Source organism: Gordonia sp. NPDC003950 (assembly GCF_053605205.1).
This window is the reverse complement of the sequence record NZ_JBSGIT010000002.1, coordinates 1-114,227: the sequence shown is the minus strand read 5'-3', so window position 1 is coordinate 114,227 and position 114,227 is coordinate 1. Positions and strand designations below refer to the sequence as shown.

Below are 114,227 nucleotides of genomic sequence, written 5' to 3'. Positions count from 1 at the left end.
GACCGATCACCTCGTCGACAACGACGAGCAGGCCCTGGCCAAGGTCCGGGAGATCGTCGCGACCCTCGGCCCGCGCGACCCGGCTCAGTGGGAACTGACCGCGGCGCAACCCGCCGCGCGGCCCCAGACCGACATCTACGACGTCGTCCCCACCGACCCGCGCATCCCCTACGACGTGCGCTCGGTCATCGAGATCCTCGTCGACGGTGGCGAGTACACCGAATTCAAGGCGAACTACGGCACCACCCTGGTCACCGTCTTCGCCCATCTGCATGGCCACCCGGTCGGCATCATCGCCAACAATGGGGTGCTGTTCAGCGAATCCGCGCTCAAGGGAGCGCATTTCATCGAACTGTGCGACCAACGCCGCATCCCGCTGATCTTCCTGCAGAACATCACCGGCTTCATGGTCGGACGGGCCTACGAAGAAGGCGGCATCGCCAAGAACGGCGCCAAGATGGTCAACGCCGTTGCCTGCGCACGCGTCCCCAAGCTGACCGTGATGATCGGCGGCTCCTTTGGAGCCGGCAACTATTCGATGTGCGGACGGGCATACTCGCCCCGCTTCCTGTGGAGCTGGCCCAACGCCCGGATCTCGGTGATGGGCGGACCGCAGGCCGCCGACACCCTGGCGACGGTGCGCCGCAACCAGATCGAACGCTCCGGTGGCGAGTGGTCCGCCGACGACGAGGACGCCTTCAAACAACCCATCCGCGAGCAGTTCGAACACCAATCCGACGCCTACTATTCGACGGCGCGACTCTGGGACGACGGCATCATCGATCCCGCCGACACCCGCACCATCCTCGGCCTGGCACTCGAGGCCTGCCGATACGCCCCGTTGACCGATCCGCGCTACGGCGTCTTCCGGATGTGAGGCAGGCAATGTCTGTGACTTCTGAAATTCGTTCGACAACAAGTGAACACACCGAAAACGGTCAACCGGTGATCGCGCGGCCGCGCGTGATCCGCACCGTCCTGGTGGCCAATCGCGGCGAGATCGCCTGCCGCGTCATCACCACCCTGCGTCGGCTCGGGCTGCGCAGCGTCGCCATCTACTCCGACCCGGACGCCCACGCCCGTCATGTGCGGGAGGCCGACACCGCCGTACGCATCGGACCGGCCGCGGCGACCGCCAGCTACCTCGACATCGATACGGTGGTGCGTGCCGCCCAGGCAACCGGAGCCGACGCCGTCCACGCGGGCTACGGATTCCTCTCGGAGAACCAGCAATTCGCGGCAGCGCTGGCCGCCGCCGGGATCACCTTCATCGGCCCGCCGGCATCGGCCATCGCCACGATGGGTGACAAGATCACCGCCCGCGCCGCCGTCACCGAACGTGGCGTGCCGGTGGTACCGGGTCTGTCTCGTCCCGGGCTCACCGACGCCGACCTCATCGCCGCCGCCCCCGAGATCGGCTTCCCGGTGCTCATCAAGCCGAGCGCCGGTGGTGGCGGAAAAGGCATGCACCGGGTGGAATCGGCTGCCGGACTGCCCGATGCGCTGACCCGCGCCCGACGCGAAGCGGCCGCCGCCTTCGGCGACGACGCCCTGTTCATCGAGCATTTCGTCGACACGCCCCGGCACATCGAGGTGCAGGTACTCGCCGACACCCACGGCAACGTCATTCATCTCGGTGAGCGGGAATGCTCGCTGCAACGGCGCCATCAGAAGGTCATCGAGGAGGCGCCGTCGGCGTTGCTCGACGCCGCCACCCGCGATCGCATCGGGCAGGCCGCCTGCGACGCCGCCCGCAGCGTCGGCTACACCGGCGCCGGCACCGTCGAGTTCATAGTGTCGGCGCACCGACCCGACGAGTTCTTCTTCATGGAGATGAACACCCGACTGCAGGTCGAACACCCCGTCACCGAGATGGTCACCGGAATCGACCTGGTGGAGCAGCAGATCCGGGTGGCGCGCGGTGAGACGCTGGCCATCGCGCAGAGCGACGTCACCCTCACCGGGCACGCCATCGAGGCGCGGGTGTACGCCGAGGACCCGGCCAACGGATTCCTGCCCACCGGCGGTGAGATCGTCGCACTCGCCGAACCCGATACGAGCGCGGGGCAAGGTGTGCGACTGGACTCGGCCATGCTGCCCGGACTGGTGGTCGGCAGCGACTACGACCCGATGCTGGCCAAGGTCATCGCCCACGGGGCCGATCGCGCCGAGGCCATCGAACGACTCGACCATGCGCTCAGCGACACCCGGGTCCTCGGAGTGGTCACCAACATCGACTTCTGTCGATATGTCCTGGCGCGCCCCGAGGTGCAAAACGCCCGCCTCGACACCGAGTTGCTGGACCGCCTCGCGGCCGATTACGTTGCCCCGGAGCCGGTTCCCGAAGCGCTCGCACTGGTCGGCCTGGCCCGTGTCGGGCAACGACGTACCGACGACGTGTGGGATGCGGCGGTGGGCTTCCGGATCGGCGACCACGCGCCGGTCATCAGCAGGCTGTCGGCGGGAACGCATTCGCGGACGGTGTCCGCCGCGGTGCACGGAGCCGACGATCGGTGGGTGACTGCGGATCTCACCATCGTCGATGCGGACGAGGAGAAGGCGGCGCCACCGTGGTCGGCGCATGTCGAATACCTTGCCGCGCATGCGACCACCTCCGGACGCACCGCGCGGCTGATCGTCGACGGCATCAGCCAGCAATGGTCGCTCGCCGAGATCGGCGACCAGTGGTGGACCGGCGGTCCGCAGGGAACGTGGATCGTCCAGCTGACGCGCACCACACTCGATGCAGATACGGGTGAGGCGGCCGGCGACATCGCCTCACCGATGCCGGGCACCGTCGTCGCCGTCGCGGCATCCGACGGCGAGGAGGTCACCGCCGGAACCGCGATCGTCGTCGTCGAGGCCATGAAGATGGAACACAGCCTCACCGCGCCCGTCGACGGGATCGTGACGGTCTCGGTCGCGGTGGGCGACAAGGTGTCCGCCGGCCAACTGCTCGCACATGTCGACGCCCATCACGACAGCGCCCATCACGACAGCGCCCATCACGACAGCGCCCATCACGACAGCGCCCATCACGACGACGCCCATCACGACCCCGCGGCGGATCGGTCATGACGATCGCGGCCGCTACTGCATGCTCGCCCGAGTTCATCACACGCACAAAGGAACCCCAGCCATGGAGTTGACCCAGGACTACCTCGACCTGATCCACACGGTGCGTGACTTCGCACAATCCGTGGTGGCACCGGTCGCGGCGAAACATGATGCCGAACACAGCTTCCCGTATGAGGTCGTCGCCCAGATGGGCGCGATGGGACTGTTCGGACTGCCCTTCCCCGAAGGGGAAGGCGGAATGGGCGGCGACTACTTCGCGCTGTCGCTGGCCCTCGAGGAGCTCGGCAAGGTCGATCAGTCGGTGGCCATCACCCTCGAGGCCGGAGTCAGCCTCGGCGCCATGCCGATCCACAAATTCGGCACCGACGAGCAGAAGCAGCGGTGGTTGCCGTCACTGACCGCCGGTGAGAATCTGGCCGGGTTCGGACTCACCGAACCGGGCGCCGGCTCCGATGCCGGTGCCACCGCTACCACCGCCAAGGACGACGGCGACTCCTGGATCATCAACGGCTCCAAGCAGTTCATCACCAACTCCGGCACTCTCATCACCTCGCTGGTCACCGTCACCGCGGTCACCGGGACGAAAGACGATGGACGAAAGGAGATCTCGACGATCATCGTCCCCACCGACACGCCGGGATTCGTCGCCGAACCCGCCTACAACAAGGTCGGCTGGAACGCCTCGGACACCCATCCGCTGACCTTCACCGACGTGCGAGTCCCCAAGGAGAACCTCCTCGGGGTGCGCGGACGCGGGTACGCGAACTTCCTGTCGATCCTGGACGAGGGCCGCATCGCGATCGCCGCGTTGGCCACCGGCGCCGCGCAGGGCTGCGTCGACGAGAGCGTCAAGTACGCCAAGGAACGTCAGTCCTTCGGCCGGCCGATCGGGGAGTACCAGTCGGTGTCGTTCGCCATCGCACGCATGGAGGCCCGCGCGCACGTCGCCCGCACCGCCTACTACGACGCCGCGGCAAAGATGCTGGCGGGCAAGCCCTTCAAGAAGGAGGCGTCGATCGCCAAGATGGTGGCCAGTGAGGCGGCGATGGACAATGCGCGGATGGCCACCCAGATCCACGGCGGCTACGGCTTCATGAACGAGTACCCGGTGGCGCGGCACTACCGTGACTCCAAGATCCTCGAGGTCGGCGAGGGCACCACCGAGGTGCAGCTCATGCTGATCGCCCGGGAACTGGGGTTCGCATGAGCGAGCAGCAGACACCCACCCGAATCGTGCAGCGCGGACTGTGGTTCGAGGAGTTCGAGGAGGGCACCATCTACGAGCACCGGCCCGGGCGGACCGTCACCGAGGCCGACAACGTCCTGTTCACGACGCTGACGATGAACACCCAGGCACTGCACCTCGACGCCGCGTGGTCGGCGCAACAACCGGGTTTCGGTGGACAGCGGCTCATCAACTCGATGTTCACGCTGTCGACCATCGTGGGATTGTCGGTGTCGCAGTTGACCCAGGGCACGTTGGTGGCCAACCTCGGGTTCTCCGAAGTGGCTTTTCCGGCACCGCTGTTCGCCGGTGACACGCTGTACGCGGAGACCGAATGCACGGGTATTCGCGAATCGCGGTCCCGCCCCGGTGAGGGCGTGGTGAACCTGCTGCATGTAGGGCGTAACCAGGACGGGGTGGTGGTGGCGCGGGCCGCTCGTGCGACGCTGGTTCGGCGGCGTCCCCTCCAGTGACGACGGGGCGTCGGAGAAAAGTGTCAACGATGACGACGACGGAGGAGCGCCCGATAACATGACCTCGCAACCGGTGGAAGCGTTCGGAAAGTCCTGGCTGCCAGGGGGACCGGCGATGTTGTTCTGTCCCGCCGACCGGCCCGAACGCTATCAGAAGGCCCTGGAACGGGCCGATGTGGTGATCCTCGATCTCGAGGACGCGGTGTCCCCGGAGAACCGGGTCACCGCCCGCGAGGCCCTGGTCGCCAATCCGCTCGACCCCGATCGGGTGGTGGTCCGCATCAATCCCGCCGGCACCGGCGACTACCGGCGTGACCTCGCGGCGCTCGGCGACACCAATTACCGGGTGGTGATGCAGGCGAAGTCGGAGACGGCCGAGTCGATCACCGAGACGGCATTACAGACGATCGCCCTGATCGAGACACCGGCCGGGGCGGTCCGCGCCCACGAGATCGCCGCCGCCGTCAACTGCATCGGATTGATGTGGGGCGCCGAGGATCTGGTCGCCGGGCTGGGCGGCAAGTCGAGCCGCTTCGGCCCGGAGGAACGCAACCCGGGAACCTACCGCGACGTGGCCCGCTACACCCGATCGGTGGTCCGCCTCGCCGCCGCGGCCGCCGGCAAGTTCGCCGTCGACGCGGTGCACCTCGATTTCCGCGACACCGAGGGCCTGGCCCGCGAGGTCACCGACGCGGTGGCACTCGGATATGTCGCCACCGCATGTATCCACCCGTCGCAGGTCGAGACGATCCGTGCCGGCTATATGCCGACCGACGACGAGGTCGCCTGGGCCCGGCGCGTCATCGACGGATCGGCCGACTTCGGGGGCGGTGTCTTCAGTATCGACGGGCAGATGATCGATGGTCCCGTATTTCGCCAGGCCGAGGCGGTTCTCTCGCGTGCGGCCACCACCACCGAGTCAACAAAGGAAGAGTGAACCGATGTCCGAACTGGCCTACGCCCATGGCGAATCCGAGCCCGCCCTGCTGACGGAGACGATCGGGCAGACCCTGGCGCGGATCACCGCCGACCACGGTGATCGCATCGCCCTCATCGATGCGCCCAGCGGTCGGCAGTGGACCTACGCGGAGTTCCGGAGGGATGTGCTCGCCCTCGCGGCCGGGCTGGTTCGGCTGGGTGTCCAGGTCGGTGACCGGGTCGGACTGTGGTCACCCAACCGCGCGGAATGGGTGTTCACCCAGTACGCGACCGCGGAGATCGGGGCGATCCTGGTCAATCTCAACCCTGCCTATCGGCAACACGAGATCGAGTACGCGCTGACCCAGTCAGGCGCGAGCGTCGTCGTCGCCGCGTCGAGATACAAGGACTCCGACTACGCCGGGATGCTCGCGGCCGCCCGGCCGAACGCACCCGATCTGCGAGAGGTGATCCTGTTCGACTCGCCGGAGTGGACGTCGGTGACGAGCGCTCCGACCGATGCGGAGCTCGACGCGGTGGCCGAGCGGGCCGCGTCGTTGCGTCCCGACGACGCCATCAACATCCAATACACCTCCGGCACAACAGGGTTCCCGAAGGGCGCCACCCTGTCGCATGCGAACATCGGCAACAACGGATACCTGGTGGGTGAACTGCTCAACTACACCGCCGATGACCGGATCTGTATCCCGGTGCCGTTCTATCACTGCTTCGGCATGGTGATGGGCAATCTCGCCGCCACCAGTCATGGTGCGGCCATGGTGATCCCGGCACCCACCTTCGATCCGGAGGCGTCGCTGCGGGCAGTCGCCGAATACGGCTGCACCAGCCTGTATGGCGTCCCCACCATGTTCATCGCCGAGCTGGCACTGCTGGATTCGGGCGCGGAGTTCGATCTGTCGACGTTGCGGACCGGCATCATGGCGGGCTCGCCCTGCCCGGAACACGTGATGCGCCAGGTCGTCGACCGCATGCACATGAGCGAGGTGTCCATCTGCTACGGCATGACCGAGACCTCGCCGGTGTCCACGCAAACCCGCGTCGACGACGAACTGTCGCTGCGGGTCGGCACCGTCGGGCGGGTGGGTCCGCACCTGTCGATCAAGGTGATCGACCCGGTGACCGGAGAGACCCTGCAGCGCGGTGAAACCGGCGAATTCTGCACGCGCGGTTACAGTGTCATGAAGGGATACTGGAATCAGCCGGACAAGTCGGCCGAGGTGCTGGTGCCCGACGCCGACGATCCCGACGGTGGTCCGTGGATGCGCACCGGCGACCTCGCGGTGATGGATCCGAACGGGTACGTGCGCATCACCGGCCGCATCAAGGACATGGTGATCCGCGGCGGCGAGAACATCTATCCGCGTGAGATCGAAGAGTTCCTCTACACCCATCCCGACATCCTCGACGCCCAGGTGATCGGCGTTCCCGACGCGAAGTACGGCGAGGAACTCATGGCGTGGATCCGTTTGCGGGAGGGCGCAACCGAACTCACCGTCGACGACGTCCGGGACTTCGCGACCGGACAGATCGCCCGGCACAAGATCCCGCGCTACGTCCACGTCGTCAAGGAGTTCCCGATGACGGTCACCGGTAAGGTCCGCAAGGTGCAGATGCGCGAAGAATCCGTCGAGATCCTGGGACTGCTGCGATGACCGGAAGCGTCCCGAACGTGGTCGAGGCGGGGGCGACCGCCCAACTCGATGCCTTCGCGGCGAACGTCGCCGACCGGTTCGGCGTCGACGTCGCCGACTACGCGTCGCTGTGGGAGTGGTCGACGACGAGGCCGGCCGAGTTCTGGCGGGCGGTGTGGGAGTTCTATGCATTGGCGGAGATCGGCGGAGCGCTCGACGACGGCGATGCCGCGGTTCTCGCGTCCACGAACATGCCGGGATCGCAATGGTTTCCGGGCATTCGTCTCAACTACGTCGATCAGGTGTTGCGTCATGCGGCGACCATCGGGTCGGCCGACAGCGCGCGCGCCGCGATCGTCGGACTCAACGAGAACGGCGTGCGGTCGGAGGTGACGTGGGCGGAGTTGCCGGATCTCGTCGGGAGGTTGGCCTCGTCGCTGCGCGGGTTGGGAGTCGGCGACGGTGACGTCGTCGCCGCCTACCTGCCCGACGTCCCCGAGGCGGTGGTGGCCTTCCTCGCGACCGCCTCTCTCGGTGCCATCTGGTCGGGCTGCGGACAGGACTACGCACCCGAGGGAGCCGCCGGCCGACTCGGCCAGCTCGAACCCAAGGTCCTGTTCACTGCCTCCGGGTACCGCTACAACGGCAAAGATGTCGACAAGGTCGCCGACAGCGCGGCGCTGGCGTCGTCGCTGCCCGGGCTGGTGGCCCACATCGTGGTGGGAGATGCCGCACGTCACCAGGACTCGGATGCTCGGGTGCTCTCCTACGCGGAGGCGGTCGCCGCCGGCGAGGTGGTGCGGCCGGAGCCGGTGCCCTTCGACCATCCGCTGTGGGTGCTGTTCAGTTCGGGTACCACCGGACGACCGAAGGGGATCGTGCACGGACACGGCGGCGTCGTCCTCGAGCACCTGAAGGCCGCCGGTCTGCATGCCGGGCTCGGCGAATCCGACGTGTTCTTCTGGCAGACCGCACTGAGCTGGATGATGTGGAACTTCCAAGTGGCCGGTCTGCTGTGCGGATCGACCATCGTGTGCCACAGCGGATCTCCGCTCCACCCGGACGCCGACCATCTGTGGCGTATCGTCGCCGACGAGAAGGTGACGTATTTCGGCACGAGCCCCGGACAGTTGCAGGCGTCGCGGAAGGCGGGACTCGTGCCCGGACGTGATCACGACCTGTCGGCGTTGCGTGCCCTGGGAAGTACCGGATCGTCGCTGGCCGGAGACCTGTTCGACTGGGTCGAAGAGAATGTGGCACACGGACTTCCCGTCTCGTCCATCAGTGGGGGCACCGACGTCGTCACCGCGTTCGCCGGCGGATCGGTCGGGGTGGCGGTGGTTCCCGGTGAACTCTCGGTGCGCTACCTCGGTGTGGCACTGGAGAGTTGGGCGCCGGATCGGACGCCGCTGATCGGTGAGGTCGGCGAGATGGTCATCACCGCACCGATGCCGTCGATGCCCGTCGGATTCTGGCGCGATGACGAAGGAAAGCGGTATCGCGCAGCGTATTTCGAGCACGAGTGGACCGACGGTGGGGCCGACTCGTCCCCGGTGTGGCGGCACGGCGACTGGGTGACCGTCACCGATCGCGGATCGCTGATCATCCACGGGCGCAGTGACGCGACGTTGAATCGTCACGGAATCCGGATGGGCTCGGCCGACATCTACGAGGTCATCGAGAGCATCGACGAGATCGCCGAGGCCTTCGTCCTGGGAGTGGACGGACCCGACGGCGCCTACTGGATGCCGCTGTTCGTCACCCTCGTCCCCGGAGCCGAACTCGACGACGACCTGCGCGCGCGCATCGCCGCCGACGTCCGGAGGCGGCTATCGCCGCGCCACGTCCCCGACGAGGTGATCCTGGCACCGGGCATTCCGCACACCCGGACCGGAAAGAAGCTCGAGGTGCCGGTGACCTCGGTGCTGGCCGGTCGTCCCGTCGACATCGATCCGCGGTCCGTCGACGATCATTCGCTGATCGATTGGTATGCACAGCAGGGCGCCGAGCACCGGTGGTGAGCCCGCGGCCGGCGGGCTTCCCTCTCTCCAACTGACAGCGCTCGCCACGACGTTGACAGCGCTCTGAATCTCGTTGACAGCGCTCTGAATCTCGTTGACAGCGCCCTGTACTCCGTTGGCAGCGCTTGCCGCGTTGACGTTCCGACGGTGACTGCTGCTCATTCGCCTGTGCGACAAGCACTGCCGACGTCCGGTGACGGCGAGGGAGCGCTGTCAACGCTGACGAGAGCGCTGTCAGTGAGGAGGGAGCGCTGTCAACGCTGACGAGAGCCCTGATCAGTGAGGAGGGGAGCGCTGTCAGTGGGGTCCAGAGCGCTGTCAGTGAGCAGAAGGGCGCTGTCAACGAGCATGGGGTCATTCACACGACCGAATGGGGGTCGGGATTGCCGGAATGATCCACAACGTCGACGTCGGCCCTGTGGCCCGTGCGCGAGATGTATTAGCGTGGTCAAAAGTGTGCCCCGGGGTGCGGTGAACGCATGGCGTTCGGGGGTGCAGCGAAACCAAGACGTCTTTGTGGCAGGAGAAGTAGATGACCTACCCATCCGGAGGTGCTGGTTACGGGCAACAACCCGAGCCGGGACAGTCCTATGGACAGCAAGGCGGGGGATACTCCCAGCCCGGTGACGCATCCGCGTCTCAGGGCTACGGGCAGTACGGCCAGGGCTACGGCGATCCGTCCACATACGGTCAGCAGAGCTATCCCCAGGGATACGGTCAGCAGGGCTACGGCGAGCAGTCGGGCTATGGCCAGCAAGGGTACGGCCAGCAGGGATATGGCCAGCAGGGATACGGCCAACAAGGGTATGGCCAGCAGGGCTACGGTCAGCCCGCCGCTCCCAAACAGCCCTTCGCCGGCCTGCCGCCGATCGTCGCCCCCGTGCTCGCCGCCACGATCGGCGTCCTCGGTGTCGTCGTGTTGTTCTGCGGTTTCGCCGCCGGGTTGACCGGAAGCGAGACGGATCCGTTCACCGGCCAGGAAGTCCAGGGGTCCATCGAACTGTTCGCGAGTTATCTGAACGCGGCCTATGTCCTCGTCGTCCTCACCGGATTTCTCGCCTTCACCGGGCTGCTCAAGTCCTACCGTGTTGCTCCGGCCGTCGCCGCGGCGTCGGTCGCTGGGGTGTTTATCACGATCCTCACCTACGTCGGCTCCGATCTGCAGGCGAACACGGAGCACGGCGCGGGCGCCATCATCCTGCTCGTGCTGTCGATCCTGATCTTCCTGCTGTCGATCTTCTGGCTGCTGCTCGACCTCAAGGTCATCAAGACCGCACCCGTGCCCGACGCGGCCGCCGCCGGAGCCACCCCAGGCACCGCCACCGACCAGGCGTCCACCGACCCGACCGCACCCGCCGCGTCGGCATACGGCCAGCCGGCCGGTTATGGAGCGGTGTCGCAGCCGCAGGCCACCAGCGTGATCCCGGCTGGTTCCGAGCAGGCGACGACGGTGTACCCGTCCGCAGCAGCGTCGGCTCCGGCCGCGTCGACCCCGGCAGCGGCCGCGCCGGCCACGGCCTCGCAACCGGGGACGGCCGCAACCCCCGCGCCGTCCGCCTACGACCCGTCGGCGTATGCCGGATACGGCCGCGGCCAGCACGCGGCCGCATCGCCATCGACGCCCGGAGCCCAGGTCCCCGGTGCCTCCGTTCCCGACGCCTCGATTCCCGGCGCGTCGTTCCCCGGAACCCCGGGAGCGTCGGCGAGTCCGCAGGCCGCCGGCGAGGCCCCGCCCGGTTCGGATAACGCGACCTCGATCTTCCAGAAGCCGGAGCCGCCGAAGGCCCCGTGAGCGACGCTCAACGCATCGACATCGGCCCCCTGATCCCGCTGGGATCGGGGGCCGACTCGTTTCTCCACGGGTGTCGTCGGTCGCTTTCTGCCGACGACGCGGCGCGTCTACGGGACCTCACTGGTCACACATGTCACTCTCGATTCGATGCCCACGCTCAAATCCGTCCCGGTTGCCGACAACCTCGCATCCCGTCTCCGTGATGTGCGGCGGGCCCGTCGCGCGCAGACGGAGGCGACCGAACACCGGCCACGCGAACTGGTTCTGATCGCCTTCGCCGTACCGGTGATCACCACCGTGGCATGCCTCGTCATCGTGTTGGCCGTGCTGCTGATGGCGGGAAGTGGACTGTCCGGCGTGGGTGCGGCAGTTGCCACCTGTTGGCTTGCGATCAACCAGACCCCGATCACCGTGAGCGGCGTGACCGTCGGGGTGCTCCCGCTCCTGCCCACCTTCCTCGTCGCTGGGGGCACCGTGAAGGTGGTGGCGTCCAGCGGTCGCAGTCGCCGTCGCCTGCCGGAGCTCGTTTCCGCGGGAGCAGCCGCGGTCGGCGGGTCACTGCTGGTCACGGCCATTGCGCTGGCCGTGGTGATGGACGGGTCGTCGTCGCTGCCGATCCAGAGTCCGAGCCCGCTCAAGGCATTCGCGCTGACCGTGCTGATCCAAGGGCTGGCCGCCGGACTCGGTGTGATCCTGGGACACCGCGATCTGCGCGACCGGGCGAGCGCCGCCGATCGGCGGGGAATCCGCTACGGCGTGGTCGCCGTACTCGCGCTCTTCGCGGCCGGTGGACTGTTCGTCGTCCTCCGCCTGGTGCTGCGATTCCGTGTTCTGTGCGACCTGATCGAGACCGGCGTCGACTTCGACGGCCATCTCGGTCTGACGATGCTGTCGATCCTGTACCTGCCCAACATCATGATCGGGGCCGCCGCGGTGCTGGTGGGCTCGCAGGTACACGTGGGCCCGGTGTCCGCGGACCTCTTCGCGGTACGGGGTGGTTCGGTACCCCCGCTTCCTGTCCTGGCCGTGCTCCCGACGGAATCGGTGTGGTGGGCCGCATTCGGGTTGGTCGTGCCGGCCGCCATCGCGATGTTCGTGGCGTGGAAATGCCGGTCGGCGGATCTGGCCGGGTATGCGCGGTCGGTAGGGATGGCCGCCGCCTTCGCCGCCACGGCAATGGTGTTCTTCGGGTGGCTGGCCGGCGGATCGCTCGGCGAGATCGGGACGACCGGGATCACGGTGGTCACCGCCGGCGTGTTCACCCTGGGATGGTTCGCCGCGGCGGGAGTCATCGTTGCGTTGATTCACAACATCGTGCCCATGCTGCGCCGTGGTTCCGTCCCTGTCGCCGACGACGATGACTGGCTCGACGAGATGGATTTCGACGACGACTACCTCGTCGAGGACTCCGACGAGGATTACCTGCCCGAGGACTACGACGAGGCGGCCGCGGACGACGAACTCCGGGACGACGAGGCCTGGGGCGATGAGGACTGGGACGACGAGGATCCGGACGATGAGGACCCGGACGACGAAGCCGTCCTGGATGCGGAATCGCTCGACGGTGATGACGAGCCAGATGATGTCGCCGCTGATCGGGTCCCGCGCGACACGGCCCCGAGGGCCGACGACCGCGTCGACGCCGCCCGGCACCGCGCGGGTCCGCGTTCCGATCCCGCCGACGAGTGGGATGAGGACGGCGATGGGGAGTGGGACGCCACCACACGTGATCTCGGCCGTTCCACCGGCGACCGGCAGGCCCCGACCCAATCTTGATCGAACGATCATCATGCCGCCCCGGCGCATCCGGGACCGCGCCCGCCCACTAGGCTTTGCGTCGTGACACCTGCTCCATCCGACGGCACCTTCGCCCCACGCGCGGCGATCGTCGTGATGGCTTCGGGAACCGGGTCGTTGCTGGAGGCGATCCTGGCGCGGGCCGCCGGTCCGGCGGCGCCGTTCACGGTGGCCGCGGTCGTCGTCGACCGCGATTGCCGCGCAGGCGACCTCGCCGCGCAGGCCGGCATCAACGTCCTCACCTGCAAGGTCGGTGACCACCCTGATCGCGCGGCGTGGGACGTCGCGTTGCGCGATGCGGTGGCCACGGTCGGACCCGACTGGGTTGTCACGGCAGGTTTCATGAAGATCCTCGGGCCGAGTTTTCTCGAACGGTTCGCCGGCCGGATCGTGAACTCGCATCCGGCATTGCTGCCCGCGTTTCCCGGGGCGCACGGTGTGGCCGACGCACTCGCCTACGGGGTCAAGGTCACCGGTACCACGGTGCACCTCGTCGACGCCGGCGTCGACACCGGCCCGATCCTGGCGCAGGTCGCGGTGACCGTCGACACCGGGGACACCGAAGAATCCCTGCACGAACGCATCAAATCGGTGGAGCGCGTGCTGCTCACCGACGTGGTGACAGAACTTGTCACCCGAGGAGTTGTCATCGACGGACGAAAGGCCCACATTCCGTGAACGCACCGAGCACCGACGCGACTCGTCGCCCCATCCGCCGCGCACTGGTCAGTGTCTACGACAAGAGCGGACTCGCCGACCTCGCGGCCGCGCTGAACGCTGCGGGCGTGGAGATCGTGTCGACCGGTTCGACCGCCAAGACGATCGCCGCCGAGGGCATTCCGGTGATCGAGGTCGCAGACGTCACCGGCTTCCCGGAATGCCTCGACGGTCGCGTGAAGACCCTGCACCCCAAGGTCCACGCCGGCATCCTGGCCGACAGTCGAAAGCCCTCGCACGTCGAGCAACTTGCCGAATTGGGGGTTGCCGCCTTCGATCTCGTCGTCGTGAACCTCTATCCGTTCACCGACACCGTCAATTCCGGTGCCACGCCGGACGAGTGCATCGAGCAGATCGACATCGGTGGGCCGTCGATGGTTCGTGGTGCGGCCAAGAACCATCCGAGCGTCGCGGTGATCGTCGACCCCAACGACTACGACGCGGTGGCCGCCGCTGCCGGGGCGGGCGGATTCACCCTCGCCGAGCGTCGGGGATTCGCCGCCAAGGCATTCCGGCACACCGCCGAGTACGACGTGGCGGTGGCGTCCTGGATGTCGGAGGTGGTCTCGCCCGCAGCGGACGGCTCGGAGTTCGGTGAGTGGGCCGGTGCGACCTACCGTCGTTCGGCGGTGCTCCGCTACGGCGAGAACCCGCATCAGGCCGCCGCGCTATATCTGTCGACCTCCGACTACGACGGTCTGGCGTCGGCAGAACAGTTGCACGGCAAGGAGATGAGCTACAACAACTACACCGACTCCGATGCGGCGTGGCGTAGTGCGCATGACTTCGATGTCCCGGCGGTCGCGATCATCAAGCACGCCAACCCCTGTGGCATCGCCGTCGGTGCCGACATCGGCGAGGCGCACCGCAAGGCGCACGCCTGCGACCCGGTCAGCGCCTACGGCGGTGTGATCGCGGCGAATCGTGAGATCACCGTGGAGATGGCCGAACAGGTCGCCGAGATCTTCACCGAGGTCATCATCGCCCCCGGTTTCGCAGACGGTGCACTCTCGGTTCTGCAGCGTAAGAAGAACATCCGCATCCTGCGTGCGGTTCCCCCGGTCCGCGGCGGTATCGAGACCCGTCCCATCACCGGCGGTCTGCTGATGCAGGACCGCGACATCCTCGACGCCGACGGTGACGATCCCGGCAACTGGACCCTCGCGGCCGGTGCCCCCGCCGACGACGACACCCTCGCCGATCTCGAATTCGCTTGGCGGGCATGCCGTTCGGTCAAGTCCAATGCGATTCTGCTGGCCAAGGATGGCGCGTCGGTCGGTGTCGGCATGGGTCAGGTCAACCGCGTCGACTCGGCACACCTCGCGGTCACTCGTGCGGGTGAGCGTTCGGTGGGCAGCGTCGGTGCGTCCGACGCGTTCTTCCCCTTCCCGGACGGCCTGCAGGTCCTCATCGCCGGAGGAGTGAGCGCCGTGGTCCAGCCGGGTGGGTCGATCCGCGACAACGAGGTGATCGAAGCGGCGAACGAGGCCGGGATCACGCTGTACCTCACGGGTGCACGACATTTCGCACACTGAGCGACTTGTGGCGCCCACTCGACGAGGGATAGCGCCCACTCGACGGGGGATAGCGCCCACTCGACGGGGGATAGCGCCCACTCGACGGGAAATGGCGCCCACTCGACGGGGCTGCGGGTGAGCGTTCTCGAATTCGGTCTGCTGATTCTGGCGGGCTTCGGGGCGGGTCTCATCGGGTATGTCACCGGCCTGGCGTCGGTGGTCAGCTATCCCGCGCTGCTGGCCGTCGGCCTGAGCCCGATCGCCGCGAATGTCACCAACACCGTGGCGTTGGTGACCGTCGGCGTCGGCAGTATGGGGCAGTCCGGTCGGATTCTGCTCGACGGTGACCGTCGGCGCCTGTACACCGGCGTGGTCGCGTCGTTGATCGGCGGAACCGTCGGTGCGCTCATCCTGCTGCTCGCCCCGGCCGACAGTTTCAAGATCATCGTTCCCTACCTGGTGGCGTTGGCCGCGGTGGCGTTGCTGATCCAGCCGCAACTGCGGCGCATCGCCGCCAAGCATGTCGACCGCCCGTGGATCTGGTTCCTCGGGCTCGGTCTGATCTCGGTGTACGGGGGCTATTTCGGTGCCGGCGCAGGGATTCTGCTGCTGGCCCTGGCGCTGGTGGTGACCAATGAACCGCTCTGGCGGGCGACGCTGCTGAAGTCACTGTTTCTCGGCGTTGCCAATCTCGTCGCCGCCATCGGGTTCGCGTTCTTCGGGCCGGTGCATTGGCTGGCGGCCTTCGCGATGGCCATCGGATGTCTGATCGGTGGGTGGTGTGGACCACCCGTCGTCAAACGCCTGCCCGCGGGGCCGTTGCGGATCGCGGTGGGGATCGGCGGACTCGGCCTGGCGGTGTGGCTCGCCGTCAATCCTTGACGGTTCGGTGTTCGAGTTTTTCCCACGCTGACGCCAACCCTTCGCCGATGCTTCGCCACCGGATAGACAGGTGGGGTGACCCGATCCAGCCGACCCGCCTCGACGTGCCGCCAGTCGTCATCCGTGCGACACTTCGCACTACCAGCGGTCGGTCGATGCGGATCTCGATACGCGTTTCGACGGCGGCAGGGAAGGTGCGCGATGACTCGGTACGACACCGGCCACCGCATGAACTGGTCGGACGGTTCCCATCACGGATCACCACCGCGGGCTCTCGGAATCCCCAAAATCACTCACCTGCATCCGAGAAGGAACCCGCATGACCATCTCCATACCCGGCAAGCCCACCACTGACCTCACCGGCACCGACCTCACCGGCACCGACCTCACCGGCTCTGACCTCACCGGTTCTGGGGCCACCGACGCCGTCACCGATCCCGTCGTCACCTCCGGTGTCGAACTCGACATCGACGAGTTCGGTCCCAGCTTCGGTGCCGAGATCCGCGGCACCAGCGTGGCGCTGGCCACCGACGACGAGGTCCGCGCCATCCGGGCGGCACTCATCGACTACAAGGTGATCGTGTTGCGCGATCAGCACCTCGACGACGCCCAGCACATCGAGTTCGGTCGCCGACTCGGCGATCTCACGATCGGACATCCGGTGTGGGACAGCGGGGATGTGCCCGACGAGGTGTACGCCCTCGACAGCGCCGACAACGGTTTCGCCGACGTCTGGCACACCGACGTCACGTTCATGCCGCGTCCGCCGATGGGATCGATCCTGCGCCCGGTGGTGTTGCCCCGCAACGGCGGTGATACCAACTGGGCCGATGCCGAACTCGCGTACCGGTCGTTGTCGGAGCCGGTCAGAGCGCTCGTCGAGCAGCTCCGGGCGGTACACGACGGTAGCCGCGAATTCGGATACTACCTCAAGCAACGGCGTAGCGGGCGTGGAAATGTGTGGGACGGAAAGGAAGTCACCGAGCTTCCGCCGGTGAGTCATCCGGTGGTGCGCGTGCACCCGGAGACCGGACGTAAGTCGCTGTTCGTCAACCCGGGCTTCACCTCCCACATCGAGGATGTGTCCGACGCCGAGAGCCGCGGCATCCTCGATCTGCTATATGCCCACCTCACCAAACCAGAACACATTGTGCGCCATCGCTGGCGTGCCGGTGACCTGGTGCTGTGGGACAACCGCAACACCCTGCACTACGCCAACCGCGATTACGGCGACAACCGCCGCGTCATGCATCGCATCACGTTGCGTGGCGATGAGCCGCGCGGGGTCGCACGCTGATCCGGTCCACCCGAGCGAGGCGCCAACTCGAGTGACTGAAAGCGTCCCCGTGGGACGGTCTCGCCGGATTATTGCGGTGAGACCGGCTCAGGGGGACGTTTTCGGTCGTGACAGACGGTGCTTCCCCGGCTTGGTGATGGCGAGGATGTCCTCGAGTGTCTCGTCCCAGCCGTATAGCACGTCGTCGTAGGTCAGGCGCATGCTGATGAGGTTCTGCGCGACCGATTTTCGATCACGTCGCCGGTCCTTTCGGTAGCTCTCGAGGCTGGTGTGGTGCAGTTTGCTGTCGCACTCGAGGAGTAAGCGTCCGAGCTTGAGGTCGACGTGGCCGACATCGTCGATCGCCGGCTGCACCTCCACATGAAAGCCTCTCAGATACAGGCGATCCCGAACGAGGCTCTCGGTGCCGGATTGGGAACGATGGTCGCACCGCAGCAGGAGTCGGTCGATATGGGCGCTGACATAGGGCAACTGGGAGCGTAACTCGGCGACCTTGATGCCCTGGGAGTTCATTACCGAGTCGGCGCAGGCGATCCAGTCCTCGTCCGTCATGCATCTCGCGGCGCAGGCCAGTGCGACCGGGACGGAGTCCAGAATCGTGTCGACTGGCAGCGGTCGTCCGGGCAGTACGCAGAAGTCACGGCGACGGCACTGAGCGTGTTTGGTGGCCCGAACGTGCAGGGAGTCATAGCCGGGCGGCACCCATACCCCGTGCTTCTTCAGCGCCGAGACGCAGCTCAGGCTTCCGCCGCGTCGGCATGCGGACAGTGCGGTGGTGTCGGCATCGGGCTTTGCGTACCAACCGCGCCGCACCTGTGTCAGTTCGCCTCTGCGCACCATCCGGCGCAGGTCGTTGTCGGTGAGGTCGGATGCGAGTAGTTCGGCGCGGGACAAGATTCCGAGGTTCATGCGGGATTGGACGCGCGGCGGGCCGCGACGGTTCCGTCGGAACCGTGGGAAAAGGTGGCGCAACGCGCAATGCCCACAAACGTCCCGGTGACGCGGTCTCGTCGCAATATTCCGGTGAGCCGGTGCCACGGGGACGTTTGTGGTCATCGGCGCCGATGCCCTTCGGTCTCGGGTGTCCGGCTCCGACCAGACTCGTCGAATTCAACCAAAAGGTTGACAAACAGGCCGTACCGGCGCAAAGTCGTATTCAACCAAACGGTTGAGGAGGACACGGTGGCCGACGACGAGCTCTCGAAAGTGTTCGCCGCACTGGCGGATCCGACGCGTCGCGACATGGTCGCGCGGCTGGCGGTCTCCGATGCGACGGTCAGCGAACTCGCCGAACCCTACGACGTCAGCATCCAGGCGGTCTCAAAACACCTCAAGGTGCTCGAGGACGCCGGGGTGGTCTCCCGAACCCGTGAGGCACAGAAACGTCCGGTCCACCTGGAGGCGCAGGTCTTCGATCTGATGGCCGCGTGGATCGACCGGTACCAGCATGCCGCCGAGGAGCGTTACCGCCGCCTCGACGCACTTCTGGACGACATGAACGACGACGCATCACCCCACCACCAGAAAGGCTGCGCATCATGAGCACGTCCACTCGCTACCCCGAAGCCGTCATCGAAGCCGACGCCGAGGTACCCATCATCCACATCACCCGCGATTTCCGCGGTACCCCAGCGCAATTGATGCGCGCCCACACCGATCCCGAACTGTTCGTGCGCTGGGTCGGGCCGTCGTCGATCTCCAGTCGCATCATCGACTGGGATGTCCGCGACGGCGGCAGCTGGCGTTACATTTCCGAACGCGACGGTGAGCAGTACGGCTTCCGTGGCTGCTTCCACACCGTCTCCGACGACACGATCGTTCAGACCTTCACCTTCGAGGGCATGCCCGATCAGGTTGCGCTGGAGACACTCTGGTTCGAAGACCTCGGCGACGGGATGACCCGCCTGCACGCCCAGTCGCTGTGCGACTCGTTCGCCGCCCGCGACGGCTGGCTGGCGTCGGGGATGGAGGTCGGGGTCAACGAGGGATACGCCGCCCTCCAGTCGCTGATCGAATCGGGACAGATGTGAACGCGCCACCGGCGGTGACCGATCTGCCTGCGGCGCAACGCCACCGGTTCATCGCCGACGGATTCACCAATGTGGTTGTCGCCGTTTTGGACTGGGATGCGCCGACGCCCGTGGCGGAATGGACCGCGCGCGATGTCGTCGCCCACCTCGTCGAATGGTTCCCCGGATTCCTTGCCGGCGGCGGTATCACGCTGCCGCCGACGCCGCACCCCGCCGACCGCCCGGTCGCCGCCTGGCGAGCGCACGCCGCCGCCGTGCAGGACCTGCTCGACGGGCCGTCGGCGCGCCAGACCTTCAGCCACCCGATGGTGGGGCGGTTCCCACTCGCCGATGCCATCGACACCTTCTACACCGCCGACGTCTTCATGCACACCTGGGACCTGGCCACAGCGGTCGGCATCACACCCGACCTGGACGCCCGCTTCGCCGAACACCTCCTCGACGGGATGGTCGGGATGGAGGACATCCTGCGATCATCCGGACAGTACGGACCGGCGGTGCCGGTGGACCCCGACGCCGACCCGGTCACCCGTCTCGTCGGGTTCATCGGCCGCGATCCGCAGTGGCGTCGGGGCACCTGACACGCTCAAATGTCGAGCGGCGCCTGAGTCCAACGATTGGTGAAACGCAGACCGCTGCGAATGAACAGCTGACTCACCGGGCACCGACGCTCCACCTCGGAGACGAAGCGGTCGAACTGTTCCGGAGACGCATCGGAGCTCACGGTCGCCTCGACGGTGACCGCCTCGAAGTTCGCGTTGCTGTCGGCGCCGGTGACCAGCACCGCGGTGTCCAGATCGCCCTGAATGCGAAAGTTGAATGAGCCCAGCCTGATTCCGAGGTCCTTGGCCACCAGCGCGGCGGTCACCTGATTACACGAGGTGAGGGCGCCGAGGGCGTAGAACAGCGGGCTCGGCGCCTCGTCGCGACCACCGAAGGCGGGGTAGGCGTCGGTGTCGAACTCGTGGCCGGCGTCGCCGTCGACGACGAGATGCTGGGCGACCCCGGTGCCCGTGGCAGTCACCACGAACGGGACGACGGACGTACGGATGGTTGATGTCATATGGGCTCCTCGGGGCCGATGGGGTAGCAACTGGGTGGCGGTTACGTCACGAGTTTCCCGGGGAGGCGGCTGCGCGCCCAGGGTTGTGCGCGTGCTGGGCGCAAGCCGTCCGGTCCGCCCGCGTCTCCGCGGCCCGCCGCACCCCGAGGGGAGGGCCGCTCGCGAACCGCCTGCCCGCCTCGGCAACGGGAGTACCGTGGAAAAGGTGCCAGAGGAGAACACCATCGCCACCACCTCTCAGAGAACCGAAACCCGCCACCCCTCGCCCCGGACGCTGGGCGAACTCCGCGCGAGCGGTCACATTCAGCGCAGCGTGCGCGACGAGATCCGCAACAACCTCCTGATCGCGCTGCGGGCGGGAAACGATCCGTGGCCGGGCATCGTCGGCTTCGAGGCCACCGTCGTGCCGCAGCTCGAACGTGCGTTGCTGGCCGGTCACGACGTGGTGATGCTCGGCGAACGCGGTCAGGGCAAGACGCGCCTGCTGCGCACGCTCGTCGGGTTGCTCGACGAGTGGACGCCGGTGATCGCCGGCTCCGAACTCGGTGAGCATCCGTACGAGCCGATCACCCCGGCGTCGATCCGCAAGGCCGCCAATCTGCTCGATGACCTGCCGATCGAATGGCGACACCGCAGCGAGCGCTACAGCGAGAAACTCGCCACCCCGGACACGTCGGTGGCCGACCTCGTCGGCGACATCGACCCGATGAAGGTGGCCGAGGGCCGCAGCCTCGGTGACCCGGAGACCATCCACTTCGGGCTGATCCCGCGCGCCCATCGCGGCATCGTCGCCATCAACGAACTGCCCGACCTCGCCGAACGTATCCAGGTCTCCATGCTCAACGTGATGGAGGAACGCGACATCCAGGTCCGCGGTTACACGCTGCGCCTGCCCCTCGACGTCCTGGTGATGGCGAGTGCGAACCCGGAGGACTACACCAACCGCGGGCGCATCATCACCCCGCTCAAGGACCGCTTCGGCGCGGAGATCCGCACGCACTATCCGCTTGAACTCGACGATGAGATCGCCGTCATCGAGCAGGAGGCCGACCTCACCGCGACGGTGCCGACCTTCCTGATCGAGATCCTGGCGCGGTTCACCCGCTACGCCCGCGATCATCCGTCGATCGACCAGCGATCCGGTGTGTCCGCGCGCTTCTCGATCGCGGCCGCCGAGACCGTCGCCGCCGCCGCGTTGCATCGCGCCGCGGTCGCCGGCGAAGAGACACCCGTTGCCCGCGTCGTTGACCTGGAGTCGGTGATCGAGGTACTGCGCGGCAAGATCGAATTCGAATCCGGTGAGGAAGGCCGCGAACTGGAGATCCTCGAACACCTGATGCGCAAGTCGGTCGCCGACACGGTGCGGGCGCACCTGGGCGGAATCGACATGGCGCCGTTGGTGTCCGCGCTGGAATCGGGTGACCTCGTCGTCACCGGCGACCGGATCACCGCCGCGGACTTCCTCGACTCATTGCCGTCGCCGGAGACCACCGGCAAGGTCATCGACGACATCGCCGAACGGCTTGAGGCGACCTCCGACGGTGAACGTGCCAGCGCCGTCGAACTCGCGTTGGAGGGCTTGTTCCTCGCCCGACGCATCGGCAAGGAAGCCGATGAGTCGGGGCAGACCATCTACGGCTGAGGGGAGAACCCCGTGGTGGGAAAGAACTTTCACCGGTCCCGCTATCAGCGTTACACCGGTGGGCCGGATCCGCTTGCGCCACCGGTGGATCTGCGGGAGGCGCTGAGCGAGATCGGCGACGACGTGATGAGCGGCGCGAGTCCGCAGCGGGCGCTGCGGGAATTCCTGCGCCGCGGGTCGCAGAACATGACCGGGCTGGACAAGCTGCGTGAGCAGGTCAATCGGCGACGCCAGGAACTGCTCAAGAAGCGCAACCTCGACGGGACGTTCACCGAGATCCGGGAACTGCTCGACCGTGCGGTACTCGAGGAGCGCAAACAACTCGCCCGCGACCTCGACGACGATGCGCGCTTCGCCGAGATGCAGATCGGGTCGTTGCCGCCGTCCACCGCGCAGGCCGTCGAGGAACTCGCCGACTATCGGTGGCGCAGCCCGCAGGCCCGCGAGGACTACGAGAAGATCAAGGATCTGCTCGGCCGGGAACTGCTCGACCAACGATTCGCCGGTATGAAGGAGGCGCTCGAAGGAGCGACCGAGCAGGACCGCCAGCAGATCTCGCAGATGCTGTCGGATCTCAACGCACTCCTCGACGCCCACAACCGTGGTGAGGACACCACCGAACAGTTCGCCGACTTCATGGACAAACACGGCGACCACTTTCCCGAAAACCCCGGCAACACCGAAGAACTCATCGATTCGCTGGCGCAGCGGGCCGCGGCGGCGCAGCAGTTCTACAACTCGCTGAGCCCTGAACAACGCGCCGAAATCGACCAGCTCGCCCAGCAGGCGTTCGGTTCACCGGAGCTGATGAGTCAACTCGCGCAGATGGATTCGGCGTTGCGGCAGGCGCGTCCCGGGCTGGATTGGGATGGCTCGCAAGAGTTCTCGGGGGATCAGCAGATGGGCCTCGGGCAGGGCGCCGCGGCCTTACGCGACATCTCCGAACTCGAGGCGCTGTCCGAACAACTCTCGCAGCAGTATGCCGGTGCGCAGATGGATGACATCGACATCGACGCCCTCGAACGTCAGCTCGGGGAGCAGGCCGGTGTCGACGCGCGCACGCTGCAAGAACTCGAGAAGGCGCTGCGCGAGGAGGGTTTCTTCGACCGCACCTCCGACGGCCAACTTCGCCTGAGCCCCAAGGCGATGCGTCAACTCGGACAGTCGATCTTCAAAGACATTGCCGATCAGATGCACAGCCGCGGCGACCGTCAGACCCGCAACAGTGGGCTGCTCGGTGAACCGACCGGAGCCACCCGCGAGTGGGCGTTCGGTGACACCGATCCGTGGGATGTGTCGCGGACGGTGTCCAACGCCGTGCTGCGGACGGCGGCCGAAGGTGCGCCGAGGGCCGCCGGGCAGCCGGCGGTGCGGATCGACGTCCGCGACGTGGAGGTCGCCGAGACCGAGGCGCGCACCCAGGCGGCGGTGGTGCTGCTGGTCGACACCTCGTTCTCGATGGAGATGGAGGGTCGCTGGACGCCGATGAAGCGCACGGCGATCGCATTGAATCACCTGATCTCCACCCGATTCCGCAGCGACGAGCTGCACCTCATCGCGTTCGGGCGGTATGCGCGGTCCATCGACATCGCCGAGCTGACCGGGCTGCAACCGCGTATGGAGCAGGGCACCAACCTGCATCACGCGCTGCTGCTCGCGCAGCGGCATCTGCGGCGATTCCCGAACGCCCAGCCGGTGGTGCTGGTGGTCACCGACGGCGAGCCGACCGCCCACCTCGATCCCAGCGGCGAACCGTTCTTCTTCTATCCGCCGCATCCGCAGACGATCGCGCTGACTGTCCGCGAACTCGACCACGTCGCCCGGTTCGGTGCGCAGGTCACCTTCTTCCGGTTGGGGGAGGATCCCGGTCTCGCGCATTTCATGGATCAGATCGCTCGGCGCATCGGTGGGCGAGTGGTGGCCCCGGATGTCGACGGACTCGGCGCGGCCGTCGTCGGCGATTACCTGAAATCACGGCGGGGTCGTCGACGCGGATAGGCGGGCAGCGCCGGGTCAGAGCGTGAAGCGGAGTCAGACCGTGAATCCCGGCCCGGCGGCGGGGCCTCCGGGCGGCCCGAAAGGTGGCGGAGTGCGCCGGTCGCGGCGACGGCCGACGACCCACAGGATGATCCCGACGACGATGATGAACAGTCCGAACAATCCGCCGAAGACGGCCAGCAGGATGCCGCCGACCCCGGAGAGCACGCCGCCCACGGCCAGGGGCGGTGCGCCGACGACGTAGCCGTCGCCGCAGTCGATGACGTAGTCGCCGGTCTCGGTGAAGGAGTACTGCGCGAAGGAACGCACCGTGGTGTGGTTGTAGGTGAACGACGACGTGACGTTCGAAGCCTGTCTCTGCACACCGGGTCCGGTGATGGTGCACTGCGGCAGTGCGTCCTCGAAGGCGTTCTGGGTGCCGGGGGCGTAGAGGGCGAGGCTCTCATCGGCCCAGAAATGTTTGGTGGTCGAGCCGTGGATCTCGAAGGCGCTGTTGGTCTGATCGGTGACCTTGGAGATGCCGGTGACCGCGAGGAGCACTCCGGCACCGACGCTGAGGGCCAGCGCCACGACGCCCAGAAAGGTGAGGACCTTGCCGACTCGTGTCATCAGGCGATCGTGCCAGAAAACCGGCCGACTCAGGGTGTATCTCAGGGTGATCACTCATGCGTTGCGGGGACCGACCCGCCTAACCTGGTGGACGTGACCACTTCTGACGATTCGACGGCATTCGGTGACGACCGCGCGGCCCGGATGCGTGCCGCCGACGCCGATCGGGAACTCGTGCACGAGATCCTGTCGGCGGCGATGGAACAGGGCAGTCTGTCTCCCGAGGAGTACTCCGACCGAGCGGGAAAAGCGTTGACGGCGAAAACGTTCGGTGACCTCGACGCGTTGACCGACGATCTGCCGGTCACCCAGCTCGGAGTGCGGCTGCCGGCCGCCGGGGCGCCCTATCCGTCGCGGGTCACTCCGCACAGTGGTCGTGAGCCGGTGCGGTCGCGGTTGGCGATCATGTCCGGCAGTGAACTCAAGGGGCAGGCGGCCGTCGCCGAGCATCTGTCGGCGACGGCCATCATGGGTGGCGTCGAGATCGACCTGCGTGAGGTCGAGTTCACCGAGCCCCACCTGACGATCCAGTGCGTGGCCATCATGGGTGGCGTCGACATCACCGTGCCGCCCGACGTCGCCGTCGAGATCGGCGGTGCGGCGGTGATGGGCGGCTTCGGTGGCAAGGCCGCAGGACCGGGAGTGCCCGGCGCCCCGACCGTGCACATCACCGGATTCGCCTTGATGGGCGGCGTCGAGGTGAAACGCAGGGAACGGGGCGAGGGGCCCAAGAAGTTCTGGGGTTGTGGCTGATCGGGTGAGTCAGTCGAGCATTCCGTAGATCATGCGGATGATGGCCTCCGCCAAAGCATTCCGGGTGGCGGTGTAGGACGTCTCCGGCGTCGTGGTGGTGGCCGTCAGATCGGCGAGACGTCCGTCACGCACGATGTAGACCAACGTGGCCAGTTCGGTCGCCGATGGGCCGTCCGGCGCCAGCCCGAGTGCCCGGTCGCGGTCGATCTTGGTGGCCAGTCGTTCGATGAACCGTTGCCGCGCACGATCGATGAAGTCCTCGAGTGGGGGATAGCCCGAACCCTGGGGGGACTGGCCGACGCATGCCAGGATCGGGCCATTGGCGCGCCAGATGTCGGCGACCGCGTCGAGTTGGGCGCGGAGCAGATCGGGGTGCGGGCCGTCGGAGTCGAACCACTCGTGGGTCGTGGAGAACTGATCCCAGGTCTGCTCCATCAGCGTCGCGAGCACGGCCTGCTTCGAGGGGAAGTAGAAGTAGAAGCTTGTTCGTGAAATACCTGCGGCCGAGGCGATCTCGTCGATCGTGACGTCGGCCATCGGACGGTGCGCCAGCAGTGACCGGGTGGCGGTGAGGATCTGCGCCTCGCGTTGGTCACCCTTGGAGGGGGTACCCCGGCGACGGGCGGAGGCGGTCCGCGCGGTGCTACTGGCCATGGAATCATCGTAGAACCCACCCAAAACAGACACGGTGTCGACTCGAATCGACACAGTGTCGACTTCCGCCTTATGGTGGTCGTCATGACCGCATCTCAGACCTCCACGAGGGCGTCGTCGCCGACGCTGATCCTCGTCGCCGCCGCGTCGTCGGTGCTGCTCCTCGCGATGATCCAGACCCTCGCGGTGCCGGTGCTCCCCCAGATCGGAGAGCAACTCGGCGTCTCGTTGACGACGGTCGGATGGGTGACGACCGCGACGATGCTCTCGGCGTCGGCGCTGACGCCGCTGCTCGGACGTCTCGGTGACGTCTACGGCCACAAGCGCATCATCCTGATCGCGCTGGTGATCACCTTGGTCGGCAGTCTGCTTGCGGCACTGACCCATTCGATCGGAGTACTGATCGTCGCGCGGGTGTTGCAGGGCGCGAGCTTCGGCCTGTTCCCGCTCGCGATCAGCGTGCTCCGGCACGAACTACCCCACCAACGCCTCACCGGTGCCATGGCGATCACCGCCTCGGCACTCGGGGTGGGCAGTGGTCTGGCGCTGGTCGCCACCGGACTGCTGACCCGCGACGACGCCGACTACCGGCGGATCTTCTGGCTGTGCGTCGCGATGACGGCGATCGTGCTGGTGATGATGGTGTTCGCGGTTCCGGATCGTCGAGGCGCCGGTGGCAGTGTCGACTACGTCGGTGCCCTGGTCCTGGCCGTCGGGCTGGTGTGTCTGCTGCTGCCGACGTCGCAGGGCCACGATTGGGGCTGGGGTTCGGCCCGCGTCATCGGCCTCTACCTCGCGGCCGTCGTCGTCCTGGTTGGCTTCTGGATTCTGCAGTCGCGCAAGCGTTCTCCGCTGGTGTCGGTGGACCTGCTGACCCGGCGCGCGGTGCTCGCCACCAACACCGCCTCGCTGTGCGTCGGATTCGCCATGTTCAGTGTGTTCCTCGGCGCCACCTACTTCGTGCAGACCCCCGACGCGATCGCCGGATACGGATTCGGTGCGTCGGTGCTGACGACCAGCGTGGTGTTCATGCTTCCCGGCGCGGTGGTCTCGATCCTGGTCGGACCCGTCGCCGGTGCGGCGGTGGCCCGGCGTGGTCCGCGCGTGGTGCTGCTGGTCGCCGCGGTCGTCGGCATCATCGGGATGCTGCTGCTGACCTTCCTGCACGCCAACACCGGCGAGATGATCGTCGGGCTGGTGATCGCCAACGTCGCGGTCGCGGCGGCGTATGCGGCGATGCCCGCGCTGCTGGTCGGCAACGTCGAACCACACGAAACCGGCATCGCCAACTCGATCAACTCGATCATGCGGACCGTCGGCGGGGCGGTCGGCAGTGCCGTCATCATCACGGTGCTGGCCGCCGAGGTCGCCGTCCACTCGATGGGGCCGGTGTCGGTATCACTGCCCACCGAGAACGCCTACCGGGTGGCGTTCCTGCTGGGGGCGGGCGCGTTCGCTCTCGCAGCGTTGCTGGCGGCGTTCGCCATCCCACGGCATGCGGCTCATCAACTGACGGCCCATCAGCGCGAGGAGGAGATCGCCCTCGGGGCGGCGGGCGAGTTCGCCACCGCCTCGGTCGACGTCGACTGACGCGACGGTCGGTCGGCGGCGGCTCAGGCCAACAGCCACGCGATGATCGCGATGGCCGGGATCGAGGCCAGGGTGGTGATCAGCGCGGTGTCGCGGGCCAGGATCTGGCCTCGTCGATAGCGGGTGGCGTACACCACGACGTTCTGTGCGGTCGGCAGGGCGGCGATGACGGTCTGGGCGAACAACTGGTGACCGGATTGATGGAAACCCCAGCGGGCGATCACATAGACCAGCAGGGGCATCGCCACCATCTTGAGGACCGTGGCCAGCACGATGTCGCGACGCGGACTCTCACCCTTCCTGAAGATCGCCGCGCCCGTCAACGACAGACCGAACGCCAGCAACGCACCCGGCACCGACATGTTGCCGAGCATCTTGAGCGGTTCCAGAACCGCCTGCGGCAGGTGCCATCCGAGTGCCGAGATGACGACGCCGGCGAGCCCACCGATGACGATCGGGTTGGTCAGCGGCAACACCACCGCGTCACGGAACGGGTGCCCGGTACCGCGTTCGAGGGCCGTCATGTCCAGTGCCGCGAGCGCGATCGGCGAGTAGATCAGGATCTGGAACAACAGCAGGGGCGCGATGAACGAGGCGTCGTCGAGCACGAAGATCGCGATCGGGACTCCGAGGTTCACGCTGTTGACATACGACGACGCGAGCGCGCCGATCACCAGTTCGGGGGTGTCGCGACGCAGGATCAGTTTGGCGACGACCGCGTAGAGTGCGCCCACTGCGAGCGCCGAGGCACCCGCGATGACCAGGGTTGCGGAGAAGATGGTCGACAGATCGGTGGTGACCAGCGAGTAGAACAGCAACGCAGGCGTCGACACGAAGAAGACCAGTCGGGAGAGCACCTCGTGGGCGTGCTCGCCCAGCGCGCCGGTGCGGCCGAGGAGGAAGCCGACGCCGACCATGATGAAGATGGCGGTGAAACCGGACACGACTCCTGACACTCGAGTGAGTCTATGACCGCCAGTCCGGGCCGGACGCAACGCGTGCGTTCGGATGAATCGGACCGTTCCGACGCTTGCGAGACGCCGGGTGCTGGTTACGCTGGGCGCGCACACACGACGTGTGACAGTGACGCAGGGAGGCCGTTCCATGCCCGAACCGACCGACAATCCCGTGCCGGGATCGGGTCCGTTCGACCCCGCCGAGAGCGAGAAGACGACCATCGCGCCGCGGCCGAGTATCGACTTCTCCAAGAAGTCGTCGCCGGGGTCGTCCTCGCACGGATCGTCAACGCCGCCGAGTGCTGACTCGTCGCAGTGGCAGCCGACCCGGCTCAATCCGGTGTCGGCGCCGACACCGTCGCTGCCGCCGCAGCCGCCCCGTCCACCTGCGCCACCGGCCCTCCCGCCGCTGCCACCGCCCGCCGCGGCCACGCCGCCACCGGTGTACGGCGCGCCGCAACCGCCGCTGCCCACCTACGGCACACCGTCGGCGCCGCCGCCGATCGGGGTTCCCGTGTACGGGCAGCCGGTCTATGTGACACCCCTGGTCGTCGGCGCGCCGGCACGCAGGACCAACGGCATGGCAACGGCCGCGCTGGTGGTGTCCATCATCGGAGCGTTCATGTGTCTGGGCTGGTTGGGCATCATCTTCGGGCTGATCGGCCGCAAACAGATCCGGGAGTCCCAGGGCGCCGAAGACGGTGACGGGATGGCGATCGCGGGCATCGTCATCGGTGCACTCAACCTGCTCGGGCTGGTCGTTACGGTGCTCTGGTACGTGTTCGCGATCCTGTTGGTCGCGTCCTCCGGTTACTGAGGTCCCGGCCGTTTTGGATCCCGACCCATCCGGCCTGTAGTCTGGTCGGGTTGCGTGTCGCGCCCCATGGCCGCCGACGCGCTGACCAAGAGCAACCATCCCCTTCGCGGAGCGGATGGTCGGCGAGACCACGTAGAGAAGGGCACGATCATGGCTGTACCGAAGCGCCGGATGTCGCGGGCGAACACCCGTACCCGTCGTTCGCAGTGGAAGGCGGAGAACCCCGCACTCCAAGAGGTGAAGGTCGCCGGCGTTGCGCAGCGCATCCCGCGCCGCTACGCCAAGGCCGCGCAGGCCGGGATCATCGATCTCGACCGCCGCTGAGTTGGGCCGACCGGTCACCGGTCACTGACACCACGACCGCTCCGGGAAACCGGGGCGGTCGTTTTGTTTGGTCGTAGGCTTCCCATGCTTCTCGAGATACTCAACATCGCCGGCATCGCGGTGTTCGCCGCGTCGGGCGCACTCCTCGGTGTCCGCAAGGATTTCGACCTCTGGGGCATCCTCACCGTCGGCGTGCTCACCGGCGTGGGTGGTGGCATCCTGCGCGACGTGCTGCTCGGCATCACCCCGCCGACGGCCGTGCAGAACTGGCCACCGATCCTCACCGCGGTCATCGCGAGTCTCGTCGTGTTCTTCTTTCACCCCGCCTTCGCCGAACTCCGACGCACGATCCTGGTGCTCGACGCCTTCGGTATGGGTCTGTTCGCGACGACGGGCGCCGGCATTGCACTCGACGTCGACGCCAGCGTATTCGCGGCGATCCTGGTCGGAATGCTGACCGCGATCGGCGGCGGAGTCCTGCGTGACGCTCTCGCCAACGAGATCCCGCTGCTGCTCCAGCCGGCCGACCTCTACGCGGTGCCCGCGCTGGTGGGCGCGTGCCTGTACGTGGCCGGCGAGACATGGCTGCCACAGTTTCACAACCTCGTCCTCATCGTTTCGGCGATCACCGCCACCGCCCTGCGTCTGGCCGGGCTGGCGTGGCGATGGCGACTGCCCACCGCCCCTAACATCGTCCGGTGGCCGAGGCGCCGCCGGCCCTGACGACCGCCCGCTCGCCGGCTCCCGCCGGCCGGCTCTGCCCACCAACCCGCAGGTCGAGGTGTGAGGAGCGCCGGCGACGAGCCTCAAGACCTCCTGTAAAGCTGCTGGTTCCGGCCCAACGGCGTCGTGTGGAGGGGTCTCGACTGTCTCGACCGGCGGAAGGGCGTCTCGACCGACGGAAGGCGAGTGCTGTGAACGTCGAGGTGAGCGCCGTCAACGTCGAGGAGAGCGCTGTCAGCCGGGGCCGGTTTCATTCTGCGCGAGTGAATCGGACGATCAACACGCTTCCCGGCCTTCCCTGTCGTTGCCATGCATGGCGAGCGAGATGGGTCGGGGCGTCGTGGGTCGGGTCATGTCGCCGTCGTCGTGTTGTAGCTGGGGATCGGGATCGCGGTCGTGTCGGTGACCCCGGCGCACGCCGCGCCGTCGGTGGGGACGGGCGCCGGGAGCGTCACGCAGGCGTGCGTTCAACGGCGGATCGGCGACGAGGGACGAGAACTACTGGGCCAGGAACTTGTTGACGGTCCGGTTGACGACGTTCGGGATGAACTTGGCGGCGTTGCCCAGCACCAGGGTCTGGGTGCCCACCGAGTAGCTGGTGCGATGCAGTAGCCGATCGACGCGGTTGGGATGCACCGATTCGAAGACCTTGTCGGCCACCTGTTCTGGGGTGATGTGCACGCCGAGGGTCTTGGTGGTCTTGGCGTCGTTGTCGGCGAGGGCGGTCTTGGCCCACAGCGGCCAGATACTGACGACGCGGATGTCGTCGGGCTCCCACTCCAGCTCGAGTGCCTCGGTCAGCCCGGCGACGTAGAACTTCGCGGCACTGTAGGTGGCGATGCCCGGCTGGCCGTAGATCGCCGACGCCGAGGCGATGTTCACCAGGTGGGCGCCCGGGGTGGCCTTGAGGTAGGGGTAGGCGGCCTGTGCACCGAGGGTCACGCCGAGGGCGTCGATGTCGATCTGCGCGCGGATCGCGGCGGGGGAGATCTCGTCGAGGCGACCGGCCACCAGCACGCCGGCGTTGTTGTCGAGCACGTCGAGGGTTCCGTCGGTGTGCGAGGTGAACTCGGCCAATGCCTGTTGCCACTGCTCGGGCTCGCGGACGTCGATCACCCCGGTGATGAAGTCGGGGTGATTGGCCTTGACCTTGTCGACGGCGTCCTGATTGACGTCGTAGATCCCGACGGTCCAGCCGGCCCGCTCAAATCGCTCGGCCGTGGCCAGCCCGATACCGGCCGCACCGCCGGTGATGAAGATCGATGACATGCGCTCTCCTAGCGTCTGAACTGCATAGATGCTTCGCTCCGCAGAACTTACTCACGAGTATATGTCCGTGTCTGTTTACTCCGTCACACAGCCCTGCTATCTTGACAACAAGCGTTGATAAGACAACGTCTGTTGTCATCAACTTAAATGATTCGGAGGCACGCGATATGACCGCCGCAATGGAACACGCCGCACATGATCACGACAACCGCGACCGCGACGAGCAGGATGCGGTCGTGGTGAGCATGCAGGATCAGGACACCGACGAGGTGTCGGCCCGGCTGCTGGCGTCGGCCGCCCGTCTTTCGCGCAACGCCATGACCGAGATCGACTGGGACCTCCCGATGGACCCCACCAAGTACGGGTGCAGCCCGGAATGGTCGTCGCTCTACGGCACCGCGTACTGGGACGAACTCACCGAGGAGCAGCGCATCTCGGTGACCCGCCACGAGTTCGCGTCGATCATGAACATCGGCATCTGGTTCGAGATGATCCTGCAGGAGATGGTCATCCGCGACCAGTACCTCGGCGAATACCACAGCCCCGAGTTCCAGTTCGCGCTCACCGAGATCGCCGACGAATGCCGCCACTCCATCATGTTCGCCAAGGCCAGCGAGAAGATGGTCGGCACCTCCTATCGTCCGTCGAAGTTTGTTGGCCGACTGGGCAAGCTCTTCAAGGCCACCGCCAAGAACGAGGTCGCCTACGCCGGCATACTCGTGGCCGAAGAGGTGCTCGACGTGTTCCAGCGCGGGTGCATGCGCGACGATCGGGTGCTCCCGTTCATCCGGACCGTCAACGAGATCCACGTCCTCGAAGAGTCCCGTCACATGAAGTTCGCGCGCCAGGAAGTCCGTGACGCCCTCGAGGGTGTCGGCCGCGCGCGACGCGCCTTCAGCGCCCTCTACATCTCTATCGGCGCCTACACCATCGTGTCGAATCTGGTTCAGCGCCAGGCGTTTGTCGATGCCGGCCTCGACGCCGACCGCGCCGTGGCCGAGAAGAACGCCAACTCGCACTTCCACTCGATGATCCGCAGCAGCTGTGCGCACCTGATGGAGTTCCTCGACGAGGTCGGCCTGCTGACCCGTCCGGCGATGTACTACTACCGGAAAGCCAACATGCTCTGATGTTTGTCATCACTCAATCCTGCTGCAGCGACGCGGCGTGCGTGTCGGTCTGCCCGGTCAACTGCATCCACCCGACCCCCGAAGAGCGCGGCTTCGGCAGCTCCGACATTCTGCACATCGACCCGGTGGCCTGCATCGACTGCGGTGCCTGCGCCGACGCCTGCCCCGTCGACGCGATCTTCCCGGCCGACAAGCTCGGCACCCGTGACAAGGTCTTCCTCGACATCAACGCCGACTACTACAAGAACAACCCGGACGTGACGTCGGGCTGGAGTGACGTCACCTACCCCGACATCCCGAAACTGCCTGCGGGACTGCGTGTTGCACTGGTCGGGACCGGGCCGTCGGGTGGCTACGCGTTGCGCACTCTGCTCGATCGCACCGAGGCCGACGTGACCGTCATCGACCGGCTGCCCACCCCCGGCGGACTGGTCCGCGCCGGCGTCGCCCCCGACCATCCCGGCACCAAGGGCGTGCTGCACGGCTTCGACCTGCTCTACCGCGATCCGCGGGTCACGATGGCCACCAATGTCTCTGTGGGACAGGGCCCGAACGACATCACGCCGGCCGAACTCGCCGAGCACTTCGACGCCGTCTTCTACGCGGTCGGCGCCAGTGAGTCACGGCGCCTGGGCATTCCGGGTGAAGACCTGCCCGGTTCGACGTCGGCCACCGAACTCGTCGCGTGGTACAACGCGGTGCCCGGTGCGGACGTCGCCCCGCCGATCCGCCACGACGACTCGGCATCGGGCCGCGCGGTGATCGTCGGCACCGGCAACGTGGCGCTCGACGTCGCCCGCATCCTGGTGTCGCCGCCGGAGTTGTTGGCCACCACCGACATCGCCGATCGCGCACTGCACATCCTGGAACAGCAGAACGTTCACGAGGTCGTCGTGCTGGGTCGTCGTGATCAGGCCCATGCCGCCTACACCTCGGCCGAATACCGTGCGCTGTCCACCATTCCGGGAGTGGAGGTGGTCGTCCACGACGACCCGGAGGCCCCGTTGCCGGATCTGTCGGGTCCGGCCGACCCGTCGACGCGACGCATCGTATTCCTGTTCCACAGCGCGCCCACCGCGATCCTCGGCGCCGCCGGTGTCGAGGGAGTGGACGTCACCACCGGTACACGTGACCACCGCATTGCCGCCGACCTCGCCGTGCGTTCCATCGGGTACCGCTCGGTGCCCATCGCCGGGTTGCCGTTCGACCAGACGCGGGGTGTCTTCCCGAACGACGAGGGCCGCATGCTCGACGAGCACGGTGCGGTGATGCCCGGCGCATACGTCGTCGGCTGGGCCAAGCGCGGCCCCAGCGGCGGCATCGGCGCGAACAAGTTGTGCGCGCAGAACACGGTGGAGGACTTCATCTCCGACGCGGCCAACGGTGTGCTGCCGCGCAGTGCCCGGGAACCCGGTGACTTCGGCAAGCTGCTGCGGGCCCGGACGCGTCACGTCATCGGGTACCGCGGCATGCGGGCCATCGACCGGATCGAGCGTCGCCGAGGACAAGAACAAGGCCGTCCACGCGTCAAGTTCACGCGCATCCCCGACATGGTCGGGGCGGCGGGGAGGCGTCGGGGATGACCGTATCGGGGAGTGCGGCAGGAGATACCACGCCGCGCGTCCACCCGGCGTGGTATCGACGTTCGTTGCTCGTGGTGTTCGTGGCCGCCTTCATCACTCAGAACGCCATCGCTGTGCCCTACGTCAGGAGGAACGGCCCGGGTTCGGTGAAGGACTTCTTCGTCGGCGACATCCTGCGGTCGACGCCCGGCCGGTTCGCCATGGTCGACCTGGCCTTCGTGGTGGTCGGTTTCCACCTCTGGGCCTTTGCCGAGGCACGCTCGTTGGGGATTCTGCGGTGGTGGCTGGCGTCGGTGGCACTGACCTTCGGTGTCGGGATCGCCACGGCCATCCCGTTCTTCCTGTTGGCGCGTGAACGGGCGCTGGCAGGTTGAGCACCTCGGGTGCCGGGCGCGGACGCCGTACCCGACACCCTGCACGGATGACATGGGGTGTTGCTCAGCCACATCTCAGACGTTGTGGATAAAACTAGACACATGCGCATACTCGTGGTCGACGACGATCGTGCTGTCCGAGAGTCGTTACGCCGATCGCTGACGTTCAACGGATACACCGTCGACACCGCGGGCGACGGCATCGAGGCGCTGGAGAAGATCGTCGCCGAACGCCCCGACGTCGCCATCCTCGATGTGATGATGCCGCGTCTGGACGGACTCGAGGTGTGCCGCCGACTCCGCTCCACCGGCGACGACCTGCCGATCCTGGTGCTGACGGCCCGCGATTCGGTGTCCGAGCGGGTCGCCGGGCTCGACGCCGGAGCCGATGACTACCTCCCCAAACCGTTCGCGATGGAAGAGCTCCTCGCCCGGCTGCGGGCGTTGCTGCGTCGCGCCGCCCCGGACGACGGCGCCGATTCGGAGACGTTGACCTTCGCCGATCTGTCCCTGGACCCGGTGACCCGTGACGTCTACCGCGCCGAACGGCAGATCAGCCTCACCCGCACCGAGTTCGCGTTGCTGGAAATGCTGATGGCCAACCCGCGTCGGGTGCTCTCCCGCAGCCGGATCCTCGAGGAGGTGTGGGGTTATGACTTCCCGACGTCGGGCAACGCCCTTGAGGTGTACGTCGGCTACCTGCGGCGCAAGACCGAGGCCGAGGGCGAGTCGCGGCTGATCCACACCGTGCGCGGGGTCGGATACGTTCTGCGAGAGACCCCGCCGTAGTGGGTGGCCCGGACGATCCCATGGTGAACACCGATCACGCGCCCAGCGTCACGCCGCGGCCCGTGTCCCCACCCGACGCCGCCGCGTCGGGGGAGATCACCGGCGCACATCGTGTGAGTGCCGCTGCTCCGCGTCGATTCCGGCCGGGAGGCAAGGGCAAGGACGACGCGGAGATGCGCGATCCGCTCACCCTCACCCGCACCGTGTCGCTGCGGGTCCGGGTGACGTTGCTGTCGGCGACGGTGGTGTTGCTCGCCGTCAGCCTGATGGCCGGCGCCGCCTACTTCGTCGTCTATCGGGCGATGTACAACGAGATCGACACCGGTCTGGAAAGCCGCGCCGACGGCATGACGTTGCTCGCCAAGCTCGGGACGCTCAATCAGCGCCCGACCGCGCTGATCACCGGAACGGTGTTCTCCACCAACATCTCGATTGCCCTGGTCCGGCCCGACGGCTCGGCGCTGCGGATCGGCATCGTCCCGTTCGGGGACACCGAACGGGCCATCGCGGAGTCGACCAACAGCCCGGGCACCAACAATCAGAGTCTGCGCACGGTGAACGGTCAGCGGGTGCTGGCCCGCAAACTCGACGACGGCAACACCCTGGTGCTGGCGCAGTCGTTGCTACACACCGACCGCATCCTCAAACGCCTGGCGTGGGTGATGCTCGTCGTCGGCTGCGGCGGCGTCGCGCTGGCCGCCCTGGCCGGGATGACGGTGGGACGCACCGGGCTGAGACCCGTGGCCCGATTGACCAGGGCCACCGAACGGGTGGCCCGCACCCAAGACCTCACGCCGATACCGGTCACCGGTAACGATGAATTGGCGCGCCTGACAGAGAGTTTCAACACCATGCTGCGGGCCCTGGCCGAATCACGGGTCCAGCAGGCGAGATTGGTGGCCGACGCCGGCCACGAACTGCGCACACCGCTGACCTCGTTGCGCACCAACCTCGAATTGCTGATCGCGGCAAGTGAACCCGGGGCACCGCCGGTGCCGGTGGCCGACATGGTGGAACTGCGGTCGGATGTGATGGCCCAGATCGAGGAACTGTCCACACTCGTCGGTGACCTCGTCGATCTGGCCCGCGAGGATGCGCCGGAAGTGGTGCTCGAAGAGATCGACCTCGCCGAGGTGATCGAGAATGCTCTCGAACGGGTCCGTCGTCGCCGCGCCGACGTCGAATTCACCACCGAGGTCAGCCACTGGTACGTCTTCGGCGAACCGCAGGGCCTGGCGCGCGCGGTGCTCAACGTGCTCGACAACGCCGCGAAATGGTCGCCCCGCGGACGCGCCGTGGTGGTCACCCTCACCCAGATCACGGTGACGACGGCCGAACTGACCGTCGCCGACGCCGGCCCGGGTATCCCCGAGGAGGACCGCGACCTCATCTTCGAGCGGTTTTATCGCTCCACTCAGTCGCGATCCATGCCGGGATCGGGTCTAGGGCTGGCGATCGTTCGTCAGGTGGTGACCCGGCTCGGCGGCACGGTGCGTGCCGAACAATCCGACCTCGGCGGTGCACTCATCCGAATGACCCTGCCCGGTCGTCCGGTGCCGGTGGAACCTTCCCCGCAGGTGGTTCGTCACTAGATCAGTGGACGCGAACCCCGTTCTACCGGCGGTTCGCGGTATCCATCACCTAGGGTTGTTTGCGCTGCCGAATCAGGCCGCGCGGCGCCCACGGTCCAGCCCGGGCCGTCGAGGCAGAAACGTAAGGAACAAGCAGATGTGGGGACGACGAGGATGACCGGTGGAGGTTCGAAGCGCGGACCCTTCGACGATGCGCAGAATCCGGGCGGACCCGGGTGGCCGACGTCGGGCCGACACGGCCAGGGCGCGGGCGGCGACGACGCGACGGACAGTGGGCAGTTCCCGGCCTACGGGGGAGCGCCGTGGGAACGCACGGCCGGTTTCGCGCCGTCGACGAGCCCGTACGGGGCGTCGGACCCATCCTCGGCCGCCGACCCCGGACAGAGTGCGTCGGCGCCCGGCTACGAACCGCCGACCCAGACCTACGGTGCACCGGGCTCCGGCTACGGGGGTCCCGGCTACGGATCGTCCTCGCCCTACGGCGCGCAGCCTCCCTCCGGTGGGGTGCCGCCGGAGTACGGCACGACCGGCTCGGGTCCGTCGACCCCACCCGGTCCGCCCACACCGCCGCCGCCGACGGGATTCGGCGATCCGGTGCCGGCCGGTGAGCCGTCCCAGCCGAAGAAGAAGGGGCGAGGTGGACTCGTCGCCGGGCTGATCGGCGGTGCCCTCGTCGTCGGGCTGGTGGCCGGTGGGATCGGCGGATACGTCGGTTCACGTGTCGGCGACGACTCGGCGAGCAACACCGCCAATTCGCAACCGCTCGGCGGCGATCCGGATGCGCAGGACACCGAACCCGCTCCGGCGCCGGCCGGGTCGGTGCAGGAGGTGGCGGCCAAGACGCTGCCGTCGGTGGTGTCCATCGATGTCACCGCCGGCAACGAGCAGGGTGAGGGGTCGGGTGTGGTGCTCGACGATGACGGCACCATCATGACCAACAATCACGTCGTCAGTGGCAGCGACGGCCGCCTCGCCAGCAACGTCGTGGTGAATTTCAACGACGGATCCCGGGCCACCGCAAAGGTTCTCGGCGCCGACTCCATTTCCGACATCGCGGTCATCAAGGTCGACAAGGACGGACTCACCCCGATCGACGTGGGTACCTCGAAGAACCTGGCCGTCGGTCAGGACGTGATCGCCATCGGCGCGCCACTTGGGTTGGAGGGCACGGTGACCACCGGCATCATCTCCGCCCTGAATCGCCCGGTGTCGACGTCGCGGGAAGGTGGGACCACCTCGGTGATCGACGCCATCCAGACCGACGCCGCGATCAACCCGGGTAACTCGGGTGGAGCCCTGGTCAATGCGAAGGGCACGCTGATCGGTATCAACACCGCGATCGCCACCCTCGGCGGCAGCCAGGAGCAACAGACCGGCAGCATCGGTCTGGGCTTCGCGATCCCGATCGATCAGGCGATCCGCGTCGCCAACGAACTCCGGGACACCGGGAAGGCCACTCATGCCGGGCTCGGCGTCACTGTCCGACCCAGTACCGACCCGGACATCCCCGGCGCGCTGATCGCCGAGGTGACCGCGAATGGCCCGGCCGACAAGGCGGGCATTCCCAAGGGTGCGATCGTCACCAAGATCGGCGACCGCAACATCACCTCCGGGGACGCCCTGGTGGCGGCGGTGCGCTCCTACAACCCCGGTGACACCGTGACCATCACCTATCAGGCGGGTGGCCAGTCGAAGACGGCACAGGTCACCCTGGCCACACTGCAATCCAACTGAGCACGCACAATCGAAGCAGCAGAGCACGAAGCACAGCAGAGCACAGCGCGCACGGGCGGTTATCGACCGCCGGAGAGGACGAGGGCAATGACGAGCAACTCCGGTTTTCAGGTGGTCGATCCCGCCGAGGACGGTGCTGATCTGGACGTTGATCTGGATCCCGCCGACGTGGTCGCGGCCGACGCTGCGGCGCGTGCGTCTGCTGCCCGCGAGGGGCGTGCCGAGCACGAACCGACCGGAGACGAGGTGGGGCGTGCTCTGGTGGTGGTCGTCGACGACCGCGCCACCCATGGTGAGGTCGACAGCCCGCTCGGCCCGCTGGTGGGCGAGTTGTTGGCGGAGGCCGGGTTTCATGTCGACGCGACGATCGTCGTCTCCGGTGACGAAGTGGAGATCCGCAACGCGCTGAACACCGCCGTGATCGGCGGCGTGGATCTGGTGGTGTCGGTGGGTGGCGTCGGCGTGGGAGCGCGCGACGTGGCCCCCGAAGCCACCGAACCACTCCTGGATCGTCGTCTGCGCGGCATCGAGGAGGCGGTCCGCAGTTCCGGGCTGGCGGCCGGCGCCACCGACGGTGGGCTCTCGCGCGGCCTGGCGGGAATCTCAGGGCAGACCCTGGTGGTCAACATCGCCGATTCGCGGGCCGCGGTGCGCGACGGTATGGCCACCGTCGCGCCGCTGGCAAAATATGTGATTTCTAATATCAGCGACTTCTGATCCGCTAGGGTCGGCAAACGGCGAAAGGATATAGGCGTGTCCGCATCTGACGGTCCGGAGCCGAATCCCGAGCCAACGACAGAGGAGCAGTCGGCGCTCCGGAATTCCGGGGGGTCGCGTCGATCCGCGCGCAGGCGTCGTGATCTGGACGCGATCTTCGGCGACGACCTGCCCACCGTTACCTCCGACGAACGTGATCTGAGTCACAGTGAATCCGATCGTTCGTCGTACGACAGGGACCGTCCGCCGCATTATCTGTAATTGTTCGGCCCCGTCTCGACGCCAGGTTCAGCCAGTTTTCCTTCCGTTAACATTTCCGGATTCCATCGTGGTCGACTTCCGGTTTGAGATCACCAATAACAATGCTGAGACACGGCTGATTCCAGCTGTTGCCCTCTTCGTGACCTCTCAGATAGCGTTCGCGTGGACGACACCGGTGCCCGACGTGGCGTGCCGGTTCAAGTCCTGCGGAACGCGCCTAATCGCGGCCCGCTGTGGTGGCACACATCGTCCACATGTAATGGCTCCTGGTGTTTCTGGGGGGAACGATTACGAGTGCGGCGGGTCAGTCACCAATGGTCAACCTGAGAATTGCGGGTGCAACTCTCAGATAACACCGAATCCTGTGAGAGGGAACGAATGAGCAAGTTCAGCAAGCTTGGGCTGCGCCGTGCTGCGGGGGCATGCGCCATCACCGCCGTGGCGGCGATCGGTCTGGCAAGCATGGGAACGGGGAACGCGGCAGCGGCTCCGCTCGCGAACGGATCCAAGTCCGTCACCGGTCTTGAGGGCGAGAAGATCACGACCACCAGCAAAGGCAACTCGCAGTTCTCGGTCGCCCGCGTCGCCGCCAACGGACTCGGCCGCACCGCCCTGCTGTCGGGAACCTTCTCTGCCGAGGGCAGTGAGGGTGTCAACGGCACCCTGACCATCTATGTTCTGGCTGGTTGCCAGATCGACGTGAGCGGGTTCTCCGGCACTACCGGTGGAACGCTGTCGATTCTTCCGTCGCCTTCGCTGACGGTTTCCGGCGGTATCAGCCTCCCCATCGCCCCGGGTGAGGCAACCGTGCAGGCTGTTTCCGTCAGCAAGGATTTCGAGTCCGGCAAGAAGGCCTACGTACAGCTCTCCGACTTCGAGATCGAGTTCCCCAACTGCGGTGGCTACGCCTCCGCTCGCACCATCGCGCAGGCCGTGGGTGGCAAGGGATATGACATCAGCGACGACGACGACACCGTCACCGGTGAGGGCACCTTCCTCAAGTCGTCCCTTTACGGCCAGCCCTTCTTCGTCAGCTGACCGAGCAGATAACACACTCTGAAGACTTATCTGCTCCGGGCAGATCTACTTTCCACGAAGGGGAATCATGAACAAGATCATCACACGTCGCGTAGCGGCGGGCGTCGGTGTCACCGGCGCCGCGTTGATGGCGATCACCGCGACCGGCACGGGTGACGCTGCCGCAGCTCCGGTGCCCAACACCACCCTGGTCAAGAATCTCGTCGACGGCACGCCCGTCAAGATCGAGCTGTTCGGTCAGAGCGCCAAGTACCAGAACTCGATCGTCGAGTCCTTCAACTTGGTCCGCGAGGTCTGGGTGTCGGGCAAGGTCCGCGTCACCGTCGGGGGCGAGGCCGCCGGCGGCACGATCGCAGCCGGTTACATCGTTGGTTGCCAGGTGAATATCGGCCTCGGTGCGGGGGCTGATGGTGGAGTCGAGGGCTCGGCTGCCCCGAGCACCAGTGGTGGACTCGACACGAGCGCGACACCGTCTGCCGGCGCATCCACCACGCTTTCACTCGGGCCCGGCCAAGCCGGTTACGTGCCGATCATCCAGACCACCGATAGCGATGATGACGGGGTGGCGGACTACACCTTCAGCGGCAACACCGGTGGTGTCGCCTATGGCGACGAGACCTTCAAGGTCAGCAACTGCGGTGGATTCGCAGAGGCCAAGGCGAAGGTCACTGTGACCGTCGACACCGACGCCGTCAAGGGCGTCGTGACCCTGTATGGAAAGCCGTTCAGCCTCGGCTGATAGCTGTCTGGGGATCACCGATCCCTCCACGCCACGAAGGGCGGGAACCTCGAAAGAGGTTCCCGCCCTTTGCTGTTGCCGACACCAGGGCGCAGGGGTGTCCTGTGGCGGCTCTCGTGGTCGACACGCGTTGAGGTGAGAGGGAAAGGGCACGTGTGTCGACGATGCGGTCGAGCGTCGTGACCGCGCCGACCAACAGGGAGTCGGTCGACACCAAAGACGCTACGAATCGCACCTTGCGGCAACGTCTCTACCTCCTGTGCGATTGCTGCCGGGGTGGGCATCCCCCGATTGGGGGAGTGTCGATTCCCCTGATGCATCCCCCGGCCGGTCGATGCCGAACCGATCCTTGCGCGACGAAACTCAATGGTGTTCAGAGAGATTCGGCCAGCAAGGAGCGACCACCATGATCACAACAACCAGCAATCAGAACCCGGGGCCCACCTCCGGCGAGACACCCACCACCGCTCCGGACTCCCGCCGCCGTCGCAACGCGATACTTGTCGGCATCGCTGGGGTGGCCGTTGCCGGCGCCGCGCTGTTCGGAGTTACGATGGTCGGACACGGCCACGCCGCCGCGACGCCCACGTCGTCGGTCACCGCGCCCGCGTCGACGAGCTCAGCGTCGACGAGCACAGTGTCGCCTGCGGTCCCCGTGACGCCATCGGGGACGGTAACTCCTGCGGTGCCGGTCAGACCGACGATCAACCCCGCAGTCCCGGTCACTCCCACGGTCACTCCAGCTGTGCCGGTTACTCCTACGATCACCCCGGCTGTGCCGGTCACTCCTACGTTCAACCCCGCCGTGCCAGTCACTCCGTCGGGTACGGTCACCCCGTCTGTCCCGGTGACGCCGTCGGGAACCGTCTCGCCGGCCACCCCATCGGTGCCATGAGGTCGGTGCCATGAGGTCGATGGCCATGACGGCCGGAGACAGCGACGCCCGGAGACAGCGACAGGCCCGCGTCACCAAGGTGACGCGGGCCTGTCGGGTGGCTGGTGTCAGCGGGAGTGTCGTCCGGGTGCATCTGGCGGATAGTCGCCGGGGAATTCCTCTCCGGGGTATCCCTGGCCGGGGGGATAGGTTCCCGGCGGGTAGCTTGCCGGCTGCCCGGTGGGCGGATAGTTTCCGGGCGGTGGGTAACTGCCTGGGGCCGGAGTCGGCGTGCCGGAGCCGCCGGGGTAGGACACACCCTGAGTCGATCCGGGCGGCGTCAACGGACCCGACGGAGAAGGATCGGAGTACGGTGCAGGCTCCGACGAGAACGAGGCCGGCGGCGGTGTAACCCGCTTGGTCTCGATCACCTGGGTCTTGTTCGGGTCGCCGACGCCCTCGGGGAGACCGCCGGTCGGCGGACCACCGGGATCGGAAAGGTGTGGCGGCAAGATCGCCTGGGCCTGCTCCTTGGCCGACGAGGTGTCCTCGGGAGCGAGGATGTCGCGGATCTCGGTGAGCAGCGCGATCTCGGTGACCTCGGCTTCGTCGGGCTTCTTGCCCAGCGACGCGAGCTTGTTGTACGGCACGATGATGATGAAGTAGATCACCGCGGCCACGATCAGGAAGTTGATGATCGCCGCGATCAGTGAGCCGAAGTCCACGAATGTGGCGTCGTTGTCGGTGATCTTGAATCCGAGTCCACATACCGACACCGGAGCAGCGACAGCATCCGGGTCGGTCGATGTCTGTCCGCAGGAATCCGATCCTGTTGGAATCGCGGCCAGCAGGGGATTGATGATTCCGCTGGTGAAGGCGGTGACGATCCCGGTGAAGGCAGCGCCGACGATGACCGCGGTGGCCAATTCGACGACGTTGCCCCGGAGTATGAAGTCCTTGAAACCCTTGAGCACTTCCGGTCCTTCCTGATTGATCACTGGTGCCGGGCATCCATGCCGGTAGTGCTCAACGAGGGCACGGACTTGAGAGAACTCTATCCAGGATCGTAAACGAGACGACGCATTCTGCCCGGCTGAATCGCGGGCGCGTTCGATTGACACCGGAGTTTCGCCGGGTTGATTCAGTGCAGCACCACCGCGAGCGGCACATCCAGACCCGCTCCGGCCACACGATGTGCGGCGGCGCGGCCCATGGCGAGCAGGATCGGGGGAGTGGCACTCGCACGCGCCGGTGACGCACCGGCGGTGTTCGGTACCACCGCCACGATCGCACCACCGGCCAGCACATCGGTGTCCGCGGCGAGCACGTCGACGACGTCGCCGGCCCGCACCAGCGACGCCACCGTGTCGTCGGCGAGCCGAACGGGTACCAGCCGCGCGTCGGCGTCACCGGTCAGCTGAACGGGCAACCGCGGCGACAACAACCTCGACCCGGTGACGATCTCACCGGAGCCGATGGGGCCGGTCACGGTGTGCCCCTCACCGTCGGCGGACAGCCGCAGCGCTCCCTTGGGGACGAGATCGACCGGCACCGACTGCTGGCGCAGATCGGCCGCGACGAGCGTGCGGCCGGGTGCCAGATCATGCGCGGCCACCAGCACCGACGTCTGGGTCTCGGTCCGCTGACCCTGTATCCCCACCGTGACAGCCGCAGCGACCAACACCAGGGACACCATTCGTCGGATCGCCACCGATCGCGCCCAGCCCGGACGCATCGCGTGGGCGGCCCGATCGCGTAGCCGAGGACCCATCGGGGTCCGGGTCAGAGGTAACCGCATGCGGGCACGGTAGGTCCGGCGTGGTGCCCACGGACCAGCGAGCGCGGAGGCCTGTGGACAGATGCCACCAAGCGGTGACATCTGCACAGGTCACCCGATCGAATGGACGAGGCATGCAGTGAACTGGGAGAATGGTGGCAGGTGTGCCGGGAAGTCTGGTCGGCTCCGCCCCACAACGCGGGGCGGGAATGCATTACTCGATGACCCCGATCGCAGCGTCACCCCGTGCGATCCCAGCTACCAGGAGCCGCCCGTGACAGGTCCCATGATCAATCCCCGGTCCGGACCGATCGACCTGCCCGATTCCGATTCGACAGATCCGTACTCTGCCGATTCCGGCGCCGACGCCACCGGTTCTGACACACCGAACACAGGTGAGGCACGGTGGCGCACGCTGAATCGACGAGAACGCTTCCGCCGAACACTCGCGCTGGATACGACGAGCGGCATCCTGCTGCTCGCCTTCGCCGCTGTCGCGGTGATCTGGGCCAACACCCCCTGGCGTGACACCTACCACGACCTGCTGGCCATTGAGGTCGGGCCCGGGGCGCTATATCTGCATCTGTCCCTGGCCCATTGGGCCGCCGACGGTTTGCTGGCGATCTTCTTCTTCGTCGTCGGCGTGGAACTCAAGCATGAGTTTGTCGCCGGAAGTTTGCGTGACATGCGCCTGGCCGGCGTGCCCATCGCTGCTGCCGTCGGCGGCATGATGACCCCCGCCGCGATCTACCTGCTGATCGTCGGACTGTCCGGGGATTCGTCGGCGCTGCACGGCTGGGCGATCCCCACGGCCACAGACATCGCCTTCGCGCTCGCGGTCCTCGCGATCTGCGGACGCGGTCTGCCGCTGGCGTTGCGCACCTTCCTGCTGACGCTCGCGGTGGTCGACGACCTGCTGGGCATCATCGTGATCGCCACCGTCTACACCGACACCATCGACCTGCTGATGCTCGGAGCCGCGATCATCGTGGTGGTCGTGTTCGCGATCGCGGTCCGTGCCCCTCACACCCACTGGTGGTTGCTGCTGCCGATCGCGTTGGTGGCCTGGGGATTCATGCACGCCTCCGGGGTGCACGCCACCGTCGCCGGTGTGCTGTTGGGCTTCGTGGTCCCCGCGAAACCTATTCGTGGTGAAAAGCTCAGTCGCACAGAATTGTTCGAGGAATCGATCCGGCCGTGGTCGTCGTCGGTGGCGTTGCCGGTGTTCGCCTTCGCCGCCGCCGGGGTCTCCGTCGTCGGCGGTGAGGGGAGTCTGATTCAGCCGGTCTCCATCGGCATCGTCGCCGGCCTGATGATCGGCAAGATCGTCGGCGTGCTGACCGCCACCGCGGTGATGACGCGGTTCACGCCGCTGCGACTACCCGAAGCGATCGGCCTGCGTGACCTGGTGCCGGTCGGCATGCTCACCGGTGTGGGCTTCACTGTCGCGCTCCTCATTGCGGAGCTGTCGTTCGAGGACGACGCCACCCACGCCGCACCCGCGAAGGCGGCGATTCTGATCGGGTCGGTCCTCGCCGCGGGCGTGGCGGCACTGCTGCTGCGCTGGGATGCGCGGCAGGCCCGTGGCCCGGACATGAACCGTGACGGCATCCCCGATCGCGACATCGAGGTCATCGGCGGCTGATCAGCCGCTGACCTGCACAGAACGCCGAAGTTGGCACTCGGAATGCTGGAGTGCCAACTTCGGTTAAACTATGCGACAGTCATAACGTTTCCCGGCGGAGGTTTGCGGTGCCTACTTACTCGTATGCGTGCACGGAGTGCGACAACAAGTTCGACATCGTTCAGTCGTTCTCCGAGGACTCCCTCACCGAGTGCCCGCAGTGCACCGGTCGCCTGCGCAAGCTGTTCAACTCCGTCGGCATCGTCTTCAAGGGCAGCGGCTTCTACCGCACCGACTCCCGCGGCGGGTCCAGCTCGTCGGAGAGCAGTTCGTCGAGCGACTCGGCCGGCAGCTCCAGTGCCTCGAATGAGTCGAGCAGCAGTTCGTCGAGCAGCGAATCGAAGTCGTCCTCGAGTGACAAGTCGTCCTCGGGTGACAAGAAGGCAGCCGCGCCGGCGTCTGCGTGAACATTCACGAAAATCCACGTGCAGTGTTGTGAATGTCGAGGTGAACCATGTCGTCTGGTCGATGGGTTAGTTCCTAAAGACTCTAACCTGGCTTGCGTCAGATTTGTGCTTTGCTAGGTTCCTACCGAGACCCCTTTCAGTCGGGGAAGGTAGTTCCGCAAAGGAGATTTTCAATGGGTAAGACACGTCGCAGCGTTCGCCTCGCAGGGGCGGCCGCAGCCATCGCCGGGGCCGGCGTTATGGCAATTTCTTTGGCCGCGCCGGCGTCGGCGGCTGTTTCGAAGGTCGAGGTCACCACTCCGTCGGGTTATGGCTCGACTGCAGGTGTCTACGGCCCCGGGTGCAGCTACACGGTCGAGGCAACGGTCGACAGTCAGGTTGAAACGGATAAGGTCGCATTCTCGGTCTCGAAGAACGGTGCGGCGGCCACGTCTCTTGGCGCCCCCGTGACCCCAACCGTTGGAAGTGCCACCGTCAGCACCACGTGGACGCCGACAAGCGCTGGTTCGTACAAGATCACTGCAAAGCAGGGAGCAGGCGAAGCCAGTACCGACGCGCTCACGGTCGGCACCTTCGCCATCTCCAACGAGAACCTGAGTGACGGCACCTGCATCGTCATCTCCTGACCGACCTCTGTCGAAATGCGCCCCCGGCTCTCGTCGGGGGCGCATTTCTGTTCATGGCGATTCGATTTCGACAAACCCACCCCCCGGCGTGAGCACCCACCTCATCAGGACGTCGTACGCATCGGCAGGTAATTCGTCGACGAATTCGTGGTCGTGGACAACGGCGACCAGTTCCGCCGTCGCTGCTCCGATGGAGCGGTCGTAATATCCGGCACCGCGGCCCAGCCGCACCCCCGACCTCGAGACGGCCAGCGCGGGCACGAAGATCGCCGATGCCGACCGGATCGCATCGGTACCCAGGTGCGGGCCGGTCGGTTCCAGCAGCCCCCACCGTCGACGCTCCAACGACGCGGGACCTGCGTACCGCACCCAGTCCAGCGGTTGCGGATCTCCCGGCGGCACGACCGGCAGCAACACGGTCGCGCCGGTGTGGACGAGTGCGTCGAGGTAGGCGAGCGACCCCGGTTCGGTCCCCACCGGCACGTACGCCGCGACGGTCGTCTGCTCATCCAGTCCAAACGGTGTGGCCGTCATGTGCGCAGCCAGCCGTGCCGCGGCTTCTTCCCGCTCGTCCGCCGACATCGCCGCCCGCTGCGCGGCGAACTTCTCCCGCAACTGCTTCTTGGTGGCGTCCACCTCACACCTTTCGCCCGGTGATCTCACACTGCTCCTGTGGCTGGTTGCCAGCATCCAACATTAGGGTGGGTTTCATGACGGCCAGCACGAAGTCTTCGACCACCGAGTTCCCCGAGTACAGCGACGTACCGGACACCCCGCCGATCCCGCGTACCGCGGTCGTCCCGGCGGCCGGTCTGGGTACCCGATTCCTGCCTGCGACGAAGACCGTGCCCAAGGAACTGCTGCCCGTCGTCGACACCCCGGGCATCGAACTCGTCGCCGAAGAAGCAAAGTCCGCCGGCGCCGAGCGCCTCTTGATCGTCACCTCCCCGGGTAAGGACGGCGTCGTCGCGCACTTCGTCGAAGACCTCGTCCTGGAGAACACCCTGGCCAAGCGGGGCAAGGCCGCGATGCTCGCCAAGGTGCGCAAGGCTCCGTCGCTGCTCGACGTCGCCTCGGTGGTCCAGGAAAAGCCACTGGGACTCGGCCATGCCGTGGGATGCGTGGAGAACTACCTCGACGACGACGAGGACGCCATTGCGGTGCTGCTGCCCGACGACCTGGTGCTGCCCGGCGGGGTCCTCGAGGTGATGGCCCGCACCCGGCAGCGTCGCGGCGGGTCGGTGCTGTGCGCCATCGAGGTGCCGCCGGACCGCATCAGCGCCTACGGCGTCTTCGACGTCGAGGAACTGCCCGACGCCAACAACCCGAACGTCAAACGCCTCAAGGGCATGGTCGAAAAGCCCGAACCGCAGGACGCGCCGTCCAATCTGGCCGCGGCCGGTCGCTACATCCTCGACCGCAAGATCTTCGACGCGTTGCGCCGCATCAAGCCCGGCGCCGGCGGCGAACTGCAGCTGACCGACGCGATCGCCCTGCTCATCGAGGAGGGCGAGCCCGTGCATGTGGTGGTTCATCACGGCACCCGTCATGACCTCGGCAACCCCGGCGGCTACCTCAAGGCCGCCGTCGACTTCGCCCTCGACCGCGACGACTACGGCCCCGACCTGCGTGAGTGGCTGACCCAGCGGCTCGCCGAGGACTGACAGTCGACCGCGACGCGCTCGCCGCATCGGGTCACCTCGGTCGGGTCCCCGCGCGCCTGACACATCGGGCATCGCGGGCCTACTAACCTCGATGCGATGGAGCCGGGCCCGGCGGTAGGTGAGGTGAGATGCGTTCGGTTGAAGATCATCTGACGTTGGTGACGGCCGCTGCGGTCGCACCCCGTCCGGTGCGGGTGGCGATCTCTGAGGCGCAGGGCCTGATGTGCGCCGAGGAAGTCCTCACTGAGGCGCCGATGCCCGGATTCGACCAGGCCGCCGTCGATGGGTACGCGGTGCGCGCGGTCGATGTCGTGTTGGCCGGCGAACCGGCACCGGAGGACCTCGAGGACTTCGACGCCGGTGGCGCCGACCTGATCGACCTCGAGGCCGGTGAACCGATGATCGTGTCGCTGCCGGTGGTCGGCGAGATCGCACCCGGAGCCCGCACCCCCACCCGACTGCAGCCACGGCAGGCCGTCCGCGTCGAAACCGGTGCGCCCATGCCCACTCTCGCCGACGCGGTGGTGCCGCTGCGCTGGACCGATGGCGGTGACTCCAAGGTCAAGGTCGGCCACGGCGTCGACAGCGGTGACTACGTCCGGCGGATCGGTGACGACGTCCAACCCGGCGACGTGGCGGTGCGCGCCGGTGCCATCATCGGCCCCGCCCAGGTGGGACTGCTTGCCGCCGTGGGACATTCACGTGTGCTGGTGCATCCGCGGCCGCGGTTGTCGGTGATCTCGATCGGCAGTGAACTCGTCGACATCGACCGCACCCCCGGGCCCGGACAGATCTTCGACGTCAACAGTTACGCGCTGGCCGCTGCGGCCCGTGATGCCGGTGCCGACGTCAACCGCGTCGGCATCGCCGAACGCGACAGTTCCCGCATGCGCGAAGTCGTTGAGGCGCAACTCATCCGATCCGAGATCGTGGTGATCTGCGGGGCGATCGGCGGTCAGGCCGGCCGCTCGGTGGTCGATGCGCTCTCGGACCTCGGTGACCTCGAGGTGGTGCGGGTGGCGATGCATCCGGGCTCGGTGCAGGGCTTCGGACGTCTCGGCCGCGACGAGGTGCCCACCTTCTTGCTGCCGTCCAACCCGGTCAGTGCCCTGGTGTCCTTCGAGGTGATGGTCCGGCCGCTGATCCGCATCGCGCTGGGCAAGCGACAACCGATGCGCCGGGTCATCACGGCCCGCACCATCGGTCCCATCGCATCGGTCAAGGGCCGCAAGGGATATCTGCGCGGTCAGTTGATGCGCGACGAACGGTCGGGGGAGTACCTGGTGCAGGTGCTCGGCGCCTCACCCACCGGATCGAGTCACCTGCTTGCCGAACTCGCCGAGGCCAACTGTCTGATCATCGTCGAATCCGACGTGGAGGAACTGGGCATCGGCGACGAGGTCGAGGTGGCGTTCCTGGCCCAGCGGGGCTGAGGCGATCGGCACGGCGGTTACCCGCCCGCTGTGTGATCGTCACCGCATAGACTCCCAGATGTGTTCAGGTGGTTGAGTGGTGATCCGGTCAGCCCGGGGTGGCCTGCGACGCTCGGTCCGCTCGGTACGCGGGCCGGCGCGGTCAGTCTGCGCCCGGTGAAACTGCGCGATGGCAAGGACTGGAGTGATCTGCGGATTCGGAACCAGAATTCGCTGCTGCCGTGGGAACCGTCCGGCACCGGGTCATGGGCGTCGCGACACCAGGTCAGTTCGTGGCCGCCGCTGTTCTCGGTTCTCAAATCCGAGGCGAAGCGGGGCACCCTGCTGCCGTTCGTCATCGAACTCGACGGTCGATACGTCGGCCAACTCACCGTAGGCAACATCCAGCGCGGCGCGGTGCGCACCGCGTGGATCGGCTACTGGATCGACGCCGCACATGCCGGGCAGGGGATCACCACCGCAGCCGTCGCCCTCGGCGTCGACCATTGCTTCGGTGCCGTCGGGCTGCATCGCCTCGAAGCCACCGTGCAGCCGGAGAACGCGGCCTCGCAGGCCGTGCTGATGAAAGTCGGGTTCCGGCGCGAGGGCCTGCTGGAACGCTACATGGATGTCAACAAGCGCTGGCGTGATCACTACCTGTTCGGGTTCACCGTCGAGGAGGTCGAGGGCAGCGTCGCCGAGGCCCTGGTGCGGTCCGGGCGGGCCAGTTTCCTCTGATCTGACGGTGTCGGCCTCATCTCCGTCGAGTGGGCGCCCTTTTCCGTCGAGTGGGCGCCGTTTTCCGTCGAGTGGGCGCCCTTTCGCGTCGAGTGGGCGCCGATTCTCGTCGAGTGGGCGCCATTTCTCGTCGAGTGGGTGTGCTTTTTCGTCGAGTGTGCGTCCGGGTTGCCTCTTTGGGCACGCCTGCCGATCTCACGGCCATGCGACTGCGCACACTCGACGCGAAGGGGCGCCCACTCGACGCTCGTCGGTCCGGCAGCGCTCATCCGCCGACGAAGAAACCCGTCAGCGCCGCGGCCGGGTGTAGTGCCGAACTCAGGTTCGCCGCGCTCAGCAGTCCCCATGCCGCTGCGCCGAGCAGGCAGGCGGTGACGGCGGCGGTGCGGCGCAGCCGCGATGACCGGGATGCCGTGCTCGACCGGCGAATGAGGTATGCCCCGACGGCCAGGAGCACGACGGTCAGCAGCGCGGCGGCGACCGCCACGACGACGTGATAGCGGGCGAAGTCGTCGACGAGGACGGTCAGGGCGGGATGCGCGTCACCGGAGGCCGGATACCCGCCGAGGGCGTCACCGACCGGCCGGGCCGCGCCATTGCCGCTGGGCAGGAAGGACAGCACCGATGACAGCGGGGCCAGCGTCCCCTGGATGTTGGCGACCAGCACCACCGTTGCCAGTGATGCGGTCAGCGCCGCCCCGCCGGCGCCGACGGCCGACCACCGGGATGGGCTGTGCGACCGCCACCGACGGTACAGACGAACCGACAGCATCAGCGACAGCGCGAGAAGTGCCACGGCGAGAACGGCTTTCGCCGCGTGGAAGTGCTGCCACTGGGCCACCAGGTGTGCCAGCTCCGGGGTCGGTGCCGACCGGCCGGACTGCCAGTACTCGGCGACCGCGGCGCTCGTCGACGCCGCCGCGCGGGCCGGCGCCAGGTCACCACCGGCCACCATCGCGGCGGGCACGGCGAATGCGCAGATTCCGACGATGGTTGTCGTCACGATGAGAGCCGTTGTGGGCAGCCGGTATTCACCGGCACGGTGGTGTGATGAGCGGTGTGTCATGGTGGGGGGACTCCTGTGTGTCGGGCCGCGACGTCGTCGCTCCATCGTGCCCGATCGGCGGCGGGGTGACGTAGCGTGTGGCCATGTCGACGTTGGAGATCGTGGTTCGGGGTAACGCGCGCGAGGTGTACGAGCCAGAGCTGGCGCGAGTGCGCCTGGTGGTGAATGTGTCCGGTGAGCAGCGCGATGCCGTGTATCGGCAAGCCGTCGAGGTGCACGCCCGGGTGACCGCCGCGGTGGCCCACCTCGCCGAGCAGTCGGCGGTGCGGGAGTGGACCTCCCAGAGTGTGTGGGTGAGTTCCCACCGCCCCTACGGCCGGGACGGCAAGCTCCAGGATCCCGTGTATTCGACCGACATCGGCATCGACGCGACCTTCGTCGACTTCGATGAACTGGGCCGTTTCGTGGATCGCTGGGCCACCGAGCCCGGTGTGGATGTCGGTGGCGTGCGATGGGCGCTCGGAGAGGACAGCCGGCGTGGTCATCAGGTCGAACTGCGGCGACTGGCCGTCGACGATGCGGTGGCCAAAGCTCAGGCCTACGCCGACGCGGTCGGTCGGGGACCGGTGGTGGCCACCCAACTTGCCGACCCCGACATGCTCTCCGGGCCGACGCCGACGGCCCGCGGGATGGTGCTGGCCGGCGCTCCGATGGACTCCGGTGCGGAACTGGATCTGAGGCCGGGCGACATCGAGATGACCGTGGCCGTGGATGCCCGGTTCGTGGCCGAATGATCTCCTCGCTCAGCGGACGCACCTGAGAATCTCCTCAATCTCGGTGCGCGTCGGCGCGTCTACGCAGCGTCGACGTCGGATCACCCTAGATTGTGGAGTGGCCTCGTGTAACCAGAGTGACAGAAAGGGAGAGCCATGCCCACCTCCGTCTTATGGGTCTGCCTCGTCGCAGTGTGGCTCTTCGTGCTGGTTCCGATGGTCATCAAGGGCCGCCCGCAGATGAAGAAGTCCACCGATGCGGCCAGGGCGACCCGCCTGCTGCACCGCGGCGGCACCCGCACTCGTACCGCCCGGCGTCGTGCATCGGGCGCACATCCGCATGACCCGTCGTGGAAGTCCGAGCGCGTGTCGAGTCGCCGCTCGGCCACCGCAGTACTGGACGCCGACGACGATTCCGACGAGGACGTCGACGATGAAACCGCCACCGACAGCGCGGTAGCCGCTGCCGACGCCACCGATGACGTGACCGCCGACGCCACCGACGCAGCCGCAGAACAGGATTCCGACACCGACGAGCAGGACGCCGAGGATGACGTGCTCACCGGCGAGGTCGAGACCGAAGTGGCGACGGCGGCCGACGCCGACGCACCTGCCGCGGTGACGGTGACGCGCGTCGAAATCGACGTCGTCGAGGTGGAGATCGAGGAGATCGATCTCGTTGAGGCCGCCGACGACGAGTATGACGCCGACGACGAGTACGACGCCGACGACGAGTACGACGCCGACGATGAGTACGACGACGAATACGAGGACGACGAGTACGAGGACGATCTCGACGACGAGTACGAGGACGACGACTACGAGGACGACGCCGAGTATGACGACGATCTCGAGGACGAGTACGCCGACGACGACGTCGACCTCGACGACCCGCACGACGACCTCGACGAGGTGGAGGTCCGGCCGGCCGCCAAGAAGGCCGACCGGGCAACCGAACCCGCCCCAGAGATCAAGCCGGACAGGAAGTCTCGTCGACGCGCCGCATACTCGATCGACACGCAGGGAGATGCCCTGCGGTACAAGGAACGACAGCGGGTCACCCTCACACTGATGGTGCTCGTCATCGCCGCCGTCGTGAGCGGTGTGGTGTTCGGCCTGTACGGCTGGGTCGCCACCGGCGTCACCGGTGTCGTGTTCCTGGCCTACATGTTCTATCTGCGTCGAACGGTGAAGGCGGAGCAGCAGATTCGGGCCCAGCGCATCGCCCGGGCCCGTCGCGCGGCCCGTGAGGACGATGAGCGTCGGCGTCGTGAGGAGCAGACACCGGAGTTCGCCGCGACCCCCGCCCCGGCTCGGCTACGACGTCCCGGCGGTGCGGTGGTCCTCGAGATCGACGACGAGGACCCGGTATTCGATCATCTGCCGCCGTTCCAGCGGCGTCGGGTCATGCGCGAAGACCCGGACTTCCGGCAGGCTGCGGCGGGCTGACGTCGACCGACTCCGGGTGCTCGGCAATCCACGTGCGCCCGGCCTTCACGGCGCGGCACAGGGCAAGGCGCTCACCGACATACAGTGACGGGGCGCCGATCAGCGGAATCCACGACAACGTCGAAAAGGGTCGACGCGGTTGCGGTCGGCGGCCCATCTCGTCGTCGACCTTCCGGAGGATCTGTCCGGTGTTCCAGAGCATCCGGATCGGTGAACGCCCCTGGCGGGGAGCCGAATCGGGTCCCACCGGTGAGACCGCCGACGGCAATGCCTCATCGGGAAGGTCGCGGCCGCACAGCACCGACGCGAGAAGCCGTGTCTGCCAGGCGCGGTCGGTGACCCCGTACTCCCGGGCGACGGCGACCAGGACGATCGCCTGATTGGCGAATCCGAGCGGGGTGGCGATGGGCAGGAACTTCACCCACGCACCAAGCACCCCGGGGTAGGCGAGCGCGATGGTGTTGATCGTGCCGATGCGGCTGATCCACCAGTCGGCACGTTCATTCATGGACAGTTGCGTCCAGCCCTGGGTGCCCGGCCAGTCGGCGACGTCGAGAGCGGTGGCCAGTGCGTGCTGCACCCTCGCGACCGGCCCATGGGGTTCGGGGTCGTGCGCGAAGGTGTGTTCCTTGAGGTGCAACGGGTCGCGCTCGGCGAGCAGATCCAGGAGCGGATCGATGACGCCGATCGCCTTGTCCAGTGCGGTCGCGAGTTGTTTGTCGGTCATGGAGGCCACGTCTGCGAGCGTAGCGAACGGGTCGGTGTCAGTACCGTGACCAGCTGTTTGTGAGGACTGTGCCGCGTGCTGCTAGAGTGTCTGAGGCTGGTCGCGAGACCGGCACGGGGCTATGGCGCAGTTGGTAGCGCGACTCGTTCGCATCGAGTAGGTCAGGGGTTCGATTCCCCTTAGCTCCACAGAACTCACCAGCTCAGACGGCCTCTCCCGGATTTCGGGAGGGGCCGTTTCTGCTCTCCGACGCCCTCCGGAGCATCGTCGCCGACCACGGTCGTGCTCATCCGCGGCTGTAGTTGCCGTGCCTGCGCTCTTCTTCGACCAGTTCCTTGGTCCGCAGGAGCCGCAGTGATGTCACGAGTACGACTCCGCCGACGATGTTGAACAGCACCGCGTACCAGAACCATCGGAGCCAATCGACGATGCTGACGTCGGCACCCGAGAAGATCCCGCCGAAGATCAACAGCGAGTCGAGAACAGAGTGGAACAGTTGGAGGCCGGCAAGGAGAAACGCCGCACCGACGCACGCCACTATCCGGGCGACGGGCGAATCGGTGCCCTGTTGCATCCGCGTCAGTAGGGTCATGGTGCTCCCGCCGAGCACCGCCAGGCAGATGGATTGCAGGTTGAGGGGCGCGTGGACGAAGTGTTCGGCCGACTCGGCCAGCGTCGCACTCCATTCGGGAAACGCGCGGGTCACGATCCACATCATGATCGCACCACCGACCAGATTGGCCGCCAGGGTGCCGATCCACAGCTTGCCGAGGTCACGCAGCCTGCCGTCGCGTGATACGACTGCTGCGATCGGCATCAAGAAGTCTTCGGTGAACAACTCGCTGTGTGCGAGGTAGATGGCGATGAGTCCGATGGCGAACGCCACGCCGGCGAGAAGGTGATTTCCGGTCTGGTGGAGCACGGCAAGCATCGCCATGATGCCGACCGACACCTCGATCCCGCCGAACAGGCCGGTGACAAGGACGGCGCGTCCGGTGCGGTGCAGGCGTTCGGCACCTTCGGTGACCACCGCTTCAAAGCTGCGTTCGAGTTCGTCTTCGACGGGTCCGTCGTTGGGGCCGATCCGTCGGCGCTTCGCATCGTCACTCATCGTTGCCTACGCGCCGACGACCGGAGTCCGCAGCGCCGTCGTCGACACCGGTTGTGCCATCGTCGGCAATTCCTCTCGGACGTCACAGGTCGATCGTAGAAGACACCGACGGCGAATCGCCGGAACAAATCCCAACACGCCGTGAAGGATTGGCTGGGTGCACACGGAGAGTACTTCCATCGTGAGGTCGTTCGGTCCAGAGTTCGTCGCAGCCTGAGTGAGCTTCCACCTCGAGAATCATCACATCGAAAATGGACAGTTCGGGTCGTGCCACGGTGTGAGCGGCCGGTCGGACAAGTGCCGCGTGCTCGGCCACGTCCCCACACTCACAGCCCGTCTGCGCCTGCCGATGCCCCCGGCGCCACCGGCTCCGCCAGATCCCGGCGTCGCGGTCCCGCCCGATGCGGAACCGCCGTTGCCGCCGTCACCGCTGAGCATCTCGCCGTCGATGGCGTCGCTTTCCCGGTGACTGTTGCTGTGCCGCTGGCATTTCCGCCATCTTCACGGTGATGGACATGGGTGCTGCGTTCATCGTGTGACGACTGTCAAGGATCGATATCGGCTGGGTCCCAGTGAACTCGGGCGCCTCAATGAAACTTGACCCTCAGTGAACTCGACCGCGAAGCGGATTGTGTCCGGTTGTGCAATCTCGGTGAGATGTGACCGGACAGGCGCTACCGAGGCCGGGCAGGGTTGCCCGGTCCGCAACCGGGTTGCATGATGGACGAAGGGGTTGGGATCGGCGTGCGCACCACGGCCAGGCCGAAGACTGTCAGGACCACGGGCGAGGATTGTTGTGCAGGGGACCGCTCGGAACGACGATGCACTCGTCGATGACCGGCTCGTCATCACGGTGCTGGTCGGTTGTCTGCTCTTTCTCGGCGTCGGGCTGAGTCGACTGTCGGTCGATCACACTCGCGGTGCGGTCCCCGCGTCGATATTTGCGCTGGCCACCGCCGGTGTCCTCGGCGTGGTGACGCTGGTGCTGTGGCGCCGGCCGGGCGTCATCACCCCGCGGAATGCGGTGTGGGCGGTGACATTTACCGCGATCGTGGTGGGTGCGAACCCGGTGGTGTACACGTTCTGCACCGGAATCGCCTATCCGTCGATCGGCACTCTTCTCTTGATCGTGGGTATCGGTGCCCTCGTGCCCTATCCACGCGTCGCCGCGGCGCTGATCCTCACCCTCAATGTGATCGCGGTGCTGTGCGCGATCCGCTACCCGCAGGCGGCGTCGGTCGGTCTGGTCGCCATGCAACTGCTCAAGGCCGACCTGCTCGCGGTGATCATCGCCGTCACGTGGCGACGCACCGAACGCCGGTTGCGTGACGCCAACGAGACGATCCGGCAGATGGCGGTGACCGACGACATGACCGATCTGCTCAACCGCCGCGGATTCATCGAACGTGGGGGCCGATATCTGAACGACGCCGAACACCGTGGCCGGCACCTGCTGCTCGCTTTCGTGGACATCGACGGACTGAAACAGATCAACGACTCGCAGGGGCATGCGGCCGGCGACGTGACCATCACTGCGGTCGGTGGATCGCTGCACTGGGTCCTCGACGACGGAGATGTGGCCGCACGCATCGGCGGCGACGAGTTCGCGGTGCTGATGGCCGCCGACGACGCCGACACCGTCCGCGCCCTGCAAACCCGTCTCGAGCAGGGGCTTCGGGAGAACGGTCACCCGGTGACGGTCGGCTGGGTGCACCACGAGCCGGGGTACTCCGGCACCCTGGAATCGCTCATCGCCGAGTCGGACCTGACGATGCTGTCCATGAAACGGTCGAATCCCGGGTTCTGATCGGCATCGTTGCGATCCGCACCGACGAGATCTGCCGGTCGGCTGGTTCGTCCACAACTGGACCAAGCACTTGTTAGGTTGGCGGTATGAGGTCGAGGGGTATCGTCGTCGCCGTTTCCGTCATCGTTGCCGCCGTGGTGTGTGCGCTCGGACCGGGTGGGGGTGTCGCGCGGGCGGCGCTTCCGGTGTCCTACAACTTTCTCGGCGGCATCCCGTCGGAGCTCGCCCACCCCGGTGGATCGCTGCCCGGGTCCAACGATTTCACCTGCACGCCGTCCGCGGCACATCCCAATCCCGTTGTGCTGGTGCATGGTACGGGTGGGGCGCAACAGACCAACTGGGGAACGTATGCGCCGCTGCTGAAGAACGAGGGCTACTGTGTCTTCGCGTTGACCTACGGCACCATCGACGGGCTGCCGTTCCCGTTCACCGCGATCGGCGGCATGGCGCCGATGCAGGACAGCGCCGCAGAGTTGGGGCGCTTCATCGCTCGGGTGCTGGACGCGACCGGGGCGCAGAAGGTGGACATCGTCGGCCACTCGCAGGGCACCGTGATCCCGGACTACTACGCGAAATACCTTGGTGGGCAGGGAAAAATCGACAAGTATGTCTCACTCGCGCCGCTGTGGAACGGGACCACGCTGGCCGGAACCGATCTGATCCTGCCGCTCGTCCGGCAACTGGGTGTGCCGGCCGACGGATTTCCGATCTGCAACGCCTGCGGTCAGTTCGACGCGGCGTCGCCGTTCATGACCAAGCTGCGCGACGGCGGGATCTACCTGCCGAACATCACCTACACCAACATCTCCACCCGCTACGACGAACTGGTGGTCCCCTACACCTCGGGACAGCAACCCGGTGGCGCCAACGTGCACAACATCGTCGTGCAGGACGGATGCCCGGTCGACTACACCGAGCATGCCGGTCTGGCCGGATCGCGGCGCGGTGCGTATTTCGTGCTCAACGCCCTGGATCCGGCGCATCCTCGTCAGGTTCCCTGCGACCGGGCCGCACCGATCACCGGAAGTACGTTCTGACGCAGTCGATCTGAGCTCACGCCACCCCGACCGCCCGTAATCCGGCGGCGGTGGCGGCGGCGAGTACGACGACCACGACGATCGGTGCCTTGCACAGTGCGGCAAGCACTCCCACGGCCACACCGGTCGGTCGGGCCCACCCGGCGACGTCGTGACCGCTGTAGATCGCCCCGGTGAGGGCGACGGCCACCAGCAGCACCACCGCCGCCCGATCCAGCAGTGCGGCCGCGGCTGCGGAGACCCGCACCCGACTCCGCAATGCGGGCCCGGCGATCCGCAGTAGGTAGGTGCCCACGGCGAGGACCGCCACGCCGACGGTCAGGGCCACCGAGTGGCTCATCGCGGCACCTCCATCGGGACTTCCTGGTCGAAATCATCTGCGGCCGCGAGGTTCTCCGGCTCGTTGTGAATCCGGTACCGCGCCGTGGCGGCGACGCCGACCAAGGCGATGAGGACGGGGACGCCGGCCGGCACGAACGGCGTGGCCGCGAGTGCGGCCGCACCGCCGATGGCGGCGGCGCCGACGACGGCGCGATCACGCAACGCGGGAATCGCCAACGCCGCCAACAACGCCGGGAACGCGGCGTCGAGTCCGAGGGATCCGGGTCGGGCGACCACGTCGCCGATCACCGACCCGAGTGCCGCCCCGGCCGGCCAGCACACCAAAATGCCTGTGCCGCAGAGGAAGAAGACGGCCCGCCCGCGTCGCCGATCGGATTCGGCGGTGGCCAGGGCGGCGGTCTCGTCGTTGATGAGATGCGCGCCGAGCAGCATCGGTACGCCCCGATCGAGGTGCCGACCCACCGCCAGGCCGTATCCGAGGTTGCGGGTGTTGACGAGCAACCCGGCGGCCGCGCCGAGCAGTGGTGCGCCGCCGGCGGCCAGGACCGCGACGAACACGAACTCCGACGATCCGGCGAGCACGACGGTCGCGATGATCGTCAACTGCCACCAGGTCAGGCCGGCGCCGTGGCCGGACACCCCGTAGGACATCCCGATCACCAACACCGACAGGCACATCACCGCGACGGCACGCACAGTGGGCGCGTCGAGTGTGCGCCACGGACGCCACCGGTCGGCATTCGTTCTGTCTGATGAACGCATGGCCGCTATGATGAACCTTATGGTCAATGTTCGTCAAGAAGGACGATCGTTCGATGAACCGGACCCCAAGAAACTCGTTGCCGCGGGTATCAAGCGCGAGCGGGCCCGCGCCGGGCTATCGCTGGGGGAGCTCGCGCGGCTGGCCGGGGTCGGCAAGTCGACGTTGTCGCAGCTCGAGTCGGGTGAGGGCAACCCCAGCGTGGAGACGATGTGGGCGCTGAGCACCGCACTGGGAATTCAATTCTCGACGCTGCTCGACGCGCCGGAACGTCGTGTCGAGGTGATCCGCGCGGGTCAGGGCTCGGTGATCGCCGCCGCCGACGCCGATTACCTCACCACCTTGCTGTCGGCGGCGCCACCCGGCGCGCGCCGCGACCTGTACCTGATCCGGGCCGAACCGGGTGCCCCGCGCCGATCCGAACCGCACGCACGAGGCGTCGTCGAACACGTGGTGCTCAGTGCGGGACGCGCGCTCGTCGGCCCGCAGGACGAGCCGGTCGAGATCGGTCCCGGCGACTACATCTGCTACCCCGGCGACGTCGCGCACATCTTCGACGCACGCGAACCGGGCACGGTCGCGGTGATGATCAGTGAGGCGATGTAGGACTGAGGCGATGTAGGACGGATGCGATGTAGGACTGAGGCGACGTAGCAACTGTCCGGCGCCGATACCGGGTGGTGTCAGCAGGTGTGGCAGCGTGCCGCGGCGAGTCTGCGGTTGAGGCCGAAGGCCAGCCACGGGCGCGAACCCCAGCAGACCGCGCGTCCACCCAGCACCGCCGGCATCGCCGAGAACCGGCCGTGGGCGGCCAGGACCACCGACACCGGATCGACGCTGATGATCACGTCGGGCCGACGCGGCTCGGCCGGATCGATGTCGAGGTAGCCGTCGGTGAATTCGTAGACGATCCGCTCGCGGGTGCCACGGATGCGGACCTGGTAGGTGGCCGTGTGGCCGCCGCACAGATGATCGTCGGCCCACGGGCGCAGCAGTTGATGACCGCCGCGGGTGACCAGGGGGGCGATTGACGGGTCGATGGTCCAGCGCGCCCCGAGGACTCGCGCGATGTCCCGGCCACGCACGGCGATCTCGCCGATCAGAATGCCGAGCGCGGTGTCGGAGCGGACGAGCCGGCGCCCATCCATCAGCATCATCGGTACCCGGGCGCCGAAGTGTCCGACGGTGTCGAGGAGTTCGTCGAGATCGGAGAGGAACTGCTCGGCGAGCGTCCCGGTGTCCCGGGTCGTCAGGTTCGCGATCTGTTTGGCGTAGATGTCGGCGAGTTCCCGCGGGTGGCGTGGCCATTCGTCGACGCCGTGGGCGAGATCGAGATACCTGCCCGGTTCACAAGCGATGTGTCCGACGCAGTCGGCCAACGACCAGTTGCGATGCGATTCCACACGCACATCCGGGGAATCGACGTCACGCACCATCTCGGCGAACTGGCTGCCGAGACCGCGTGCCGCATCGATGTAGTCGAAGCGAGAAATCGTCTCGCTCATCAGGCGCACCCCCTCATCGCGCCTGAACGTTACTCGTGCCCGGCCCAAATCGCACCGGTGGAAACCAGACCTGAGTCTGAATTGTGATCGGGGTGATGCCGGGGGCAGGGGAGGCGACCCGGCGGGCCGATCAGCGTCGTCCGACGCGCAGCAACGAGCGCCGCGAGGAGGCCCGGACCGGCAGACGACCGGATTCCAGATCGTCGACGAGGGAGGCCACCGTCTCACCGGAGTCGGTCTTGTTGGTGCCGATGAATCCGGACGGTCCGCGTTTGATCCAGCCGGTCACATACATCCCCGGAACCGGACCCGACTCGTCGCGAACCCGCCCGGCGTCGTGCGGGATGACGCCGCGATCGGCGTCGAACGGCAGGCCGGGGACCGGACGGCCGCGATAGCCGATCGAGGTGAGCACCAGACCCGCATCCAGGAGTTCCTGGAACCCGTCCGGCCGGTCGACGACGACCCCACGTGCCCGACCGTCGACGACCGTGATCTCACGCGGTGCACGGCCGAAGGCGAACCGGATGTGCGGCCCGGTCGGTACCGGCCGGGCCGCGATCTCGGCGAGCACCTCGAGCTTGGTCCGTGACGTCGGATCTGTCGTCGACCCCGGCGACGGCAGATCCTGCGCGTCGACGGTGACCGGGATGCCGCCGTCGACGAGGCCGACCAGCTCGGGCAACGTGAACGCCGCATGTTCGGCGCCGCGGCGGCCGAGGACGGTGACCCGTCGGACCCCGGACGTGCGCAGCGCGGAGAGTGCGGTGGCCGAGATCGAGGTGTCGGCCAGATCGTCGGGGTCACGCACCAGGATGCGGGCCACGTCGAGGGCGACGTTGCCGGTGCCGATCACCACGACCTCGCGACCCGACAGGTCGACGTCGAGATCGGCGAAATCCGGGTGATCGTTGTACCAGCCGACGAACGAGGTCGCACTGGTGACGCCGTCGGCATCCGCGCCGTCGATCGGCAGGGGTTTGTCGGTCGGCGCACCGCCGGCCCAGATCACCGCGGTGTGACGTCGGCGCAGCTCATCGAGGGTGACGTCGCGCCCCACCTCGGTGTTGAGCTGGATCTCCAGGCGCGGGTTGCGGGCGATGTCGTCGAACAGCCGCATCACCGAGCGGGTGGACTGATGGTCGGGGGCGACCCCGAACCGGGACAGGCCGAACGGGCGGTCGAGGCGTTCGTACATGGTGACGCTCACCTGCGGATAGCGCAGCAGATCGTCGGCGGCATACATCGCCGACGGCCCGGAGCCGACGATGCCGACCGACACCGCGCCGTCGACGTCGAGGGCGTCGGGATGCGCGATGGGGGCCAGCGGCAGCCGGCGGCCCGGATCGACCGGGAAGCGGGCCTCGGTGAGCCCGATGTCGGGTCCGGCGGCCCCCGACCGGGTCATGCCGTACATGCTCGCGTTGATGTCGATGAACCGTTCCTGCCCCTCGGTGAGGCGATGCCCGGCGCTGATCGCGCCGACCGGGCACGCGGTCACGCAGGCGCCGCAGTCGACGCAGGTGTTCGGATCGATGTAGAGCATCTCGGCGATGCCGAAGTCGGGCTCGTCCGGGGTGGGATGTATGCAGTTCACCGGGCAGGCGTAGACGCAGGACGCGTCCCCGCAGCAGGCCTGTGTGACGACATGAGGCATGAGGGAGGTGTGCTTCTTCTCAGTCGGTGGATCGTCGGCAGTGGGATCGTCGGCGGCTGCGGCTCAGGGAGCGGTGTAGATCGGCTCGCTGCGGAATCGCGACGACCGGCCGGAGATACCCAACGCACGCCACAACACCCGCGACACCGGATTCATCAGCCCGCACTGATCGCCGAGCATCCGGACGTCACCGAAGACATTGCGCCGCACTCGTTTGGATTCCTTTGAGCGCCAGAAGATGTCGCGCATCACCGAATCGGGGATGTCGAATTCGCGGCGGAAGGAACGCGGCGGCACCATGATCGCCCCGAGCAGGATGCGCATCGTCAGCGGCAGCATCAGCGACAGGATGAACCGCTGGACCGGACCCTTCTGCGGCACGGTCTCCCGCAGGTGATGGTGCGCGAAGGAGATGTGGCGGGCCTCCTCGGCGACGTGCAGCTGCATCACCGCGGCCATCGCCGGGTGTAGATCGTCAGTGGTGCGCAGGAAGTCCTTCTGCAGGTGATCGATCGGCTCCTCGCCACCGAGCACGCCGAAGAAGAAGACGGTCGGGAAGATCGTCGAGGCCAGCGGCACGAACATGGAGATGCGACGGTAGAACTTCTTCGCGCCGGGAACGTCCATCCCGATGCGGTTGACCAGCTCCTGGAACATCAGGGTGTGGTTGCACTCCTCTTTGGATTCGTGCGTGGTGTAGCGGAACTGCTTGTCGCCGTTGTCGAGCTTGAAGCTGTACTGCATGAGTCCGCGGATCAGGATTGACTCGAACTGCAGACCCACCTTGGCGACGTTGGCCTGACGCCACATGCCGATGGCGATCTGCGTGTCCTCCGGCTGCGCCTGATACCAGGCACTGCGCCCGATGGGGTCGACGTCATACGACAGAATCCAGCGGCGATCATGCGGGATGACCGCCATCTCGGGTGCGTCCCAGTCAATGTCGAGGTACGGATCGAAGTTGCGGTGCACCGATGCGGCCGACAGATCCTCGAGAACCTGCTGGTAGTCGCCGTCGGTGGTGGCCTTGTCGTGCTCGGGCACGTAGCGCAGTACGTCGGTCATGGCTGATGCTCCTGTTTTCGATGGCGGCGCAGGTGGGTGACGGCCGCAGCGATTCGACAACAAACGTTGTCACGACGGTAGGCGGAAGCCGTCCTGTGTGTCAACAGTCAATGGCACAGTCGCAGGTGTGGAAAGTGTCCTCATGTTCTCGGGTGCGGACGACACGGCACCAGGTGGCCGCGACGCGACCATCCGAGAGAACATGTGACCCATGGACAAGATCCTGATCGTCGTCGGCGCCATCCTGCTCATCGTCGCCGTCATCGAGATCAGCCCCCGGGTGCGGGTCCCGTCCGCGCTGGCGCTGGTGGTGATCGGCGCGGTCATCGGCATCCTCCCGATCGTTCCCGAGGTGCATCTGGACCCCGAATGGATTCTCGTGGGCGTGCTGCCACCGCTGCTGTACTCGGCGGCGGTACAGATGCCCGCGATGGAGTTCCGCCGTGACTTCGGCGCGATCAGTGCGTTGTCGGTGGTGCTGGTGCTGATCAGCTCGGTTCTGCTCGGCCTCTTCTTCTGGGCCGTGGTGCCCGAGATCGGCATCGCCACCGGCATCGCGCTGGGCGCCATCGTCAGCCCCACCGACGCGGTGGCCACCTCGATCGCCAAGAAACTCGGGGTGCCCTCGCGGGTCACCGCGGTCCTCGAGGGCGAGAGCATGCTCAACGACGCGACCGCCCTGGTGCTGCTGCGGGCGGCCGTCGCGGCGATCGCGACGACGATCTCCTTCGGCGGGGTCGTCGTCAACTTCGTCTGGGCGGTCGTCGTGGCGGTGACGATCGGTGCCCTCGTGGGGGCGCTCAACCTGCGCGTCCGGGCCCGGGTCAACGATCCCGCGGTCAACACGGCCATCTCGTTCACCGTGCCGTACCTGGCCTATCTACCCGCCGAGCAACTCGGTGCATCCGGGCTGGTCGCCGCCGTCACCGCGGGCCTGATCACCGGTGCCGGCGCGGCCCGATTCCTGACGCCGAGCCACCGCATCTCCGACACCCAGAACTGGCGGATGGTCGAGATGCTCGCCGAGGGCGGCGTGTTCTTCCTGATGGGGCTGGAACTGTTCGCGCTGATGCGCGATGTGCAGCAGGAGCGCACCGGTGTCACCCACGCGATCTGGCTCGGTCTGGCGGCTCTCGGTGTGGCGCTGGTGATCCGGGCGATCTATGTCGTGCCCACGGTGTGGTGGCTGGAACGACGACGCCGCCGCGGCGACCGAATCCGGCCGGTGCTGGAGGGTTTCACCGCGACACCGTCGCCGACCTCCCCACCGGACGGGGAGGGGGTGGTGAGCCGTCGGCTCTCGAGGTGGCGTTGGCGGGCCCGGTTCCGGCGCCACAAGAACCCCGACCTCGCCGACCTGTCCTACGTGTCCCCGGAGACCGCGGGGCGGATCAACGCCCGCGTCACCCGGGCGCTGGCCGACATCGACTACTACGACGACACCCCGGTCGGCCCCAAGGAGGGCGTCATCATGGTGTGGGCGGGCCTGCGTGGCGTCGTCACGGTGGCCGCCGCGCAAACCCTGCCCACCGACACCCCGGCCCGTTCGTTGCTGGTGCTGACGGCCTTCGTCGTCGCGGCGGCGTCGCTGTTGATCCAGGGCGGCACCCTCGGCTGGCTGATCCGCACGCTCCGCCTGCCCGACACCACTGCCGACGATCGGGCCGAGCGGGTCCGGCTCCGCCGCGAGATGGACGAGGCCATGCAGAAGGCGATGACCGAGTCGGAGAAGATCCGGGCGATCCCGTGGATGCGTGACCGCATAGAGCAGGCGACCCGGGAGGCCGAGAACTCCGCGGACGGACCCGGATCCGGCGTGACGAGCGGCCTCAGCCAATCCGAACGGGTACAGATGCGGGTGGTCCGCCGCGAGATCATCGCCGCCCAACGACGCCGCCTGCTGCGCCTGCGCAGCGAGGGCAGCTACTCGTCGGAGGCGTTGTCGCGCATGCTGAGTCAGCTCGACGCCGAGGAGATCAGCCTCGACATCCAGGCGGGCTGACGCCGTCTTTCGGTGAGGCGGTCCGTCAGTACGGCAGCAGCGCCATCTCGCGGGCGTTGCGGATGGCGGTGGCCACCTGCCGTTGCTGCTGTGGGGTCAGGCCGGTGACCCGTCGCGACCGGATGCGCCCACGATCGGAGATGAAGTGGCGCAGGGTCGCGACGTCCTTGTAGTCCACCGTGGCCGGGCCGCCGTCGGCGGCCTTGAGAGCGCGCAGCCGGTTACGTGGGCGGGCGGGTGTGGCGAGTTCGCGCGAACGACGTCGTGCTGGTTTGGGCATGATCTTCCTCGGGTGTCAGATGTGGGGATGGGGGTCCGGTGATGTCACCAGCTCGACTTGTGGATGCCGGGCAGTTCGCCGCGGTGGGCCCGCTCGCGGAATCGCACGCGCGAGAGGCCGGCCTTGCCGATGTAGCCGCGGGGCCGCCCATCGACGCTGTCGCGGTTGCGGATTCGGATGGGGCTCGCGTCCCGGGGCAGTGCCTGCAGCCGCCGCATCGCCTCGGCCCGCTCCTCCGGGCTCGCGGCCGCGTCGGCGATCGTCTGCTTGTATGCGGCACGCCGTTCGGCGTACTTCGCGACGGTGGCCTTGCGGCGCTCGTTGGCGATGATCTTCGATTTCTTGGCCATCAGCGGTCCTCCTTGAAGTCGACGTGGCGTCGGGCGATCGGGTCGTACTTGCGCAGCACCATCCGGTCGGGATCGTTGCGCCGGTTCTTGCGGGTGACGTAGGTGTAGCCGGTGCCGGCCGTCGACCTGAGTTTGATGATCGGCCGGATCTCGTTGCGCGCCATCAGATCTTCTCCCCACGCGCCCGGATCTCGGCGACCACGGCCTCGATGCCGCGGCGGTCGATGGTCTTGATGCCCTTCGCGCTCACCGTGAGGGTGATGTAGCGGTCCTCGGCGCGCAGGTAATAGCGCCGGCGCTGGATGTTGGGGTTGAACCGGCGCGAGGTGCGCCGGTGTGAGTGCGACACCCTCTTGCCGAATCCCGGCGTGCGTCCGGTCACCTGACAATGGGCAGACATGCCCACCTCCTTGCTGTTTGCGATCCATGCGAACCGTCTTATTGGTAACGATTGGCATTAACGTCGTCGAGCAGGCTACCGTGGGGCATCGTCAAATGGAAATTGTTATCAACAAGGAGTCATGGTGGAGTTCGAGTCGACGGCGACATCCGGTGATCTGATGCCGCCCCGCACACCGGTTGTCCTGGTGACGGGGCTGGATCCCGAGGCGGTCGCCCGGACCGCCGACGCGCTCGTGGTGGCCGGCACCACCCTCGTCCATCACGACCTCGACGCGGTCGGGTCGGGACGAGTGGTCCGCACCGTGCGAGCGGTCGACCTCGACGGCAGCGAGATCACCCAGGTCACCGAGGTCAACCTGGCGCACGGATGCGTCTCATGCACCCTGCGACTGGACCTGCTCCCGCTGTTACGCCGGCTGCATCGGCGAAGCTCGGTGGAAAACATTGTCATCCAATTGGATTCGGCACTCGAGCCGGAGGCCGTCGCGTGGGCGATCGACGAGGTCGTCGTCACCGACATGCCCGGATTCATCGACGCACCGGCCGGCGGCGACGTCGTGATCGACGCGACCATCGCCTGCGTCTCGGAGTCGGACTGGCTCGACGCCGCGACCGGGGACGAGACCCTCGGCGGCGACGGTGATGACGGCGGCAGCGGTGAGGACGACGACCGCACCCTCGCCCAGGTGGCCGTCGCCCAGGTCGGATTCGCCGATGCACTGGTGGTCGCCGCCGCCGACCCGGCGATGCGCGACCAGTGGACATCGGCCCGGACGATGGCGGTCCTGCGACGACTGGCGCCCCGGGCACCGATGGTGATGGAACTGCCGCAGCGCCCCATCCGCCCGCTCATCGCGGTGCAGTTGTTGCGGGCCATCCCCGAGGGCGCACGCCGCGGTCGCATCGACGGTCCACACGACCCGCTGCTTCGTGATCGGCCGCCACTGGAGGAGGAGTGCGGCGTGCGCGTCGTCGAATTCACCGCCGAACGGCCCTTCCATCCGCAGCGACTCCACGCCGCCCTCGACGTCCTGCTCGACGGTGTCGTCTGCACCCGGGGACGGATGTGGTTGGCCAACCGGCCCGACGACGCCTTCTGGGTCGAATCCGCCGGCGAAGGCCTGCGAGTGGCGATCGGCGGTCCGTGGCTGGCGGCGATGTCGGCGCAAGAGCGTGAGTTCGAGGACCCCGAACGCCGGGCGATGGCCGCCCTGCGATGGGACGCCGAACACGGGGATCGCCACAGCGCGCTGGTGATTCTCGCGCACCGCGCCGACCCCGACACCATCACCGGCACCCTGTCGGAGGCCGTGCTCACCGACGCCGAGATGGCCGACGGGCAGGCCCTGTGGATGGCCTACCCCGATCCCTTCGGCGTGGCCCACTCCGACCCGTGTGACGACCTCGAGCAAACCGATCGGCGAGCGCCCGCCGCCGACGGCACCACCGCTACCGATACCGACCGAAAGGGCCAGCAATGAAACCAGGCATCCACCCCGACTACCATCCCGTTGTGTTCCGGGACGCCTCGACCGGAAAGCAGTTCCTCACCCGCTCCACCATCGAATCGGACATCTCGGTCGAGTGGAGTGACGGCAACACCTACCCATTGGTCGTCGTCGACGTGACCAGCGATTCCCATCCGTTCTGGACCGGGGCCGCCCGTCTCGTCGACACCGCCGGACGTGTCGAACGGTTCCGGCGTCGGTACGCCGATATCCCCCGACACGCGCCTCGCGGTGGTTCCGCGACGCCCACGCAACGGCCCGAATAGGCCTTCACCAGCAAGGACTTGGTGTAGTACGTTCGGCTGGTTGGCGGTCGGTCGAGTGCGCGGACGGGTTAGAGTTACACCCGTCCCGCACTCGACCTCACTGGAGGGAACATGCGTCCGCGCGTCCCGAGCCACCGCCATCTGGTGCGACTCGCCGTACTGGTCGCGGTCATGGTCGGCGCCCTGCTCGCACTCGGCGGCCCGGCGCTCGCCGAGACGACGGCCCCACCGGCGCCGCCCGTCGTCGACACCGGTGAACCCGGCCAGGGGGACCCGGGTGGTAGCAGTGAGGTGACCACCCCGCCGGAGGGCACCACGCCGCCGGAGGTGACCACCACCGAGGAGCCGCCGCCGGTCACGACCACACCGCCGCCGGTGTCCACGACGACGGTGACCCCGCGGACCGTCCCGACCACGGTGGCGCCCACCTACACGCCGCCGATTCCTGAAGCCACCACCAGCACCACGCCGCGAACCTCCGCCCCGACCACGGCGACGCTGAGCAAGAACGTCGTGCCGGTGGCGCAATCGACGCCGACCTCGTCGAATATTGCCTACATCATCGTCGCAATCATCGGAATCGGCGGCGCCGCAGGCATTCTCGGCTATCTGCTGATCACCAAGATGCGGAGCCGGCGATGACCACCCGGGGCCCGGCACCCCAACCCGGTCAGCCCCAACCCCGTCAGCCCCAACCCCGTCAGCCCCGCCCCGGCCGTCCGGGGGCGCCGCAGTACCCACCGCCGCAACGTCCCGGGTACCCGGTTCCGCCCGGACCCGGACCCGGACCCCGACCGGGGCAGTATCCGCCCGGTCCGCGTCCCTCGTCGGTCCCGGCGCCCGAACCCGGCGACTTCGCGACCGCCCACATCGGACGCACCCGGGGGACCGGCGACCTCACCCCCGAGTTGGTCGACACCGACGTGTGGACCGATGCCATGGTCGAGCAGGCCGGAATCCCGGTCATCGATGTCCCCTTCGTGACCGTCGGATCGGGCATCGGCTCCTTTGTGACCGTCGATTACCTGCGCATCTGCGGCGTGCCGCTGGACCGTATCGCGGTGCTCGGCCCCCAGGATGTGCCGTGGCACTCCTACGAGTATCTGACCCGCGTCTCGCAGATCCCGCGTGGGGAACGGCTGCGCTCCGACTCGGCGTCGACACCCGACAACATCTGGGGTTTCCCGTCGTATGCCACCCGCGAGGCGTGGGCCACCAAATCGATCAAGCCGCTGTGGAACGTGGCGGTGGAACCGATCTTCGCGAACTACTACACGCCCAAGGCCGGGCACGCGTTCGAGTCGATGGAGAAGGAGTGCAACCGGATCGGCTACCTGCAATGCCTGCGGCAGGGGCAGGTCCGGATGATCCGACGCCGCGCCGGCGGCGGGTACTTCACGATCCTCACACCGCCGCAAGGCACTTCACCGACCAAGCGGGTCGCGTTCCGCAGTCAGTGGGTGCACGTGGCCATCGGCTACCCGGGCATCAAGCTGCTGCCGGATCTACAGGCCTTCCGCGAGACCTACCGGGACGCCAGCAAGGTGGTCAATGCCTATGAGCCACATGAGCACATCTATCAGGCACTGCGACGACGACCCGGCATTGTGATGATCCGCGGCGCGGGCATCGTCGCCTCCCGGGTGTTGCAGCGACTCGTCGACGACCGCGACGCCTACGGCCTGCAGACGCAGGTGGTGCATCTGTTCCGCACCTACGTCGACAAGGCGCACGGACCGCATATATTCATGCGCCGCAAGGGAAAAGACGGCTGGGCCTATCAGGGGTTCAACTACCCGAAGTCGGTGTGGGGTGGTCAGCTCAAGGCCCGGATGCGCAAACTCGAGGGCCACGACCGTGCCGAGGCCTACAAGCAGATGGGCGGCACCAATACCCCGGTCCGCAACGACTGGCAGGAACAACTCAAACGCGGCCGCAGGGAGGGCTGGTACCGGGTGGCGGTCGGCAAGGCACAATCCCTCGTCCCTGCGCACGGCGGCCAGGGCGTGGTGGCGACGGTGAAGGTCGACCCGCACGCATCGATCAAGCAGGAGGCCGGCCCGGACGGGACGTTCGAGCTCTACGCCGACTACGTCATCGACTGCACCGGGCTGGAAGCCGATGTGCGCGAACATCGTCTGCTCGCCGACCTGCTCGATCACACGGGTGCCGGCATCAACCCGGTGGGCCGGATGGACGTGGAACGCAACTTCGAGCTGATCGGCACCCGCAACGGCAACGGCAGGATCTACGCCTCGGGTTCGGCCACCCTCGGTGGCTATTTCCCCGGCGTCGACACCTTCCTCGGGTTGCAGATCGCGGCGCTGGAGATCGTCGACGACCTGGCCGAACAAGGGTTCTGCAAGAGACTCTCACCATGGCGGTCGACCCGACAATGGTGGCGATGGGCGCGTGGGAAGGGAGTCGACTGACATGCTGCCAACCCTGTGGGGCCGCATCCAGACGCGAATCCTGGTGCTGGGCATCGTGGGTGGGATCTGGACGCTCATCATCGGGCCGTTCCTGCCCGACGGTGCGCCCATCGGCAAGACCTACATCGGCGCGTACATCGTGCTCGCCACGGTCATCGTGCTCGGCGTCGCCTGGGAGTTCATCTACCACTTCCTGCAGCAGTTCCGATGGGAAAAGGACTGGCCCACCCTGTTCGGTCTGCTCACCGGTATCAACGAGGGCATCGCCACCTGGTTCGTGGTGAAGTATGCGCCGATCTTTCCCGAGGGCACCGGACCTCCTTCGCCCGGGGTGTTCGCGATCCAGTTCGGGACGACCTGGCTGGTCGTGTGGATCATCCTCAACGGCCCGCTGCGAGCGATCTTCCCGCACTGGAGATTCCAAGGAGGTCGGTTCTTTTGAGCGCACCCGCACCCAGTCCGAGTGTGACCCCGACGGTGACGTTGGTGCCCGGATCGGGCATCGTGATCCGCAAACCCGCATTCCTGTGCGTACTCGGGGAGTCCTCACGCGTCCTGCTCCCCGAGATCCTGGCCATCGAGACCTCCGTGGCCACCCCCGACCGGATGCCGCGCCGCGGCCGGCACGTCGTGCGCGCCCTCGCTCAACTGGTCGCGACCGCCGATCTTGATCACCCCGCCGACATCGGCTTCGCCGCCCCCGACAGCGTCGGGATCGCCATCTATCTCAGTGGATCGGTGTTCGGTGAGGCCGACGGGCGTCGACTGCGCGCGAGTGCGACCGGCGAACCGTTCGACCGGGCCATCCCGTGGCCGTACGAGGGACTCGGGCTCTACCTCGCCGGTGCGGTGCCCGCCGAGCCCGGCGAGGAGACCTACGACCTCGTCGAGGGCCACGTTCCCGCCGCCGGCGCCCTGCTGCACACCCCACTGGGGATGCGCGGCACCGAGGTCTACGACCTCAGCTCTCGTGCCGGGGCGGCCGAAGACCATGCCGATCACGATCACGGCGATCACGACGATGCCGACACCGCCGATCACATGCACGCCGATCAGATGCACGAGGTAGGCGATCGCGCCGACGACGCGATGCGGTCCGCGCCCCCGCGCCCTGCACCGCCGGCACCCGAACCCGAGCCGGCCCCGGAGTCCGAGCCGAGCCCGGAGCAAGAGCCGGCTCCCGAATTCCGTTCCACCCCACTGATGTCCAAGCCGCCGGCGCCCGAACCCCGTGCGCCCGAACCTCATGCGCCCGAGCCGTCCGCGCCCGAACCGACTGCACCCGAGCCGCGGGCGTTCCAGTCGACACCACTCGGTGTCGATCCGGAGCCCACCCACCCCGAACCGCCGCAACCGCCGGCGCCGCAAACCCCCCACCAGCCCTGGCCGGCGACGCCACCCCCGGCACCGACCCCACCCCCGCCGCCCGCCCCACCGGCGCCAGAGGAGCCGATCGACTTCAAGGTCGACTCCCTGCAGGACGTCCTGCCCGAACAGCGTGACCCGCTGCCGGTCCAGGCCAAGCAGAAGTCGGCCACCGAGGTCGTCAAACTGCCCGAATCGCGGGCGCACGTCCACGGAATCCGTTGTTCGCGAGGGCATCTCAACCATCCCCGCTCGTGGCTGTGTGGAGTGTGCGGCATCCGGATGGATCAGCTGACCGGCATCCTCGTCGAAGGCGAGCGGCCGCCGCTGGGCTGGCTGCTGCTCGACAACGGTTCCACCTACCTGCTCGACGAGGACCTGGTGATCGGCCGGGAACCCGGAACCAGTGGTGGCCGCGGCAGGTCCAACCCGAAACCCATTCGCGTGCAAGACGAGTCCGGGCAACTCTCCCGCCGGCACATCGAACTCCGGCTGGTCGAGTGGGACGTGCACCTGATCGACCTCGGCTCGGCCAACGGCACCTTCGTCAGCGACCCTGCTATGGGCAGCCGCGAGATCCGGTTGGCTCCGCGCCAGCCGCACATCCTTTCGCCCGGTTCGCATGTGCGAATCGGCGGCCGTCACTTCATCTTCGAATCCCCCCACGCCCGGACGTGACGGACGAGAACCCCATGGGCGTGTGATGATGGACAAACACCTGGTGGCCTTCCTGCTCCTCGACGTCGCGGTGATCATCGTGGCGGCGCGGATCGGTGGCCGCATTGCGGCTGCCTGCCGCCAGCCCGCGGTGGTCGGTGAGATCGCCGCCGGAATCGCCTTGGGCCCCAGCCTGCTCGGTCTGCTGCCCGGCGATCCGACCGAAGCGCTGTTTCCCAGCGACGTCCGGCCCCTGCTGGGTGCACTCGCCCAGATCGGGCTGGTGCTGTTCATGTTCATCGTCGGGCTCGAACTCGACATGCGACTGATCGCGGGCCGCGAACGGGCCGCCGCCACCATCTCCCTGTGTTCGATCGTGGTGCCCTTCGCCCTCGGAGTCGGACTCGCGGTGGTCCTCTACCCGACGCACGACGTCGTCGGCGGTCAACAGATCGGCCTGCTCGGGATGGCCCTGTTCCTCGGTATCGCGATGTCGATCACCGCGTTCCCGGTGCTCGCCCGCATCCTCACCGACCGCAACATGCAACGCACCCCACCGGGCGTGTTCAGCCTCGCCGCCGCCGCCGTCGACGACATCATCGCCTGGACCGCACTGGCTTTCGTCATCGCGATCATCTCTGGCGGCAGCATGTCCGAGGTGGCCAAGATCGTCGGCCTGACCGTGGTGTACGTGGCCGTGATGTTCGGGATCGTCCGGCCGCTGCTGCGGCGGCTGATCACCTGGCGCGACGCCGCCGGACGCATGACACCCGACATCCTCGCGGTGATCCTCGTCGGCCTGTTCCTGTCCGCGGCGGCCACCGACGTCATCGGCATCCACCAGATCTTCGGTGCGTTCGTCTTCGGAGCCATCATGCCCAAGGTGGGCGGTGAGGCGCTCACCCGCGAGATCCTGGAGCGACTCGAGCAGGTCAGCGTCCTGTTGCTGCTCCCGATGTTCTTCGTCGTCACCGGACTGAGCGTCAATCTCGCCGACATCGGCGCAGGGGGATGGTGGCAACTGCTGCTGGTCCTCGCGGTGGCCATCGTCGGGAAGTTCTCCGGCGCGTTCCTGGGTGCGCGGCTGTCGGCGATACCCAACCGTCAGGCGTCGGCGATCGCCGTGCTGATGAACACACGCGGTCTCACCGAGCTGGTGATCCTCACGGCCGGAAAGGAACTGGGCGTCCTCTCCGACGAACTGTTCGCGATGATGGTGGTGATGGCGCTGGTCACCACCGTGCTCACCGAACCGCTGCTGCGGGTGGTCTACCCGGATTCGGTGGTCGCCCGCGACATCGCGGCCGCCGAACGCCGGGCCCTGGCCACCGGCAGCGCCTCACGCACCATGATCGTGCTCACCGACCTCGACGCGGATGTCGACGACCTGCTCACCCGGCACCGGCGTGCCTTCGCCGCCGGTGCGGGTACCGACGTCGTGCTGGCCGGGGTACTGGCCACCCCCGGACGGGATCAACGCCTCGAACTCGGTGTGCCGCTGGTGCCCGACCTCTCGGCGATGGCCTCGGCGGTGGAGAAACTCACCGCTCTGGGGGCCCGCCTGGCCGGTGCCGGATCGGTGTCGGTGCTGTGCCGGTTCAGCGCCGATCCCGCCACGGATCTCGAGGAGATGGCCGCCAACAGCGGCGCCGACGTCGTCGTCGTCGACTCCGACGCGCTGCCGATGGTCGAATCGGTCACCAGCGCACCGATTCTCGTCATCGACGAGACACCGGCGGCCGGGCGTGGTCCGTCGTCGACCTCCGCACTGGTGTGCGCCGCCGCGGACAGTCGCGCCGGGCGCACCGCCGTCGTGGTGGCCGCGTCGCTGGCGTACGGCGGTGGTGCGGACCTCACTGTCGTCACCGCATCATCGCGTCGCCGCATGTCCGCGGATCTGTCCGGACTGTCCGTTCTCGGCGTGCGGGTGACGGTCACCGACCGCACCGATGCGCTGATCATGCCGGGCACCCTGGTGCTGGTTCCCGACGACGCCGAGATGGCCACGGTCCCTGCCGCATACACCGTCATCGACCGGACGGGAACCTCGGAACGATCATTGTCAGAACGCATCGAGGAACGCTTCGCCGGCCAACCACCGGTCACCGAAACCACCACCGTCGCATCACCCGAGAGGCACTGAGATGGCCACAGTCGATGTCCCGCAACAACTCGCGGACTTCACCGTCTTGAGCAAACTGGGCGAAGGCGGCAACGGCACCTTCTACGTCGCGGTGCCGCCCGCCCGCCTCGGCTTGTCGACGGATCGCGTGGTGCTCAAGGTGTTCAGCGGGGTCTGCAGCGACGACGCCTACCGCCGTGGGGTCCGCGAACTGCGGGCCTTCGCCGCGGTGCGCTCGCCCTATCTGGCGTCGCTTTACGACGCGGTGCTGCAGGGGCAGTTCATGTATGCGATGGAGTACTTTCCGCTCGGCTCGTTGCAGGCACCCACGAACCCACTGACCCGTGAGGTCGCGCTCGGTGCGCTCGCCGACGCCGCCCGCGGCGTCGACGCGCTGCACGAGGCCGGGATCGCGCACGCCAACATCACCCCGTCGAGCGTCATGATCACCGAAAGTGCCGACGGCACGCACCGTCCGGGCGGCAAGATCTCCGATCTCGGGCTGGCCCGGGTGCTGGCCGCCGACGAGCCGATCACCAGCTTCGCCCAACCCGGCGCGGTGCAGTACATGGACCCGGCCCTGCTGGCCGGCGACGTGCCATCGCGGGCCACCGACATCTGGTCGCTCGGTGCGGTGCTGCACCGGGCGCTCACCGGCAGCGGGGTCTACGGCGACGTGCCGGATGCGCAACCGCTTCTGGCGATCCGGGCGGCGCTGTCCACGCCGCCGGCACTGTCGGAGAACCTCAGTCGCGAGGAACGCACCCTGATCGCCAATTGCCTGGCCCTGTCCGGGGAACGACCCACCACCGCCGGTGAGGTGGCCGAACGGATCGGTCGGCTCGCCCGCTGACCGAGAACCCGGGCTGACCGGAACCCGGGCCGCCCGGACGTCAGAACGGCGCGTCGCGCCACCACTCGTCGAGGATCTGCTGGCCGGTGTGCCCGGTCCAGGTGGCAACGATGGTGTACGGGGCGCGCGCGGAGTCGGTGAAGTTGGTGATCACCCAGCCGTCGCGCACGGCGTCCGCCGACACCCGCACAGGCCCTTCGGTCCACCCTCGAGGTGTACCGGGCTGATTGCCCAGGGTGGCGTCGATCTGCTCGCGTTGCTGCGTCGTCGGGGTATGCCACACCGTGTAGCGGACACCGGAGTCGGCCCCGGAGTTGGTGACGCAGGTGATCCCGTCGATCCCGTTCGATGCCGCCGGTGCGCACTCGGCATCACCCCACCCGTCGGCGTTGGGACCCTCCGGGAGGAGCTGCGAGAACCGGGTGGCGATGGGTTGCTGTGCGGCCGACCAGGTTCCGGGGTCGTCGGGGCGGTTGAGGAACGCCAGCACGCCGGCGATGATGCCGATCAGCGCCAGCACCGTCGCCACCGAGATCAGGGTCGTGGTCCGGCGGCTCTGCGTCGCCGTGCCCGGCGTGGCGGGTGGGCGGTCGGACGTGGCGCGCCGCCCTGTGTTCACCAATTGTGTTGCCGTGTCCGGATTTCCGGTCGGGGAGAACACGCGTCCGGAGTTCGCTACGGTCTGCGGATTCGACACGCGCGGGTCAGACGCCACCGAGGTCGGCGTGCGGCGTGGCCCGATCAGGGAGGTGTTCTCGGTGCCGGTTGCCCATGGCCGGCCGGGCGGGAAGGTCTGGCCCTGACCGGGATAGGAGACATGGCCCGGACCGGTGGGGAACGGGGTGCGCATCCCGCCGGACAGTCCCGACGGGGGTGCCGGGGCGAGTCCGACGGCAATGGCTGCGGCGTAGGCGAATTCGGCACAGGAGGTGTAGCGCTGGGCGGGTTCCTTGGACAGCGCCCGGGCCACGACCGCGTCCACCTCGGCCGGTAGGCCCGGTACCCGTTCGCACACCGACGGCGGGACGTCGTGCAGGTGGGCACTCATCGCCGCCAGGCGATTGTCGCGGGGGAATGGTGGTGCGCCGGTGAGTAATTCGACGAAGGTGCACGCGAGTGCGTACTGGTCGGCACGCCCGTCGAGCTCGTGGCCGTGCAGTTGCTCGGGCGAGGCGTACGGTACCGATGCCACGGTCAGTCCGGTGTCGGTCAGGTGCATCGCGTCGTCGACGGCGCGGGCAATACCGAAGTCGGTCAGCATGATTGCGCCGGTGCCGCCGTCGTCGTCGGATTCGATCAGGATGTTGGCCGGTTTGACGTCACGGTGCACCATGCCGCGGCGGTGGGCGTGATCGAGTGCGGTGGCGATCTCGCCGATGATGTGGACGGCGAAAGCGGGATCGACCCCGGACGGGCAACTGCGGATGAGCGAGGACGCGTCGTAGCCGCGAACGTAGCGCATCGCGATCCACAACTGCCCGTTCTCGGCGCCGCGGTCATAGACCGACACGATGTTGCGATGATCGAGGCTGCCCGCCAGATCCGCCTCGCGCTCGAAGCGGGCGCGGAAATTCGGGTCGTCGGTGAACGACGCGTTGAGGAGTTTGAGGACGTCGAGACGGGGGAGGCGGGGGTGGGTCGCCACGTACACGGTACCCATGCCGCCGCGACCGAGAACCCGATCGATGCGATAGCCGGCGAACACGGTGCCCGGCGCCAGTTGTCCGGAGGCCGATGCCGGCCCCGTCGGGGTGCCAGTGTCCTCGCCCTGCGTCACGTTGTCACTCCCGGCCGATTCCCTGGCGTTGGTCCCTCCATCATTGCCGCCTCGAGTGTAGCCGGTGACCGGATGGCCCGGACGAGGCCATGTCCCACGTTCGGCGCACCGCCGGTGGGATACCGGGGTCATTCCAGCAGGTAGGGGGCGGTGGAGAAGAGGAACACCAGAAACAGTGCCAAGAGAAACCATGCGGCGCCCTGCCACACCTGCCACTGCCCGCCGGCCCGCCATTCGGTGTAGGCGCGCCACAGCGCTCCGATCGCGCCGCCGCCGACGATCACCGGGGCGGCGATCACCAGCACGGTGCGCAGGCCGTCGGCCGATGCCATCGCCACGACGAGGGTCGCGATGCCCAGTCCGATGATCACCGCGTCGTAGATGACCGCGCGTCGGAATGCGGAGGGGCCGCGTGGTGATGGGGAAGTGGTATCGGGGCTCATGACATGCGGGGGTGGGGTCGATTATGACGTTGACGATCACGGAATTGGGTTGGGCGCCAACGACTGTGGATTCCATGGTACACCGCGTCGCCGGACCGGTTGGCCGGGGACCTTTGACTCATTGCTGTTCGGCGGCGTCGAGGGCAGGATAGAGACGTCAGAGCTGTGTCATTGGGATTTCCACCGAGAGGGAGATGACGAACACATGAGCGCGATTCTCGTCGGCGTTGACGGATCGGAAGCATCGACGGCCGCGGTCGATTGGGCCGCGAAGACAGCTCAACTCGAAGGCGACGAACTCAAGCTGGTCGGTGTCTACGACGCCAGCACCAGTGATTACGCGCCGGGCCTCATCATTCCGCAGGACGTCATCGACGCCATCCGTCAGGACGCCACCGACGCCGTGCACGCCGCCGCCAAGGTCGCCGAAGAGGCGGCACCGGGGCTGACCGTGCACTGCTCGATCGTCGACGGTGACGCCAGCCGCGTGCTGCTCGAACTCGGCAAGGACGCCTCGGCGATCGTTCTCGGGACCCGTGGGCTCGGCGGTGTCAAGGGACTGTTCCTCGGATCGGTGTCCTCCACCGTCGCCGCACATTCGCACGGCCGCGTCGTGGTGGTCGCTGGTCCGTCCAAGGACGGGCCGGTCGTGGTCGGCGTCGACGACTCCAAGGTGAGCGACGGCGCGATCAAGGAGGCCTACGCCCAGGCATCCCTGCGCAACACCAAGCTCATCGCCGTGCACACCTGGACCCCTCTCGACGCCGACGCCCTGCACGGCTACGGCATCGACCCCGACGAGGTCGAACGGATGTCGGAGGATGCGGTCGCCGCCGTCGCCGAACGTCTCGCCGGCTACGGCGCGGACTACCCGGACGTCGAGGTGGTGCGCGAGGTGCTGCCGGAGGAGCCGGCCAAGGCCGTGCTCGAGGCCGCCGCGAAGTACGACGCCGGACTCGTCGTCGTCGGTAGCCGTGGACGTGGTGGCTTCAAGGGTCTGCTGCTGGGCTCGACCAGCCAGAAGATCCTGCATCACGCGACGCTGCCGGTGATGGTCGTCCGCAGCTGAGGCGCTGCGCGCTCGCATGGGCCTGCGAAAGCTCGAGTTGTCGGTTGGTGAGCTTGCCCAGCGAGCCGGGATCGCTCCCTCCGCCGTGCGGTACTACGAAGACCAGGGACTGATCTTCGCCCGCCGCACCGCGGGCAACCAACGTCGGTATCACCGCGCGATGCTGCGCCGGGTGGCATTCATCAAGGCCTCGCAGACCGCGGGGATTCCGCTCGCCGTCATCGCCGACGTCCTCGGTGAACTCGGTGACACCGAGTCGCCGTCGACCCAGATGTGGGAGGCGGCGTCGCAGCGGTGGATCGATGATCTCGATCAACGCATCGCGCTGCTGCAGAAGATGCGGGACATGATCGGTTCGTGCGTCGGCTGCGGGTGTCTGTCCCTGAACGCGTGTCACCTGCTCAATCCCGGCGACGAACTCCACCGGCAGGGCTCGGGGGCGCGTCGGCTGATGCCGGATTGAGCGGACCGGCGCCGGAACCGCTCGGTGCCGGTGGCGATAGGGTGTGATCCATGGCCGGTGGATCACGCGTCGCGCTCGCCCTCGGGAGCGGCGGAGCCCGCGGATACGCGCACATCGGGGTCATCGCCGAACTCGAGGCGCGGGGGTTTTCGCTGGTCAGCATCGCAGGCTCGTCGATTGGCGCGCTGGTGGGCGGGCTGTACTGCGGCGGCGGACTCGACGCGTACGAGGAGTGGATCACCGACCTCGGTCAACTCGACGTGATGCGACTGCTCGACGTCTCCCTGAGCAAGCCGGGCGGTGTGATCAAGGCCGAGCGCATCATCGCCCGCGTCGGGGACATTCTGGGCGACGCGGTGATCGAGGACCTGGCAATCCCGTTCACCGCGGTCGCCACCGACCTGATCTCCGGCCGCTCGGTCTGGTTTCAACGCGGCAAGCTTGTCGACGCCATCCGGGCATCGATAGCGATACCCGGGGTCATCACCCCGTATCAGCACGACGGTCACCTCTTCGCCGACGGCGGCATTCTCGATCCGCTGCCGGTGGCACCCACCGCCGCCGTCCTCAGTGACGTCACGATCGGTGTGGTTCTCGACGGTGACGGCCTGGCCGAAGGCGCGGCGCGGCAGCCGACCACCAAGGGGATCATCCGCCGCAACGTCGAACCGATCCTCTCCAGTGATTTCGTCCGGTCCATGCGTGATCGGCTGGGTCTGGATGCGTCGGGTGCACCCGATCCCGACGCCCTCGGCACAGAGGCGCTCGACCCGGACGTGTCCACGCCGGCCGACGACGTGGCCGATGACGTGGCGGACGCCGAACTGATGGCACCCACCCCGTCCATGGGGCGTATCGAGGTGCTGACCCGGTCGTTGGACATCATGTCGATCGCTCTGACCCGGCATCAGATTGCCGGCTACCCGCCGGACATCCTCATCCGGGTGCCGCGAAAAGCGGTGCGCACCCTCGACTTTCACAAGGCTTCGGAGATGATCGAACTCGGTCGGACGCTCACTGCCGAGGCGCTCGACCAGTTGCCCGAAACCTCGTGAGCGGGCCGCGAGGCGTGCGGGACGGCGAGACGGGCGACCGATCATGAGGCAGATCCCCCGCGGCATCTGGGTGCTGCTGAGCGCGAACGTGGTGATCGCACTCGGCTTCGGTCTGATCGCACCCGCGTTGCCGAGCTTCGCGCGCAGCTTCGACGTCGGCTACACCGCCACCTCGGCGGTGGTGTCGGCGTTCGCGGTGATGCGTCTCCTGTTCGCCCCCACCGCCGGGCGGCTGGTGACCAAGCTCGGCGAACGACGAATCTACCTGAGCGGCTTGCTGATCGTCGCCGCCAGCACATTCGCGTGCGCCTTCGCGCAGAACTACGTGCAGTTGCTGATCTTCCGCGGGCTCGGTGGCATCGGTTCGACGATGTTCACCATTTCGGCGATGGCGTTGCTGATCCGCATGTCGCCCAACGAGATCCGCGGTCGTATCGCGGGGTTCTTCTCGGCCGGATTCCTCATCGGCAACATCACCGGGCCGCTCGTCGGTGCGGCCCTGGTCGGTTTCGGTCTGCGTATGCCGTTCATCGTCTACGCGATCGCGCTGGTGATCGCGTCGGTCGTGGTGGCCACGCAACTCCGCGACGCCGGCGACGCCGATGCCGATACCGCCGGCGAGAAGCCCGGCGTGATGTCCTTACGGGCCGCATTGCGCGACAGTGCATATCGGGCGATCCTGGCGTCCAACTTCACCCAGGGCTGGGCGTCGATGGGTGTTCGGGTGGCGGTGGTTCCGCTGTTCATCACCGACGGACTCGGCGAGCAACCGGCGATGGCCGGTGTCGTGCTGGCGGTCTACGCCGTGGGCAATGTGGCGGCGATCGTGGCGGCGGGGCGATTCTCGGATCGGTATGGTCGCCGACGGGTGATGCTGCCCGGGTTGGCGATCATGGCGGTGTCCACGGCGCTGCTGGGGTTCTCGCCGAATCTGGTGATTGCGCTGGCACTGTCGATGTTCGCCGGAGTCGGTTCCGGACTGTTCGCGCCGACCCATCAGGCCGCCCTCGCCGATGTCCTGGGTGCACGACGGCAGGGCGGTTCGGCGTTGGCCGCCTACGGCATGTCCTCGGATCTCGGCGCCATCGGCGGTCCGCTGATCGTCGGATTCGTCGCCGACCGTTTAGGTTTCGGCCCGGCCTTCGTCCTCACCTCCGCGGTGGCCGCCGCCGCGTTCGTGATGTGGATCGCGGCGCGCGAAACCGCCCCCGAAGTGGTCGGCACTCCCGCCAAACTCTCCGATCCGGACGCCCGCTGACGGTTGGCGCCGACCGGAGACCCGACGCGGGGCCGCACGCTCCGCGACCATCCCGACCCCGCTGACAGCGCTCACCTCCCCGTTGACAGCGCTCACCTGAACGTTGACAGCGCTCACCTCCCCGTTGACAGCGCTCACCTGAACGTTGACAGCGCTCACCGGTCGTTCATCCCTCGCGGTGGAGGTGCGCGACATGGCCTACGGTTGACCCATGGTGACAGCGGCGGTCTCCTCCCATACGCAACCTGCCTCGTTCGGGGTCGACTCCGAGGTGGGTGTGCTGCGCGCGGTGATGGTCCATCGCCCCGGACCCGAACTCGATCGGCTCACCCCGGCCAACGCGGCGGGCTTCCTGTTCGCCGGTGTTCCCGACCCGGCCCGGGCCCGTGACGAACACGACGCGTTCACTGCCGCACTCCGTGACCGCGGAGTCGAGGTCTTGCTGCTTGGCGATCTGCTTGTCGAGGCGATTGCCCATAGCGGCGCGGCGCGGATACAGGGCATCGCCTCGGCGGTGCACGTGGGTCGTCTCGGTGCCCGGCTGGCCGAGGAGTTGAGCCGACACCTCCGTGGGTTGCCGGCGCCGGAGCTGGGCCGAATACTCACCGCCGGAATCACTTTCGACGAGCTGCCGGATATCGCGGTCTCCGCCGGCGGGTCGTTGGTCCGGCAGATGTACACCGGCGCGGAGTTCGCCATCGAACCACTGCCGAATCTGCTCTACAGCCGCGACAGCTCGTTCTGGGTCAGGGAACGATTCGCGATCTCGTCGCTGGCGCGGCGGGCGCGAGTGCGGGAGGCGTCGCTGGTCGACCTCATCTACGCCCATCACCCGCGATTCATGGGTGCCCGGCGCGCATACGAGTCACGGGTCGCCCCGGTCGAGGGAGGTGATGTGTTGTTGCTGGCGCCGGGCGTCGTCGCCGTCGGTGTGGGTGAACGTACCACTCCCGCAGGCGCCGAGGCACTCGCCGAGAGTTTGCTCACCGACGGGCTCGCGCACACCGTGTTGGCCATCCCGATCGAACGACCCGGTGCCTTCATGCACCTCGGCACGATGTGCACCATGGTCGACATCGATGCCATGGTCGTCCATCCCGCGATCCGGGATGGCATGTCCGCGTTCACCATTCGCTCCGATGACGACGGGGGTGTGGTGGCGTCGGGGGCGCGTGGGTTCGCCGACGCCGCGGCCGACGCGATGGGCATCGCCGGTCTACGTCTCATCGATCCGGAAATCGCCTCGGCGACACCATCTTCGGGAACCTGGGACGACAGTTCCAACACCCTGGCGATCGCACCCGGCGTGGTGGTGTCCTATCGGCACAACGCCGACACCAACCGGCGCCTCACCGATGCCGGCATCGAGATCATCGAGATCGACGGTGCGGCGCTCGATGTCGGACACGGTGGACCACGCTGCATGTCGTGTCCGCTCGCACGCGATCCGCTGTGAACCAGACGCACTGCGACGCGAGCCGAGAAGGAGACATGCGATGAGTGGACAGCCGGACACCCCGGTCGACCTCGCGTCCCTGCTGCACATCGACCCGACGGCCGACTCGCCGCCGTTCGAACAGGTGCGTCTCGGCGTGATCGGACTCGTCGACCACGGGACGCTGCTGGTGGGCTCCCGGATACCGACGGTGCGGGCCCTGGCCACCGACCTGCACCTGGCCGCCAACACCGTGGCCCGCAGCTACCGAGAACTCGAGGCGGCCGGGATCATCGAAACGCGGGGTCGGCACGGCTCTTTCATCAAGGCCGGACCCGATGCGCGGCTGTCGGCGGCCCAACGGGCCACCGTCGACCACGTGAAAGCGCTGCGTGAGCAGGGAATCGACGATGACGCGATGGTCACGTTGTTGTTGCGTGCACTCGGTAGGAGTTGAGAAAACACATCAAGGTTTGGTTGTGTGATCTGGTGTCCACTCACCTTCCTCCCCGCCGAACGCGAGTCACGCTGGATCCGACGGTCTTCGGCGTCACCGCTGTGCTCATCATCGCCTTCGTCATCTGGGGTCTGGCCGCGCCCGACAACCTGAACACGGTCACCGACAACGTGCTCGGCTGGATCACCGGAAATCTCGGCTGGCTGTTCGTGTTGTCCGCATCGGGTTTCGTGATCTTCGCGGTGTATCTGGCACTGTCGAAGTACGGTCGTATCCCGCTGGGTCGCGACGGCGAGGCGCCCGAGTACCGCACGATCAGCTGGATCGCCATGATGTTCAGCGCCGGAATGGGAATCGGCCTGATGTTCTTCGGTTCCTACGAGCCGTTGTTCCACTACGTGTCCGCACCCCCGGAGATGTCCGCGGAGGATGTGCGCACCGCGATGGCAACAACCATGTTCCACTGGGGTTTTCACCCGTGGGCGATGTATGCCGTTGTGGGCCTCGCGATTGCGTACGGCACCTACCGGTGCGGCCGCAATCAGCTGATCAGTTCGGTGTTCTCGCCGATCCTCGGGTCACGCGCCCACGGTCCGATCGGCAAGATCATCGACATCCTCGCGATCTTCGCGACATTGTTCGGGACCGTGGCCTCGCTGGGACTCGGTGCGCTGCAGATCGGATCGGGTATCAGCAAGGTCGGGTGGGTCGACAATCCGGGGGTGATGTTGCTCGTCGCCATCGTCGCGGTCCTCACCGCATGCTTCGTCCTGTCCGCGGTATCCGGGATCGCCAAGGGCATTCAGTGGTTGTCGAACATCAACATGGTGCTGGCGTTGATCCTCGCGGTGTTCGTCTTCGTCGTGGGCCCCACGGTGTTCATCCTGAATCTGATGCCCACCACGCTCGGTGCCTACCTCAATGACCTGCCGTTCTTCTCCGCCCGATCCGGTGCCACCGTCGACGCCGACGGTCAGGAGTGGCTCGCTGGGTGGACGATCTTCTACTGGGCGTGGTGGGTGTCGTGGACGCCGTTCGTCGGCATGTTCCTGGCGAAGATCTCGCGTGGACGCAGCATCCGCGAATTCGTCTTCGGCGTGATGGTGGTGCCGGTCGCGGTGTCGCTGGTCTGGTTCGCCATCTTCGGTGGGACCGCGATCCGGCAGAACATGGACGGGATCCTTCCGTTCGACCCCGCCACCGCCGCCAGCGAGGACACTCTGTTCGACGTCCTGGCCAACCTGCCGTGGACGGGAATCGCGTCGGCACTGGTGATGATCCTGGTCGCCATCTTCTTCGTCTCCGGTGCCGACTCGGCGTCACTGGTGATGGGAACGCTCAGCGAACGCGGTGCGGAGGAACCCCGTCGTCTCACCACCATCTTCTGGGGTGTGCTCACCGGCGGCGTGGCCGCACTGCTCCTCGCCATCGGCGGTGACGATCCCAACCACGAGGCGCTCAACGGCATCAAACAGATGGCGATCATCGCCGCCCTGCCGTTCGTCCTGGTGATGATCGGCATGTGCGTATCGCTGTTCATGGATCTGCGCCGCGACCCGTTGATCGTGTCGCGGCAGATCTTGGCGGGTCAGGTCGACGATCACATCCGCAAACAGGCCGAGGTGATCAGCACCGGCGAGATGCCGGCCGACGACGGCACCCCGGTCACCCCCATCGTCCAGTCCTCCGACTGACGTCGAGTGGGCGCCCATTCCCGTCGAGTGGGCGCCCGTTCCCGTCGAGTGGGTGCCGTTTCGCGTCGAGTGGGCGCCCGTTCCCGTCGAGTGGGCGCCGATTCGCGTCGAGTGGGCGCCCGTTCCCGTCGAGTGGGCGTCAGCCCCAACTCGGCAGCCAGATCTGCTGGCGCCACATGGTCGGTGAGATGGGGGATGCGGTCAGGATCGGCCACAGCCAGGCGAAGTTGGCCACCACCAGCCCGACGTAGATGGCGACGACGAGGACCGCGAGGGCCTGACGTTCGGGTCTGGTACCGGGTACCGCCCGTCTCGAGCCGCGCAGGATGTCGCCGCAGCACAACGCCAGCCCCATCACCAGGAACGGTGCCAGGACGGTCGCGTAGAAGAAGTACATCTGCCGATCGAGTTCGATGAACCAGGGCAGGAAGCCGGCGGCGTAAGCGGTGACGACGGCGGCGTAGCGCCAGTCGCGACGGACGAACCACGACCACAGGCCCCACAACAGCATCGGCAGGGCCAGCCACCACATCGCGGGAGAGCCGATCAGCATCTGCGCGCGGACGCATTCGCCGCCGCCGCAGCGATCGGGTCCGTTCTCCAGTGCGTAGAGCATTGGACGCAGGCTCATCGGCCACGTCCAGGGTTTGGATTCCCACGGGTGATGGTTGCCCGCGGAATTGGTCAGGCCTGCGTGGAATTTGAGAATTCCGGCCTCGTAATACCAGAGTGAGCGCCACGCGCCGGGCACCCATGACCAGGTGCCGCCGGTGCCGATCGTGTTGCCCACCTGATAGCGGTACACCGACGTCTCGCCGGAGAACCACGGGATGAACGTCGCCAGGTAGATCGCGACCGGCATCACCGCCATGCTCAGACCCGACGGCACCACGTCGCGCATGAGGGTGCCCACCCACGGACGCTTCACGTGATAGGCGCGTCGCGCGGCGACGTCGAATCCGAGGGAGAGCAGCAGGAAGAAGATGACGTAGTAGATGCCGGACCACTTGGTGCCACAGGTCAGGCCGAGCATCACCCCGGCCGTGAAGCGATACCAGCGGAAACCCATCCGCGGCCCGTATACCGAATCGCCGATGCGGCCCTCGAGGTAGACCTTGTGCATGCGTTCGCGCACCTGATCGCGGTCGGCGATGACCGCGGCGAACGTGGCGACGACGAACAAGGCCTGGAAGATGTCGAGCATGCCCAGCCGGGATTGGACGAACAGCACACCGTCGCAGATCGCGAAGATGCCGGCGATCGCGCCGATCAGCGTCGACCGCGTCATCCGGCGCACGGATGCGTAGATCATCACCACGATCGCGATGCCGGCGAGCGCGGACATGACGCGCCACCCCATCGGGGTGTACCCGAACATCGACTCGCCGATCGCCAGCAGCCACTTGCCGACCGGCGGATGCACCACCAGGCCGTAGGCCGGGTTGTCCTCGATCCAGTTGCCGCCGGTGAGCACCTGCCAGCCCTGCGGGACGTAATGCTTCTCGTCGAAGATCGGGGTGCCGTCGTCGGTCGGCGTCCACAGCAGCCAGAACCGGGTGATGGTGGCGATGGCGCCGATGATCAGGCCGACGATCAGCCCACGCCGCCGATCCGTCGCCCCGAACAGCGGGGTCGGGATCTCCGGGCCGGGGGTCGGCGAGGTCGCATGCGCCGACGACGTGATCTCGGCGCTGTGATGCGGCTCGCCCAATACGACGCCGCCGGCGGTCAGTGTCACTCGTCCGATCGTAATGGTCGGTTGGTGCCGGCTCACGCAGCCGTACGCTGTCGGCATGACTTTGCCGGATATGCCGTCACCGGACCGGCCGGGCGCGTTGGTCCTCGCTGCCACCCCGATGGGTCGCTACGACGACGCGTCGCCGCGGCTGGTGGCGGCACTGGAGTCGGCCGACATCGTGGCGGCCGAGGACACCCGTCGCGCCCGCGCGCTGGCCGCGGGATTGGGCGTGTCCATCGGCGGTGAGCTGATCAGCTACTACGACCAGGTGGAGGCCGCGCGCACGCCACGGCTGGTGGAGGCCATCGCCGGTGGGGCGACGGTGCTGCTGATCACCGACGCCGGGATGCCGTCGGTCAGCGACCCGGGATACCGCGTGGTGGTCGCGTGCGCGGAGGCCGGCCTGCGGGTGACCGCGCTGCCCGGGCCGTCGGCGGTGACCACCGCACTGGCGGTGTCGGCGATGCCGTCGGAGCGGTTCAGCTTCGAGGGTTTCGCACCCCGCAAACCGGGGGCACGACGGGACTGGCTGACGACGCTGCGCAACGAACCCCGTACCGCGGTGTTCTTCGAATCGCCCCACCGGCTGGCCGATCTGCTGGCGGTGGCCGCCGACGTGCTGGGGCCGGATCGTCGTGCGGCGGTCTGCCGGGAGCTGACGAAAACCTACGAGGAGGTGCGCCGCGGCACCCTGGCCGAACTCGCCGAATGGGCCGCGGCCGGGGTGAAGGGTGAGATCACCGTCGTTCTGAGCGGCGCCACGCCCGCCGAGGCCGACCTCGACGAACTCGCCGCCCGGGCGCAGGCCCTCGCCGACGGCGGCATGCGGCTCAAGGCCGCGTGCGAGGAGGTCACCCGGGGAAGCGGCGTCTCCCGACGTGAGGTGTACGAGGCGGTGCTGGCGGCGCGGTCGGAGTGAGGTCATGAACTACCGTCACGACTTCGACATCGCCTCAGAAGTGATCGAGTTCCGTCATCGTTGGGTCGCCACACCCGGATCCCTGCGCTGATTCCCCGCTGACGCTGTCCGCCCGCAACACCGCATCGATCTGCTCGGCGTAGATCGCGTGGAAGCTCTCCGACGGGTGGAATCCGTCGGCGGCGAAGAGGTCGGCCCCGCCGGGCGGCACGAACCGCGCGAAGCGGCCGATGCCGGGGAAACCGGCGGACACCTGCGACGCGATGTCATCGAAATGCGCTGCGCGCGCACCCAATACGGTCGCCAGCGTGCGCGGCAACGCCGGACACATCTGCAACATCGGGACCGGCAGCAACACGATCCGCGCGGATTGGGCGGCGCCGGAGGTGATCTCGGCCAGCAGTGCGGTGAGTTCGGTACGCCAGCGACGCGGGGTGTGCATGTTCTTCGTGTCGTTGGCGCCCACCGATACGATCACCACGTCAGCGTTCGCGAGCAGGTCCGGGTCGATGAGTGTGATCACTTCGCCTGCGGTGTAGCCGGTTCGGGCGCGGACGTGCCAGTGCACCTCACCGCCGAGTCGTTCAGCGAGTCGCCCGGCGACGCCACCGGCGAGGGTGTGGTGATGGTGCGCCACGCCGACCCCACCGGCGAGGCTGTCACCGATCACGAGGAGTCGTGTTGTCCCATCACCGGTGTCGCCGGTGATCACTCCGTCGTCGCCGTCGGCCTGGGGGAGACGCAGGACGATTCGCTGGGCGCGCAGACCCTGCCACAGCGCGGTCGGGGTACGCCATCTCGCTGCGGTCGCCAGCGTTACGATTCGCGGCACGACATCCCCACCTCGAGATCGACTGTGGCGGTGGCGGTCACGATGCTGGCGGCCTTGTCGAGACATTCCTGCCATTCGCGCGCCGGATCGGAGTCGATGGTGATGCCGCCGCCCACACCGAGGTATAGTCCACCGTCCGGAGCGACCTCGACGGTCCGGATGGCCACATTGAGGTCGAGCAGACCGTCCGGTCCGGCCAGGCCGACCGCGCCGCAGTACACACCGCGCGGGTGGGATTCCCAGTCCTCGAGGAGTTCTCGGGCCCGAATCTTGGGGGTCCCGGTCACCGACGCCGGCGGCCAGGTCGCCTCCAGTAGTCCGGAGTTGCCCACCTCGGGTGGCAGGATCGCCTGGACCCGGGACACCAGGTGCCACACGCCCGGCGCGGCCACCACTTCGAGGAGAGCGGTGACGTGCACCGAACCGGTGACCGCGACCCGGCTCAGATCGTTGCGGACCAGGTCGACGATCATCACATTCTCGGCGATGTCCTTGGTCGACGCGGCCAAGAGGTTCGGATCGGCATCGGCCGGCAGCGTGCCCTTGATGGGTGAGGACGTCACGATGTTTCCCGTGCGGCGCAGGAAGCTCTCCGGGGAGAAACTGGTCACCGCACCCCAATCACCCTGCAGAAAAGCGGATTTCGCGGGTCGGGTGGTGGCGGTCAGGTCGCAGTAGAAGTCGATGTGTGACCCGTCGAGGGCGCCGTCGAACCGGGTGCACACACACGCTTGGTAGATCTCGCCCGCTCGAATGGCCTCCAGGCATTCCTCGATGGCGGCGAGGTGGTGATCACGGTCGGGCGGCGTCCACGTCGCGGTCCAGCCGGCTCGGGACTGTGCCGTCGCCGACGACCGCTCCACCACGTCGTCCACCCACGCCGGGGGCGTGGAGTCGTCGGCGGACACCGTGTGCCATCGTCCCTCGCGGAGCACCAGCAGATGGGCCGTGACGCCGCCCGCACTCACCGGCAGCGCCGTCTCGTCCCGTCGTCGACCGTCGAACCCGCGGTAGCCCAACCAGAATCGGTCCGGCCGATCCTCCGGCAGGTGTCCGGCCCGGATGTCGATGGACGGTGCGATCACCGCGTCGGCATCCCACCAGTCGCCGATCAGTGCGGCCGGCGGGGGGAGGCCGCGTTCACGGGTGTGGGCATGCAGCGCCCGCAGGACGTCCGGTGCGGTGGCCGACATTGCCTCCGGTCATCCCTCGTAACGCGGGAAAACCGGTGTGGGCTTGGGTAACTGCGATCCCGGCGTGAGTTGGTGGGCCACGGCGGTGAAGTCGCGGTGCTCGCCGACCGTCAGCAGATCGAGGAGTTTCCCACAGGAGGAGGGCAGTACCGGCTGGGCCAGCAGTGCGACGACGCGGACCACTTCGGCGCAGACGTAGAGCACGGTGCCGGTGCGTTCCAGATCGGTCTTGGCCAGTTTCCAGGGTTCCTGGGCGGAGATGTAGCGGTTGGTGTCGGCCAGCACCGACCACAACGCCTCGAGGCCGAGGTGGATGGCCTGGTTGTCGAAGTGGGCACGCACCGTTGGCAGCAATTCGCCTGTGGCGGTGAGCAATGTCTGATCGGCGTCGGTGAGGTCGCCCGGGGTGGGCACCGCCGAGTCGAAGTACTTGCCGATCATCGACAGGGTGCGCTGGGCGAGGTTGCCGAATTCGTTGGCGAGGTCGGCGTTGATACGCGCCACGATCGCGTCGGTGGAATACGACCCGTCCTGACCGTAGGACACCTCACGCAGGAAGAAGTACCGCACCGGATCGAGGCCGAACTCGTCGATGAGGTTGTCGGGGTCGACGACGTTGCCGACGGACTTACTCATCTTCTCGCCCTTGTTGAACAGGAAGCCATGGGCGAACACGCGTTTCGGCAGCTCGATGCCGGCGCTCATCAGGAACGCCGGCCAGTACACGCAGTGGAAGCGGATGATGTCCTTGCCGATCACATGTAGATCCGCCGGCCAGTACTTCTCGAATGTTGTTGTGTCGTCCGGGAATCCGACGCCGGTCAGATAGTTGGTGAGGGCGTCCACCCAGACGTACATGACGTGATCGGGGTGCCCGGGCACCGGCACTCCCCAGTCGAAGGTGGTGCGCGACACCGACAGATCGGTCAACCCGCCCTTGACGAAGCTGATCACCTCGTTGCGGCGGACATCGGGCCCGATGAACTCCGGATGGCTCTCGTAGAGATCGAGGAGCTTGTCCTGGTAGGCCGACAAGCGGAAGAAGTAGGTCTGCTCCTCGGTCCAGGTGAGGACATGACCGTTGTCGGTGGCCACTCGCTCACCGGCCTCGTTGACCTCGGTGTCGGACTCGGCGTAGAACAGTTCGTCGCGGATGTCGTACCAGCCGGAGTAGGCATCGAGGTAGATGTCGCCGGCCTCGCTCATGCGCTGCCAGATGGCCTCCGACGCGCGCTTGTGATCGTCGTCGGAGGTGCGGATGAACCGGTCGTAACTGGACCCGAGCCGGTCCTGGAGTTCCTGGAACCTGTCGGAGTTGCGGCGTGCGAGTTCCGCGGTCGGGATGCCCTCCTTCTCCGCGGTCTGCTGCATCTTCTGACCGTGGACGTCGGTGCCGGTGAGGAACCGGACGTCGAAGCCGTCGAGTCGCTTGAACCGTGCGAGGGCGTCGGCCGAGATGTACTCGTAGGCGTGCCCGATGTGCGGGGCGCCGTTCGGGTAGGCGATCGCGGTGGTCAGGTAATACGGGCGGCCGGCGCCGTGCGAGGTCGGGCCGTCCGACGAGCCTGCGTCGGTGCTGGTCAGATCAGTGGGCATAGTGGTTGTCAGGATACTGGGTGGGCGCCGTCGGCCCGACCCGTGGCCCGGCCGCCGCCTCCTCCCGACGATGGTCATGGCACAGAACGCGTGGCGCAGGAGGTCATGGCACAGAATCGTCGACATTGTGCCCAGGTGAGCGCCGAATACACGCCTTAAGCTGGTACCCATGGTGATGGCAGACCGCCCCGAAGTGGCGACCGCATCGGCGCCGGTGACGGGATTGACCCTCGTCGGTCTTGCCGACAACATGCTCAATGGTCTGGCCCGCGTGCCGTTCCGGAGATTCTGGAACGGGCCGAGCGGGCTGCTCGACAATGTCGGGCAATCGGTCACCCGGCAGGCGGTGCGGTCGTTCATGGGCTACATCGTCGGCCTGCCGATCGAGGAGTTCCGGTCGATGGAGAAGGTTCTCGACGACCTGTGCCGTGTGGTCATCCCGCCGTTCATCCACCTCACCGATGACGTCGAGGTCACCGACGACGAGATCAACGGTGTGCCCGGTCTCTGGTTGCGCTCGCGCGCCAGTTCAGACGAGTTCGTCGACAGCGATCAACGCAAGACCGCGATCGACGGCACCATCCTCTACCTGCACGGCGGCGGCTACATCGGCACGACGCCGATGATGTACTCGGCCTTCGCCGCGTCGCTGGTCAGCGGTACCGGCTGTGAGGTCTTCATCGCCGACTACCGGATGGCACCGGAGTTCCCGTTCCCGGCCGGTGTGCATGACGCCGCCGACGTCTACCGGGGATTGCTGGAACGCGGCGTGGACGCCGATCACCTGGTGATCGCGGGTGACTCCGGCGGCGGTGGCCTGGCGACCTCGCTGGCCGGGTACCTCCGCGAGGTCGGGTTGCCCCGCCCGGCTGCGGTCGCCCTGTTCTCACCCGAGGTCGATCTCGACATGGACCATCCGTCGATCACCGAGAACGCGAGCACCGACATCCTGCCGTGGAACGTGCCGGTCACCCCGTACCTGCACGGCGTGCAGCCCGACGACATACGCGTGTCGATGGTCTACGCCGAGCCGGGCGACGAGTGGTTCCCACCCACCTTCGTGTGCTGGGGTGCCGACGAGATGTTCCGCGACCCGATCCGCGACTTCGTCACCTCGCTGGAGAAGGCGGGTATCGAGGTCACCGCGTTGGAGGAGCGGGGTATGTTCCATGTCTTCCCGATCCTGATGCCATGGGCGGAGAGTTCACACGAGGTGTACCGGCTGCTCAACGAGTTCGTCGACCGGCACGTGGCCCCGGACCCCGAGGCCACCCCGACACACTGAACCTCCGGGCGACCGCCCTCCCGCAGGGTCTCACCGGGTCGGCTGCCACCCGTTACGCTGGCGGCATGGTGATGGCTGATCGAGACGACGTTGACACGGCGTCGGCGCCGATTACGGCGCTGACCGTGGTGGGCCTGGCCGAGACGATGCTCAACGGTCTGGCGCGGGTACCGTTCACCAAGCCGTGGCGTGGGCCGGGTGGGCTTCTCGACAACGTCGGTCAGTCGGTGACGCGGCAAACGATCCGGGCGTTCATGGGGTATTCGATGGGGCTTCCCATCGAGGAGTTCCGCTCGATGGAGAAGATCCTCGACGACGTCTGTCAGGTGGTCCTGCCGCCGGTCATCGGCGTGGCCGGACGGGTGGAGATCGTCGAGGACGAGATCGGAGGGGTCTCCGGGATCTGGTGCCGGGCCAAGGACAGCTCGGATTCCTACGTCGACGACGCCGAAACCAAGAGTTCGATCAACGGCACGATCCTCTACCTGCACGGCGGTGGCTACATCGGCACGTCACCGATGATGTACTCGGCCTTCGCCGCCGCCCTGGTGCGGATCACCGGTTGTGAGATCTTCATCGCCGACTACCGGATGGCGCCCGAATTCCCTTTCCCGGCAGGGATGCACGACGCCGCCGATGTCTATCGGGGTCTGCTCGCCCGTGGTGTTGATTCCGGCCATCTGATCATCGCCGGCGATTCCGGTGGTGGCGGACTGGCCACCTCCCTGGTGTCCTACCTGCATGACCATCAGCTGCCGAAACCCGCTGCGCTGGCCCTGTTCTCGCCCGAGATCGATCTCGATCTCGATCACGATTCGGTGACCGAGAACGCCGCCCACGACATCCTGCCGTGGAGTATCCCGGTCGCCCCGTACCTGCGCGGGGTGCAGCCCAACGACGAACGTGTCTCGGCCGTCTACGGTCACCCGGACCCGGAGTGGTTCCCGCCCACCTTCGTCTGCTGGGGCGAGGTCGAGATGTTCCGGGACGGCATCCGCCAGTTCGTGGAGAATCTCCGGGCCGCCGACGTACCGCTGATGGCGATGGAGGAACGCGGGATGTTCCACGTCTTCCCGATCCTCATGCCGTGGGCTGAATCGAGCAAACGAGTGTTGCGTAAGCTCGGTGAGCTCGCGAACCGTCACGTCACCCCGGATCCGGGTGCGTCACCGACGCACTGACGGATCCGGGGGCGGCTCCGGATGGTGCGAGCACCCCTACGGCATGGTGCGAGCGCCCCTACAGCAGACGCTGATACGGCTCGCATCCCGGCGGTGCCTTGGGCGGGTCGCGTCGCTCGATCTCCGGGATCGGCATGCTCACCGGTGTGCCCTCGGTGAGGGTGAACTTCTCACCGTGGTGGGCCAGATCGATCGCCGGACCCGACAGCAACCGATAGGTCGCCGTCGCCTTGTCAATGGCCACAACGATCTTGGAGTCCCGGACGATCATGCGGAAGGACAGGTAGTCCAGCTTGCTGGGCAGTCGCGGGGCGAAGGTGATGTGTCCGCCGAAGTCGCGCATACCGCCGAAGCCGGCCACGCAGTCGGTCCACGCGCCGGCCAGGGCGGCGATGTGCAGACCACTGGCGACGTTGTCGTGCAGGTCATGAAGGTCGGTGAACACCGATTCGGCCATCAGATCATAGGCGAGATCGAGGTAGCCGACCTCGGCCGCGGTGACCGCCTCACAACACGCCGACAGTGACGAGTCGCGCACGGTCAACGGATAGTAGTAGTCGAAGTTGCGCAGTTTCTGTTCCGGTGTGAAGGCGTCGCCGAACATGTACATCGCAAACACCAGATCGGCCTGCTTGACCACCTGCTTGCGGTACAGGTCGAAGTACGGATAGTTCAGCAGCAGTGGGTATTTGCCCTTCGATTCCTCGAAATCCCAGGCACCGAGCAGGGTGAACGCCTCACACTGCTGATGCACCCCGAGCGCCTCGTCGTAGGGCAACGTCATGTCGTCGGCGCACGATTCCCAGTGCGCTGTCTCGGCATTGGTGACACCCAACTCCTGGGCGAGATCGGGCCGTCGATGCACCGCGTCGATCGCGTCGCGGAAGTTCTGTTGCGCAGCAAGATTCGTGAAGACGTTGTTGTTCACCACCGCGGTGTACTCGTCGGGTCCGGTGATGCCGTCGATGCGGAAATTGCCGTTGATGTCGTGGTGGCCCATACCGGCGAACAGGCGCGCGGTCTCCACCAACAGTTCGACGCCGCACTCGGTTTCGAACTGCTCGTCATGGGTGGCCCGCAGGTATCGGCCGGTCGCGTTGGCGATGTCGGCGCTGACGTGCACACCGGCGGTACCCGCAGGCCAGTATCCCGAGCACTCGTCACCGTTGATCGACCGCCACGGGAACATTGCGCCGCGCTGAGCCAACTCGGCCGCACGCGATTTCGCCTTGTCGATGGTGGCGTGGCGCCATCGCAATTCCTCACCGGCCGCGGCGGGAACGGTGTAGGTGAGCATCGGCAGAATGAAACTCTCGGTGTCCCAGAAGGTGTGGCCGTCGTAGCCGGGTCCGGTGAGACCCTTGGCCGGGATGGCACGCGACTGACCGCGCGCACCGGCCTGCAGGACATGGAACAACGCGAACCGGACCGCCTGTTGCAGTTCGGGATCGCCGTCGACCTCGACATCGGCGTCGCGCCAGAAATCGTCGAGGTATCGGCCCTGATCGGCCTTCAGCGATTCCCAACCGGTTTCCATCGCCATGGCCAGTGCGGCGTCGACCTGAGCACGCAGGGCCGGTACCGATCGGCGCGCCGACCAGCCGTAACCCATGTACTTCGTCAGGCTGAGCTTGGTGCCCTGCGGGACGTTGGCGGCCACGGTCAGTCGCGCGAGATCACCGTCGGCGCGAATGAAGGTGTCTGCGCGGTCCGGGAAGTCGATCTCATGATCCATGCCCGCGGCCATGTGCAGGCCGGACTTCTTGGTGTGGTGGACCAGGATTCCCCAGTAGTTACGGCAGGTCGCCAGGTCGGAGACCAACGGTGAATCCAGCGCGGCGGCCAGACGCGGATCGTTTCCGGGAAGCGGAACGGGCTCGTTGGCAAGCAGATCCGACTGTAGGACGAGTTTCATGTCCTCGCCGATCGGCTCCACCTCGTAGTGGATGGCGGCGATGGTGCGTTTGGTGAACGACACCAGGCGTTCGGACCGGATGCGCACGGTGCGCCCGGTCGGGGAGGTCCACAGCGTGTTGCGGCGCAGTGTTCCGGTGCGGAAGTCCAGGACGCGCTCATGTTCCTCGGTGCGCCCGTACCGCAGGTCCATGGGCTCGTCTTCGACGAGTAGCCGGATGATCTTGCCGTCGGTCACGTTGACCACCGTCTGGCCGGATTCCGGGTAGCCGTAACCACTTTCGGCGTACGGCAGACCACGCTGCTCGTAGTACCCGTTCAGGTAGGTGCCGGGGTGGTCGACGGGTTCGCCTTCTTCGAAGCTGCCGCGCAGGCCCAGGTGTCCGTTCGACAGGGCGAACAGTGTCTCGGTGCGACCGAGCATGTCGATGTCGAGCCCTCGCCAGCGCAGCTGCCAGGGGTGGACATCGAATCCGAATGCGTGATCACTGGTACTCATGCAGGCAGCAATTCCTCGAGATCGTTGACGACGATGGACGCTCCGGCAGCCGTCATCGACGCGGCCTGGGTGCCACCGACCCGGTCGATGCCGACGACATAGCCGAAGTTGCCGGCGGCGCCGGCCTGTATTCCGGAGATCGCATCCTCGAAGACGGCCGCGGCGGTCGGCTCCACACCCATGCGCTGCGCCCCGAGCAGATACGAATCCGGTGCCGGTTTACCCGGCAATCCTGCTGCGGCGGTTTCCAGTCCGTCGACGCGTACTTCGACGAACTTCGACAGATCGGCCGCATCGAGCACGGCCTTGCCGTTCTTCGACGAGGTCACCACCGCGATCCGCAGCCCGGCATCGCGTGCGGCCTCGAGATAGCGCACCGATCCGGGGTACGGGGTGACGCCGTCGCGTTCGAGGCTGGCCATGAACATCTCGTTCTTGCCACTGCCGATCGCGTCGGCATCGGCGGGTGACACGTCGTCGATGCCTCGAGAGGCGAGGAATGCGCGCACGCCGTCGTCGCGAGGTCGGCCGTCGACATAGTCGAGGTAGTCCTGCTCGGTGAACGGGGTGAATCCGTCGCCATCTCGCTTACGCAGGAAGGCGTCGAAGGCAGCCTTCCATGCCTTCTGATGGAGGACAGCGGTACTGGTGAGGACCCCGTCGAGATCGAACAGTGCGACGGTGACCGTATCTGGCAAACCCAACACGTTGGCAAACGCTACCTGTCTGCGGCGGATCGGGCTTGGTATGCGCTGATGTCGGCGCGAGCGTCGTCCGGGGAGGTGCGAAAACCGGTGGACGTGGCAGGCTCGAATGATCAACCATGGGGCCATGTCTCGTCGCTTCGCACAGGTCGATGTGTTCGCCGCCGCTCCGATCACCGGAAACCCGGTGGCAGTCGTCCTCGACGCCGAGGGCATCGACGACGAGCAGATGGCCGCCTTCGCGCGGTGGACGAACCTGTCGGAGACGACGTTCGTGCTGCCGCCCACCGACCCGGCCGCCGACTACCGGCTGCGAATATTCACGCCGGGCGGCGAACTGCCCTTTGCGGGGCACCCGACTCTCGGATCTGCATACGCATTCCTCGAGGCCGGAGCCGACATCACCGGCGAGTACCTCGTCCAGGAATGCGGTGTCGGACTGGTGCGTATCCGACGCGACGGGCAGCGTCTCGCGTTCGCCGCGCCGCCGCTGAGCAGGTCGGGTCCCGTCGACGCCGCCACCGTCGCCGCGGTGACCGCGGCGTTGGGTGTCGATCCCGCACATGTTCTCGCCGCCGAATGGGTGGTCAACGGACCGCAGTGGATGGTCCTGCAGCTGGACTCGGCGCGCCGCGTCCTCGACGTGCGTCCGGATTTCGCGGCGCTCGGTGACCACGAGGTCGGGATCGTCGGCGAGCATTCCGACGCCACCCGTCCTGAGGCGGGGGTCCTGTTCGAGGTGCGGGCCTTTGCTCCCGGCGAAGGGGTGCCCGAGGATCCGGTAACCGGCAGCCTCAACGCCGGCATCGCGACGTGGCTACGCCGCGACGGCCGCGCACCGCGGAGCTACGTCGCCGCCCAGGGCGCCGCCCTCGGGCGGACGGGTCGGGTGTTCGTCACCGACGACGGTGACAACATCTGGATCGGCGGGATGAGTACGACGGTGATCACCGGAACCGTCGAGCTCTGAGCGGAGCGGGGACATCCGCCTGGATCGTGCCCCCTTACAGTGGGGCCCATGTCCGCCGCCGACAGCCCGACCTCCGTTGACAGCGCTCACTCCTCCGTTGACAGCGCTCAGAATCCCGCCGACAGCGCTCCCGTCAAGGAGCTCAGCGCCAAGGAAGCCAAGAAGCGTCGCCGTCGTGAGCCGCCGCCGGATCCGGAGCCGTTGCCCGGCCTCGTCGACGCCCATACCCATCTCGCCGCCTGCGGTGGTCGTGACCCCGAGTCGGTGCGAGCGATCCTCGATCATGCCGATGCGGTCGGGGTCGGGCAGGTGATCACCGTCGCCGACGACATGGTCGACGCGCGATGGGCGGTCGATGCCGCCCGGTGGGATGAGCGGGCGTTCGCGGCGGTGGCGCTGCACCCGACGCATGCCGGTGACCTCGACGACGCCGCCCGCGCCGAACTCGAGCAGATGGCGGTCGACCCGCGGGTGGTGGCGATCGGGGAGACGGGGCTGGATTACTACTGGCCGGGCCGATCCGAGTCGGCGGCCGACCCCGCCATCCAGAAGGACGCCTTCGCCTGGCATATTGAACTCGCCAAGCGCGTCGGCAAGCCGTTGATGATCCACAACCGCGAGGCCGATCGCGATCTGCTCGACATTCTCGCGGCGGAAGGATCGCCCGACGTCGTGATCATGCATTGCTTCTCCGGTGACCGAAACGTTGCACGCGAATGCATAGAGCGTGGCTATCTGCTGAGTTTCGCCGGAACTGTGACATTCGCCAATGCCGCGGAGCTTCGTGAAGCGGCTCGCCTGGTGCCCGATGACCAGATCCTGGTGGAGACCGATGCGCCGTTCCTCACTGCTCATCCCTACCGTGGCCAGCCGAATCAGTCGTATTGCCTGCCATACACGGCGCGTGGGCTTGCCGACATCCGCCAAACGGATGACGTGACGATGGCTCGGCAGCTCGGCGTCAACGCGCGACGCGTCTACCGGCTACCTTTGCGCTAATCATCCTGTCTCGTTATCGTATTGTGATCCGTCAGCCTGTGGGGGTTCCAGACGGACGCCACGTTCCCGATCAGGATGCTTCACCTTGTCTGTTTTAGCGAAGATTCACACGTTGGACTCGATGCGTGCACGCGTCGCCATCGGAGCGGTGCTGTGCACCGTCGCCGCCGGTGGCGTGATGGGCGTGACGATGCACAAGAACGTCACCATCGACGTGGACGGCCAGAAGATCCAGGTCGCCACCATGTCCATGGACGTCGACTCACTGCTGAACTCGCAGGGCTACGACCCGGCCAACGGCGACGTCGTCGAGCCGGCACTGGACTCGTCGTTTTCTGACGGGCAGACCATTGTCTTCCACCGCAAGAAGCAGGTCGTCCTCGACGTCGAGGGACAGCGACGTGTCGTCGAGACCACCGCGGTCAACGTCAACGATCTCCTCGCGCAGCAGGGTCTGTCCCACGGTGACGACGCCACCAACTTCAACGCCGGTGGTCCGATCCCGGTCAACGGCGCCGTGGTCGACGTCACCCTGCCGAAGAAGCTCATCATCATCGACGGCGGCGTGCCGTCGATCAAGAGCGTGCCGGCCGAAACGGTGTCCGAGGCCCTTGCCGACATCGGCGCCCCGCTCGTCGACACCGACAAGGTCACCCCGGCCGCGACCGCCAAGGTCGCCGACGGCATGACCATCAATGTGACCCGCATCCGCACCACCGAGACGACGGTGCCCGAGAACATCACCGCACCCGACATCACCCAGGACGATCCGACCCTGATCAAGGATCGCCGCGTGGTGGTCAAGCCCGGTACCCCCGGCAAGGCCAACGTCCGCTACGAGGTGACCACCGTCAACGGCAAGGTCGTCAAGCGTGTCAAGGTCGGCCAGGAGGTCCTCACCCAGCCGGTCGCCGCGACCGTCCGGGTCGGCACCAAGCCGGGCGCCCCGTTTGTGCCCGTCGGGGTCTGGGATCAGCTCGCACAGTGTGAGGCCACCGGCAACTGGGCCATCAACTCCGGCAACGGCTTCTACGGCGGCGTCCAGTTCGACCAGAACACCTGGGAACGCTGGGGCGGACTCGAGTACGCACCGCGCGCCGACCTGGCCACCCGCGAGGAGCAGATCGCGATCGCGCAGAAGACCCAGGCCGCTCAGGGCTGGGGTGCGTGGCCGTCGTGCTCGGCCAAGCTGGGCCTACGCTGAGCATCGACGACGTACCGTCCGGGGACGATTCCGGCCGGCTCCTGGGACCCGCACAGATCCGTCGGCTCGCCGACGAACTGGGCGTCCGTCCCACCAAGACGCTCGGACAGAACTTCGTCCATGACGCCAACACGGTGCGACGCATCGTCGCCGCCTCCGGGGTCGGATCCGATGACGTCGTCCTCGAGGTCGGACCGGGTCTCGGATCGCTGACACTGGCGTTGCTCGGCACCGTCTCACGGGTGATCGCGGTCGAGATCGACCCGGTGCTCGCGGGTCGGTTGCCGCAGACCGCGGCGGACTACGCGCCACACGGATCGCTGGACGTCGTCACCGCCGACGCGATGACCGTGCGCGCCGACGACCTGCCGGCCGCGCCCACGGCGCTGGTCGCCAATCTGCCGTACAACGTCGCGGTCCCGGTGCTGCTGCACCTGATGAGTGAATGTCCCACCATCGCAACGGCTTTGGTGATGGTGCAGGCCGAGGTCGCCGACCGGCTGGCCGCGCCGCCGGGCAACAAGGTCTACGGCGTGCCCAGCGTGAAGGCCCGCTACTTCGGCGACGTCGCGCGCGCCGGTGCGGTGGGACGCAACGTGTTCTGGCCCGAACCCAAGGTGGAATCGGGTCTGGTCCGGATGGACCGTCGCGACACCTACTCCACCGATCCCGCCCGGCGCGCCGCGGTGTTCGCGGTCATCGACGCGGCCTTCGCGCAACGTCGCAAGACCATGCGCTCGGCCCTGGCGACGTGGGCCGGCTCACCTGCCGAGGCCGAACGACGCCTGCGCGCCGCCGGCATCGACCCGCAGATCCGCGGCGAGAAACTCGACGTCGCCGACTTCGTGCGGCTGGCGCAGGTGCCCGCCTCAACCGGAGGCTGAGCGGAGCTTGTCCAGCAGCGCCGGTGCCACCTCGTCGAGGAAACGCTCCTGGCTGCCGCCGCCGATCTGCACCAACGCGACGTCACTGAAGCCCGCCTCCCAGTAGGGGCGAATCCCGTCGACCAGCTCGTCGAGGTCGGGTCCGCACGGGATATTCGCGGCCACATCGTCTTTCGTGACGAACTGGGTGGCGGCCGCAAAGCCGGCAGTGGTCGGGAGGTTGGCGTTGACGTCCCAGCCGCCGGCGAACCAGCGGAACTGCTCATGGGCACGCGTCACGGCAACATCGCGATCGGGATCCCAGCAGATCGGGATCTGGCCGATGGCGCGGGCCGGGGCATGTGCGGGGCCCTGCCCGATGGAGGTGGTGTCCGGGTGGGCGTTCCACTGCTCGACGATGTCCGCGCTGGGTTCGACGGCGATGAGATGGTCTGCCGGCGGACCGAATTCGTCGATGCCACGGCTCCCCGACACCGCCACACCGATGGGGACCCCGGCGTCGGGGAGATCCCAAAGACGGGCCGAATCGACCTGGAAGAACTCCCCGCGATGGTCGACGACGCCGCCGTCGAGTAGTGCACGGATGATCTCGATGGCCTCCGACAGCATGGATTGTCGTTCGCCGAGGGCGGGCCATCCCGCGCCGACGACGTGCTCATTGAGGTTCTCGCCGCTACCGAGTCCGAGGATGAATCGGCCGTCGGCGAGCAACTGCATCGTGGCCGCCTTCTGGGCGATCACCGCCGGGTGATAGCGCATCGTCGGACAGGTCACGTAGGTCATCAATTCGACGTCGACGGTGGCGTGGGCGACCGCGCCGAGCACCGACCACGCGTACGGGGCGTGTCCCTGCGCCGACAGCCAGGGTGAGTAGTGGTCGCTGGAAACCTCGAAATCGAAGCCCGCCGATTCCGCCGCGATCGCATCGCGGACCAGCTGCCGGGGACCGGCCTGTTCGGTCATGAGGGTGTAGCCAAATCGTGTCGCCATGATCTCGCTCTCTGCCACCGGAGTACTCCGGTGGCAAGGTGGAGTGGGGAATGCGGGCACGTGGTCTGGACCCGGGAGGAGCATCTGTGGATTCATCAGGATCGACCGACGATCGCGGTGACACCGGGCCGGCAGATCGGGGCCGGGCGGGTGGCGGATCGGTCGACACCGTGCTCCTCGACGTCGACGGTACGCTCATCGACTCCGGCTACCTGCACGCTCTGGCATGGCAGCGGGCGTTCGCAGCTCACGGGCTCACCCCGCCGTGGTGGCGTGTGCACCGGACCATCGGCATGGGCGGTGATCTGCTGGTTCGGGAGGTCTGCGGGTCCGAGGTCGAGGATGCCCTCGGTGACCGGTTGCGCGATGAGTGGGCCGAACGTTACCGCGAGGTCCTGCCGGAGGTACGCGCCATCCCCGGCGCATCCGACCTCGTCCGTGCGTTGACCGGCTCCGGCTACCGGGTGGCCATCGCGTCGTCGGGAGCCCGGGAGTTCACCGACGCCGCACTCGAGCGTCTCGGACTCGCCTCGACCGACGTCGACGTCGTGACCAGTGCCGATGATGCCGACAACTCCAAGCCGGCCCCGGACCTGCTCACCGTGGCGCTGCGCCGGGCCGGTGGTAGCAGTGCGGTCCTGGTCGGTGACAGCGTGTGGGACGTCGCCGCGGCGACAGCGGCGGGCATGTCCTGTGTGGCCGTCCGCACCGGTGGCACCGCGGCCGCCGAACTACTCGACGCCGGCGCGGTTCGGGTCGTCGACGATGTCGCGGTGCTTCTGGACACGCGATGGCGGCCGTGACCGGGATGAACGCCTACTCTGGATCCCCGTGTCCCCAGCATCCCTGTCGGTGATCTCCGACGCCGTGACGGTGCGCGTGCCCGCCAAGGTCAACCTGCACCTCGGCGTCGGCCCGCTGCGCGATGACGGCTACCACGATCTGGTGACGGTCTATCAGGCACTATCGCTCTACGACGACGTCACGGTGGCGCGTGCCGCGGGTCTGTCGGTCGAGATGACCCGCGACAGTGGTCGCGGCGCCGACGTCGCGGAGGTGCCCCTCGACGACGACAACCTCGCGGTGCGCGCCGTGCGAGCACTCGGTGAGTACGCCGGTCGTGATCCCAAGGTGGCCATCGAAATCGTCAAACGGATTCCGGTGGCCGGGGGTATGGCCGGCGGCAGCGCCGACGCGGCGGGCGCGCTGGTCGCATTGGCGGCGTTGTGGAAACTCGACGTCCCGCGTGCCGATCTCCTGGACATCGCCGCCGGGCTCGGCAGCGACGTGCCGTTCTCGGTGCAGGGTGGTACCGCCCTGGGTACCGGCCGCGGCGAGCAACTCATGCCGGTGCTGGCGCGCGGCGAACTGCACTGGGTCCTGGCCTTCGCCCGCGACGGATTGTCCACGCCGTCGGTCTTTCGTGAACTCGACCGGCTACGCGCCGACCGTGACCTGACACCGGATCCCGATGAGCTCCGGCCGGATGCGCTGGTGCAGGCCCTGGCTGCTGGCGACCCACACGTCATCGCCCCCTTGCTGCACAACGATTTACAGCCGGCTGCGCTGAGCCTGCAGCCGGGTCTGCGTCGCACGTTGCGCGCCGGGATCGACGCCGGCGCCCTGGGCGGAATCGTCTCCGGGTCCGGCCCGACGTGTATGTTCCTGTGCGCCGACGCGGATGCGGCCGTCGCGGTGGCCGCCGAACTGTCCGGCGCCGGCGTGGCGCGTTCGGTGCGGACCGCATCGGGTCCGGTCAGTGGTGCGACGCGGCAGGTGCCGAGCGCGTGAGCAGGCGACGCATGTACTCGACGGTGAGGGCGGCGGGTGTTCTCGGGACGGCGCTGAGCGCGGCGGTGACCGTCGGTGTGATCACCGCCGCACCCACCATGGCGGCGCCGCTGGCCGGCCGGGTGCTCAGCACCGAATCGATTGCCGCCGAAGATCTTCCGCCCGGTGCCGCATCGGGCGAGCAGGTCACCTACGTGACGCGCGACCAGAACGATCGGATGGCCCTGTCCACCGGCGTCTTCTACCTGCCGAAGGGCACGGCACCGCGCGGCGGGTGGCGCATCTTCTCGTGGGCGCACGGCACCACCGGGATCGCCGATCAGTGCGCACCGAGCCGCACCCGCAAGGGCAGCGGCGTCGACCGGCCCGTCATCGACGCACTCGAGGCCGGCTATGCCGTCACCGCGACCGACTACGCCGGCCTCGGCGCCGCCGGCGAGACCGAATACCTCGGTGGACGGGCGGCCGCACACTCGGTGATCGACATGATCCGCGCCGCCCGCTCGACCGAGGCGAGCCTGGGCACCGAGTGGGTGTCGGTCGGGCACTCCCAGGGCGGGCACGCCGCCCTGTTCGCCGGCCACGAAGCGCCGTCGTACGCACCGGAACTCGACCTGCGGGAGATCGTCGCGATCGCACCGGCGTCGGGGATCGAGGGAGTCCTCACCAAGTCGTTCACCCCGAGCGTGCCGAGCCTGGGACGGGTCAACACCATCAGCGCGCTCTACCTCTACATCCTGGCCGGGCTCGATCATGCCCGGCCGGACCTGCACATCACCGACCGACTCTCCGACGACGGTAAGCGCTATCTCGACCTGGCCCGGTCACAGTGCAACGGCGAGGTGTCCGAGGTGCTGCGGTCGGTGGCGCCGGGATCGCTGCTGGACGAACCGCTGGGTGACGACGCCGTCACCGCCGCACTCGCCGACTACACCCGCGTCCCGACCGGCGGTTACACCGTGCCGATCCGCATCGACCACGGACTGCTCGACCCGATCGTTCCGTTCCCGCTCACAGCGACACTGGTCCGGTCGATGCAGGAGTCCGGTACCGACGTCGATCTGCACACCCACAGCCGCGACGACCACACCGAGGTCGTCGCCGGCGCGCTCGGCGAGGTGATGACGACGGTGTCCTCGGCATTCGGGCGGGACTGACGGTGATGTACCCGTGCGCCACGGTGGTTGATACCGTCTACCGGTGTCTCCTGCCCCCGCATCCGCGCTGATCAACGCCGATCGCATCAGTAAGAGCTACGGCATCCGCGCACTGCTCGACGAGGTGAGCCTCGGTGTGCACGAAGGTCAACGCATCGGCGTCGTCGGCCTCAACGGCGGCGGCAAGACGACGCTGCTGGAAATCCTCGGCGGTGTCACCGAACCCGATTCGGGCCGGGTGTCACGGGCTGGTGGTGCACGCATCGCCGTCGTCACCCAGCGTGGTGAACTGCCGGCCGGGAAAACGGTCGCGGAGGTCGTCGTCGGTGGTCCCGAGGTCGCCGCGCATGAGTGGGCCGGCGATGCGCGGGTCCGTTCGATCCTCGCCGGCATCGGCATCGACGAGTTGCTCGACACCCGCGTCGACGAACTGTCCGGTGGCCAGCGACGCCGCGTGGGTCTGGCCGCGGCGCTGGTCGCCGACGCAGACGTGCTCATCCTGGACGAACCGACCAACCACCTCGACGTCGAGGGCGTGGAGTGGCTCGCCGAGCACCTCATCACGCGACGCAGTGCGCTGGTGGTGGTGACCCACGATCGCTGGTTCCTCGACACTGTCGCCATGCGCACCTGGGAGGTGCACGACGGCAATGTCGACGAATACGAAGGCGGCTACAACGACTGGGTGTTCGCCCGCGCCGAGCGGGTCCGGTTGGCCGACGCCGCCGAGGAGCGTCGTCGCAACCTGGCACGCAAGGAACTGGCGTGGCTGCGGCGTGGTCCGCCGGCGCGAACATCTAAGCCGCGCTACCGGATCGAGGCCGCGGAGAAGCTCATCAGCGATGTGCCCGAACCACGCGATTCGGTCGCGCTGTCGGCGTTCGCGCGTCGGCGGCTGGGCCGGGTGGTCATCGAGCTCGAGGACGCGCACATCGAAACCCCCTCCGGGGAAACACTTCTCGACGATCTGACCTGGCGGCTGGCGCCGGGGGAGCGGATCGGTCTGGTGGGGGTGAACGGGTCCGGCAAGACGACGCTGCTGCGCGCGCTGGCCGGGGAGGTCGACGTCGCGCCCGGCCGTCGCGTCGAAGGTGTCACGGTGACCATCGGGTGGTTGCGTCAGGAACTCGACGATCTCGATCCCGACCAGCGTGTGCTCGACGCCGTGGAATCGGTGGCCGCGCGAATCATGCTGGGCGACAAGGAGATGTCGGCGAGTCAGCTCGCCGAGCGTCTCGGCTTCTCACCGGCACGCCAGCGCACCCCGGTCGGCGATCTGTCCGGCGGCGAACGACGCCGGCTGCAACTGACGCGGGTGTTGATGGCCGAGCCGAATGTGTTGCTGCTCGACGAGCCGACCAACGATCTCGACATTGACACGCTGCAGCAACTCGAGGATCTGCTCGACTCGTGGGCCGGCACACTGGTGGTGATCTCGCACGACCGTTATCTGATCGAGCGGATCTGCGATTCGACGTGGGCGCTGTTCGGCGACCGCACACTCACCAACCTACCCGGCGGCATCGCGCAATATCTCGTGCGCCGTCGGGAGATGCAGTGTGGCGCATCGGCATCCGGCTCGGCGGTGGGGTCGTCGCAGGCGGCATCGGGCGAGGCCACCGCGGCATCGTCACCGTCGGCGGACGGTGCCGCCGAGGCCGCGAGCGCCGCCGCTCCGGCCGTCAGCGCCGCCGAACACCGCGAGGCCCGGAAGGCGGCCAATCGCGCGGAGCGTCAACTCGAGCAGCTGTCCAAACGAGAGGAGCAACTGCATCTCGCGCTTGCCGAGGCCGCCACCGATCCGGACAGGCTGGTGTCGCTCGGCGCCGAGTTGCGTCAGGTCATCGAGGACAAGGACGCCGCCGAGGCCGCGTGGCTGGAGGCCGCGGAAAAGCTGGAGTGAGTGAGGCTCGAGGTGAGTCGCCGGGTGTGGCTCAGCTCGGTACGCTCGCATCGATCCGGGTCGCGAAATCGCCGATCATCGCCCCGGTCATCTCCGGCTGGATGAGCGGGTAGAGGTGCGACGCCCGGCCGATGATGCGCAGTTCGGCCTGCGTCGACAATGCGGCGAAAGTCTTTTCGTGGATGCGGAATTGGTCCCAGCCGCCGTTGGCGAAGAGCATCGGTCCCGGGTAGGCGGACAGCTCACCGAGCGCGTCGAAATCCGCGATCGCGTCGACGACGTCGGCGATGGAGTGCAGTGCGAGTCCACCGGCCTCCATGTCCTGCGCCACCTGCCGGCCCAACGCGACTCGCGTCAGGCCGCGGCTGATGGCCGCGGCCTGCGCGGGGAGCACACTGGTGGCCGCTCCGAACGCCCGAAACGGTGCTGCGAGAAGCGCACTCGGTTGCGCGGTCGATCCCATCGTCACCAGCCCGGCGACCGAGTCTGGGTGACGCCCCGCGGCGGCCATTGCGACGTAGCCGCCGAGGGAGATCCCGGCGACCACCGCGGGTTCCCCGACGGTTGTGATGGCGTCGAGGACGGCGTCGACGGCGTCGTCCATCCTGAACGTTTCGGCGCTGCGGTCGCCGTGGCCCGGCAGATCCGGGTGGATGACGGGCGTTCGGTGATCGCCGCGGCGATACGGTGCATCGACGCACCGCTGACGCGGAGACCGTGGACGAGGACGACGGGAGTGGCGTTGCTGCACATCGGGTGTCAGTATGCCGCCGCGAGGACCGCGCGTATAGTGACGCAGGCCACTGTTTGTGGACCTGTCGAGCAATCGAAAGGCACGCCACCGCCATGACGATGACCGAGACATCACCCATCACCGAACGTCGGGACGGCTACCCGGACGTCGAATTCGTAAAGAACGATCCGGATCTGCCACCGGTCGCGATTATCGACCGGACGCCGATGACGACGCCGAAGAAGATTCTCTTCGCGATCATCGGACTGCTGGGTGCGGTGGCGTGGGCTCTGATCGCCTTCATTCGTGGGGAGAACGTCAACGCGGTCTGGTTCGTTGTCGCGGCGGTCGCCACCTATGTGATCGCCTACCGCTTCTATGCGCGGATGATCGAGATGAAGGTGGTGCGTCCGCGTGATGATCACGCCACGCCCGCTGAGGAATTCGACAACGCGCAGGACTACATGCCGACCGACCGGCGGGTGCTGTTCGGTCATCACTTCGCCGCGATCGCCGGGGCCGGGCCGCTTGTCGGGCCGGTGCTCGCCGCGCAGATGGGTTACCTGCCCGGCACGATCTGGATCATCCTCGGTGCGGTGTTCGCCGGCTGCGTGCAGGACTACCTGGTGCTGTCGATCTCGACGCGGCGCCGCGGACGCAGCCTGGGACAGATGGCGCGCGACGAACTCGGGCCGGTCGGCGGTATCGCGGCGATCCTGGCCGTGTTCGTCATCATGATCATCCTGATCGCGGTGCTGGCGCTGGTGGTGGTCAACGCCCTGGCCGAAAGTCCGTGGGGTGTCTTCTCGATCGCGATGACCATCCCGATCGCGCTGTTCATGGGTGTCTATCTGCGGTACCTACGGCCCGGTCGGGTCAGCGAGGTCTCCATCATCGGGGTGGTGTTGTTGCTCGCGGCCATCGTGGCCGGCCGCTACGTCGGCGAATCATCCTGGGGCAGCGACTGGTTCAGTCTGTCGCCGGTGTTTCTGAGCTGGGCGATCATCATCTACGGCGTGGCTGCCGCGGTGTTGCCGGTGTGGTTGCTGCTCGCGCCACGTGACTACCTCTCGACCTTCATGAAGGTCGGCACCATCGCGCTGCTGGCGCTCGGCATCGTCATCGTGCAGCCGGTGATGCAGGCACCCGCGGTCAGCGAATTCGCCTGGAACGGCAAGGGTCCCGCGTTTGCCGGTGCGCTGTTCCCGTTCCTGTTCATCACGATCGCCTGTGGTGCGCTCTCCGGATTCCACGCCCTGATCGCCTCGGGGACCACCCCGAAACTCCTGGCCAAGGAGGGACAGGCGCGGATCATCGGCTACGGCGGCATGCTCACCGAGTCGTCGGTGGCGATCATGGCGCTGATCACCGCATGTATCCTCGATCAGCACATCTACTTCGGGATGAATGCCCCGAAGGCGCTCACCGACGGTACCGCTCAGGGCGCCGCCGACTACGTCAACGGTCTTGGGGTGCATGGTCAGTCGGTGACGGCCGAGGACTTCACGCAGGCCGCAGAGGCGGTCGGGGAGTCGTCGATTGTGTCGAAGACCGGTGGCGCACCGACGTTGGCGATGGGGATGGCCGACACCTTGCAGGATGCGATCGGTGGAGAGTCGTTGCGGCCCTTCTGGTATCACTTCGCGATCATGTTCGAGGCGTTGTTCATCCTGACCACGGTGGATGCGGGTACGCGGGTGGCGCGCTTCATGCTCTCCGACGGCATCGGCAACATCCCCGGCGCTCAGCGATTCAAGGACCCCTCGTGGCGGCCAGGCGCCTGGCTATGCACGGTGATCGTCTGCGCCGCATGGGGTTCGATCCTGCTGATGGGTGTCACCGACCCGCTCGGCGGCATCAACACCCTCTTCCCGCTGTTCGGCATCGCCAATCAGCTGCTCGCCGCCGTCGCGTTGACCGTCGTCACCGTCATCCTGTTCAAACGGGGACAGTCCAAGTGGGCGTGGGTGTCCGGTGTTCCGCTGGTATGGGATGTGATCGTCACGATGACGGCGTCCTGGCAGAAGATCTTCTCGTCGAATCCGTCGATCGGGTACTGGGCGCAGCACAGTGCCTTCGTAAACGCCAAGGATGCCGGGGAGACGAGTTTCAAGACCGCGAAGAACCTCGACGAGATGAATGCGGTCATCCGCAATACCTTCATCCAGGGGACGCTGTCGATCATCTTCGCCGTGCTGGTGCTGATCGTAGTGGTCGTCGGGGTGTACCTGATGGTGAAGGCGTGGCGGCGCGGTGGGTTGCCGACCACCGAGGAGAAACCGGTGCCGTCCCGGATCTTCGGTCCACGCGGCCTGATCACCACCGCGCCCGAACGCGAGGTGCAGCACGAGTGGGATGCCCTCCAGGCGCAGAAACACGGGCACCGGTCACCCGCGGAGGCGGCACCGTGACCGGCGCGCAGGTCATCGCGTCGCTGCGCCGCGCCGGTGGTCAGGTGGCGTGGTATGTGGGCAGCGTGATGGGCGACCGGGACTATCAGCGCTACCTCGACCATCACGCGGCGCATCGCGCCGACGGTGATGACCGTCCGCCGATGACCGAACGCGAATATTGGCGGGCGCGTTGGGATCACACCGAGAAGAACCCGCAGGGACGGTGCTGCTGAAACCGGTCACGCTGTCGGCACGGTGATCTCGCGGTCGATGCGGATCTGCCGCCGGAACTCGGTGTCGTGACTGACGATCAGCAGTGCTCCCGTCCACTGTCGTAGCGCGGACATCAGTTCCTCGGTGGTGTCGATGTCGAGGTTGTTCGTCGGTTCATCGAGGATCAGGAGCTTGGGCGTCGGATCGGTCAGCAGCGCCGAGGCCAGCGCCACGCGAAGACGTTCACCACCGGAAAGTTCGGCCAGCACCCGGTCACCCGCGGTGCCGCGGAACAGGAATCGGGCCAGGTGGGCTCTGACCTGCTGGGTGGTCGCCGCGGGGTGGGCGGCGGCGACATGCTCGGCGATACTCAAATGCGGGTGGGGGAAGGTGATGCGTTGCGGTACATACGCATAGGGCACGATGATGTGACCGCGCTCGATCAGATCGGTGATCAGCGTGGTCTTCCCCGATCCGTTGGCTCCGACGAGGGCCACCCGCTCCGGTCCGTCGATTCGCGTCCGGTCGTCGGCGACGATCTGGGCATGTGAGGCCAGGTCGACGGCGGGCATGGCGATCCGGGTGCTGCGGTCGTCGCGGACATCGGCGCGGGTCGACTCGAGGCGATCGGCCGCGGTCTTCACGTCGTCGCGGTGTTCGCCCCGGAACTTGCCCGCCGAGACCTGCGCGGCGTCGCGTCGTAGGTGCGCGACGATCTTCGGAACCCGTTTCTCACGTTCGGCTTTCGCGGCCGTGCGCGCCCGACGATCCAGGGCGACCTGGGCGTCGACCATCTCCCGTTTCTGCTTGCGCAGGTCGTTCTCGGCGTTGGCGACCGCTGCCGACGCCGCCTGCTGCTCGGCGTCGATGATCTCACGGTAGGCCGAGTATCCCCCGCCGAAGAGTCGCAGATCTCCGTGGTAGAGCTCGAGGGTGTGTTGGACGCGTTCGAGTAGTTCCAGGTCGTGACTGACCACCAGGACAGCCCCGGGGAATCGCTCGATCGACTCGAAAAGCCTTGTTCGGGAGTTCCTGTCGAGGTTGTTGGTGGGTTCGTCGAGAAGCAGGATCGACGGGCGGCGAAGGAGCGTCGAGGCGATGGCGAGCATGGTCGACTCTCCACCGGACAGGGTGCCGACGGTGCGGTCGAGATCGGCGACCAGTCCGAGCGAAGCGAGTTCCGCAGCGGCGCGTTCCTCGATATCCCAGTCGTCGCCGATGATCTCGAAGTCGAGCGGATCGCTCGATCCGTTCTCGATGCGCGACAGTGCCGAGCGCTTCGCGGTGATGCCCAGGACATCGGCGATCGTGGCGGCAGGGTCGGCGTCCGGATGCTGGGGGACCAGTCCGACGTCGCCGCGGACGCTGACACTGCCACGGGTGGGCTGGAGGGTGCCGGCGACAAGGTGCAGCAAGGTCGTCTTGCCCGCGCCGTTGGCGCCGACCAGCGACACCGAACCCGCCGGGATCGTGAGTGAGATGCCGTCAAAGACGACGGTGCCATCGGGCCAGGTGAACGTCAGGTCCGAGAGGGACAACGATGTGGGTGTGCCGGGCGTCGACGGGTGCGACGCAGGGGAGGAAGCCATGTGTACTCCTGAGGTGCGGGGGGATCGCGAGCATCGGTGACGTCGCGATGGATGACCGGCCTCAGTGGTTCATGGTGTGAGATCACTCCTCGGGTGGGCAATAAGAACACGACCATATCCCCTGACGGTGGGTCGGTGTCAATGGCTTTTGCGGGACCGGACGCGCTAGCGTTGAGATCATGTCGTTCATCCGTACGCACGTTGCCAACGGTGTCGGCGAGATCATTCTCGATCGACCCAAGGCGCTCAACGCACTCGACCAGTCGATGGTCGACGACATGGATCAGATCTTGCGCGAGTGGGCCGACGACGAGTTGATCGAGACGGTGCTGCTGACCTCGGCCAGTGAACGAGCGTTCTGTGCCGGCGGCGACATCCGCGCGATCCGGGATTTCGCGATCGACGGAGACCGTGAGGCGATCACCCGATACTTCGCGGGGGAGTACCGCCTGAATCAGCTGATCGCCGAGTACCCGAAGCCGCACATCGCATTGATCGACGGTCCGGCGATGGGTGGTGGCCTCGGTATCAGTGTGCACGGCGAGATCCGGGTGGTGACCGAGAAGGCGATGATCGCCACGCCGGAGACCGCTATCGGCTTCTTCCCCGACATCGGCTCCACCTACTTTCTCCCGCGACTTCCCAGCGGCGTCGGAATGTGGTTGGGACTGACGGGTTCTCGAGTACGCGGATCGCAAGCGCTGTCGGTCGGGCTGGCGACCCACTTCGTACCGTCGGCGGATCTGCCGTCCGTGGCAGACCGAATCCGTTCCGGCGCCCCGCTCGGCGACATCCTCGTGCCCGATCCGACCAAACACGAGGACCATCCACCACTGCCGGTCGAGGCGATCGGTGAGTACTTCTCCGATTCGAATGTCACCGCGATCGTCGGTGGCCTGCGCGGCACCGTCGGCGACGAGTGGGCCGCCGAGATGCTCGATCTGATCGGCAACGCATCCCCGACCAGCCTGTGGGTGACCGCGCGACTGCTCGAACTCGGCGCCGACTCGCTACTCGACGAATGCCTGGAACGAGAACTCCACGCGGCCGAGAACATCACCATGACAAACGATTTCCGGGAGGGAGTGCGAGCGGTACTCGTCGACAAAGACCGCTCCCCGAACTTCGACCCGGCCGAGATCGACGACGTGGACCCCGCCACGGTGGCAGCCATCATCGGAGCCTGACCTGGTCGCTCGGCCGTTCCCGCAGGTCCAGTGACGCAAACCCCCGCTGGCCGAGTGCGCCGCGCGATCCTGGCGACCTCGTCGCGTATCCGCCGTGCCGAGCTTGACGAGGTCACCTCCGCAACCCGACGACGAAATCGCGCCACCACCAACCGAACCCACGCGTGATACAGCCGACAGCGTTCATCCCCAACAGATTCCGCGCCGAAGAAACTTGTCGGTGGTCGTCGCTACACTTGAGTCAGTTCAGTTGGAGCGACCGAGCAGAGGGGGTGAACATCATGGCCGAC

General features: G+C 67.2%; 105 protein-coding genes, 1 tRNA gene and 1 pseudogene (1 of these 107 running past the window's edge). 74 read left to right on the top strand and 33 right to left on the bottom strand.

What is annotated here, in order from left to right; all coding sequences use genetic code 11:
• The 13 genes from ACWETB_RS02245 to ACWETB_RS02185 form a co-directional block, all read left to right on the top strand.
• Positions 1–877, top strand: partial view of a carboxyl transferase domain-containing protein gene (locus tag ACWETB_RS02245; RefSeq protein WP_449744241.1) — the 3' portion only. 719 nt of this gene lie to the left of the window's left edge; the window shows 877 of its 1,596 coding nt (coding positions 720–1,596); its start codon lies beyond the left edge, outside the window; its stop codon occupies positions 875–877.
• An 8-nt stretch (positions 878–885) separates the two neighbouring features.
• A complete protein-coding gene (locus ACWETB_RS02240; protein ID WP_452208973.1) occupies positions 886–3,078 on the top strand; it encodes an acetyl/propionyl/methylcrotonyl-CoA carboxylase subunit alpha in 2,193 nt (730 codons plus the stop codon).
• A gap of 61 nt (positions 3,079–3,139) precedes the next feature.
• Positions 3,140–4,285 (top strand): acyl-CoA dehydrogenase family protein, encoded by a 1,146-nt coding sequence (locus ACWETB_RS02235; protein ID WP_449744242.1) that lies wholly within the window; start codon positions 3,140–3,142, stop codon positions 4,283–4,285.
• Positions 4,282–4,776 (top strand): MaoC family dehydratase, encoded by a 495-nt coding sequence (locus tag ACWETB_RS02230; protein WP_348803036.1) that lies wholly within the window; start codon positions 4,282–4,284, stop codon positions 4,774–4,776. The genes ACWETB_RS02235 and ACWETB_RS02230 overlap by 4 nt, the downstream gene beginning before the upstream one ends.
• Positions 4,777–4,834: 58 nt before the next feature.
• Complete coding sequence (locus tag ACWETB_RS02225) at positions 4,835–5,713, top strand: HpcH/HpaI aldolase/citrate lyase family protein (protein WP_452208971.1); 879 nt, start codon at positions 4,835–4,837, stop codon at positions 5,711–5,713.
• A 4-nt stretch (positions 5,714–5,717) separates the two neighbouring features.
• Entirely contained in the window at positions 5,718–7,367 is a 1,650-nt protein-coding gene (locus ACWETB_RS02220) for an AMP-binding protein (protein ID WP_452208969.1), read from the top strand.
• The gene (locus tag ACWETB_RS02215) at positions 7,364–9,367 is read left to right on the top strand and encodes an acetoacetate--CoA ligase (RefSeq protein WP_452208967.1); all 2,004 of its coding nucleotides are present in this window, start codon (positions 7,364–7,366) and stop codon (positions 9,365–9,367) included. Before ACWETB_RS02220 ends, ACWETB_RS02215 begins: the two co-directional genes overlap by 4 nt.
• A gap of 532 nt (positions 9,368–9,899) precedes the next feature.
• Positions 9,900–11,159 (top strand): DUF5336 domain-containing protein, encoded by a 1,260-nt coding sequence (locus ACWETB_RS02210; RefSeq protein WP_452208965.1) that lies wholly within the window; start codon positions 9,900–9,902, stop codon positions 11,157–11,159.
• Between the two features lie 147 nt (positions 11,160–11,306).
• Entirely contained in the window at positions 11,307–12,935 is a 1,629-nt protein-coding gene (locus ACWETB_RS02205; protein ID WP_449744247.1) for a cell division protein PerM, read from the top strand.
• Positions 12,936–13,052: 117 nt separating this feature from the next.
• Positions 13,053–13,634, top strand: a complete 582-nt coding sequence (gene purN / locus ACWETB_RS02200; protein ID WP_348803213.1) for a phosphoribosylglycinamide formyltransferase — start codon at positions 13,053–13,055, stop codon at positions 13,632–13,634.
• Positions 13,631–15,208 (top strand): bifunctional phosphoribosylaminoimidazolecarboxamide formyltransferase/IMP cyclohydrolase, encoded by a 1,578-nt coding sequence (gene purH, locus ACWETB_RS02195; RefSeq protein ID WP_452208963.1) that lies wholly within the window; start codon positions 13,631–13,633, stop codon positions 15,206–15,208. The genes purN and purH overlap by 4 nt, the downstream gene beginning before the upstream one ends.
• Positions 15,209–15,325: 117 nt before the next feature.
• A complete protein-coding gene (locus ACWETB_RS02190; RefSeq protein ID WP_449744249.1) occupies positions 15,326–16,072 on the top strand; it encodes a sulfite exporter TauE/SafE family protein in 747 nt (248 codons plus the stop codon).
• 319 nt (positions 16,073–16,391) lie between these two features.
• The gene (locus ACWETB_RS02185) at positions 16,392–17,369 is read left to right on the top strand and encodes a TauD/TfdA dioxygenase family protein (protein WP_449744250.1); all 978 of its coding nucleotides are present in this window, start codon (positions 16,392–16,394) and stop codon (positions 17,367–17,369) included.
• A gap of 87 nt (positions 17,370–17,456) precedes the next feature.
• Here the strand turns inward: ACWETB_RS02185 and ACWETB_RS02180 are convergent, their stop codons facing one another.
• Positions 17,457–18,278 (bottom strand): type IV toxin-antitoxin system AbiEi family antitoxin domain-containing protein, encoded by an 822-nt coding sequence (locus ACWETB_RS02180; protein WP_452208960.1) that lies wholly within the window; start codon positions 18,276–18,278, stop codon positions 17,457–17,459.
• A 273-nt stretch (positions 18,279–18,551) separates the two neighbouring features.
• Between ACWETB_RS02180 and ACWETB_RS02175 the strand changes: the two genes are divergently transcribed.
• From ACWETB_RS02175 to ACWETB_RS02165, 3 genes are read left to right on the top strand one after another with little or no spacing between them, the layout of a single operon-like run.
• Positions 18,552–18,911, top strand: coding sequence for an ArsR/SmtB family transcription factor (locus ACWETB_RS02175; protein WP_452208958.1), 360 nt, complete (start codon positions 18,552–18,554; stop codon positions 18,909–18,911).
• Complete coding sequence (locus ACWETB_RS02170) at positions 18,905–19,399, top strand: SRPBCC domain-containing protein (RefSeq protein ID WP_348803212.1); 495 nt, start codon at positions 18,905–18,907, stop codon at positions 19,397–19,399. Before ACWETB_RS02175 ends, ACWETB_RS02170 begins: the two co-directional genes overlap by 7 nt.
• Entirely contained in the window at positions 19,396–19,980 is a 585-nt protein-coding gene (locus ACWETB_RS02165) for a maleylpyruvate isomerase family mycothiol-dependent enzyme (protein WP_452208956.1), read from the top strand. The genes ACWETB_RS02170 and ACWETB_RS02165 overlap by 4 nt, the downstream gene beginning before the upstream one ends.
• A 5-nt stretch (positions 19,981–19,985) precedes the next feature.
• Here the strand turns inward: ACWETB_RS02165 and ACWETB_RS02160 are convergent, their stop codons facing one another.
• A complete protein-coding gene (locus tag ACWETB_RS02160; RefSeq protein WP_452208954.1) occupies positions 19,986–20,462 on the bottom strand; it encodes an OsmC family protein in 477 nt (158 codons plus the stop codon).
• A gap of 196 nt (positions 20,463–20,658) precedes the next feature.
• Here ACWETB_RS02160 and ACWETB_RS02155 point away from each other — a divergent pair, with 196 nt between their 5' ends.
• The gene (locus ACWETB_RS02155) at positions 20,659–22,104 is read left to right on the top strand and encodes a sigma 54-interacting transcriptional regulator (RefSeq protein ID WP_449744253.1); all 1,446 of its coding nucleotides are present in this window, start codon (positions 20,659–20,661) and stop codon (positions 22,102–22,104) included.
• Between the two features lie 12 nt (positions 22,105–22,116).
• Positions 22,117–24,102, top strand: a complete 1,986-nt coding sequence (locus tag ACWETB_RS02150) for a vWA domain-containing protein (RefSeq protein ID WP_452208952.1) — start codon at positions 22,117–22,119, stop codon at positions 24,100–24,102.
• Between the two features lie 33 nt (positions 24,103–24,135).
• Here ACWETB_RS02150 and ACWETB_RS02145 read toward each other — a convergent pair whose 3' ends face one another.
• The gene (locus ACWETB_RS02145) at positions 24,136–24,711 is read right to left on the bottom strand and encodes a hypothetical protein (protein ID WP_452208950.1); all 576 of its coding nucleotides are present in this window, start codon (positions 24,709–24,711) and stop codon (positions 24,136–24,138) included.
• Positions 24,712–24,855: 144 nt separating this feature from the next.
• On the opposite strand from ACWETB_RS02145, the gene ACWETB_RS02140 reads away from it, so the two are divergent.
• Positions 24,856–25,464 carry a DUF1707 SHOCT-like domain-containing protein gene (locus tag ACWETB_RS02140; protein ID WP_449744329.1) on the top strand — a complete coding sequence of 203 codons (609 nt, stop codon included), beginning with the start codon at positions 24,856–24,858 and terminating at the stop codon, positions 25,462–25,464.
• A 9-nt stretch (positions 25,465–25,473) separates the two neighbouring features.
• On the opposite strand, the gene ACWETB_RS02135 is transcribed toward ACWETB_RS02140, so the two are convergent.
• Positions 25,474–26,118 (bottom strand): TetR/AcrR family transcriptional regulator, encoded by a 645-nt coding sequence (locus tag ACWETB_RS02135; protein ID WP_449744255.1) that lies wholly within the window; start codon positions 26,116–26,118, stop codon positions 25,474–25,476.
• An 84-nt stretch (positions 26,119–26,202) separates the two neighbouring features.
• Here ACWETB_RS02135 and ACWETB_RS02130 point away from each other — a divergent pair, with 84 nt between their 5' ends.
• Positions 26,203–27,708 carry an MFS transporter gene (locus ACWETB_RS02130; protein WP_449744256.1) on the top strand — a complete coding sequence of 502 codons (1,506 nt, stop codon included), beginning with the start codon at positions 26,203–26,205 and terminating at the stop codon, positions 27,706–27,708.
• 23 nt (positions 27,709–27,731) lie between these two features.
• Here the strand turns inward: ACWETB_RS02130 and ACWETB_RS02125 are convergent, their stop codons facing one another.
• Positions 27,732–28,664 (bottom strand): AEC family transporter, encoded by a 933-nt coding sequence (locus ACWETB_RS02125; protein WP_452208947.1) that lies wholly within the window; start codon positions 28,662–28,664, stop codon positions 27,732–27,734.
• Positions 28,665–28,812: 148 nt separating this feature from the next.
• On the opposite strand from ACWETB_RS02125, the gene ACWETB_RS02120 reads away from it, so the two are divergent.
• The 3 genes from ACWETB_RS02120 to ACWETB_RS02110 all read left to right on the top strand — a co-directional run bounded on the left by ACWETB_RS02120 (position 28,813) and on the right by ACWETB_RS02110 (position 30,528).
• Positions 28,813–29,481, top strand: a complete 669-nt coding sequence (locus tag ACWETB_RS02120; RefSeq protein ID WP_452208945.1) for a DUF4190 domain-containing protein — start codon at positions 28,813–28,815, stop codon at positions 29,479–29,481.
• 150 nt (positions 29,482–29,631) lie between these two features.
• Positions 29,632–29,805, top strand: a complete 174-nt coding sequence (gene rpmF / locus ACWETB_RS02115; protein ID WP_449744330.1) for a 50S ribosomal protein L32 — start codon at positions 29,632–29,634, stop codon at positions 29,803–29,805.
• A gap of 84 nt (positions 29,806–29,889) precedes the next feature.
• The gene (locus tag ACWETB_RS02110; RefSeq protein WP_348803011.1) at positions 29,890–30,528 is read left to right on the top strand and encodes a trimeric intracellular cation channel family protein; all 639 of its coding nucleotides are present in this window, start codon (positions 29,890–29,892) and stop codon (positions 30,526–30,528) included.
• A 498-nt stretch (positions 30,529–31,026) separates the two neighbouring features.
• On the opposite strand, the gene ACWETB_RS02105 is transcribed toward ACWETB_RS02110, so the two are convergent.
• Entirely contained in the window at positions 31,027–31,797 is a 771-nt protein-coding gene (locus tag ACWETB_RS02105; protein WP_449744259.1) for an SDR family oxidoreductase, read from the bottom strand.
• Between the two features lie 167 nt (positions 31,798–31,964).
• Here ACWETB_RS02105 and ACWETB_RS02100 point away from each other — a divergent pair, with 167 nt between their 5' ends.
• From ACWETB_RS02100 to ACWETB_RS02060, 9 genes are all read left to right on the top strand, one after another.
• A complete protein-coding gene (locus tag ACWETB_RS02100; RefSeq protein WP_452208942.1) occupies positions 31,965–32,927 on the top strand; it encodes an AurF N-oxygenase family protein in 963 nt (320 codons plus the stop codon).
• Complete coding sequence (locus ACWETB_RS02095; RefSeq protein WP_452208940.1) at positions 32,927–34,510, top strand: 4Fe-4S binding protein; 1,584 nt, start codon at positions 32,927–32,929, stop codon at positions 34,508–34,510. The genes ACWETB_RS02100 and ACWETB_RS02095 overlap by 1 nt, the downstream gene beginning before the upstream one ends.
• Positions 34,507–34,884: a DUF2834 domain-containing protein gene (locus tag ACWETB_RS02090; RefSeq protein ID WP_452208938.1), complete on the top strand. Its 378-nt coding sequence runs from the start codon at positions 34,507–34,509 to the stop codon at positions 34,882–34,884. The genes ACWETB_RS02095 and ACWETB_RS02090 overlap by 4 nt, the downstream gene beginning before the upstream one ends.
• 102 nt (positions 34,885–34,986) lie before the next feature.
• Positions 34,987–35,673 carry a response regulator transcription factor gene (locus tag ACWETB_RS02085; RefSeq protein ID WP_452208936.1) on the top strand — a complete coding sequence of 229 codons (687 nt, stop codon included), beginning with the start codon at positions 34,987–34,989 and terminating at the stop codon, positions 35,671–35,673.
• Between the two features lie 173 nt (positions 35,674–35,846).
• Positions 35,847–37,265 (top strand): HAMP domain-containing sensor histidine kinase, encoded by a 1,419-nt coding sequence (locus ACWETB_RS02080; RefSeq protein ID WP_452209208.1) that lies wholly within the window; start codon positions 35,847–35,849, stop codon positions 37,263–37,265.
• A gap of 153 nt (positions 37,266–37,418) precedes the next feature.
• A complete protein-coding gene (locus ACWETB_RS02075; RefSeq protein WP_452208934.1) occupies positions 37,419–38,999 on the top strand; it encodes a S1C family serine protease in 1,581 nt (526 codons plus the stop codon).
• Positions 39,000–39,086: 87 nt separating this feature from the next.
• A complete protein-coding gene (locus ACWETB_RS02070) occupies positions 39,087–39,716 on the top strand; it encodes a MogA/MoaB family molybdenum cofactor biosynthesis protein (protein WP_449744265.1) in 630 nt (209 codons plus the stop codon).
• 639 nt (positions 39,717–40,355) lie between these two features.
• A complete protein-coding gene (locus ACWETB_RS02065) occupies positions 40,356–41,015 on the top strand; it encodes an MspA family porin (RefSeq protein WP_449744266.1) in 660 nt (219 codons plus the stop codon).
• Between the two features lie 67 nt (positions 41,016–41,082).
• Positions 41,083–41,754: an MspA family porin gene (locus tag ACWETB_RS02060; protein WP_452208931.1), complete on the top strand. Its 672-nt coding sequence runs from the start codon at positions 41,083–41,085 to the stop codon at positions 41,752–41,754.
• Between the two features lie 426 nt (positions 41,755–42,180).
• Here the strand turns inward: ACWETB_RS02060 and ACWETB_RS02055 are convergent, their stop codons facing one another.
• The 3 genes from ACWETB_RS02055 to ACWETB_RS02045 all read right to left on the bottom strand — a co-directional run bounded on the left by ACWETB_RS02055 (position 42,181) and on the right by ACWETB_RS02045 (position 44,426).
• Positions 42,181–42,633, bottom strand: coding sequence for a hypothetical protein (locus ACWETB_RS02055; protein ID WP_449744268.1), 453 nt, complete (start codon positions 42,631–42,633; stop codon positions 42,181–42,183).
• A gap of 123 nt (positions 42,634–42,756) precedes the next feature.
• Positions 42,757–43,602, bottom strand: a complete 846-nt coding sequence (mscL, locus tag ACWETB_RS02050; protein WP_452209206.1) for a large conductance mechanosensitive channel protein MscL — start codon at positions 43,600–43,602, stop codon at positions 42,757–42,759.
• A 167-nt stretch (positions 43,603–43,769) separates the two neighbouring features.
• A complete protein-coding gene (locus ACWETB_RS02045) occupies positions 43,770–44,426 on the bottom strand; it encodes an SAF domain-containing protein (protein ID WP_452208929.1) in 657 nt (218 codons plus the stop codon).
• 265 nt (positions 44,427–44,691) lie between these two features.
• Here ACWETB_RS02045 and nhaA point away from each other — a divergent pair, with 265 nt between their 5' ends.
• From nhaA to ACWETB_RS02030, 3 genes are all read left to right on the top strand, one after another.
• On the top strand, positions 44,692–46,050 hold the full coding sequence (gene nhaA, locus ACWETB_RS02040) for a Na+/H+ antiporter NhaA (protein ID WP_452209204.1): 1,359 nt from the start codon (positions 44,692–44,694) through the stop codon (positions 46,048–46,050).
• A 107-nt stretch (positions 46,051–46,157) separates the two neighbouring features.
• Entirely contained in the window at positions 46,158–46,496 is a 339-nt protein-coding gene (locus ACWETB_RS02035) for an FmdB family zinc ribbon protein (RefSeq protein ID WP_449744270.1), read from the top strand.
• Positions 46,497–46,669: 173 nt separating this feature from the next.
• Positions 46,670–47,122, top strand: a complete 453-nt coding sequence (locus ACWETB_RS02030) for a hypothetical protein (protein WP_449744271.1) — start codon at positions 46,670–46,672, stop codon at positions 47,120–47,122.
• A gap of 51 nt (positions 47,123–47,173) precedes the next feature.
• Here ACWETB_RS02030 and ACWETB_RS02025 read toward each other — a convergent pair whose 3' ends face one another.
• Positions 47,174–47,758 carry a 5-formyltetrahydrofolate cyclo-ligase gene (locus ACWETB_RS02025; RefSeq protein WP_449744272.1) on the bottom strand — a complete coding sequence of 195 codons (585 nt, stop codon included), beginning with the start codon at positions 47,756–47,758 and terminating at the stop codon, positions 47,174–47,176.
• 74 nt (positions 47,759–47,832) lie between these two features.
• Here ACWETB_RS02025 and ACWETB_RS02020 point away from each other — a divergent pair, with 74 nt between their 5' ends.
• The 3 genes from ACWETB_RS02020 (at position 47,833) to ACWETB_RS02010 (ending at position 50,936) form a co-directional block, all read left to right on the top strand.
• Positions 47,833–48,786: a UTP--glucose-1-phosphate uridylyltransferase gene (locus ACWETB_RS02020; RefSeq protein WP_452208926.1), complete on the top strand. Its 954-nt coding sequence runs from the start codon at positions 47,833–47,835 to the stop codon at positions 48,784–48,786.
• Between the two features lie 128 nt (positions 48,787–48,914).
• Positions 48,915–50,219 carry a molybdotransferase-like divisome protein Glp gene (glp, locus tag ACWETB_RS02015; RefSeq protein ID WP_348802994.1) on the top strand — a complete coding sequence of 435 codons (1,305 nt, stop codon included), beginning with the start codon at positions 48,915–48,917 and terminating at the stop codon, positions 50,217–50,219.
• A gap of 60 nt (positions 50,220–50,279) precedes the next feature.
• Complete coding sequence (locus ACWETB_RS02010) at positions 50,280–50,936, top strand: GNAT family N-acetyltransferase (RefSeq protein WP_452208924.1); 657 nt, start codon at positions 50,280–50,282, stop codon at positions 50,934–50,936.
• A gap of 265 nt (positions 50,937–51,201) precedes the next feature.
• Here the strand turns inward: ACWETB_RS02010 and ACWETB_RS02005 are convergent, their stop codons facing one another.
• The gene (locus tag ACWETB_RS02005) at positions 51,202–51,939 is read right to left on the bottom strand and encodes a hypothetical protein (protein ID WP_452208922.1); all 738 of its coding nucleotides are present in this window, start codon (positions 51,937–51,939) and stop codon (positions 51,202–51,204) included.
• 146 nt (positions 51,940–52,085) lie between these two features.
• Between ACWETB_RS02005 and ACWETB_RS02000 the strand changes: the two genes are divergently transcribed.
• On the top strand, positions 52,086–52,736 hold the full coding sequence (locus ACWETB_RS02000; protein WP_452208920.1) for an SIMPL domain-containing protein: 651 nt from the start codon (positions 52,086–52,088) through the stop codon (positions 52,734–52,736).
• 135 nt (positions 52,737–52,871) lie between these two features.
• Positions 52,872–54,164, top strand: coding sequence for a divisome protein SepX/GlpR (gene sepX / locus ACWETB_RS01995; RefSeq protein WP_452208918.1), 1,293 nt, complete (start codon positions 52,872–52,874; stop codon positions 54,162–54,164).
• On the opposite strand, the gene ACWETB_RS01990 is transcribed toward sepX, so the two are convergent.
• Positions 54,121–54,900, bottom strand: coding sequence for a hypothetical protein (locus ACWETB_RS01990; RefSeq protein ID WP_452208916.1), 780 nt, complete (start codon positions 54,898–54,900; stop codon positions 54,121–54,123). The two genes, sepX and ACWETB_RS01990, sit on opposite strands and share 44 nt — an antisense overlap.
• A 106-nt stretch (positions 54,901–55,006) precedes the next feature.
• On the opposite strand from ACWETB_RS01990, the gene ACWETB_RS01985 reads away from it, so the two are divergent.
• Positions 55,007–55,079: transfer RNA gene (locus ACWETB_RS01985), tRNA-Ala, on the top strand.
• Positions 55,080–55,177: 98 nt separating this feature from the next.
• Here the strand turns inward: ACWETB_RS01985 and ACWETB_RS01980 are convergent.
• On the bottom strand, positions 55,178–56,002 hold the full coding sequence (locus ACWETB_RS01980) for a formate/nitrite transporter family protein (RefSeq protein ID WP_449744278.1): 825 nt from the start codon (positions 56,000–56,002) through the stop codon (positions 55,178–55,180).
• 796 nt (positions 56,003–56,798) lie between these two features.
• On the opposite strand from ACWETB_RS01980, the gene ACWETB_RS01975 reads away from it, so the two are divergent.
• A complete protein-coding gene (locus ACWETB_RS01975; protein ID WP_452208914.1) occupies positions 56,799–57,809 on the top strand; it encodes a GGDEF domain-containing protein in 1,011 nt (336 codons plus the stop codon).
• A gap of 86 nt (positions 57,810–57,895) precedes the next feature.
• Positions 57,896–58,846 (top strand): esterase/lipase family protein, encoded by a 951-nt coding sequence (locus ACWETB_RS01970; protein WP_452208912.1) that lies wholly within the window; start codon positions 57,896–57,898, stop codon positions 58,844–58,846.
• A 16-nt stretch (positions 58,847–58,862) separates the two neighbouring features.
• Here ACWETB_RS01970 and ACWETB_RS01965 read toward each other — a convergent pair whose 3' ends face one another.
• Positions 58,863–59,186 carry an AzlD domain-containing protein gene (locus tag ACWETB_RS01965; RefSeq protein WP_449744281.1) on the bottom strand — a complete coding sequence of 108 codons (324 nt, stop codon included), beginning with the start codon at positions 59,184–59,186 and terminating at the stop codon, positions 58,863–58,865.
• On the bottom strand, positions 59,183–59,950 hold the full coding sequence (locus ACWETB_RS01960) for an AzlC family ABC transporter permease (RefSeq protein WP_452208910.1): 768 nt from the start codon (positions 59,948–59,950) through the stop codon (positions 59,183–59,185). Before ACWETB_RS01960 ends, ACWETB_RS01965 begins: the two co-directional genes overlap by 4 nt.
• A 19-nt stretch (positions 59,951–59,969) precedes the next feature.
• Here ACWETB_RS01960 and ACWETB_RS01955 point away from each other — a divergent pair, with 19 nt between their 5' ends.
• Entirely contained in the window at positions 59,970–60,554 is a 585-nt protein-coding gene (locus ACWETB_RS01955) for a helix-turn-helix domain-containing protein (RefSeq protein WP_449744283.1), read from the top strand.
• 77 nt (positions 60,555–60,631) lie between these two features.
• Here ACWETB_RS01955 and ACWETB_RS01950 read toward each other — a convergent pair whose 3' ends face one another.
• From ACWETB_RS01950 to ACWETB_RS01940, 3 genes are all read right to left on the bottom strand, one after another.
• Positions 60,632–61,453, bottom strand: coding sequence for a hypothetical protein (locus ACWETB_RS01950; protein WP_452208907.1), 822 nt, complete (start codon positions 61,451–61,453; stop codon positions 60,632–60,634).
• 130 nt (positions 61,454–61,583) lie between these two features.
• Positions 61,584–63,110 (bottom strand): 4Fe-4S binding protein, encoded by a 1,527-nt coding sequence (locus tag ACWETB_RS01945; RefSeq protein WP_452208905.1) that lies wholly within the window; start codon positions 63,108–63,110, stop codon positions 61,584–61,586.
• 63 nt (positions 63,111–63,173) lie between these two features.
• Positions 63,174–64,175, bottom strand: coding sequence for an AurF N-oxygenase family protein (locus tag ACWETB_RS01940; protein WP_452208903.1), 1,002 nt, complete (start codon positions 64,173–64,175; stop codon positions 63,174–63,176).
• 211 nt (positions 64,176–64,386) lie between these two features.
• Between ACWETB_RS01940 and ACWETB_RS01935 the strand changes: the two genes are divergently transcribed.
• The gene (locus ACWETB_RS01935; RefSeq protein ID WP_348802977.1) at positions 64,387–66,177 is read left to right on the top strand and encodes a cation:proton antiporter; all 1,791 of its coding nucleotides are present in this window, start codon (positions 64,387–64,389) and stop codon (positions 66,175–66,177) included.
• 25 nt (positions 66,178–66,202) lie between these two features.
• Here ACWETB_RS01935 and rpsR read toward each other — a convergent pair whose 3' ends face one another.
• Genes rpsR through rpmB form a run of 4 tightly spaced genes read right to left on the bottom strand, consistent with a single transcriptional unit; the run spans position 66,203 to position 67,207 of the window.
• Positions 66,203–66,457: a 30S ribosomal protein S18 gene (gene rpsR, locus ACWETB_RS01930; protein ID WP_348802976.1), complete on the bottom strand. Its 255-nt coding sequence runs from the start codon at positions 66,455–66,457 to the stop codon at positions 66,203–66,205.
• A gap of 44 nt (positions 66,458–66,501) precedes the next feature.
• A complete protein-coding gene (rpsN, locus tag ACWETB_RS01925) occupies positions 66,502–66,807 on the bottom strand; it encodes a 30S ribosomal protein S14 (protein WP_452208900.1) in 306 nt (101 codons plus the stop codon).
• Positions 66,807–66,971, bottom strand: a complete 165-nt coding sequence (gene rpmG / locus ACWETB_RS01920; protein WP_348802973.1) for a 50S ribosomal protein L33 — start codon at positions 66,969–66,971, stop codon at positions 66,807–66,809. Before rpmG ends, rpsN begins: the two co-directional genes overlap by 1 nt.
• Positions 66,971–67,207 (bottom strand): 50S ribosomal protein L28, encoded by a 237-nt coding sequence (gene rpmB, locus ACWETB_RS01915; RefSeq protein WP_452208898.1) that lies wholly within the window; start codon positions 67,205–67,207, stop codon positions 66,971–66,973. The genes rpmG and rpmB overlap by 1 nt, the downstream gene beginning before the upstream one ends.
• Positions 67,208–67,328: 121 nt before the next feature.
• Here rpmB and mrf point away from each other — a divergent pair, with 121 nt between their 5' ends.
• The 8 genes from mrf (at position 67,329) to ACWETB_RS01875 (ending at position 76,412) form a co-directional block, all read left to right on the top strand.
• Positions 67,329–68,690, top strand: coding sequence for a ribosome hibernation factor-recruiting GTPase MRF (mrf, locus tag ACWETB_RS01910; protein ID WP_452208896.1), 1,362 nt, complete (start codon positions 67,329–67,331; stop codon positions 68,688–68,690).
• Positions 68,687–68,983, top strand: a complete 297-nt coding sequence (locus ACWETB_RS01905; protein ID WP_452208894.1) for a type B 50S ribosomal protein L31 — start codon at positions 68,687–68,689, stop codon at positions 68,981–68,983. Before mrf ends, ACWETB_RS01905 begins: the two co-directional genes overlap by 4 nt.
• A 111-nt stretch (positions 68,984–69,094) precedes the next feature.
• On the top strand, positions 69,095–69,625 hold the full coding sequence (locus ACWETB_RS01900; RefSeq protein WP_452208892.1) for a hypothetical protein: 531 nt from the start codon (positions 69,095–69,097) through the stop codon (positions 69,623–69,625).
• On the top strand, positions 69,622–71,415 hold the full coding sequence (locus tag ACWETB_RS01895) for a hypothetical protein (protein ID WP_452208890.1): 1,794 nt from the start codon (positions 69,622–69,624) through the stop codon (positions 71,413–71,415). The genes ACWETB_RS01900 and ACWETB_RS01895 overlap by 4 nt, the downstream gene beginning before the upstream one ends.
• Position 71,416: 1 nt before the next feature.
• The gene (locus ACWETB_RS01890; RefSeq protein WP_452208888.1) at positions 71,417–71,857 is read left to right on the top strand and encodes a hypothetical protein; all 441 of its coding nucleotides are present in this window, start codon (positions 71,417–71,419) and stop codon (positions 71,855–71,857) included.
• Positions 71,854–73,458: an FHA domain-containing protein gene (locus ACWETB_RS01885; RefSeq protein WP_452208886.1), complete on the top strand. Its 1,605-nt coding sequence runs from the start codon at positions 71,854–71,856 to the stop codon at positions 73,456–73,458. The genes ACWETB_RS01890 and ACWETB_RS01885 overlap by 4 nt, the downstream gene beginning before the upstream one ends.
• Positions 73,459–73,486: 28 nt before the next feature.
• Positions 73,487–75,580 (top strand): cation:proton antiporter, encoded by a 2,094-nt coding sequence (locus ACWETB_RS01880; protein WP_452209202.1) that lies wholly within the window; start codon positions 73,487–73,489, stop codon positions 75,578–75,580.
• 1 nt (position 75,581) lies between these two features.
• Complete coding sequence (locus tag ACWETB_RS01875; protein ID WP_452208884.1) at positions 75,582–76,412, top strand: protein kinase domain-containing protein; 831 nt, start codon at positions 75,582–75,584, stop codon at positions 76,410–76,412.
• A gap of 40 nt (positions 76,413–76,452) precedes the next feature.
• On the opposite strand, the gene ACWETB_RS01870 is transcribed toward ACWETB_RS01875, so the two are convergent.
• A complete protein-coding gene (locus ACWETB_RS01870) occupies positions 76,453–78,189 on the bottom strand; it encodes a protein kinase domain-containing protein (protein WP_452208882.1) in 1,737 nt (578 codons plus the stop codon).
• Between the two features lie 128 nt (positions 78,190–78,317).
• On the bottom strand, positions 78,318–78,632 hold the full coding sequence (locus ACWETB_RS01865) for a hypothetical protein (protein ID WP_449744289.1): 315 nt from the start codon (positions 78,630–78,632) through the stop codon (positions 78,318–78,320).
• A gap of 205 nt (positions 78,633–78,837) precedes the next feature.
• On the opposite strand from ACWETB_RS01865, the gene ACWETB_RS01860 reads away from it, so the two are divergent.
• From ACWETB_RS01860 to ACWETB_RS01830, 7 genes are all read left to right on the top strand, one after another.
• The gene (locus ACWETB_RS01860) at positions 78,838–79,701 is read left to right on the top strand and encodes a universal stress protein (RefSeq protein WP_452208880.1); all 864 of its coding nucleotides are present in this window, start codon (positions 78,838–78,840) and stop codon (positions 79,699–79,701) included.
• A 16-nt stretch (positions 79,702–79,717) separates the two neighbouring features.
• On the top strand, positions 79,718–80,164 hold the full coding sequence (soxR, locus tag ACWETB_RS01855) for a redox-sensitive transcriptional activator SoxR (RefSeq protein WP_348809512.1): 447 nt from the start codon (positions 79,718–79,720) through the stop codon (positions 80,162–80,164).
• A gap of 50 nt (positions 80,165–80,214) precedes the next feature.
• Positions 80,215–81,219, top strand: coding sequence for a patatin-like phospholipase family protein (locus tag ACWETB_RS01850; RefSeq protein ID WP_452208877.1), 1,005 nt, complete (start codon positions 80,215–80,217; stop codon positions 81,217–81,219).
• 43 nt (positions 81,220–81,262) lie between these two features.
• On the top strand, positions 81,263–82,477 hold the full coding sequence (locus ACWETB_RS01845) for an MFS transporter (RefSeq protein WP_452208875.1): 1,215 nt from the start codon (positions 81,263–81,265) through the stop codon (positions 82,475–82,477).
• 211 nt (positions 82,478–82,688) lie between these two features.
• A complete protein-coding gene (locus tag ACWETB_RS01840) occupies positions 82,689–83,933 on the top strand; it encodes an arginine deiminase (protein WP_449744292.1) in 1,245 nt (414 codons plus the stop codon).
• A gap of 40 nt (positions 83,934–83,973) precedes the next feature.
• A complete protein-coding gene (locus tag ACWETB_RS01835; protein WP_449744293.1) occupies positions 83,974–84,369 on the top strand; it encodes a GntR family transcriptional regulator in 396 nt (131 codons plus the stop codon).
• A gap of 32 nt (positions 84,370–84,401) precedes the next feature.
• Positions 84,402–86,063, top strand: a complete 1,662-nt coding sequence (locus tag ACWETB_RS01830) for a BCCT family transporter (RefSeq protein WP_449744294.1) — start codon at positions 84,402–84,404, stop codon at positions 86,061–86,063.
• A 139-nt stretch (positions 86,064–86,202) separates the two neighbouring features.
• Here the strand turns inward: ACWETB_RS01830 and ACWETB_RS01825 are convergent, their stop codons facing one another.
• Positions 86,203–87,801 carry a dolichyl-phosphate-mannose--protein mannosyltransferase gene (locus ACWETB_RS01825; protein WP_452208872.1) on the bottom strand — a complete coding sequence of 533 codons (1,599 nt, stop codon included), beginning with the start codon at positions 87,799–87,801 and terminating at the stop codon, positions 86,203–86,205.
• A 70-nt stretch (positions 87,802–87,871) separates the two neighbouring features.
• Between ACWETB_RS01825 and rsmI the strand changes: the two genes are divergently transcribed.
• Positions 87,872–88,720: a 16S rRNA (cytidine(1402)-2'-O)-methyltransferase gene (gene rsmI / locus ACWETB_RS01820; protein WP_452209200.1), complete on the top strand. Its 849-nt coding sequence runs from the start codon at positions 87,872–87,874 to the stop codon at positions 88,718–88,720.
• A 34-nt stretch (positions 88,721–88,754) separates the two neighbouring features.
• On the opposite strand, the gene ACWETB_RS01815 is transcribed toward rsmI, so the two are convergent.
• Genes ACWETB_RS01815 through metG form a run of 3 tightly spaced genes read right to left on the bottom strand, consistent with a single transcriptional unit; the run spans position 88,755 to position 92,341 of the window.
• Positions 88,755–89,552, bottom strand: coding sequence for an SGNH/GDSL hydrolase family protein (locus ACWETB_RS01815; protein WP_452208870.1), 798 nt, complete (start codon positions 89,550–89,552; stop codon positions 88,755–88,757).
• Positions 89,537–90,745 (bottom strand): aminodeoxychorismate synthase component I, encoded by a 1,209-nt coding sequence (locus ACWETB_RS01810; protein ID WP_452208868.1) that lies wholly within the window; start codon positions 90,743–90,745, stop codon positions 89,537–89,539. Before ACWETB_RS01810 ends, ACWETB_RS01815 begins: the two co-directional genes overlap by 16 nt.
• Before the next feature lie 9 nt (positions 90,746–90,754).
• Positions 90,755–92,341 carry a methionine--tRNA ligase gene (gene metG / locus ACWETB_RS01805; RefSeq protein WP_452208866.1) on the bottom strand — a complete coding sequence of 529 codons (1,587 nt, stop codon included), beginning with the start codon at positions 92,339–92,341 and terminating at the stop codon, positions 90,755–90,757.
• 169 nt (positions 92,342–92,510) lie between these two features.
• Here metG and ACWETB_RS01800 point away from each other — a divergent pair, with 169 nt between their 5' ends.
• Complete coding sequence (locus ACWETB_RS01800) at positions 92,511–93,626, top strand: alpha/beta hydrolase (RefSeq protein WP_452208864.1); 1,116 nt, start codon at positions 92,511–92,513, stop codon at positions 93,624–93,626.
• Positions 93,627–93,691: 65 nt separating this feature from the next.
• On the top strand, positions 93,692–94,807 hold the full coding sequence (locus tag ACWETB_RS01795; protein WP_452208862.1) for an alpha/beta hydrolase: 1,116 nt from the start codon (positions 93,692–93,694) through the stop codon (positions 94,805–94,807).
• A gap of 58 nt (positions 94,808–94,865) precedes the next feature.
• Here the strand turns inward: ACWETB_RS01795 and ACWETB_RS01790 are convergent, their stop codons facing one another.
• On the bottom strand, positions 94,866–97,220 hold the full coding sequence (locus ACWETB_RS01790; protein WP_449744301.1) for a glycoside hydrolase family 65 protein: 2,355 nt from the start codon (positions 97,218–97,220) through the stop codon (positions 94,866–94,868).
• On the bottom strand, positions 97,217–97,927 hold the full coding sequence (locus ACWETB_RS01785; protein ID WP_449744302.1) for an HAD family hydrolase: 711 nt from the start codon (positions 97,925–97,927) through the stop codon (positions 97,217–97,219). The genes ACWETB_RS01790 and ACWETB_RS01785 overlap by 4 nt, the downstream gene beginning before the upstream one ends.
• Before the next feature lie 124 nt (positions 97,928–98,051).
• On the opposite strand from ACWETB_RS01785, the gene ACWETB_RS01780 reads away from it, so the two are divergent.
• The 4 genes from ACWETB_RS01780 (at position 98,052) to rsmA (ending at position 101,981) form a co-directional block, all read left to right on the top strand.
• Complete coding sequence (locus ACWETB_RS01780) at positions 98,052–98,894, top strand: PhzF family phenazine biosynthesis protein (protein ID WP_452208859.1); 843 nt, start codon at positions 98,052–98,054, stop codon at positions 98,892–98,894.
• Between the two features lie 48 nt (positions 98,895–98,942).
• Positions 98,943–99,893, top strand: coding sequence for a TatD family hydrolase (locus tag ACWETB_RS01775; protein ID WP_452208857.1), 951 nt, complete (start codon positions 98,943–98,945; stop codon positions 99,891–99,893).
• A 121-nt stretch (positions 99,894–100,014) separates the two neighbouring features.
• Positions 100,015–101,097 (top strand): transglycosylase family protein, encoded by a 1,083-nt coding sequence (locus ACWETB_RS01770; RefSeq protein ID WP_449744305.1) that lies wholly within the window; start codon positions 100,015–100,017, stop codon positions 101,095–101,097.
• Entirely contained in the window at positions 101,061–101,981 is a 921-nt protein-coding gene (gene rsmA / locus ACWETB_RS01765; RefSeq protein WP_449744306.1) for a 16S rRNA (adenine(1518)-N(6)/adenine(1519)-N(6))-dimethyltransferase RsmA, read from the top strand. Before ACWETB_RS01770 ends, rsmA begins: the two co-directional genes overlap by 37 nt.
• Here the strand turns inward: rsmA and ACWETB_RS01760 are convergent.
• Positions 101,967–102,971 carry a TIGR03557 family F420-dependent LLM class oxidoreductase gene (locus ACWETB_RS01760; RefSeq protein ID WP_449744307.1) on the bottom strand — a complete coding sequence of 335 codons (1,005 nt, stop codon included), beginning with the start codon at positions 102,969–102,971 and terminating at the stop codon, positions 101,967–101,969. The two genes, rsmA and ACWETB_RS01760, sit on opposite strands and share 15 nt — an antisense overlap.
• Before the next feature lie 170 nt (positions 102,972–103,141).
• Between ACWETB_RS01760 and ACWETB_RS01755 the strand changes: the two genes are divergently transcribed.
• The 4 genes from ACWETB_RS01755 to ACWETB_RS01740 are packed head-to-tail and all read left to right on the top strand — an operon-like array spanning position 103,142 to position 107,822.
• Positions 103,142–103,774, top strand: a complete 633-nt coding sequence (locus tag ACWETB_RS01755; protein WP_449744335.1) for an HAD family hydrolase — start codon at positions 103,142–103,144, stop codon at positions 103,772–103,774.
• Positions 103,775–103,802: 28 nt separating this feature from the next.
• Positions 103,803–104,762, top strand: a complete 960-nt coding sequence (locus tag ACWETB_RS01750) for a 4-(cytidine 5'-diphospho)-2-C-methyl-D-erythritol kinase (RefSeq protein WP_449744308.1) — start codon at positions 103,803–103,805, stop codon at positions 104,760–104,762.
• Between the two features lie 11 nt (positions 104,763–104,773).
• Positions 104,774–105,919, top strand: coding sequence for a lipase family protein (locus ACWETB_RS01745; protein WP_452209198.1), 1,146 nt, complete (start codon positions 104,774–104,776; stop codon positions 105,917–105,919).
• Between the two features lie 43 nt (positions 105,920–105,962).
• Positions 105,963–107,822 (top strand): ABC-F family ATP-binding cassette domain-containing protein, encoded by a 1,860-nt coding sequence (locus ACWETB_RS01740; protein WP_452208854.1) that lies wholly within the window; start codon positions 105,963–105,965, stop codon positions 107,820–107,822.
• Between the two features lie 31 nt (positions 107,823–107,853).
• Here ACWETB_RS01740 and ACWETB_RS01735 read toward each other — a convergent pair.
• A pseudogene (locus tag ACWETB_RS01735) lies at positions 107,854–108,575 on the bottom strand (alpha/beta fold hydrolase).
• A gap of 99 nt (positions 108,576–108,674) precedes the next feature.
• Between ACWETB_RS01735 and ACWETB_RS01730 the strand changes: the two are divergent.
• Both ACWETB_RS01730 and ACWETB_RS01725 read left to right on the top strand, forming a co-directional pair.
• A complete protein-coding gene (locus ACWETB_RS01730; RefSeq protein ID WP_425476245.1) occupies positions 108,675–110,966 on the top strand; it encodes a carbon starvation CstA family protein in 2,292 nt (763 codons plus the stop codon).
• Positions 110,963–111,181 (top strand): YbdD/YjiX family protein, encoded by a 219-nt coding sequence (locus ACWETB_RS01725; RefSeq protein ID WP_348802927.1) that lies wholly within the window; start codon positions 110,963–110,965, stop codon positions 111,179–111,181. Before ACWETB_RS01730 ends, ACWETB_RS01725 begins: the two co-directional genes overlap by 4 nt.
• 6 nt (positions 111,182–111,187) lie before the next feature.
• Here the strand turns inward: ACWETB_RS01725 and ACWETB_RS01720 are convergent, their stop codons facing one another.
• On the bottom strand, positions 111,188–112,750 hold the full coding sequence (locus tag ACWETB_RS01720; protein ID WP_452208852.1) for an ABC-F family ATP-binding cassette domain-containing protein: 1,563 nt from the start codon (positions 112,748–112,750) through the stop codon (positions 111,188–111,190).
• Between the two features lie 179 nt (positions 112,751–112,929).
• Here ACWETB_RS01720 and ACWETB_RS01715 point away from each other — a divergent pair, with 179 nt between their 5' ends.
• Positions 112,930–113,937: an enoyl-CoA hydratase/isomerase family protein gene (locus tag ACWETB_RS01715; protein WP_452208850.1), complete on the top strand. Its 1,008-nt coding sequence runs from the start codon at positions 112,930–112,932 to the stop codon at positions 113,935–113,937.
• Positions 113,938–114,227: the final 290 nt, after the last annotated feature.

What these genes read in the sequence shown, in the direction of transcription:
- rsmI (WP_452209200.1), top strand. Translation starts at nt 87,872, where the DNA reads ATGCCGTCACCGGACCGGCCGGGCGCGTTGGTCCTCGCTGCCACCCCG.
- ACWETB_RS02070 (WP_449744265.1), top strand. Translation starts at nt 39,087, where the DNA reads ATGACGAGCAACTCCGGTTTTCAGGTGGTCGATCCCGCCGAGGACGGT.
- ACWETB_RS01795 (WP_452208862.1), top strand. Translation starts at nt 93,692, where the DNA reads ATGGTGATGGCTGATCGAGACGACGTTGACACGGCGTCGGCGCCGATT.
- ACWETB_RS02080 (WP_452209208.1), top strand. Translation starts at nt 35,847, where the DNA reads ATGCGCGATCCGCTCACCCTCACCCGCACCGTGTCGCTGCGGGTCCGG.
- ACWETB_RS02230 (WP_348803036.1), top strand. Translation starts at nt 4,282, where the DNA reads ATGAGCGAGCAGCAGACACCCACCCGAATCGTGCAGCGCGGACTGTGG.
- ACWETB_RS01970 (WP_452208912.1), top strand. Translation starts at nt 57,896, where the DNA reads ATGAGGTCGAGGGGTATCGTCGTCGCCGTTTCCGTCATCGTTGCCGCC.
- ACWETB_RS01875 (WP_452208884.1), top strand. Translation starts at nt 75,582, where the DNA reads ATGGCCACAGTCGATGTCCCGCAACAACTCGCGGACTTCACCGTCTTG.
- ACWETB_RS01780 (WP_452208859.1), top strand. Translation starts at nt 98,052, where the DNA reads ATGTCTCGTCGCTTCGCACAGGTCGATGTGTTCGCCGCCGCTCCGATC.
- ACWETB_RS01890 (WP_452208888.1), top strand. Translation starts at nt 71,417, where the DNA reads ATGCTGCCAACCCTGTGGGGCCGCATCCAGACGCGAATCCTGGTGCTG.
- rpmF (WP_449744330.1), top strand. Translation starts at nt 29,632, where the DNA reads ATGGCTGTACCGAAGCGCCGGATGTCGCGGGCGAACACCCGTACCCGT.
- ACWETB_RS02180 (WP_452208960.1), bottom strand. Translation starts at nt 18,278, where the DNA reads ATGAACCTCGGAATCTTGTCCCGCGCCGAACTACTCGCATCCGACCTC.
- metG (WP_452208866.1), bottom strand. Translation starts at nt 92,341, where the DNA reads ATGCCCACTGATCTGACCAGCACCGACGCAGGCTCGTCGGACGGCCCG.
- ACWETB_RS01880 (WP_452209202.1), top strand. Translation starts at nt 73,487, where the DNA reads ATGGACAAACACCTGGTGGCCTTCCTGCTCCTCGACGTCGCGGTGATC.
- ACWETB_RS02210 (WP_452208965.1), top strand. Translation starts at nt 9,900, where the DNA reads ATGACCTACCCATCCGGAGGTGCTGGTTACGGGCAACAACCCGAGCCG.
- rpsR (WP_348802976.1), bottom strand. Translation starts at nt 66,457, where the DNA reads ATGCCCAAACCAGCACGACGTCGTTCGCGCGAACTCGCCACACCCGCC.
- soxR (WP_348809512.1), top strand. Translation starts at nt 79,718, where the DNA reads ATGGGCCTGCGAAAGCTCGAGTTGTCGGTTGGTGAGCTTGCCCAGCGA.
- ACWETB_RS01730 (WP_425476245.1), top strand. Translation starts at nt 108,675, where the DNA reads ATGACCGAGACATCACCCATCACCGAACGTCGGGACGGCTACCCGGAC.
- ACWETB_RS01770 (WP_449744305.1), top strand. Translation starts at nt 100,015, where the DNA reads ATGCGTGCACGCGTCGCCATCGGAGCGGTGCTGTGCACCGTCGCCGCC.
- ACWETB_RS01840 (WP_449744292.1), top strand. Translation starts at nt 82,689, where the DNA reads ATGGTGACAGCGGCGGTCTCCTCCCATACGCAACCTGCCTCGTTCGGG.
- ACWETB_RS02205 (WP_449744247.1), top strand. Translation starts at nt 11,307, where the DNA reads ATGCCCACGCTCAAATCCGTCCCGGTTGCCGACAACCTCGCATCCCGT.
- rpmG (WP_348802973.1), bottom strand. Translation starts at nt 66,971, where the DNA reads ATGGCGCGCAACGAGATCCGGCCGATCATCAAACTCAGGTCGACGGCC.
- ACWETB_RS01865 (WP_449744289.1), bottom strand. Translation starts at nt 78,632, where the DNA reads ATGAGCCCCGATACCACTTCCCCATCACCACGCGGCCCCTCCGCATTC.
- ACWETB_RS01950 (WP_452208907.1), bottom strand. Translation starts at nt 61,453, where the DNA reads ATGAGCGAGACGATTTCTCGCTTCGACTACATCGATGCGGCACGCGGT.
- ACWETB_RS02110 (WP_348803011.1), top strand. Translation starts at nt 29,890, where the DNA reads ATGCTTCTCGAGATACTCAACATCGCCGGCATCGCGGTGTTCGCCGCG.
- ACWETB_RS01905 (WP_452208894.1), top strand. Translation starts at nt 68,687, where the DNA reads ATGAAACCAGGCATCCACCCCGACTACCATCCCGTTGTGTTCCGGGAC.
- glp (WP_348802994.1), top strand. Translation starts at nt 48,915, where the DNA reads ATGCGTTCGGTTGAAGATCATCTGACGTTGGTGACGGCCGCTGCGGTC.
- ACWETB_RS01960 (WP_452208910.1), bottom strand. Translation starts at nt 59,950, where the DNA reads ATGCGTTCATCAGACAGAACGAATGCCGACCGGTGGCGTCCGTGGCGC.
- ACWETB_RS02095 (WP_452208940.1), top strand. Translation starts at nt 32,927, where the DNA reads ATGTTTGTCATCACTCAATCCTGCTGCAGCGACGCGGCGTGCGTGTCG.
- ACWETB_RS01940 (WP_452208903.1), bottom strand. Translation starts at nt 64,175, where the DNA reads ATGACCGACGTACTGCGCTACGTGCCCGAGCACGACAAGGCCACCACC.
- rpsN (WP_452208900.1), bottom strand. Translation starts at nt 66,807, where the DNA reads ATGGCCAAGAAATCGAAGATCATCGCCAACGAGCGCCGCAAGGCCACC.
- ACWETB_RS01800 (WP_452208864.1), top strand. Translation starts at nt 92,511, where the DNA reads ATGGTGATGGCAGACCGCCCCGAAGTGGCGACCGCATCGGCGCCGGTG.
- mrf (WP_452208896.1), top strand. Translation starts at nt 67,329, where the DNA reads ATGGTGGAGTTCGAGTCGACGGCGACATCCGGTGATCTGATGCCGCCC.
- nhaA (WP_452209204.1), top strand. Translation starts at nt 44,692, where the DNA reads ATGATCAATCCCCGGTCCGGACCGATCGACCTGCCCGATTCCGATTCG.
- ACWETB_RS01835 (WP_449744293.1), top strand. Translation starts at nt 83,974, where the DNA reads ATGAGTGGACAGCCGGACACCCCGGTCGACCTCGCGTCCCTGCTGCAC.
- ACWETB_RS02075 (WP_452208934.1), top strand. Translation starts at nt 37,419, where the DNA reads ATGACCGGTGGAGGTTCGAAGCGCGGACCCTTCGACGATGCGCAGAAT.
- ACWETB_RS01720 (WP_452208852.1), bottom strand. Translation starts at nt 112,750, where the DNA reads ATGGCTTCCTCCCCTGCGTCGCACCCGTCGACGCCCGGCACACCCACA.
- ACWETB_RS02135 (WP_449744255.1), bottom strand. Translation starts at nt 26,118, where the DNA reads ATGGCCAGTAGCACCGCGCGGACCGCCTCCGCCCGTCGCCGGGGTACC.
- ACWETB_RS02220 (WP_452208969.1), top strand. Translation starts at nt 5,718, where the DNA reads ATGTCCGAACTGGCCTACGCCCATGGCGAATCCGAGCCCGCCCTGCTG.
- ACWETB_RS01775 (WP_452208857.1), top strand. Translation starts at nt 98,943, where the DNA reads ATGTCCGCCGCCGACAGCCCGACCTCCGTTGACAGCGCTCACTCCTCC.
- ACWETB_RS02235 (WP_449744242.1), top strand. Translation starts at nt 3,140, where the DNA reads ATGGAGTTGACCCAGGACTACCTCGACCTGATCCACACGGTGCGTGAC.
- ACWETB_RS01945 (WP_452208905.1), bottom strand. Translation starts at nt 63,110, where the DNA reads ATGCCTCATGTCGTCACACAGGCCTGCTGCGGGGACGCGTCCTGCGTC.
- ACWETB_RS02215 (WP_452208967.1), top strand. Translation starts at nt 7,364, where the DNA reads ATGACCGGAAGCGTCCCGAACGTGGTCGAGGCGGGGGCGACCGCCCAA.
- ACWETB_RS01860 (WP_452208880.1), top strand. Translation starts at nt 78,838, where the DNA reads ATGAGCGCGATTCTCGTCGGCGTTGACGGATCGGAAGCATCGACGGCC.
- ACWETB_RS02240 (WP_452208973.1), top strand. Translation starts at nt 886, where the DNA reads ATGTCTGTGACTTCTGAAATTCGTTCGACAACAAGTGAACACACCGAA.
- ACWETB_RS01955 (WP_449744283.1), top strand. Translation starts at nt 59,970, where the DNA reads ATGGTCAATGTTCGTCAAGAAGGACGATCGTTCGATGAACCGGACCCC.
- ACWETB_RS02065 (WP_449744266.1), top strand. Translation starts at nt 40,356, where the DNA reads ATGAGCAAGTTCAGCAAGCTTGGGCTGCGCCGTGCTGCGGGGGCATGC.
- ACWETB_RS02085 (WP_452208936.1), top strand. Translation starts at nt 34,987, where the DNA reads ATGCGCATACTCGTGGTCGACGACGATCGTGCTGTCCGAGAGTCGTTA.
- rpmB (WP_452208898.1), bottom strand. Translation starts at nt 67,207, where the DNA reads ATGTCTGCCCATTGTCAGGTGACCGGACGCACGCCGGGATTCGGCAAG.
- ACWETB_RS01935 (WP_348802977.1), top strand. Translation starts at nt 64,387, where the DNA reads ATGGACAAGATCCTGATCGTCGTCGGCGCCATCCTGCTCATCGTCGCC.
- ACWETB_RS01715 (WP_452208850.1), top strand. Translation starts at nt 112,930, where the DNA reads ATGTCGTTCATCCGTACGCACGTTGCCAACGGTGTCGGCGAGATCATT.
- ACWETB_RS01810 (WP_452208868.1), bottom strand. Translation starts at nt 90,745, where the DNA reads ATGTCGGCCACCGCACCGGACGTCCTGCGGGCGCTGCATGCCCACACC.
- ACWETB_RS02090 (WP_452208938.1), top strand. Translation starts at nt 34,507, where the DNA reads ATGACCGTATCGGGGAGTGCGGCAGGAGATACCACGCCGCGCGTCCAC.
- ACWETB_RS01895 (WP_452208890.1), top strand. Translation starts at nt 69,622, where the DNA reads ATGACCACCCGGGGCCCGGCACCCCAACCCGGTCAGCCCCAACCCCGT.
- ACWETB_RS02185 (WP_449744250.1), top strand. Translation starts at nt 16,392, where the DNA reads ATGACCATCTCCATACCCGGCAAGCCCACCACTGACCTCACCGGCACC.
- ACWETB_RS01790 (WP_449744301.1), bottom strand. Translation starts at nt 97,220, where the DNA reads ATGAGTACCAGTGATCACGCATTCGGATTCGATGTCCACCCCTGGCAG.
- ACWETB_RS01760 (WP_449744307.1), bottom strand. Translation starts at nt 102,971, where the DNA reads ATGGCGACACGATTTGGCTACACCCTCATGACCGAACAGGCCGGTCCC.
- ACWETB_RS01980 (WP_449744278.1), bottom strand. Translation starts at nt 56,002, where the DNA reads ATGAGTGACGATGCGAAGCGCCGACGGATCGGCCCCAACGACGGACCC.
- ACWETB_RS02030 (WP_449744271.1), top strand. Translation starts at nt 46,670, where the DNA reads ATGGGTAAGACACGTCGCAGCGTTCGCCTCGCAGGGGCGGCCGCAGCC.
- ACWETB_RS02140 (WP_449744329.1), top strand. Translation starts at nt 24,856, where the DNA reads ATGCGTGCCGCCGACGCCGATCGGGAACTCGTGCACGAGATCCTGTCG.
- purN (WP_348803213.1), top strand. Translation starts at nt 13,053, where the DNA reads ATGGCTTCGGGAACCGGGTCGTTGCTGGAGGCGATCCTGGCGCGGGCC.
- ACWETB_RS01745 (WP_452209198.1), top strand. Translation starts at nt 104,774, where the DNA reads ATGTACTCGACGGTGAGGGCGGCGGGTGTTCTCGGGACGGCGCTGAGC.
- ACWETB_RS01850 (WP_452208877.1), top strand. Translation starts at nt 80,215, where the DNA reads ATGGCCGGTGGATCACGCGTCGCGCTCGCCCTCGGGAGCGGCGGAGCC.
- ACWETB_RS02145 (WP_452208950.1), bottom strand. Translation starts at nt 24,711, where the DNA reads ATGACACGAGTCGGCAAGGTCCTCACCTTTCTGGGCGTCGTGGCGCTG.
- ACWETB_RS01900 (WP_452208892.1), top strand. Translation starts at nt 69,095, where the DNA reads ATGCGTCCGCGCGTCCCGAGCCACCGCCATCTGGTGCGACTCGCCGTA.
- ACWETB_RS02100 (WP_452208942.1), top strand. Translation starts at nt 31,965, where the DNA reads ATGACCGCCGCAATGGAACACGCCGCACATGATCACGACAACCGCGAC.
- ACWETB_RS02000 (WP_452208920.1), top strand. Translation starts at nt 52,086, where the DNA reads ATGTCGACGTTGGAGATCGTGGTTCGGGGTAACGCGCGCGAGGTGTAC.
- ACWETB_RS01965 (WP_449744281.1), bottom strand. Translation starts at nt 59,186, where the DNA reads ATGAGCCACTCGGTGGCCCTGACCGTCGGCGTGGCGGTCCTCGCCGTG.
- sepX (WP_452208918.1), top strand. Translation starts at nt 52,872, where the DNA reads ATGCCCACCTCCGTCTTATGGGTCTGCCTCGTCGCAGTGTGGCTCTTC.
- ACWETB_RS02060 (WP_452208931.1), top strand. Translation starts at nt 41,083, where the DNA reads ATGAACAAGATCATCACACGTCGCGTAGCGGCGGGCGTCGGTGTCACC.
- ACWETB_RS02105 (WP_449744259.1), bottom strand. Translation starts at nt 31,797, where the DNA reads ATGTCATCGATCTTCATCACCGGCGGTGCGGCCGGTATCGGGCTGGCC.
- ACWETB_RS01845 (WP_452208875.1), top strand. Translation starts at nt 81,263, where the DNA reads ATGAGGCAGATCCCCCGCGGCATCTGGGTGCTGCTGAGCGCGAACGTG.
- ACWETB_RS02225 (WP_452208971.1), top strand. Translation starts at nt 4,835, where the DNA reads ATGACCTCGCAACCGGTGGAAGCGTTCGGAAAGTCCTGGCTGCCAGGG.
- ACWETB_RS02160 (WP_452208954.1), bottom strand. Translation starts at nt 20,462, where the DNA reads ATGACATCAACCATCCGTACGTCCGTCGTCCCGTTCGTGGTGACTGCC.
- ACWETB_RS02045 (WP_452208929.1), bottom strand. Translation starts at nt 44,426, where the DNA reads ATGCGGTTACCTCTGACCCGGACCCCGATGGGTCCTCGGCTACGCGAT.
- ACWETB_RS02020 (WP_452208926.1), top strand. Translation starts at nt 47,833, where the DNA reads ATGACGGCCAGCACGAAGTCTTCGACCACCGAGTTCCCCGAGTACAGC.
- ACWETB_RS02130 (WP_449744256.1), top strand. Translation starts at nt 26,203, where the DNA reads ATGACCGCATCTCAGACCTCCACGAGGGCGTCGTCGCCGACGCTGATC.
- ACWETB_RS02120 (WP_452208945.1), top strand. Translation starts at nt 28,813, where the DNA reads ATGCCCGAACCGACCGACAATCCCGTGCCGGGATCGGGTCCGTTCGAC.